The organism is Vibrio sp. LB10LO1, assembly GCF_010092875.1.
Classification (GTDB): domain Bacteria; phylum Pseudomonadota; class Gammaproteobacteria; order Enterobacterales; family Vibrionaceae; genus Vibrio; species Vibrio campbellii.
In genome coordinates, this window is record NZ_JAADJW010000011.1 from 1 (window position 1) to 115,343 (window position 115,343).

At 45.6% G+C, this 115,343-nt stretch carries 93 protein-coding genes, 4 tRNA genes and 1 other annotated feature; of the genes, 57 read left to right on the forward strand and 40 right to left on the reverse strand.

Features of this window, described 5'->3' with window-relative positions:
* Window positions 1-603: 603 nt before the first annotated feature.
* Window positions 604-1,623 (reverse strand): DUF2955 domain-containing protein, encoded by a 1,020-nt coding sequence (locus GXP65_RS09840; RefSeq protein WP_005431049.1) that lies wholly within the window; start codon window positions 1,621-1,623, stop codon window positions 604-606.
* A 9-nt stretch (window positions 1,624-1,632) separates the two neighbouring features.
* A complete protein-coding gene (locus GXP65_RS09845; protein WP_162092689.1) occupies window positions 1,633-2,697 on the reverse strand; it encodes an HlyD family secretion protein in 1,065 nt (354 codons plus the stop codon).
* 114 nt (window positions 2,698-2,811) lie between these two features.
* On the opposite strand from GXP65_RS09845, the gene GXP65_RS09850 reads away from it, so the two are divergent.
* Together GXP65_RS09850 and GXP65_RS09855 are read left to right on the forward strand one after the other, a co-directional pair.
* Entirely contained in the window at window positions 2,812-3,672 is an 861-nt protein-coding gene (locus tag GXP65_RS09850) for a LysR family transcriptional regulator (RefSeq protein WP_162092690.1), read from the forward strand.
* A gap of 117 nt (window positions 3,673-3,789) precedes the next feature.
* A complete protein-coding gene (locus GXP65_RS09855; RefSeq protein ID WP_162092691.1) occupies window positions 3,790-4,332 on the forward strand; it encodes a hydrolase in 543 nt (180 codons plus the stop codon).
* Window positions 4,333-4,547: 215 nt separating this feature from the next.
* On the opposite strand, the gene GXP65_RS09860 is transcribed toward GXP65_RS09855, so the two are convergent.
* From GXP65_RS09860 to GXP65_RS09870, 3 genes are all read right to left on the reverse strand, one after another.
* Window positions 4,548-5,987 (reverse strand): hypothetical protein, encoded by a 1,440-nt coding sequence (locus GXP65_RS09860; RefSeq protein ID WP_162092692.1) that lies wholly within the window; start codon window positions 5,985-5,987, stop codon window positions 4,548-4,550.
* A gap of 82 nt (window positions 5,988-6,069) precedes the next feature.
* On the reverse strand, window positions 6,070-7,425 hold the full coding sequence (locus tag GXP65_RS09865; protein WP_162092693.1) for a LysM peptidoglycan-binding domain-containing protein: 1,356 nt from the start codon (window positions 7,423-7,425) through the stop codon (window positions 6,070-6,072).
* Between the two features lie 298 nt (window positions 7,426-7,723).
* Entirely contained in the window at window positions 7,724-8,620 is an 897-nt protein-coding gene (locus GXP65_RS09870; RefSeq protein WP_162092694.1) for a 1-aminocyclopropane-1-carboxylate deaminase/D-cysteine desulfhydrase, read from the reverse strand.
* A 255-nt stretch (window positions 8,621-8,875) separates the two neighbouring features.
* Between GXP65_RS09870 and GXP65_RS09875 the strand changes: the two genes are divergently transcribed.
* Window positions 8,876-10,114 (forward strand): leucine-rich repeat-containing protein kinase family protein, encoded by a 1,239-nt coding sequence (locus GXP65_RS09875; protein WP_162092695.1) that lies wholly within the window; start codon window positions 8,876-8,878, stop codon window positions 10,112-10,114.
* Window positions 10,115-10,234: 120 nt separating this feature from the next.
* On the opposite strand, the gene GXP65_RS09880 is transcribed toward GXP65_RS09875, so the two are convergent.
* Window positions 10,235-11,533, reverse strand: coding sequence for a HAMP domain-containing sensor histidine kinase (locus tag GXP65_RS09880; protein WP_162092696.1), 1,299 nt, complete (start codon window positions 11,531-11,533; stop codon window positions 10,235-10,237).
* On the reverse strand, window positions 11,530-12,207 hold the full coding sequence (locus GXP65_RS09885; protein WP_038889938.1) for a response regulator transcription factor: 678 nt from the start codon (window positions 12,205-12,207) through the stop codon (window positions 11,530-11,532). The genes GXP65_RS09880 and GXP65_RS09885 overlap by 4 nt, the downstream gene beginning before the upstream one ends.
* Before the next feature lie 153 nt (window positions 12,208-12,360).
* On the opposite strand from GXP65_RS09885, the gene GXP65_RS09890 reads away from it, so the two are divergent.
* From GXP65_RS09890 to GXP65_RS09905, 4 genes are all read left to right on the forward strand, one after another.
* Window positions 12,361-13,401 (forward strand): glycosyltransferase family 2 protein, encoded by a 1,041-nt coding sequence (locus GXP65_RS09890; RefSeq protein ID WP_080765463.1) that lies wholly within the window; start codon window positions 12,361-12,363, stop codon window positions 13,399-13,401.
* Window positions 13,402-13,403: 2 nt separating this feature from the next.
* Entirely contained in the window at window positions 13,404-14,810 is a 1,407-nt protein-coding gene (locus GXP65_RS09895) for a glycosyltransferase family 39 protein (RefSeq protein ID WP_162092697.1), read from the forward strand.
* Window positions 14,811-14,814: 4 nt separating this feature from the next.
* Window positions 14,815-15,237, forward strand: coding sequence for a GtrA family protein (locus GXP65_RS09900; RefSeq protein WP_162092698.1), 423 nt, complete (start codon window positions 14,815-14,817; stop codon window positions 15,235-15,237).
* 388 nt (window positions 15,238-15,625) lie between these two features.
* Window positions 15,626-17,722 (forward strand): methyl-accepting chemotaxis protein, encoded by a 2,097-nt coding sequence (locus GXP65_RS09905; protein ID WP_162092699.1) that lies wholly within the window; start codon window positions 15,626-15,628, stop codon window positions 17,720-17,722.
* A 186-nt stretch (window positions 17,723-17,908) separates the two neighbouring features.
* Here GXP65_RS09905 and GXP65_RS09910 read toward each other — a convergent pair whose 3' ends face one another.
* Window positions 17,909-18,760, reverse strand: coding sequence for an alpha/beta hydrolase (locus GXP65_RS09910; protein WP_162092700.1), 852 nt, complete (start codon window positions 18,758-18,760; stop codon window positions 17,909-17,911).
* 224 nt (window positions 18,761-18,984) lie between these two features.
* Here GXP65_RS09910 and GXP65_RS09915 point away from each other — a divergent pair, with 224 nt between their 5' ends.
* From GXP65_RS09915 to GXP65_RS09940, 6 genes are all read left to right on the forward strand, one after another.
* Window positions 18,985-22,428 carry a dual specificity protein phosphatase family protein gene (locus GXP65_RS09915; protein ID WP_240334988.1) on the forward strand — a complete coding sequence of 1,148 codons (3,444 nt, stop codon included), beginning with the start codon at window positions 18,985-18,987 and terminating at the stop codon, window positions 22,426-22,428.
* 316 nt (window positions 22,429-22,744) lie between these two features.
* A complete protein-coding gene (locus GXP65_RS09920) occupies window positions 22,745-23,560 on the forward strand; it encodes a TauD/TfdA family dioxygenase (RefSeq protein ID WP_162092701.1) in 816 nt (271 codons plus the stop codon).
* 560 nt (window positions 23,561-24,120) lie between these two features.
* Window positions 24,121-24,789 (forward strand): PAS domain-containing protein, encoded by a 669-nt coding sequence (locus GXP65_RS09925; protein ID WP_038889944.1) that lies wholly within the window; start codon window positions 24,121-24,123, stop codon window positions 24,787-24,789.
* Window positions 24,790-24,813: 24 nt separating this feature from the next.
* Entirely contained in the window at window positions 24,814-25,197 is a 384-nt protein-coding gene (locus GXP65_RS09930; RefSeq protein WP_005431102.1) for a RidA family protein, read from the forward strand.
* Between the two features lie 40 nt (window positions 25,198-25,237).
* Window positions 25,238-26,644 (forward strand): cation:dicarboxylase symporter family transporter, encoded by a 1,407-nt coding sequence (locus GXP65_RS09935; RefSeq protein WP_038885039.1) that lies wholly within the window; start codon window positions 25,238-25,240, stop codon window positions 26,642-26,644.
* 76 nt (window positions 26,645-26,720) lie between these two features.
* Window positions 26,721-28,043: a CoA-disulfide reductase gene (locus GXP65_RS09940; RefSeq protein ID WP_162092702.1), complete on the forward strand. Its 1,323-nt coding sequence runs from the start codon at window positions 26,721-26,723 to the stop codon at window positions 28,041-28,043.
* A gap of 79 nt (window positions 28,044-28,122) precedes the next feature.
* On the opposite strand, the gene GXP65_RS09945 is transcribed toward GXP65_RS09940, so the two are convergent.
* From GXP65_RS09945 to GXP65_RS09955, 3 genes are all read right to left on the reverse strand, one after another.
* Window positions 28,123-29,082 carry a hypothetical protein gene (locus GXP65_RS09945; protein WP_162092703.1) on the reverse strand — a complete coding sequence of 320 codons (960 nt, stop codon included), beginning with the start codon at window positions 29,080-29,082 and terminating at the stop codon, window positions 28,123-28,125.
* Between the two features lie 4 nt (window positions 29,083-29,086).
* A complete protein-coding gene (locus GXP65_RS09950) occupies window positions 29,087-32,593 on the reverse strand; it encodes a T6SS effector BTH_I2691 family protein (protein WP_162092704.1) in 3,507 nt (1,168 codons plus the stop codon).
* Window positions 32,594-32,871: 278 nt separating this feature from the next.
* Window positions 32,872-35,235 carry a YgiQ family radical SAM protein gene (locus GXP65_RS09955; protein WP_162092705.1) on the reverse strand — a complete coding sequence of 788 codons (2,364 nt, stop codon included), beginning with the start codon at window positions 35,233-35,235 and terminating at the stop codon, window positions 32,872-32,874.
* A gap of 412 nt (window positions 35,236-35,647) precedes the next feature.
* Between GXP65_RS09955 and GXP65_RS09960 the strand changes: the two genes are divergently transcribed.
* The 3 genes from GXP65_RS09960 to GXP65_RS09970 all read left to right on the forward strand — a co-directional run bounded on the left by GXP65_RS09960 (window position 35,648) and on the right by GXP65_RS09970 (window position 39,288).
* Complete coding sequence (locus GXP65_RS09960; protein WP_162092706.1) at window positions 35,648-38,104, forward strand: EAL domain-containing protein; 2,457 nt, start codon at window positions 35,648-35,650, stop codon at window positions 38,102-38,104.
* 88 nt (window positions 38,105-38,192) lie between these two features.
* The gene (locus GXP65_RS09965; RefSeq protein ID WP_045369257.1) at window positions 38,193-38,903 is read left to right on the forward strand and encodes a hypothetical protein; all 711 of its coding nucleotides are present in this window, start codon (window positions 38,193-38,195) and stop codon (window positions 38,901-38,903) included.
* A 184-nt stretch (window positions 38,904-39,087) separates the two neighbouring features.
* A complete protein-coding gene (locus tag GXP65_RS09970; RefSeq protein ID WP_005445023.1) occupies window positions 39,088-39,288 on the forward strand; it encodes a DUF4250 domain-containing protein in 201 nt (66 codons plus the stop codon).
* Between the two features lie 23 nt (window positions 39,289-39,311).
* Here GXP65_RS09970 and metR read toward each other — a convergent pair whose 3' ends face one another.
* A complete protein-coding gene (metR, locus tag GXP65_RS09975; RefSeq protein ID WP_010649441.1) occupies window positions 39,312-40,223 on the reverse strand; it encodes an HTH-type transcriptional regulator MetR in 912 nt (303 codons plus the stop codon).
* A 264-nt stretch (window positions 40,224-40,487) separates the two neighbouring features.
* Between metR and metE the strand changes: the two genes are divergently transcribed.
* The gene (metE, locus tag GXP65_RS09980; protein WP_162092707.1) at window positions 40,488-42,770 is read left to right on the forward strand and encodes a 5-methyltetrahydropteroyltriglutamate--homocysteine S-methyltransferase; all 2,283 of its coding nucleotides are present in this window, start codon (window positions 40,488-40,490) and stop codon (window positions 42,768-42,770) included.
* Between the two features lie 95 nt (window positions 42,771-42,865).
* Here the strand turns inward: metE and GXP65_RS09985 are convergent, their stop codons facing one another.
* From GXP65_RS09985 to GXP65_RS10055, 15 genes are all read right to left on the reverse strand, one after another.
* The gene (locus GXP65_RS09985; protein ID WP_038889955.1) at window positions 42,866-43,267 is read right to left on the reverse strand and encodes a GspS/AspS pilotin family protein; all 402 of its coding nucleotides are present in this window, start codon (window positions 43,265-43,267) and stop codon (window positions 42,866-42,868) included.
* A 3-nt stretch (window positions 43,268-43,270) separates the two neighbouring features.
* Window positions 43,271-43,567: a YciI family protein gene (locus tag GXP65_RS09990; RefSeq protein WP_010649447.1), complete on the reverse strand. Its 297-nt coding sequence runs from the start codon at window positions 43,565-43,567 to the stop codon at window positions 43,271-43,273.
* A 120-nt stretch (window positions 43,568-43,687) separates the two neighbouring features.
* A complete protein-coding gene (yciA, locus tag GXP65_RS09995) occupies window positions 43,688-44,083 on the reverse strand; it encodes an acyl-CoA thioester hydrolase YciA (RefSeq protein WP_010649449.1) in 396 nt (131 codons plus the stop codon).
* 143 nt (window positions 44,084-44,226) lie between these two features.
* Entirely contained in the window at window positions 44,227-44,799 is a 573-nt protein-coding gene (locus GXP65_RS10000) for a septation protein A (RefSeq protein WP_162092708.1), read from the reverse strand.
* Window positions 44,800-44,928: 129 nt separating this feature from the next.
* A complete protein-coding gene (locus GXP65_RS10005) occupies window positions 44,929-45,171 on the reverse strand; it encodes a hypothetical protein (protein WP_045369252.1) in 243 nt (80 codons plus the stop codon).
* 94 nt (window positions 45,172-45,265) lie between these two features.
* Entirely contained in the window at window positions 45,266-47,815 is a 2,550-nt protein-coding gene (locus tag GXP65_RS10010; protein WP_045369250.1) for a hybrid sensor histidine kinase/response regulator, read from the reverse strand.
* On the reverse strand, window positions 47,808-49,007 hold the full coding sequence (luxM, locus tag GXP65_RS10015; RefSeq protein WP_162092709.1) for an acyl-homoserine-lactone synthase LuxM: 1,200 nt from the start codon (window positions 49,005-49,007) through the stop codon (window positions 47,808-47,810). Before luxM ends, GXP65_RS10010 begins: the two co-directional genes overlap by 8 nt.
* A gap of 161 nt (window positions 49,008-49,168) precedes the next feature.
* Window positions 49,169-50,428 (reverse strand): dicarboxylate/amino acid:cation symporter, encoded by a 1,260-nt coding sequence (locus tag GXP65_RS10020; RefSeq protein WP_005431192.1) that lies wholly within the window; start codon window positions 50,426-50,428, stop codon window positions 49,169-49,171.
* Between the two features lie 336 nt (window positions 50,429-50,764).
* Window positions 50,765-51,571 carry a tryptophan synthase subunit alpha gene (gene trpA / locus GXP65_RS10025; RefSeq protein ID WP_162092710.1) on the reverse strand — a complete coding sequence of 269 codons (807 nt, stop codon included), beginning with the start codon at window positions 51,569-51,571 and terminating at the stop codon, window positions 50,765-50,767.
* Window positions 51,571-52,761: a tryptophan synthase subunit beta gene (gene trpB, locus GXP65_RS10030; RefSeq protein ID WP_162092711.1), complete on the reverse strand. Its 1,191-nt coding sequence runs from the start codon at window positions 52,759-52,761 to the stop codon at window positions 51,571-51,573. Before trpB ends, trpA begins: the two co-directional genes overlap by 1 nt.
* Before the next feature lie 64 nt (window positions 52,762-52,825).
* Window positions 52,826-54,265, reverse strand: a complete 1,440-nt coding sequence (gene trpCF / locus GXP65_RS10035; protein WP_162092712.1) for a bifunctional indole-3-glycerol-phosphate synthase TrpC/phosphoribosylanthranilate isomerase TrpF — start codon at window positions 54,263-54,265, stop codon at window positions 52,826-52,828.
* Window positions 54,266-54,278: 13 nt separating this feature from the next.
* Window positions 54,279-55,289, reverse strand: a complete 1,011-nt coding sequence (gene trpD / locus GXP65_RS10040) for an anthranilate phosphoribosyltransferase (protein WP_009700797.1) — start codon at window positions 55,287-55,289, stop codon at window positions 54,279-54,281.
* A 36-nt stretch (window positions 55,290-55,325) separates the two neighbouring features.
* Window positions 55,326-55,934, reverse strand: coding sequence for an aminodeoxychorismate/anthranilate synthase component II (locus GXP65_RS10045; protein WP_162092713.1), 609 nt, complete (start codon window positions 55,932-55,934; stop codon window positions 55,326-55,328).
* Window positions 55,935-55,950: 16 nt separating this feature from the next.
* Window positions 55,951-57,516 carry an anthranilate synthase component 1 gene (locus tag GXP65_RS10050; RefSeq protein ID WP_045458186.1) on the reverse strand — a complete coding sequence of 522 codons (1,566 nt, stop codon included), beginning with the start codon at window positions 57,514-57,516 and terminating at the stop codon, window positions 55,951-55,953.
* A 125-nt stretch (window positions 57,517-57,641) separates the two neighbouring features.
* Window positions 57,642-57,745, reverse strand: a sequence feature (Trp leader region).
* Entirely contained in the window at window positions 57,692-57,817 is a 126-nt protein-coding gene (locus tag GXP65_RS10055; RefSeq protein WP_005431202.1) for a tryptophan operon leader peptide, read from the reverse strand. It overlaps the preceding feature by 54 nt.
* A 94-nt stretch (window positions 57,818-57,911) precedes the next feature.
* Between GXP65_RS10055 and GXP65_RS10060 the strand changes: the two genes are divergently transcribed.
* Window positions 57,912-58,790, forward strand: coding sequence for a PHP domain-containing protein (locus GXP65_RS10060; protein WP_045421459.1), 879 nt, complete (start codon window positions 57,912-57,914; stop codon window positions 58,788-58,790).
* Between the two features lie 38 nt (window positions 58,791-58,828).
* On the forward strand, window positions 58,829-59,449 hold the full coding sequence (locus GXP65_RS10065) for an L-threonylcarbamoyladenylate synthase (protein WP_005431206.1): 621 nt from the start codon (window positions 58,829-58,831) through the stop codon (window positions 59,447-59,449).
* Window positions 59,450-59,538: 89 nt separating this feature from the next.
* Here the strand turns inward: GXP65_RS10065 and GXP65_RS10070 are convergent, their stop codons facing one another.
* Entirely contained in the window at window positions 59,539-60,249 is a 711-nt protein-coding gene (locus tag GXP65_RS10070) for a calcium-binding protein (protein WP_045369231.1), read from the reverse strand.
* Between the two features lie 345 nt (window positions 60,250-60,594).
* Between GXP65_RS10070 and rluB the strand changes: the two genes are divergently transcribed.
* Window positions 60,595-61,533 carry a 23S rRNA pseudouridine(2605) synthase RluB gene (gene rluB / locus GXP65_RS10075; RefSeq protein ID WP_005431207.1) on the forward strand — a complete coding sequence of 313 codons (939 nt, stop codon included), beginning with the start codon at window positions 60,595-60,597 and terminating at the stop codon, window positions 61,531-61,533.
* A gap of 166 nt (window positions 61,534-61,699) precedes the next feature.
* Here the strand turns inward: rluB and GXP65_RS10080 are convergent, their stop codons facing one another.
* Together GXP65_RS10080 and yeiP are read right to left on the reverse strand one after the other, a co-directional pair.
* Window positions 61,700-62,020 (reverse strand): HI1450 family dsDNA-mimic protein, encoded by a 321-nt coding sequence (locus GXP65_RS10080; protein ID WP_005431208.1) that lies wholly within the window; start codon window positions 62,018-62,020, stop codon window positions 61,700-61,702.
* A 2-nt stretch (window positions 62,021-62,022) separates the two neighbouring features.
* A complete protein-coding gene (gene yeiP / locus GXP65_RS10085) occupies window positions 62,023-62,589 on the reverse strand; it encodes an elongation factor P-like protein YeiP (RefSeq protein ID WP_005431209.1) in 567 nt (188 codons plus the stop codon).
* A gap of 187 nt (window positions 62,590-62,776) precedes the next feature.
* On the opposite strand from yeiP, the gene GXP65_RS10090 reads away from it, so the two are divergent.
* Window positions 62,777-63,544 carry a nucleotidyltransferase domain-containing protein gene (locus tag GXP65_RS10090; RefSeq protein ID WP_162092714.1) on the forward strand — a complete coding sequence of 256 codons (768 nt, stop codon included), beginning with the start codon at window positions 62,777-62,779 and terminating at the stop codon, window positions 63,542-63,544.
* A gap of 40 nt (window positions 63,545-63,584) precedes the next feature.
* On the opposite strand, the gene GXP65_RS10095 is transcribed toward GXP65_RS10090, so the two are convergent.
* Window positions 63,585-65,948 (reverse strand): DNA polymerase II, encoded by a 2,364-nt coding sequence (locus tag GXP65_RS10095; protein ID WP_162092715.1) that lies wholly within the window; start codon window positions 65,946-65,948, stop codon window positions 63,585-63,587.
* A gap of 432 nt (window positions 65,949-66,380) precedes the next feature.
* Between GXP65_RS10095 and uvrY the strand changes: the two genes are divergently transcribed.
* From uvrY to nspC, 10 genes are all read left to right on the forward strand, one after another.
* On the forward strand, window positions 66,381-67,025 hold the full coding sequence (gene uvrY, locus GXP65_RS10100) for a UvrY/SirA/GacA family response regulator transcription factor (RefSeq protein ID WP_005434947.1): 645 nt from the start codon (window positions 66,381-66,383) through the stop codon (window positions 67,023-67,025).
* 1 nt (window position 67,026) lies between these two features.
* A complete protein-coding gene (gene uvrC / locus GXP65_RS10105) occupies window positions 67,027-68,859 on the forward strand; it encodes an excinuclease ABC subunit UvrC (RefSeq protein ID WP_080766747.1) in 1,833 nt (610 codons plus the stop codon).
* A gap of 46 nt (window positions 68,860-68,905) precedes the next feature.
* On the forward strand, window positions 68,906-69,463 hold the full coding sequence (gene pgsA / locus GXP65_RS10110) for a CDP-diacylglycerol--glycerol-3-phosphate 3-phosphatidyltransferase (protein ID WP_005530466.1): 558 nt from the start codon (window positions 68,906-68,908) through the stop codon (window positions 69,461-69,463).
* A gap of 400 nt (window positions 69,464-69,863) precedes the next feature.
* Window positions 69,864-69,937, forward strand: a tRNA-Cys gene (locus tag GXP65_RS10115).
* Window positions 69,938-69,974: 37 nt separating this feature from the next.
* Window positions 69,975-70,050, forward strand: a tRNA-Gly gene (locus GXP65_RS10120).
* 78 nt (window positions 70,051-70,128) lie between these two features.
* A tRNA-Leu gene (locus GXP65_RS10125) sits at window positions 70,129-70,215 on the forward strand.
* An 11-nt stretch (window positions 70,216-70,226) separates the two neighbouring features.
* A tRNA-Gly gene (locus tag GXP65_RS10130) sits at window positions 70,227-70,302 on the forward strand.
* 762 nt (window positions 70,303-71,064) lie between these two features.
* Window positions 71,065-73,956, forward strand: coding sequence for a pyridoxal phosphate-dependent class III aminotransferase (locus GXP65_RS10135; protein WP_162092716.1), 2,892 nt, complete (start codon window positions 71,065-71,067; stop codon window positions 73,954-73,956).
* A gap of 18 nt (window positions 73,957-73,974) precedes the next feature.
* Window positions 73,975-75,228 (forward strand): carboxynorspermidine synthase, encoded by a 1,254-nt coding sequence (locus GXP65_RS10140; protein ID WP_041058319.1) that lies wholly within the window; start codon window positions 73,975-73,977, stop codon window positions 75,226-75,228.
* Window positions 75,229-75,566: 338 nt separating this feature from the next.
* Window positions 75,567-76,700 carry a carboxynorspermidine decarboxylase gene (gene nspC, locus GXP65_RS10145; protein WP_162092755.1) on the forward strand — a complete coding sequence of 378 codons (1,134 nt, stop codon included), beginning with the start codon at window positions 75,567-75,569 and terminating at the stop codon, window positions 76,698-76,700.
* 104 nt (window positions 76,701-76,804) lie between these two features.
* Here the strand turns inward: nspC and GXP65_RS10150 are convergent, their stop codons facing one another.
* Complete coding sequence (locus tag GXP65_RS10150) at window positions 76,805-77,317, reverse strand: ACT domain-containing protein (RefSeq protein WP_086369174.1); 513 nt, start codon at window positions 77,315-77,317, stop codon at window positions 76,805-76,807.
* 242 nt (window positions 77,318-77,559) lie between these two features.
* A complete protein-coding gene (locus tag GXP65_RS10155) occupies window positions 77,560-78,462 on the reverse strand; it encodes a DUF3943 domain-containing protein (RefSeq protein WP_045369213.1) in 903 nt (300 codons plus the stop codon).
* A 199-nt stretch (window positions 78,463-78,661) separates the two neighbouring features.
* Here GXP65_RS10155 and GXP65_RS10160 point away from each other — a divergent pair, with 199 nt between their 5' ends.
* Window positions 78,662-79,894 carry a CinA family nicotinamide mononucleotide deamidase-related protein gene (locus GXP65_RS10160; RefSeq protein ID WP_162092717.1) on the forward strand — a complete coding sequence of 411 codons (1,233 nt, stop codon included), beginning with the start codon at window positions 78,662-78,664 and terminating at the stop codon, window positions 79,892-79,894.
* Window positions 79,895-80,030: 136 nt separating this feature from the next.
* Here GXP65_RS10160 and yfaE read toward each other — a convergent pair whose 3' ends face one another.
* From yfaE to ubiG, 4 genes are all read right to left on the reverse strand, one after another.
* Window positions 80,031-80,309: a class I ribonucleotide reductase maintenance protein YfaE gene (yfaE, locus tag GXP65_RS10165; protein WP_038889975.1), complete on the reverse strand. Its 279-nt coding sequence runs from the start codon at window positions 80,307-80,309 to the stop codon at window positions 80,031-80,033.
* Window positions 80,309-81,442, reverse strand: coding sequence for a class Ia ribonucleoside-diphosphate reductase subunit beta (gene nrdB, locus GXP65_RS10170; protein ID WP_045378847.1), 1,134 nt, complete (start codon window positions 81,440-81,442; stop codon window positions 80,309-80,311). The genes yfaE and nrdB overlap by 1 nt, the downstream gene beginning before the upstream one ends.
* Before the next feature lie 81 nt (window positions 81,443-81,523).
* Entirely contained in the window at window positions 81,524-83,806 is a 2,283-nt protein-coding gene (gene nrdA, locus GXP65_RS10175; RefSeq protein ID WP_038889977.1) for a class 1a ribonucleoside-diphosphate reductase subunit alpha, read from the reverse strand.
* 500 nt (window positions 83,807-84,306) lie between these two features.
* A complete protein-coding gene (gene ubiG / locus GXP65_RS10180; protein WP_045369207.1) occupies window positions 84,307-85,014 on the reverse strand; it encodes a bifunctional 2-polyprenyl-6-hydroxyphenol methylase/3-demethylubiquinol 3-O-methyltransferase UbiG in 708 nt (235 codons plus the stop codon).
* Window positions 85,015-85,323: 309 nt separating this feature from the next.
* Between ubiG and gyrA the strand changes: the two genes are divergently transcribed.
* The 3 genes from gyrA (at window position 85,324) to GXP65_RS10195 (ending at window position 89,305) form a co-directional block, all read left to right on the forward strand.
* Entirely contained in the window at window positions 85,324-87,963 is a 2,640-nt protein-coding gene (gene gyrA / locus GXP65_RS10185) for a DNA gyrase subunit A (RefSeq protein ID WP_005430650.1), read from the forward strand.
* 121 nt (window positions 87,964-88,084) lie between these two features.
* Entirely contained in the window at window positions 88,085-88,708 is a 624-nt protein-coding gene (locus GXP65_RS10190) for a cytochrome c (protein WP_050909038.1), read from the forward strand.
* Between the two features lie 42 nt (window positions 88,709-88,750).
* A complete protein-coding gene (locus GXP65_RS10195; protein ID WP_038889981.1) occupies window positions 88,751-89,305 on the forward strand; it encodes a hypothetical protein in 555 nt (184 codons plus the stop codon).
* 88 nt (window positions 89,306-89,393) lie between these two features.
* Here the strand turns inward: GXP65_RS10195 and nrfA are convergent, their stop codons facing one another.
* On the reverse strand, window positions 89,394-90,821 hold the full coding sequence (nrfA, locus tag GXP65_RS10200; RefSeq protein ID WP_045402976.1) for an ammonia-forming nitrite reductase cytochrome c552 subunit: 1,428 nt from the start codon (window positions 90,819-90,821) through the stop codon (window positions 89,394-89,396).
* 450 nt (window positions 90,822-91,271) lie between these two features.
* Between nrfA and nrfB the strand changes: the two genes are divergently transcribed.
* From nrfB to GXP65_RS10270, 15 genes are all read left to right on the forward strand, one after another.
* Window positions 91,272-91,874 carry a cytochrome c nitrite reductase pentaheme subunit gene (gene nrfB, locus GXP65_RS10205; protein WP_162092718.1) on the forward strand — a complete coding sequence of 201 codons (603 nt, stop codon included), beginning with the start codon at window positions 91,272-91,274 and terminating at the stop codon, window positions 91,872-91,874.
* A 1-nt stretch (window position 91,875) separates the two neighbouring features.
* Window positions 91,876-92,562: a cytochrome c nitrite reductase Fe-S protein gene (gene nrfC, locus GXP65_RS10210; RefSeq protein ID WP_162092719.1), complete on the forward strand. Its 687-nt coding sequence runs from the start codon at window positions 91,876-91,878 to the stop codon at window positions 92,560-92,562.
* Window positions 92,559-93,530 (forward strand): cytochrome c nitrite reductase subunit NrfD, encoded by a 972-nt coding sequence (gene nrfD, locus GXP65_RS10215; protein ID WP_162092720.1) that lies wholly within the window; start codon window positions 92,559-92,561, stop codon window positions 93,528-93,530. Before nrfC ends, nrfD begins: the two co-directional genes overlap by 4 nt.
* 9 nt (window positions 93,531-93,539) lie before the next feature.
* Entirely contained in the window at window positions 93,540-95,447 is a 1,908-nt protein-coding gene (gene nrfE, locus GXP65_RS10220) for a heme lyase NrfEFG subunit NrfE (protein WP_162092721.1), read from the forward strand.
* On the forward strand, window positions 95,425-95,958 hold the full coding sequence (locus GXP65_RS10225; RefSeq protein ID WP_162092722.1) for a DsbE family thiol:disulfide interchange protein: 534 nt from the start codon (window positions 95,425-95,427) through the stop codon (window positions 95,956-95,958). Before nrfE ends, GXP65_RS10225 begins: the two co-directional genes overlap by 23 nt.
* Complete coding sequence (locus GXP65_RS10230; RefSeq protein WP_162092723.1) at window positions 95,945-96,355, forward strand: cytochrome c-type biogenesis protein CcmH; 411 nt, start codon at window positions 95,945-95,947, stop codon at window positions 96,353-96,355. Before GXP65_RS10225 ends, GXP65_RS10230 begins: the two co-directional genes overlap by 14 nt.
* Before the next feature lie 145 nt (window positions 96,356-96,500).
* Window positions 96,501-96,677 (forward strand): hypothetical protein, encoded by a 177-nt coding sequence (locus tag GXP65_RS25230; protein ID WP_005430632.1) that lies wholly within the window; start codon window positions 96,501-96,503, stop codon window positions 96,675-96,677.
* A 225-nt stretch (window positions 96,678-96,902) separates the two neighbouring features.
* A complete protein-coding gene (gene ribA / locus GXP65_RS10235) occupies window positions 96,903-97,550 on the forward strand; it encodes a GTP cyclohydrolase II (RefSeq protein ID WP_012128311.1) in 648 nt (215 codons plus the stop codon).
* Between the two features lie 176 nt (window positions 97,551-97,726).
* Window positions 97,727-98,989, forward strand: a complete 1,263-nt coding sequence (locus tag GXP65_RS10240; RefSeq protein ID WP_162092724.1) for an imelysin family protein — start codon at window positions 97,727-97,729, stop codon at window positions 98,987-98,989.
* Window positions 98,990-99,081: 92 nt separating this feature from the next.
* Window positions 99,082-100,464: a di-heme oxidoredictase family protein gene (locus GXP65_RS10245; RefSeq protein WP_162092725.1), complete on the forward strand. Its 1,383-nt coding sequence runs from the start codon at window positions 99,082-99,084 to the stop codon at window positions 100,462-100,464.
* 10 nt (window positions 100,465-100,474) lie between these two features.
* Window positions 100,475-101,512 (forward strand): imelysin family protein, encoded by a 1,038-nt coding sequence (locus GXP65_RS10250; protein ID WP_038889992.1) that lies wholly within the window; start codon window positions 100,475-100,477, stop codon window positions 101,510-101,512.
* Window positions 101,493-102,575 carry a DUF1513 domain-containing protein gene (locus tag GXP65_RS10255; protein ID WP_162092726.1) on the forward strand — a complete coding sequence of 361 codons (1,083 nt, stop codon included), beginning with the start codon at window positions 101,493-101,495 and terminating at the stop codon, window positions 102,573-102,575. Before GXP65_RS10250 ends, GXP65_RS10255 begins: the two co-directional genes overlap by 20 nt.
* Before the next feature lie 104 nt (window positions 102,576-102,679).
* Window positions 102,680-104,272 carry a L,D-transpeptidase family protein gene (locus GXP65_RS10260; protein ID WP_162092727.1) on the forward strand — a complete coding sequence of 531 codons (1,593 nt, stop codon included), beginning with the start codon at window positions 102,680-102,682 and terminating at the stop codon, window positions 104,270-104,272.
* Between the two features lie 172 nt (window positions 104,273-104,444).
* Window positions 104,445-104,993 (forward strand): DUF882 domain-containing protein, encoded by a 549-nt coding sequence (locus GXP65_RS10265; RefSeq protein ID WP_005430622.1) that lies wholly within the window; start codon window positions 104,445-104,447, stop codon window positions 104,991-104,993.
* Between the two features lie 129 nt (window positions 104,994-105,122).
* A complete protein-coding gene (locus GXP65_RS10270; RefSeq protein ID WP_005430620.1) occupies window positions 105,123-105,779 on the forward strand; it encodes an MBL fold metallo-hydrolase in 657 nt (218 codons plus the stop codon).
* A 24-nt stretch (window positions 105,780-105,803) separates the two neighbouring features.
* Here the strand turns inward: GXP65_RS10270 and GXP65_RS10275 are convergent, their stop codons facing one another.
* A complete protein-coding gene (locus tag GXP65_RS10275) occupies window positions 105,804-106,472 on the reverse strand; it encodes a DUF2982 domain-containing protein (protein WP_005430618.1) in 669 nt (222 codons plus the stop codon).
* A gap of 271 nt (window positions 106,473-106,743) precedes the next feature.
* On the opposite strand from GXP65_RS10275, the gene GXP65_RS10280 reads away from it, so the two are divergent.
* The 6 genes from GXP65_RS10280 (at window position 106,744) to GXP65_RS10305 (ending at window position 112,702) form a co-directional block, all read left to right on the forward strand.
* Window positions 106,744-107,106: a hypothetical protein gene (locus GXP65_RS10280; protein WP_005530411.1), complete on the forward strand. Its 363-nt coding sequence runs from the start codon at window positions 106,744-106,746 to the stop codon at window positions 107,104-107,106.
* Window positions 107,107-107,519: 413 nt separating this feature from the next.
* Window positions 107,520-108,614 (forward strand): TRAP transporter substrate-binding protein, encoded by a 1,095-nt coding sequence (locus tag GXP65_RS10285; protein WP_162092728.1) that lies wholly within the window; start codon window positions 107,520-107,522, stop codon window positions 108,612-108,614.
* A gap of 129 nt (window positions 108,615-108,743) precedes the next feature.
* On the forward strand, window positions 108,744-109,283 hold the full coding sequence (locus tag GXP65_RS10290) for a TRAP transporter small permease subunit (RefSeq protein WP_010447628.1): 540 nt from the start codon (window positions 108,744-108,746) through the stop codon (window positions 109,281-109,283).
* 12 nt (window positions 109,284-109,295) lie between these two features.
* Window positions 109,296-110,582: a TRAP transporter large permease subunit gene (locus GXP65_RS10295; RefSeq protein ID WP_005429710.1), complete on the forward strand. Its 1,287-nt coding sequence runs from the start codon at window positions 109,296-109,298 to the stop codon at window positions 110,580-110,582.
* A gap of 133 nt (window positions 110,583-110,715) precedes the next feature.
* Window positions 110,716-112,071 carry a cache domain-containing protein gene (locus GXP65_RS10300; protein WP_005429712.1) on the forward strand — a complete coding sequence of 452 codons (1,356 nt, stop codon included), beginning with the start codon at window positions 110,716-110,718 and terminating at the stop codon, window positions 112,069-112,071.
* Window positions 112,064-112,702, forward strand: coding sequence for a response regulator transcription factor (locus GXP65_RS10305; RefSeq protein WP_038889999.1), 639 nt, complete (start codon window positions 112,064-112,066; stop codon window positions 112,700-112,702). Before GXP65_RS10300 ends, GXP65_RS10305 begins: the two co-directional genes overlap by 8 nt.
* A gap of 56 nt (window positions 112,703-112,758) precedes the next feature.
* Here the strand turns inward: GXP65_RS10305 and cosR are convergent, their stop codons facing one another.
* The gene (gene cosR, locus GXP65_RS10310) at window positions 112,759-113,235 is read right to left on the reverse strand and encodes a MarR family transcriptional regulator CosR (protein ID WP_005429716.1); all 477 of its coding nucleotides are present in this window, start codon (window positions 113,233-113,235) and stop codon (window positions 112,759-112,761) included.
* Between the two features lie 395 nt (window positions 113,236-113,630).
* Here cosR and GXP65_RS10315 point away from each other — a divergent pair, with 395 nt between their 5' ends.
* Entirely contained in the window at window positions 113,631-115,202 is a 1,572-nt protein-coding gene (locus GXP65_RS10315; protein ID WP_005429718.1) for a BCCT family transporter, read from the forward strand.
* Window positions 115,203-115,343 lie beyond the last annotated feature (141 nt).

The window sequence follows — 115,343 nt, forward strand, 5'->3', positions numbered from 1 at the left end:
AGTTGGGTCATTCCAGCGAGTCTAGACGAGACTAGGAATCTGCTAACCACTCGCTTGGAAATAGCGATAACCTCAGGACTTCACAGCACTCGATGGGGAGATCCTGAATCACCTCGTCCCTCGTTGTTCAGAATGACGGGCGTCGGTAGATATGTTGCTCGCGATATTTTTATATTTGGTATGTATCCAAAGTTGGGTCATTCCTGCGAGTCTAAACGAGACTAGGAATCTACTAACAACTCGCTGGGAAAATAGCGATAACCTCAGGACTTAACAGCACTCTGTGGGTAGATCCTGAATCACCTCGTCCCTCGTTGTTCAGGATGACGGACGTTGGGAGATACGTTGCTCGCGATATTTTTATCTTTGGTATGTATCCAAAGTTGGGTCATTCCAGCGAGTCTAGACGAGACTAGGAATCTGCTAACAACTCGCTTGGAAAATAGCGATAACCTCAGACCTTAACAGCACTTTGCGGGTAGATCCTGAATCGCCTCGTCCCTCGTCGTTCAGGATGACCGGTTCTAAATAAAAATGCCACTCACAGTAAAGTGAGCGGCATACTTCGTTTCCCGTTTCCCGTTTCCCGTTTCCCGTTTCCCGTTAATTCAATTCCACGTTCTTTACCTCAGGGTGCTTCAATAACATCACGCGAATCCAGTGGTGTACTACCCACATCACCATTGCGGTCAGCAGCACTGCTACGAATATCGAACTGAATCGGTACAAGATAGAGAAGAACGCGTCTTTCTGCTCTGGTACCAATGATGTGGTCAGTGGAACGGAGAGGGCAGACATCGCCGAGAATGCAATGGCGGCTTTGACTTGTCCTTTCGTTAACCACAAACAGAATGGCCCCATGGCGATGGTAAACGCCAGCCAGAACAACAACCCATGACCAAACCAACTGCCCAAGATTAACTGCACCGCCATACCGGCGATACAGCCAAGTGCTGTGCCGATGATGCGGATTTTCGCCATCGCCATGGAGCCTGCTAGTGTCATTGGCGTTAGGATGATGAGGATCGAAGCCTGCGCCGAAAGCGAGTCGTACAAATCACCAATTTGGAACACCAAAAACGCCGCCATCGCTACCACCCAACCCATAGCAACTTGGCTAATGTAGTCGATGTCGCTCTTTACTGGCGTGGTCATTTCTGTTTGTAAGATCTTCGATTCCGGCTCTGGAAATAGCCAATAGGCGAGGGCACAGACGAAGATATTGCTGAACGAAATCACCCAAAGGTTGACGTTGAACTCTTCAATATCCATGAAATCGTAACTCGCGAAGTTGAGCACGATCGAGCCAACCAACAACCCCATGTAACCAAACAAGTAGGTTTTCGGGTTCATCATCGCGATGCATTTAAACAGCATCATAATGCCCACTGCCGCGAACATCAGTGTCGGATGGAACTGTAAGTATTCGAGAATAAAGGTGGCTTGAACCGTGGTCCAAACTGCCGAGAACAGTACCATCAAGACGAGTGGCAGACTGAAGTGGTCCATACGGCCGAGTACGAACAGTGGCAGCATCACGGCAAAGAAACCGTAAGACCAACCAAAGATCATGCTCAACGCTAAACCCATTGAGCAGCCAAACCAAATACGTAAGGTTTTCATCGCAGCCGCCTAGTAAATAAAGTGGAACCAGCTAGCAAGGTAGATTTGAACTTGTGCCATCAGCGCCCAAAACGGACTGTTGTCTGGGTAAAGCACGATGGTGGCACGAGAACCAACGAACAGGGAGGAAGGTAAGGCTTCTTCGCTGGTCAGGTTCACGCGAGTGCGCTGTGCATCACGTACCCAACGGTTGTTCACTTCAACTTTGGTCAGCGCGCCGTTTGGAGTTTGCTGTGCAGCGGCAACGCCATAATCTCGGCTCGCTAGATCGAAGTCGTACACAGAACCTGGGTTAGCATCGAATGCCACCATGGCGTGGTAGTCTTTGCTTACTCCTGCCACAGACTTCTCTCGGAAATCCGCTGCAACCCACATTGAGCCTGTTGGTACAAACGTCAGCAATGGCATGTTGGTGTTTGCCATGGTGCCGACTTCCAATTGCAGGTTCGTCACGACACCGTCACTTGGAGCAAGAACCGCGGTGTTGGTTAGGTCTAGCTGTGCTTTCTCAATGCCATTTTGCGCAATGCGTACCGCAGTGCTTTGGCCTTTTTTGTCACCAAGCTGTGCTTCAATCACTTTCAAGTTTTGTTGCTCTGCTTTGAGAGCTGCACGAGAAACTTGGTTTTGTGCGTAGGCGCTGTCTAAGTTGGATTGAGAAATTACTTTTTGCTTCGACAGTTTTTGTAGACGTGAGTACTCACTGTGCGCGTTATTGTAAGTTGCTTGAGCACGAGCAATGTTTGCCAACGCCGCTTCTCGTTGCGAATACAGTGTTGCTTCTTTCTCGTAGGCGGATTGCAGTGAAAGCTGCGCTTGTTCTATAGCGATCTTGTATTTGCGGTCGTCGATTTTGAACAGCACATCGCCTTTGTGCACCGCTTGGTTGTTTTCGATCAGCACGTCAGTCACTTTGCCAGACACTTCTGGCGCGACTTGCACCACATAGCCTTGTACGCGACCTTCGGTGGTGATTGGCGCGTGACGGTCAGCTATGATGATGTAGAAAAAGAGTACAATGAACAGGACAATAAGTGTTCGCATCCAGTGTTTGAATTTATGATCCGCTGTCATAAGAAATTCCTGAATTTATGGCGCTCGCAAGCAAATAAGATAACGAATTATAGAGAAGTCGATCACAATTCAGTAGAATGACAATAAGCGCATGAATGACCTAAAAGTAGGACAATGAAGGTAAGTTTTGATGATCTTCACCTGTTTAGCCAAACCGTCGTGCACGGTGGCATTAGTGCTGCGGCAGAGGCGAACCAGCTACAACGCTCTAAAGTGAGCCGACGTTTGCAAGAATTAGAGAAAGCGTTGGGCTGCCAATTGCTGATTCGTACTACGAGAACCATTGAGCTTACCGAGCATGGCAAGCGTCTGTTTGAGCTGGTGGGGCAACCCATAGAGCATATTCAGCAAGGCTTGAAAGTGATGCACGAATACGAGCAAGAGTTGACGGGCAAAGTGCGCGTCGCGATTCCTTCTGCTTTGATGAGCTCGGCTGCGTTCAACTGGATCATCAACGAATACACCACGCGTTATCCGGATATGTCGGTAGAGATTGAGAACCACCAAGAGAGTGTCGATCTCAAGCGTCAAGCATTTGATCTTCAGCTTCTTCCTAGCGTGGCCAAAGTCTCGGACGACAGTTATGTGCAGTTCAGTTTACTGCCTTATCGCAGTCACTTTGTCGCTTCCCAAGCTTACCTCGATGCCCATTCGCCATTAAAAAGTATGGATGACTTAAAACACCATCGTTTACTCACCAACCGATACAACGCAGGGTTATTGGACCCAGAATTACACGTGGCGGTTAGATCAGACGATTTAAACTTGCTGCGGTTAATGGCGATTGCAGGCAATGGCATCGCATTCATTCCTCAAGTGCATTCTAAGCCTGCTTTGGAAGACGGCCAACTGGTGGAGGTGTTGCCGGAGTTCACCCATCCTAAGCAACATCTGACGTTGATTTACCCATCCAATCTGTTTTTGCCGAACAAGGTCAAAGCCTTGATTGAGCTGTTTAGGGAAAAATTCCAATAGCGTGAGCGGACAATAACTTTGCGAATTTGCTCATCAGAATAGTCGGCAGTTCTGGTACATTCTCTTTATTCAAACGCTTGAGTATATTCACCTTCAAGCGGCTCATAGGAGATGAGAATGTTATCGAAAAATTCCACCGGTCTGATTGTTGTCGATGTGCAAGGTAAGTTGGCAACGCTCATGCACGAAAGCGAAGCACTGATTGAAAGCACCACCAAATTAGTCAAAGGGGCGAAAGCACTTAACTTGCCCATTCTATGGCTGGAACAAAACCCAGAACGCTTGGGGCCAACTGTTGAGCCGATCCGCGAAGTGTTAGCGAAGGAGCATTTGCCGATCGCTAAACACACTTTCGATGGATGCAAAGAACCGACATTCAAACTCGCGGTAGAAAACGCCAAAGTCGATACATGGTTAGTTTGTGGTATCGAAGCGCACATTTGTGTGTATCAAACTGCAGTTTCGCTGCGTCAAATGGGCTACCGAGTGGAACTGGTGACGGATTGTGTCTCTTCCCGAACGCCAGCAAACAAAGCGTTAGCGCTGGCAAAACTGACCGCGAATGGCGTTGGTCTAACGGGCGTCGAAATGTGTTTGTATGAAATGGTAGTAGACTGCCGAGCACCAGAGTTTAAAGAGATCTTAGGGCTCATTAAGTAGAGAATAACGGATTAGAACGCCAATCACGGTAGAGGTAAAGATGGAACTGAGAGCGTTTGTAACTATCTATTTTAAAGCTATTTTTCCGCCTATATTTCTCCCCGCCTATTTCGTAGTTCGCTCCCTTTGAAATCGAGCTCGCTCCCTTGGCAATTGAGTGCCAAGGGACGCATAGTTTTTGAGCGCTGAGCTTTCGTCTTTTGACGTGTTTGGCCCTAGCGGTTGTTATCCGCGCTGTCATTCTCCGGGAAAAGTGCCGCTTGGGTTTCTTCCAGCCCTTCTGGGGTGTATTGATAACCTTTTTCCATACTCATGTTTTTGTATTTCACCAACATCTTTTCAATGATCAGAGATTGAATGCGAAGGGCATCTTTACCTAGTTTTTGGGCAATAAACTCACTCAGTGTTTGTATGGTCACGTTATGGAATTTTGGCTCTGTACCTTTTCCCATGTCCGTTTTGACTTGGACAACGAGATCTTTTTCCTTATTGGAGATCTGAGTCAGGTGTTCCTTAAACTTTTCGTTGTAGATCTCGGACGTTGCGTTTAGGCGTAGCTTGTTAATTCTCGGGTATTGGATTTTTTGTGCATCTTGCAGTTTCAGCTTTAACTCTTTAAACGCAATGGAGTCCTCTTTGTTAATGCTTTCGAAGAACTTCATATCGTTGGAGACATCGATATCTTCCGAAGAGGAGATAAACGCAGGATCAAACAGTACGTTGGTGTTTAGCATCGTAAATTGTTCGATAGGGCGCCCTTTCACTGAATCTGACTCGACCGTGGTTTTCTTCGGTGCCTTCGACCCTTTCTCGTAAGTGTCTCCGCTGGTTGAACCGAGTGAAAAATACAGAGTGGTGTCATCTTTGACTTTCGATGTGGCTTGCTCGGCTGCAGAGATAAGGTCCATGTCAGACATCAGCACATTGCAGTCCATCATGGTGACTTTTTTGAACTGGTTTTGTTTGCAAAAATCGACGACGGCTTTTCTTGTCGCACCAAATCCAACCGTTCCTGATTCGAACTCCCAGCCGACGAGACCAACCCCCGCATCACGTAAGTATGCTCCCATCTGTTCATCATATAGAGCTAGCTCACTTTGATGCACAAACAAGTAGACGGGCCGACTCGTACCTTCTGTATACCAATACAGCTCTTGGAGTTTTTCTTTTATTAGAAATTGTTGTGGCATGCCGACTGAAGGGACGATCAAAGCGGTGCCAGTGGAGGATTGCGGGGCAATTCTTTCCTCAAAGTGGGAGGCCGTAGGTAAGCTGGCATTCTGGCTTTGTTGTCGAGTTTGTCTTGGGCTCTGGTCATTGATCTGACGACGATAGTAAACACGCTCCAACTCTCTACTGCGGTTGAGAATTTGATCGACAACGGCAGGCTCATACTTAAGTGCCCCCGTATTATCGCTAACGACATAGCGATAGTTAAAGCGAATTAGGGCTTCTGGCCGCTTGTTTTTTACCTCGAGTTCACCGCTATTAACGTATGCCCACCAGTCCTGTTTAAAGGTGGTCCATGTCGCATCGTTTTCAGCATCTCGCTTGCGTTTAGCTGATTCAGGATTTTGCGTGGTATTGAGCTGGTCGCTTTTTCTCTTTTGGGCTTTGTTTGAGGAAGAAGCCGCTTGATTATTGTCACCGTACATACGTATTTTCACTTCTTTTGAATATCGTCGAAGATAGTTTTTTTCGCTCTTGATGGCGGAATGACAGACGTTGTGAATCGTCTTATTGGCCCGCAGGGATGCTGGTTATATGCGTCAGTTGCAATTCATCTTCGACAAAAGAGACCGTGATACGCAGCAGTCTGTTTTCGATTTTTTGCACATTCAATACCGGCGTGTTTGGGGATAATCCAGCTTGGCTAAAGATGTTGATCACCGAAGAGGGCTGAGTTAAATCAGCATACTCTCCCCAAACGTCACGTTGTGAATATTTGCCCCACACATCACCAAGAGGGTAGGCATCACCAACGGAAAAGGTATCTTGAGGACAAGTTTGCTCAGAGTTGGCCTCTTCTTGGGGTTGCTCGGCTGCACTGACAGTCAATACATCACCGACTTTGAGAGCGAGTGGATCACTTTCATAGTTCGGATTGAGCTTGAGTAGTGCTTTTGCCGACAAACCGTATTGAGGCGCAATGTCTGTCCACTGCTCTGGAGAGCCATCGTCATTAGTGCGGACTTTATGGTTTTGGGCTTGGCTCGTTTCGCTGGTGGATTTTGTGGCGGCTTGCTTTCGCGGCAACAAAGGCTGCTTCACGATGGTTTTGAGCGCATTGATATCAATGAGTGTTGCGTTCTGTTTTAGCCAAGCAGCATTGATTTCTGCAAGTTCATCATTGGTGAGTTTTTCTTGGCGGTAGAAAATATGCTGGGGCGCGGCTTTTTTTCCTTCGACGGCAACCGGGACAAGCATGGCGTTGAATGTTTTTTTGCTGACGAGCTTGTCTGTGATGCCATGCGGGCTAGACTCAGTCATTTGCCAAGAGAACTTATCGTTGCCAAGGATAGCCATTTCATACATCAGCTTCCCATCATAGAAGTAATAATAAAACCCTTGTGCTGCCCACCCAAGTAAGCTCTTTGTTTCTACTGCGGGAATAAAAGGAATGAACTCAGCGTTAGTATATTCACTGCCAAGTGGTTTTGGTGTGATTGTGTATTTTTGCTGTAAGCCGATGTCTTGAAAAAGTTCGTGTAAAAGGGTTTTGTCTTCGGCTTCGAAGCATTCTGCTGTTAATACGGTACACGGTGATGGCTGTGTTTGTTCTAATTTTCCCCAGCGCTTAATAAGCGGTTCATTTGGCGTTTTCGCCAGAGAAAATACACCAGGCTGAAGCGTATTTAAGTCATCCTTTGGAGCATGAATCTTTATTCGGCATTCAAACTCAGCGGTGGCTTGTGATTGAGCGTCGGTTACGAGTGAGCTGTAGCTCGCCTGAGCACTACTTTTTGAATGTGATTGGCTGCTAGCCGATGAGTACTGGTTTGCGCTGGAGCGATTACTTGACGTAGTTAGTGCGGAATCGATAAGTGGAGCGTAGCCAGCTCCCCTCACACGCTTTGATGCTGGACGCTTCATTTATATCGCCTCTTGGATTTAATTGGTGATAGCTTAGCGGCAATTAAACGAACGCACTATAGACAGAATAACCAATTCCATTTGCTTAGTTACTAAAACTGTAGGCATATCGAAACTTATAGAGGTAAGGGTTTTAATGATAAAAAGCGTTATTAATGCAGGGCGAAGAGGGGAATAATTGATATTAATGCGATTGAAGTGTAACCATGTTGGCGACTTATTTTAGAGAAGCATTAAGCGCTAGGTATTTATTAATTACTCACTAGCGCTATTGGAATATGAAAAGCACAGAATGCGCTTATTCAAACTCTCGCTGGTATCTTGGTAGCATGGATTCATTACCAAGTAATCCACCTTGATGGATGTAGATCAGTGTCTTGTCTTTATTTTCTGCCAACCACGGCTGCAAGCATTGCCACATGTAAGGGTCATACAGCAGATCGAATTCGAGGTTGGTCTGATCGTAGAGCGCGTTCCACGTTTCGTAATCGCTTTGATACAAACGTCCGAAATGGTGCTTGTCGCGCACCGAGAGAATCGTCGGGTGGTTTTCACTTTCGAGTGTGTTGAATTGCTCAGTCAGGTAATCAGCATTGCCGACACAAGCGCAGGTGATGACCTCGATTCCGTGTGGCTTTAAGTGCTTGCTCAAATACAGTGCGGTTGTTCCCGTTCCTGATGGCAGGGCTACTACAAACTGCTTTTTACCTTCGAGGCGTGTCCAATCAAGCAGTTCACGCGCCAGTTGTTTTACACCGGCTTCGGCAATCTTCGCTTTTCCTCCTTCAGGGACAACCAAGGTTGTATCGTCTAACCCACGCACTTGTTCAATGTATTCAGTGGGATGAAGAGGGGATTCGATCTCTTGCATTGCCGTGATGCTCATCCCTAAATCCAGCGCACCTCGGTAGTTGCCGATCGGGGAGTCTTTGAGCCAAGACGGGATATGCTGGACGTAGAACTCAAAGTTCCAACCTTTGATTTGCGCCAGAGCAGCAAGGGAGTACATCGCATTGGATTGAGCAGAGCCGTAGCTGATGAGGGTTTTGATTGCGCTATTTTGCGATTCCATCAACGCCATAAACTTACGTGCTTTGTTCCCAGAGAAGTGAGAATGCAGCATGTCATCACGCTTAAGGAAAAAGGTATGACCGTTAAAGTTGTGCTGAGTTATCGGGCTTTCAGAGAGTTTCATGCGACTACTGACGTGTCCAACCACGCGACCTTGCCGTTAAAAAGGGCGCGTAGTGTAACGCCAATAAACCCAGATAAAAAGTCCGTGTTTCAATACAACCTTTTCGATTATTCCTGATGGTCACGGGGGGCTTAAAAGGTTTCATATCCAATAAGGTTTGCCGCAGAAATGAACCAAACAGCATCACAACTCGCGTTTCTTCCTCAAGCCACGTAAACTACGCCGCTTATTTTCATTCAATCAGAAGGCTTGGTTTTGCAAACTCTAGAACAATTAAAAACAGGACAATTAGTAGGAACGAAACAACTGAAGTTGGCGCAAGGGCTAACTGATTTTCCTATGGAAATTTTAGAGCTTGCAGAAACGCTTGAAGTATTAGATTTATCCGGCAACGCACTGTCAGATCTACCTCCAGAATTGGAACAACTGACCAAGCTGAAAATCATCTTTGCTTCAAATAATCAGTTCACCCATTTGCCAGAGGTGCTGGGCAAGTTGCCAAATCTTGAGATGGTTGGGTTCAAAACCAACAAGATTAAAGAGGTGAGTGAAGCCTCGCTGCCAAGCCAGTTGCGTTGGTTGATTCTGACGGATAATGAGATTGAAGTTCTCCCAAACAGCCTTGGTGAAAGACCGCGCCTAAGAAAACTGGCACTGGCAGGCAACCGCATCAAGCAACTGCCAAACAGCATGGAAAACTTGGTCAATCTGGAACTGATTCGTCTGTCTGCTAATCAGCTTGAGCACTTCCCTGATGTGTTGATGAAGCTGCCTAAGCTGGCGTGGTTTGCTTTCGCGGGTAACCCATTTTGCAAGCATCCTTCTTCGCTAGACAGCGTGCCTAAGGTTACAACTGGCAGTTACTCGCTTAACCACGTTCTCGGCCAAGGCGCGAGTGGGGTGATTTCTCATGCGAATTGGACTGACGCGCATTATGACTTTCCGAGTGAAGTGGCGGTAAAAGTGTTTAAGGGTGAAGTGACCAGCGACGGCTTCCCGCATGATGAGCTTGAAGCGTGTTTGCAAGCAGGGCACCACAACAATTTGGTGAAATCCATCGCGCAGGTGGATGATGGTAATGAGCTTGCGTTGGTGATGGAGCTGATTCCAGACAGCTACTACAACTTAGGTTTGCCGCCAACACTGGAAACCTGCACACGAGACACCTTCCCACAAGGGTTTACCTTAAAGGTCGAGCAAGTAAATACGATTGTTGAACAGATGGTGGATGTGTTTAATCACTTGCATGACAACAAGGTGTGTCACGGTGATTTGTATGCACACAATACTTTGGTGAATGACCAAGGTGAGATGATCTTCGGTGATTTTGGTGCGGCGAGTATTTACGGCTACCTATCCGAGCAGCAGCAAGCGGCGATCAAAACCATTGAATCCAGAGCGTTGACGTATTTCATCGAAGATGTGTGTTCTGTGTGTGAAGACTCGAAAGCAGCATTGGAAGTGATGAATCGCTTTGCGTCGCTCGCGGCGTAATAGTTCATTCAATCGAACAATCGAATAAGAAAGAGGTATCGGTTTGCCCGCTTTGATGCTCAGCAAATTATTGGCGCTGAGCAAATGAGATACCTCTTGATTGAATCTAGTTCGAGGAAGTTACGCTGAGCAATCTTCTTGATGCTCTGACGCAAGGTTAATCACTGCCTCACATCCACCCTCTGGATGCGTACCAATCGTAAAATGCCAGCCATAACGTTGGCACAAATCATCGACAATCATTAGACCCAATCCGTGCCCCCCCGAGTGTGGAATGGTGGAGAAGCCTTCACCTTCGTCACGCACCGAGATGGTGTGTTCATCCATACTGATATGGATGGCTCCCGATGTTGTCGCAGCGATGCCGTTGCGAATAAGGTTACCAAGAATAATGGTGAGTACCGCGTTGGTTGCTTTGGTCTTAGGTGTTCCGCTGACGTTCATTTGCAAGGCCAGTGATTTTTCGTCTGCTTGTGCTTGGCTTTGCGCGATGATCCTCGTGAGCTCTTCTTCAGAGATGGTTCTCACTGGTGAATCATCCGTATTGCGCTCGTAACGGACTAACCCTAGTAGCGCATCTACCATGGTCGACATTTGTTGTGTCGCGTCTTGAATTCGATTGACTTGGCGTGTCTGGAATTCCGTATTCGCACTTCTGGCTAATAAGCTGCTTGAGCCTTTCATCACGGTCAGCGGTGTACGAAGCTCGTGGCTTGCGTATCGCGCAAAGGCTTGTTCGCGCTTGATGACTTGATTGATCTTGTGGCGATATTGGTTGAGTTCTTCGGCCAAGGCTTGGAACTCTTTGGCGGAGCCTTCAGGTACATTGAAGGTTTGAGAAGGGTCGCCTTGGTGTTGGTCTAACTGGTTTTTAAGCGCATTGACGGGTTCTATCAATCGTTGGGATAGACGCAGCAATAGGTTGCCAAATAAGAAAATCATAACGGCGACAATCGAAAGTACCGCAGCGACCACGAGAACGAACTCTTCAGAGGTGATCTCGATTTCATCAATGAGGGAAATCAGAATGACCGGGTGCTCAACACCTTTGTTGGTGTAAGAGCTCATGTAGATCATGCGTGAATCTGGCTCGTCGCCTATTTCATCAAGAAAGTGTTTTTTACCGATCAGATATTTGCGAAATTCTTCTGGGACTAAGTTGATGTCGTTGTATGCGGTTGTCAGCAAATCAAGCTTGATAGTGCCTTGGTCGGGATGAGATTGAAAATGAACGATGGCTTCTTTTTTGTCGACCATAATACGACGTTCACCCACGCGGTCTTCTGACCAAAGCAGTGCGCCGGTGATGAGTAAAAAGCAGAATAGACCAATAACAACAGAGACAAACGAGAAGAACAGCGCTAAACGCCCAGTCATACTCTGGGTGCTTTGAGTGCTGTTTAACAGTCGGAGGATCATGCTCCGGTCTCCAAGCGGAAACCGACTTTAGGCACCGTGATGAGAACATGTTTTTCAAAGGGTTTATCGAGTTGGTTACGCAGTTGGTAAATATGGCTGCGCAGTACATCGTTGTTGGGCTCGTTTTCTTGCCACAGCTGAAAGGCGATCTCTTCACGTGTTACTACGTCTGGCGCGTTCTTGACCAGCATTTCTAGAATGGTATAGGTGGTCGGGTTGAGCGCTAAGAGCTTATCTTGACGGTAGGCTTTACGTGTTTTTTGGTCGATAGAGACTTCACCGTACTCCAATTTACTCGAAGCCACGGTGCCACGGTAACGGCGGATCAGCGCCATCATGCGCGCTTCGAGAATATCCAAGTCGAAGGGTTTTGTTAGGTAGTCATCGGCACCGTGCTGAAAGCCTTTGAGCATATCGTCACGGCTATCAAGCGCGGTCAGCATCAGCACTGGTGTATTGTTGCCCGCATCGCGAAGTTTATTGCACATGGTTAAGCCATCCATGCGTGGCAACATTAGGTCGAGTAAGATGATGTCGAAGGTGTTTTCCATTGCCAGCTTCAAGCCCAGCTCGCCATTGTCCGCGTAATCGAGTTCCATACCTGCACACTCAAAATAATCGAACAGCATGCCTGCAATTTCTCGATTATCTTCAACCAAAAGTACGCGTTTCATGTATTTCTCTCCAATCAGGCGGGTTTTCGAAATTAAGGGCATTTCCTTAACCGAATATTATTCACTAAGGGTGTGAAAAAGATGTCAACAACAACTATTTCACGCCGCTATTAATAGACTGCATCCATTCATCGGATACAGTGGAAGAGTAGCATGTCAACCTTCAACATTCACGCTGCAACCTTTTCGAAGGTGAGCCAACACTCTGAGCCTAAAACAGTTTTGTCTGTGGTGGTGCCATTCTTTAACGAGCAAGAAGTCTTGCCGGAATTTCATCGTCGTTTGGTCGCGGTTCTGGACACGATGCCAGAACGTTGCGAAATCGTGTATGTCGATGATGGCAGCAAAGACGACAGCCTAATGATCGCACAAAACTTTTCTCAATCTTCTAGCGACGTTCGTTGTATTGCATTAAGCCGTAACTTTGGCAAAGAGTCTGCCATGAGTGCAGGTTTGGAACATTGCCAAGGCGAAGCGGTGATCGTGATTGATGCTGACTTGCAAGACCCTCCTGAGTTGATTCCGAAGATGGTCTCCAAATGGCGTGAAGGGTATGACGTAGTCAACATGCAGCGCAGCGAACGCCATGGTGAGACGTGGTTCAAGCGTTTCTCGGCCGCCTGCTTTTACAAAGTGCTCAACAGCATGGCTAAGCTCGATGTGCCAGAGAATGTTGGCGATTTTCGTCTACTAAGCGCAGAGGTGGTTAAGCACATCAATGCGCTGCCAGAGCGCAACCGGTACATGAAGGGCATTTTCTCGTGGCCGGGCTTCAAACAGGTGACGGTGCAGTTTGAGCGTGATGCTCGTTTCTGCGGTGAGACCAAGTGGAACTACCTTAAGTTGATTGGCCTAGCAATGGACGGCATTACCTCTTTCTCGATTCGTCCTTTGCGTCTAGCGACGTTAGCGGGGGCGTTAGTGGCGTTCAGTGCCTTTCTTTATGGCGCATTCATCGTGATGAAAACCGTGGTGTTTGGGGAACCTGTGACGGGTTACCCATCCATGATGGTGGTTCAACTCGCATTGGGAGGAGTTCAACTGCTGTCGATTGGCCTTTTGGGCGAATACATCGGGCGTATTTTTGTCGAGACCAAGCAGCGTCCTCTTTATCTTATCCAGTCTGTTTACGAGCAGCCTGCGAAACATCAATCCATCCAAACCATGAAGTTTAAACTAGGAGAAACCGCGTAATCATGAGTATTAATAAAACCCATCTGTGGTTGTTGTTGGCGTTTGCGCTTTTACTCCGTCTTATTTCACTTGCGACTTACCCTTTGATGGACACCACAGAAGCCCGCTACGGCGAAATGGCACGCTTGATGGTGGAAACGGGTAATTGGCTCACCCCTCAGTTTGATTACGGTGTCCCTTTTTGGGGTAAGCCGCCGCTGTTCACTTGGATGAGTGCTTATGGCATTGAAGTGTTTGGATTGAATGAATTCGCGGTGCGTGCACCACACTGGTTGGCTGGTGTTGCGACGATCTTCTTTATTGCCTTTATGGCTTATCGAGCGGGTACTAGCGCGTTGATCGCAGCGCTAGTATTGGCGACGTGTGGCATTTTCTCCATTGCTGCGGGCGCGGTGATGACAGACATGGCGCTCACTCTCGCAATGACGATGGCAATGGTTGGATTCTACTACTGCTGGCTTGGTAAAGATAAACACAGCCGCCTGTGGGGATATGTTGGTTTCTTTGGTCTGGCTTGTGGCTTGCTCGCAAAAGGACCGGTAGCCATCGTGATCATGGGGATTGCAGTGTTCCCTTGGTTGGTGATTCAGCACGGCTTTTTTGGGGCGTTTAAAGCGTTGTGGCAGCGTTTTCCTATTGTGTCAGGTTTGGCGTTGATGTCCGCGATTGCTCTGCCTTGGTACATCATGGCAGAGATGGCGACACCGGGATTTATTGATTACTTCATTGTTGGCGAACACTTTAAGCGTTTTGTCGTGAGTGGCTGGCAAGGGGATTTGTACGGTTCCGCACACGATCAACCACGTGGGATGATCTGGGTATTTTGGCTGCAATCGGCAGCGCCTTGGTCAATCGTATTGCCTATCTTGGCGTGGAAGCGTCGTAAGGTGCTCAAAGCCATTGAAACTGATCATCAAGGTCTATTTAGCTTCCTGATCTGTTGGCTGATTTCACCAATGATTCTGTTCACGATGGCTGGGAATATTTTGCCTGCTTACGTTCTACCGGGCATTCCAGCTCTGGGCATTTTGGTGGCGATGCTGGTGGATAAAAATGACTTTAAGTGGGTAACCGGGACTGCTGCGGTACTACCGGTACTGCTTATGATTGCAATGTTGGTATTGAATATGGGCAAAGCAGACAGCCGCAGTGACCGTATTATCTTCGAGCAAATTGATGATAGTGCACCTGTATTCTACATTGGCAAACGACCGTTCTCTGGCCAGTTTTACAGCCATGGCCAGGCGAAAAAGCTGGAAGATGCCAATGACTTAAATAACCTGAAGAAATTCCACCTGATTGGTAAATCGCAACAAGTGGATGTGGTTATTCACGATAACGCTTTGAGCTGTACTAACGACTTCACAGCCAAATCGAAACGTTCACTCTATACCTGTGTGATGGGGTAACGGAGTGGGCAAATTACTAAAATTTGCTTCGTTAACAAGGCTTTCTTCGTTAGAAAGATTTGCTCTGGTTGGTGGTATCGGCTTTGTGGTCGATACCCTCATCTTTTCCTTGTTATTCCATGTGGCTGGCTTGGAGTTGATGGTTGCTCGCAGCATCGCTTTTTTGTTTGCAGCAACCACGACTTGGCTAGGCAATCGCTGGCTTACTTTCTCTCAAGCAGACAAACATAACCCGTTGTATCAGTGGCTTAAATTTATGGCGAGTGCTTGCATTAGTGCAGTGCCTAACTTTGCCGCTTTTAAAGGTTGGACGCTTATGTTCGGAACACAAGGCTATATGGTGTTCCTCGCTCTGGCTCTGGGAATATTGGTCGGCATGATGAGTAATTACTTACTCAGCTCAAAGTGGGTCTTTAGCCAACAATGAGCCTTACTTTCATTTCAGGGAGTAAATAACTGCAATAAAAACAGGGATATGAAGAAAATTAACTGTGACTCGAGTCACGGTTTGAGTAATCTAATACTCAGTAAAAAAGAGTAAAAATGCATGAATACTTTCGTATAAAATGCATTTTATTATTTGAGTTTATATTCTATAAATACAATGACTTAGACAGATTATTGGAAGGCTTTATTTATTGTAGGGCTCATACGTTAAAAATATAAAACTGACCACATACGTTACGCTGTTAACAAGTTTGATCTTTTTATTCTCTTTCTGTTCATATCTTGACGTCTTCTGTTCACCTCTGTTGTTTAAAATCCATGAAATTTCTAAAAATAATGCCAATCTATCATCAGTTACAGAGGTGACTATGTTTAACAGTATACGTACTCGAATCGCAGTCAGTGCGGGCGGTGCAATGGCGTTCACTTTGTTGATTGCAATGGGTATGACTACCGATGCATTTACTGACGTGAACAAGCAAGTGAACGAGAAAGTAAAAGCGCAATTGACGGATGCGACCAGTACCGATCTGCAAAACACCGCGATTCAGCAAGGTCTGAATATTGCGACCCAGCTTGATCCTGTACTTGCAAACTTGAAGCAAGTACGTTCGATCATCGAGTTGAGCTCAGAAACTAACGCAAGTGCAGACCTTATTGTTAAACAGTTTACTGCCGCGCTAGAAGCACAAAACAAAGCGGTATTTGCAGGCTACATGGTTTGGCAAGACAAAACTTGGCCACAGCAAGTGACGCTTAATCCTGAAGACGGTTTTAACAGCCAAGGTTACCTTGCGCCTTTCTTCTCGCCAAATGATCAAAACAGTTTTGATGCAGTGGCGATGGAAAGTTTTAGCAATACAGAGCTAAACAGCAGTGGCGAACGCAAAGACGATTGGCACTTAATGCCTTACGAAACGGGCAAAACTTTCGTCATGGAGCCGTACTTTTATCCTGTACGAGGCAAGCAAGAGCTGATTACAACCATCAGCCAACCGATCAAACAAGATGGCAAGATCATCGGTTCGCTTGGTTTTGATTTGTCTCTGTATGAACTGCAAAACCAGAGTGAACAATCGGCGCGTAACTTGTTTGATGGCAAGGGTAAAATTCTTATCACCTCTTGGAAAGGTATTACCTTGGCAAACAGCCGAGATGGTGCAATGGTGGGTAAGAAAGTTTCTTCAGACCTGGCTGCCGAGTGGTCAAACATTCAGTCAGTCGCGAAGCGCGATGGTGCTGGCCTTATCGCTTTTGATGGTGATGAGTATGCGATCACTGCTATCGATACCAGTGATGCGCCATGGGTAGTTATGGTGTCGGTTCCCAGTAGTCACCTCACAAAAAGCGTCGACGAGTACCAGCAATGGAGTGATGGGCAGAGTTCGGAAGCGCTTGAAAAAGGTGTGTGGGCGGGGATCTTCGCTGCTATTTTAGGCATTGCCGCGATGGCATTCATTGCAAACTCGCTTGGCAAAGTGTTGAACAACTTGGTTGAACGTTTTAAAGACGCGGCGCAAGGTGAGGGTGATCTGACTTACCGTATTGAAGTGAAAGGTAAAGATGAAACCGCGCAACTGGCACATTGGTTCAATACCTTCTTGTCCCGTATGCAAGAGATGCTATTGACCGTAATGGCAACCGCAGATCAAGTGGATAAGAACGCAACAGAAGGCCAAACACGTGCTGCGGCTTCTCGCGACCAATTGAATGCTCAGGTTAACGAAGTAAACTCGTTAGCAACGGCGATCAATGAAATGAGTGCAACCGCACAGGAAGTAGCGAACTCTGCGGTTCAAGCAGCCGCTGCGGCAAGCCAAGTACAAAGCAATAGCCTGAACGGCATGACGCGTATGGATAACGCTGCGAGTGCGGTGGATAGCTTGGCAATGCAAGTCAACGATGCGCAGCAACAAACGCAGAATCTGGTGGATTCCAGCACGGCAATTCAGGGCATTTTGAGTGAAATTGGCGGTATTGCTGAGCAAACCAACTTACTAGCGCTTAATGCAGCGATTGAAGCTGCACGCGCAGGTGAGGCTGGCCGAGGTTTCGCGGTGGTGGCCGATGAGGTTCGTAACCTTGCAAACCGCACACAAGGGTCGACGGAAGAGATCCGCGCAATGCTGGCTCGACTAGAGCAAGAAACGCAATCGATCGTTGTGCTGATGGAGCAAAGCCAAAAACAAGCGACCGATACTAAGGGCGAGACGCAAGCGGCACATCTAGCGCTGTCTGAAATCAACCAAGCGATTGAAGTCATCAACGACATGAACAACCAAATCGCTTCGGCAGCAGAAGAGCAGAGCTCTGTATCGGAAGAGATCAACCGTAATGTGGTGATCATCAACGATACCGCAGTAGAGGTGATGGACACTATGACCTCTTCAGTAGAGATCAGTAACGAACTTACCGTAAAAGCGAGCGATCTTCACGGTGAACTGAGTAAGTTTAAGCTGTCTTAACCCGCTACTACTGCTCTCATCCAATCAGGCCGAGTGCAATGTGCACTCGGCCATTTTGTTTTCGTTATGTCGATGCTATTCGTCATAAAGAAAGCAAATTACTTTGATTATGGCTAGCTCTGCAGAGCTTACTAACATCGGAGGAGATTCAATAATAAGAATTCTCGTTCGATTTTCCCTATCTGATCACTCCAAATCGCGAGTTATTCTCTCCCAAACAGGGCTGTTTTCGTCAAGAAAGTACGTATGTCCTGTTGGAAAATCAAACTGCTGATTGAAACCTGAGCAGTCTATTATCTCAAGGCCTGAAACGGGTGTTTTAGGGCCGTACATACCTAAGCGATGAGTGAAAAACCGTTCATCAAAGTTCATGATCATACTAGCTGGCATCGCATAGTCGTCGCTGGCGTAGAAGCAGACGACATTCTTCGCGCTCTGCATAAGAGAACGCCCTTTTTTTCCGTCTTCTAGCATATCGTTGGCGATGTCTGGTGCCATCAAAAAGACATTCTCAAAGAGCCTTGGGAGTTCGCTCGTGCTGAGAGCCTTATTAAGATTGTGAAGGCAATTTAATAGGACTGTATTTCCCATTGAGTGGGCGATTACGGAGATCTTTAGTTCACTTTGACTGTTGGCTTTTATACCGTCCAGCATAGCAATTAACTCTTCTGAAAGCATCAGCCCAGAAAGGCGCGCTGTTTTTCTATCATCCCAATAATCTTTGACAAGCCCAAGATCATTATCGCATGGCCAGATAATAGGGATAACTAGACTTCGACTATGGAACTTGTCCAGAATCGACTGCATCTTTCTCACTTGCGGAATGATGTCTTCTTCTGGTTGATTATTAAACCCATGGATATAAATGAACAGGTGGGTGGGTTTCATCTCCAACAACTCGCTTAACCAGGAGTTACGGCCGACGTCATAGAGTTTATTTCCTCGGTACAGACAATAATGATAGTAGTCATTTAAGCTGTTCGTAGGTGAGAAATTATGAGTTACAGGATCAAACTGACGATTAGTTATAATTAGCATAAACCATTCTTAATGTTTAATTATTTTATATTATTTAAAAATTGCCTATAAAAAATAGAAGTGAATATGATTAATTCTTAATCCTACACTTTTGTTGGTTTTTGTTAAGTTTTATGTAATTTATATTCCATTGATTTGTTATCAACTTGTTTTATACTTTGTCGTGATTTATAAATCAAGAGCAAGCCCGCTAAAAGAAAAACACCAAAGTAATATTAGAAACGATGCAATTTACAAAAGATTATAAAGAAATAACCATAAAAGTAATTGATGATATTTATAACGATGAGACGGATATTTATTCTAAGATATCTCGCTTATCTCAAGCGCTAGAACTAATTAACGAAGGGATAAGAGAAGAAAAGGTTCTTGCTCTAAAAGATGAATATTACTCTAGAAGAGATCTTATCATTAGTATAATTGATGAGTTAAACTCGATTAAATATATTAAGAATATGGTCGGAAGTATATTTTCTGTGGTGAATGATAGGTATGATAACAACAATAAATCCAGAAACTTAGCCGTTAAATCGACTCTGTCAAGAGCTATGGTTTATATTAATCACCTTCAGGAATGCTTCGATCAAGATAGTGGTATTTTGTATGGTGAAGAGATAACTCATTATGTTAATAGGCTGACTTCAGAAAAGGTTAATGTTATTTCAAGATTGGAAAATGCATTGTTTCATGTTTTCATTAAATCAGAAAAACAAATAATAATAGATATTTTGCATGGGAAGGTCATTAAAGAAGAGGTAACTATTGGTGACAGTTTGTCGAGTCAGTTAGACTCAAAAGAAATAAAGAAAAAAAGTGAGAAGATTGTTCAAAGGATTTTAGGGCGAAACTTAACTGAAAGCCTAAAAGAAAGTGACATTAAACAAGTTCTCATTGACACTCAGAGTGAAATTGAAATCTATCAAAAATGTTCGCGAGGGGTCGAGCGAGACATTTATGACAAGGCTCATGCTGTAATATTTCAGATGAACAGCGATATAAATGCCCCCGTGACTGGAACTGATAGCGAGATAGAAAAGGTTCTGATTACCAATAATGTGCCTCTAAAAGTGCTCATTGACAGTCAATATGAAGAAAATTCACCTTTAAAATATAGAGTGGTTAATACTAAGGCTATCATCACCGGAGAAGAAGGTGATTTTGATAGTGTGAATGTCTATGAGTCATCAAAAAATATCGATGTCTTAAATGAAGTTTCAACTTTATTGAAAGTAATATCTTTGGTTACTGATTTAGGCTCAAATACAACGGATTCCAAACTTAAAATTGAATCACTAAAACCAAGGGAGCACTTTGACACGGATAAATCTTATTATGAACAACTTTTATTATATAAAACGAGTCAGGTGCATGAAGATACGAGTGAATTAATTGAAAATCTAAGTCTATCGCCAACTCTCTTGAAAGATACAGTTAAAGTGATTGCGTCACTGGATCTTATACTCCCATTCTATAGTGAGGAAGCGATAAGTAACATCCTAGATGATTATATAGAAAGCAAAGCTGAAAAAATGGCAGATGTCTTTCAATTAGTGAATGAAAAGTTTCCGAATGCAGATGAAAGTATTAAGGCTTTCCTGGCTCTTTTTGTTCATTCTTTTATGTCATCACCAACAGCCGAAGCGATTTCTCTCGCTATAAAGCCCGCTATATTCATGCTGCAAACACATTTAGGTGCAAGTGGACGATTGGTATTAGCACAAGACAGTAAAGGTCAATATGTTTTAGTCAGTACTTTGAACTTTCAGCATCAGGTTATGTATTTAAATAGTGAAAAGCATATGCAAGCTATTCAAGACTTCATATCACTATTACCTCGAAGCGATGAAAACTGGAAAAGCGTTAATTATGACCAATTAAAGCAACTACTTGATGTATTTGATATTTCTACTTCATTCCTTAAATCGATAAAAGATCCTGAACCTTTTCTACTTAGGAATCATAAGTTCAGTAACTATGCATGGGATGCGATACAGGAATCTACCATGCTTAAGTTCAACCTTATTGCCCATGCTTTTAAAAAGCAGGGGATACCGGTCGTCGATTTCCAAGAAGAATATGTTCTCAATAATCTGGTAGAAAAAGAGTTTGGTCTTTCCCTGAAGGATAAAGCTATTGAGATGAAAGAGTTGTATTACTCTCAGAGTTTGGTCGAAATATCTTTGAGCGAGAAGCTGCCATTCTTTCAATTCGCAGGTAAGGTTATTAACGATCCGGGCTACGAGTTTAATGTGTCTGATGCAGAATCGATTCTGATAGACGCGATCGCTCTTGTTTATGATTTCATTCCGGTTTTTGCACCTTTGGCTCGGGCGATAAACGTAAAAATTTCGAGTTTGATTTCATCTTCAGTTATCAAAAATATCAGATTAGTAAGAGTTTCTAAGAATGCGTTCTTGAGAGCGGTGGCCGAGGACATATCAGATAATTTGTTGCGAAGATCAAAGGTGATACCCAATAACCGCATCAACGAGATAAAAACGAGGCTCAAAGAAATTCACTCTTATCAAGTGATGAAAGAAACAAGAGAGCGATTACAGAAGATACAAACGCTTGGTTTGAGCGGGGGAGCGGGTAGCGCCACCGTCAATAAGGCATTTGGCTTAGGAACCGACAGCGTTATTCTCGAGACGGTTGACTGGTGTTACAACGGGAAAGGGCCCGTAGGCAAGCGTGTCCTAGATGATTCTATCCCACTGCCAGCGCAGCCAGAGGTGTTCCCATCTATTATTGATGAGAAGATCGCGATAGTAAGACAAGCTGATGAACCTGTGAGTATTACCGGTTGGAGGGCGCCCAAAACCGGTAGGATTCATATTTTAGATGGTCAGCATCGATTTATTGCCGCCTCAAAGTTAGGCATACCTGTTGAGGTCAAGTTAAAGAAGTTCGGCACGGTACCTACTCAGGTAGATTGGGGAAATACGAATTATAGTAACGGAACTCCTGCAAAGTATAAGTTAAAGCCTTCTCACAAGCCTGTGTTTACCAAGCGAACAGCAGTCTCTGCTGCGGGAGAAAAAAAGGCAATTCAAAATATAAATATTCACGCAAATGAAAGTTTGGGTTCGATTGGCAGACCAAATAAGAATTACTCGACTGGTGCTCAGCTGGTAAATTTTGCGGAGAACTTGAAAGCGCAAAATGTGTCGGCTTTGATTTCTCTAGACTCAGGTATGTCATCAGGCGAAATCGTTGCTCTGAAAAAGCAGTTATCAGCAAAAGGTATCGACTACATTTCGAACCGGACTACGTACATAAAAGACTTTTTCTCTGTTCAAGCAAACACACAGCCAACGAGTATACAAATCGATAATATCGTTACTCGCATTGTAGATTTGATCGATGAAAACAATGGAATTGTGTTGGTCCACTGTGCACTAGGAGATGGTCGTTCCGGTATGGTCAAAGCGGCAGTGTTAATGAAGAAGATGTGGATGAAAAATAAACCAGATTCAATTGAAGATCTGGACACCTCTGGCGTTGCGATCCAACCCTCTATCTTGAAAGAGCGCGAGGTTCTATCCTACCCAGCAGTGAAGGAAAATATCGACTTCATCAGAGAGAGCCACCCGAAAGCTGTAGAACGTGCCGATGATATTCAAGTGTTGAATCAATATTGGGAGATGCTTAACAGCGAACAGTTTTAAATATGAGGCTTAGGCACTGAGCTGTGCCTAAGTCGCTACTCGCAATAGCTTTCTGTCTCGAACTAAACGTTGAATGAACCGAGTCATGTAGCCTCATTCCCATTTGATTACTTCGGGCTATTTGATTGCTTCAGGCCATCTAATTGAAACGGGGATCGATTGGTGTTCTGCTATGTCATCAAAGTGACTACAGGTCGGTGTATCATTCGGTCGTCGATTTTTGAATTAAATTGTGCAGATAAAAAGTGGCTTGAAAGTAATTCGTGCATGCTATGGTCTTTGTAGTCTGATAAGAATCAACATCAAGAGAGTTGTAATGATAGAGATTGAGCCAATCACTCCGCATATCGGTGCGCGTATTCATGGCATAGATTTGGCCAACTGCAATGCAGAAGATCTGGAAGCAATTTATCAAGCCCTAACGGAACATCAAGTTATCTTTTTTGATGGTCAAGCTATGTCGCCTGAGCAGCAGTTAGAACTTGCTCAGTACTTTGGGGAATTGGAGCCTGCTCATCCCTTCTTTCCCAACGTCGCGTCCTCGCCTCAAGTCAGTATTATTGAAACCACCAAAGGCAATGCGCCACTCGAGAGTTACTGGCATACCGATTTAACTTGGAGAGAGCAGCCTTCTAAAGGGGCGATTCTGCATGCTCAACACGTCCCGAATACTGGCGGAGATACGATTTGGGTTTCTATGACTGCCGTTTTTGATGCGCTCGACAATACGATGAAAACGAAGTTAAGACAGTTGTCTGCAACCCATTCTCTTACTGCCTTTGAAGAGGTTGCTGAGGAAGATATTGAGCTTGATTGGCATCATCGACTGCTTGAAGTTTCTCATCTACATCCACCCGTTGTGCACTCAGTGATAAAAATACACCCGGAAACGGGCAAGGAAACCCTATTTATTAATGAGCAGTTTACTCGTCATATCAATGAAGTGGGGCATACGGAAGGTAAGCAGCTGTTAAACGAATTGTTTGCGATTGCTCGTCAGCCTGAATATCAAGTTCGGTTTAAGTGGCAACCAGGCTCTGTAGCGATTTGGGATAATCGTTGCACTCAACATTACGCGGTCATCGATTATGGGGACCAACCAAGGAAGATGCATCGCGTCACTTTTGTTTAGTTAAACACATTTCTAATCAACGCTTAATGTACTTCAAGTCGGGTTTCCACTTGCTCGGCTTTTTCTTCTCAATTTCTTCTATTTCAACTTTTTCCTTAATCACTGCGTCTTTTCCAATCTTATTTCGTCTTATAGGCATGGAATGGAATTTAAGTCGCTGGTGATGGTGATGGTGATGGTGATGGTGATGTTTTATTCATCTAATGTCCTTTTGAGAGTGCTGTAATTGACGTTGATTTTATAAATCGAGTTGCGCTTCAAATCGATTGTTACCGTATTTGGTTCTTACTGATTTTCAGAACTTGTTCTAGATCATTAAAGTGTTCAAAAATGCAATCTTTGGTTTTAAATATTTAAACTTTGATGAGGTTTAAGAAATTAAACCCAATTCATATGTTTTTAGTGATCGTGCTCAACTATTGTGCGTGATTTCGATCAATTCTTCGATTTTTGACGGTGTTTTAAGCGCATTCTTTAGGTTTACAGAAGTTTACTCTGTATTGCTCAACTAACTCGAAAGGAGTACTTTCCAGTCATTGAGTTCAAAAATGTAAACCGAAATGATGAGTGTAAAGCAAGTTCGATTCACCGACGAAGACAGAGAATGTTTAAGCAACTACTTTCGTTTAGCAGACACGATTGCCGATTTGATCGGACCGTACTGTGAAGTGGTTATTCATTCATTTGAAAGCTTAGAAAATTCAGTCGTGAAGATCGTGAATGGGCACCACACTGGCCGCGAAATTGGCTCGCCTATCACCGATTTGGGTCTACGTATGTGGAGCACATTCGAGAAAACGGGCGAGGTCTCTCCGAAGAGTTATTTCACTAATGCAGCCGATGGCTCGCTACTGAAATCGACCACTTGCATTTTGGCTGGTCCAGAGCAAAAGCCGATAGGCATGCTGTGCATCAACATGAACTTATCTTTCCCATTCCCTGAAATCGTTAAAACACTGATGCCGCAATGCAATGTATCGCAAACCCTAGTCAGCGAAACGTTCAGCAACAACGCGAATGATGTCATCAAACAAGCGTTGAGTGCAGCGACGCAAGAAGTGGATCAAGACGAGACGATTTCAGCAAAAGGTCGTAACAAAGCCATCATTCGCTGCCTGTTTGATAACGGCGTATTCGAGCTTAAAGAGACGACAACACAAGTATCAGAGCAACTTGGGATCAGCCGTCAGGCGGTTTACAAGTTTATCCGTGAATTTAAATCAGAATAAAATTAATAACTTAGGAGTTACATTGTGAAACAGATCATTGCCACGCAGCAAGCACCAGCAGCTATCGGCCCTTACTCTCAAGGTACAGCTTATGGCGAAATGGTTTACACATCAGGCCAACTACCACTGGTTCCAGAAACCATGCAGTTTGTTGAAGGCGGCATCAAAGAGCAAGCTCGTCAGTCTCTAGAGAACTTAAAAGCGGTTCTAGAAGCAAGCGGTGCGGGCCTAGACACAGTATTGAAGACAACATGCTTCCTATCAGATATGGAAAACTTCGCCGCATTTAACGAAGTGTACACAGAGGTATTTGGTACAGAAAACGCACCTGCTCGCTCTTGTGTTGAAGCAGCAAGACTACCAAAAGACGCATTGGTTGAAGTTGAAGCCATTGCATACAAAAAATAACCGATTTTCGGACATAAATGGGTATCAATAGGAGATTCTCATGAGCGTTTCATTTATTGGATTGAGCATCCTGTTCTTTGGGTTCTACGCATTACTTGCGAACTTCAAAAAACAAAAGAAAAGCTTTAACTTCCGCGTACTGAGTGCGCTTGCTGCTGGCTTGTTATTCGGCGGTGCAATTCAGCTCGTATTCGGCGTAGGCAACGTTGCAACGGCAGGTTTTGCTGAACTGATTTCTGTGTTCGGTAAAGGCTACATCAAGCTTCTACAAATGATCGTAATCCCACTAGTATTTGTGGCGATGATCTCTTCGATCATGAACGTAGAAGGCGGCGGTGCACTATCGCGTATCGCACCAAAAATCATCGGTATTCTACTTTTCACTTGTGCTATCTCTGCGGCAGTGGGCATCGCAAGTATTTACCTATTCGGTATCGATGCAAACGCACTAGTGAGCACAATTGGTACCAACGGTGCGATTGAAGCTCGTGGTGATGCACTAGTAGCGACGCAAGATGCAATGGCGAGCAGCGGTCTGTCAGGTATGGCACTGTCAATCATCCCAACTAACATCTTCGACATGCTAACGGGCTCTGAGCGTACTTCAACACTATCAACAGTATTGTTCGGTATGTTCCTTGGTTACTGTATCCTGCAAGTGAAAAACCGTAAGCCTGAGAAAGTGCAAAACTTCGTTGATTTCATCAACTCTGCAAAAGAAGTAGTACTTTCAATGGTACGTGAGATCCTGAAGCTGACGCCTTACGGTGTATTTGCTCTGATGACCACGTTCATGATGACAAACGATTTGTTCGCACTAGCAGAAATGGGTCGCTTCCTACTAGCAAGCTACGTGGCAATCGGTGTAATGTTCGCTATCCACTTCGTGATGGTGTCTATGTTCGGTCTGTCTCCTGCGAAGTTCATGAAGAAAATCTGGCCAGTGCTAGTGTTTGGTTTCGGTTCTCGCTCAAGCATGGCAGCAATCCCACTAAACGTTGAAACTCAAACTCAACGTCTAGGTGTGGACGAAGAAACAGCAAACATGTCAGCAACATTCGGTACCAGTATCGGTCAGAACGGTTGTGCGGGTATCTACCCAGCAATGCTAGCTATCATGGCGGCTCAAGTAATGGGTATGCCAGTTGACCTAGGCTTCATCGTACAACTGATTGCTGTCATCGCGATTGCTTCATTCGGTATCGCAGGTGTTGGTGGCGGTGCAACGTTCGCAGCAGTAGCGGTGCTAACTATCATGGGTCTAGACATTACGGTTGTGGCGATTCTGGTTTCTATCGAAGCGCTAATCGACATGGCTCGTACCGCGCTTAACATCTCTGGCTCAATGTTGTCAGGTGTACTAACCGCGAAGAAGAATGGCTCACTCAACACTGAGCAATACAATGCTGACGTTACTGCAACAGTAACAAAAGAAGCAGCAGTGTAATTTCCAAACTTAATAAAGAGCACCCAACGCGGGTGCTCTCCGTTTTTCCTGAGTTCAGGTTATTTAGGTAATAAATATGAAAGTTGTTGTCGTAGGCGGTAGCGCTGCAGGTATGAGTTTCGCAGCGAAATACAAACGTAATCAGCCATCGGATGAAGTGATTGTGCTGGATAAGCGCGATTACATCTCGTTTGGTGCGTGTGGTTTACCTTACTTTGCTGGTGGCATGTTTGATGACACTGAGCGCATGATTTCTCGAACGCCAGAACAAGCGATTAAATCTGGTTTAGACGTGCGCATTGAAACTGAAATGGTGGCACTAGACCGCACAGAAAAGCAGATCAAAGTTCGTCACCAAGGCGAAGAAAGCACCATCAATTACGATATGTTAGTGATTGCCACTGGCGCACGCCCAATCGTGCCATCGTTCGGTGAGTTCAACCCAGAGCACGTATACACGCTAACCAGCATGGAAGATGGTTTGGCAGTAAAAGAAGCGCTTAAGGACAGCAACAAACAACGCGTTTGTGTTATCGGCGGCGGCTTTATCGGCCTTGAAGTGTTCGATGCAGCGCACCTACTAGGTAAACACGTCACCATCATTGAGCGCGAACAACACGTGATGAGCCGTCAGTTCAGCCCAGAAATGATTGAAGTGGTAGAAGGCGCGATTCGTGAATCTGGCGCTGAGCTTAAAACCGGTTGCAGCGTATCAGCCATTCGCGACGCAGAGCAGGGCGGTTACATCGTAGAAACCGACAACGGCAATGTTGAAGCAGACGTTGTGATCATGTCACTTGGCTTTAAACCAAACACAGAAGCGTTCGAGTTACCAAAAGCAGCGAACGGCGCATTGCTAGTCGATGAGTTTGGCGCAACAGAAGATGCACACATTTACGCTGCTGGCGACTGTGCCGTGGTTCACCATATGGCGCTAGGCAAATCAGTGTATGTTCCACTGGCAACCACTGCCAACAAGCAAGCGCGCATGATGGCTGACAAACTTGCAGGCAAAGACACTTACATGAGTGGTTTCTTAGGCTCGTCTTGCTTGAAAGTGTTGGACTACGAACTTGCATGCACAGGCGTATCGGAACTTCTTGCTAAAGAACACGGTTTGGAAGTGAAGGTTTCAACCATTTCAGATAAGAACCAAACCGACTACTACCCAGGTCAAGAAGACATTAAAGTGAAGCTGGTTTACCACCCAGAAACCAATGTATTGCTTGGCGGTGAAATCGTTGGCAAGAAGGGCGCTGTAGGCCGAATCAATGCACTCGCTGTTGCCATCACTGCGAAGATGACCACACAGCAACTAGGCTATATGGACTTCTGCTACGCACCACCATTCGCACGTACATGGGATGCACTGAACGTTGCAGGCAACGTAGCGAAATAATATAGCTATCCACGTAAATCAAACAAAGCAAAAGGGCTCCAGAGTTGTTTCTGGAGCCCTTTTTAATGCTTGTTGTGAACTATGAAGCGGGGGTAGTTTGTTGTTCACCAGCCGCTTTTAAGCGTTCGATTTCAGATTCAGTTTGCCATTTTCCGTTGTAAATACGTCGCCATTCAGGAAGCGGGGCGTTTTGAGCCCTAAGGTCAAAGGTATCGGTTACCGGAAATTCAAGGCTACGAGAAGGGATATCTTCAATTCGAGGCTCAGGTCTTCCTTCAAAAAACGCTTTATGGTCTGGAAAATCAATACATTCAATGCCGTACTTGTTTGAAAGAGTCTCTAACATTGCATCAAGGTCTTGAACAGTCCTAAAGAATATGTAGCTATAACCACGAGTTTGAGCTCTGAAGACGGTATGCTTCTCTAGGTTCCATTTGGAACACTCGTCATACTTGTGGTAGAAGCGAATCACTTTACGCTTTTTGTTGTAGTAGGCGAACAGCCAATCCTCACGTTCGCCAACTTTAATTTCGGCTACTTCATCTGGTTGGCGTTTAAGCATTTTAAAGGAAACCAATATAAAGGCACCTGCGCCTGCTAGCGCCATTGGGCCAACAAGTACGACCATTAATATACATACGATAGCACCAATCCAACCGACAGCTTGTGTAGCATTGTTCATCCAACGCGGCACAGTACTTTGTGACTTAATGACAAAGCCTTTATCAGATAAGGTATAAGTATACCTTTTGACAAAGTTGAGCCTCAAAAGAAAATATATAACTGACGTGGATAAACAAAACCCGCTAGCTAGAGTTAGTGCGGATGATAAATTGTTTAAATCAGCAAGTACGAAAAAGAGAATAATGAAGATAGCTGCAGGAATCGAAGTCATCTTCAAATAAATGTATCTAGAAGCTTCTTCGACATTTTTTGTTTGCCAGTTTTTAAAGCCTTGACCAGAAGAAATCTCATGCTCTTGTGCCTCTTGGTAAGCAGCAAGCTCTTCTGGGGTGATGTAAAATGGTAAATAGGCCAAAGGGTTACTCCTGTAAGCTAAGTTCACTAACACTCGAGTTCAATGAGCTTATGATTGCTGCTTGTTTAGTATTGTCTGAAATTGCTGTATAGGTTGCACGTTGTTTTGCACTGTTTTGGAACCAGTACTTACGGCTTGATTCGCTTTCATCGTCTAGGATGTACTCTATCTCCAATGCTAAGTAGTCAGTCGAGCCTTTGATGGGTAAATTCAACTTATAAATACTTTGAGAATCTGAAGAGTTAGTCGAGCTAGTCAGGGTTTCCAATTCGACTCCTGCGTGCCAAACACCTGATATCAATTCCTCTTCAGTTGCCGCAGTATTTGTTCTGAATTTGATTCCGTTTCTTGCTGCACTAATTGGGAGCTGAATATGTAGTTCAATACCAGATAACTCCTGTTTCACTGCTGGATATTGGGTTTGTGAATTAGGCGCTACTCGCAGTATCGGCTGTTGATATATTGTTGGTTGTTCCATAATAGTGTGCAAATCAAATAGTGCTTTTTGAACGACTTCTGAATTGTGCATGTTTCTTTCTAATAACACTTCAGAACGACTCCATCTTAATCGATTTGCGCTATAGCCCCAGGGTAAATTATCTAACCACTTCTGGTATTCATCTAGTTTATTTTTGTTCCTAATGTAGTTATTCAGTAGATAAATTGCTGTAGCAGCTGCTATGACAAACATCATCGGCCAACCAAAGGTAAAAGTTGTTGTTAGAGCCCCTGTCGCCCCAAGCACCTGAACTACACTAGTACCTGTTAGCGTTAATAATGAGTAAAAATTGATGCGCTCGAAAATTTGCTCTTGACCTGTGAGGTTATCAATTTTGAACCAAGAACGGTACGCTTCTATACCCGAGGCTAGGGCTCCGAGAGCTCCTGTGATAGCAAGCCATTTATTGAAGACCTTTAGATCATCAATTGCCAGGTTTTCATAGCCTTCTACTTGATTTGAAACTAAAGACTTTAACGTATTAAATGATTTTTTTCTGAGCTTGTCATTTCCTTTTACTTGGTTCCACAGTTTACCCGTACGAATCCCCGTCCAAGCGTTGGCTGTATATAAAAGCTTTTGCTGGATATCTAAAAATTCATCTGAGGACATTAACCCAGTGTCTTGGATACTACTCATGGCATCACCAAGCGCGATGCAGTTAAATACTAATGCCATAAAGCCTAGGCCACCTGCATTCTCGAACAGTTTATTCAAATCATTGAGCTTATTAGTCACGAGTCGCATTCGCAGTTCGACGGTTTTTTGAGGCAGATCATCGGGTAATACAATACGCTGTGGGTACTCCAATGTAGCCACAGCGAGCGCCTTCTTAATAGCCTTTTTATTTTTTAAAGCTGCTGTGTATTTAGAGTCAGCTTTGCGGTTATTTTTCTGGAAGTCAGCAATGATTGCATCATTTTTTTCGAGCTTAATCAGATAATCATTTACGCGTGTTTTCCATTTTTTAAAATCGAGAGCGTAACCTTCTTTTATTGTTACGGGCATATTGTGTGCCATATGCTCTGCTATAACAGCAAACAAATAATAGCTATGGCGGTTCAGAGGTTTAGCAAAAACAGGCATCAGCATAATCGATGCTTGTGAAGTCATGCTAACGCCAAACTCTAAAACTCCTTTTGCAAGCGCACCTATTGCTGATTTAAAGATAATATCCAGCTCTTGGAAGCCTTTGGCGATATCTTTGAGAAAGTCCGTTTCCGCAGTGTTTGGGTTGGAAACAAAATCCATGATCTTAGAGTACATGCTCACACGGTTGCTTGTAGCAGAGATCTGGTCCATCAACTGATTATCAGCATCAGAATTTTCCGAGGCGATCGACTGTTCATTCTGCGCCTCAGTAATATTCTTCTCTATTACTTTAAATAAGCTTCGGCTGAACCCAGAGGCATAGAGAGCAAGTAAACTGGTTGGTTTCTCCCATTGGCTTTCAGCCCATTGGCGGTCTTCTTCTTGCATCACCAGAGTAAATGACTCAACCGCTTGTTTATGAAGTTGATACAAGCTGTACTGCGTATCTTCGCTGTATAGGTCGAAGGTTCTCTCGAGATGATGCGGTGTCAAAGATTCCATTACAGCAATAAAGTCCCTTTTTACCGAGACAACTTGGGCTAGCATGGTTTCTTTTTGTTCTGACAGCTCTTGCATCTCGCTCAGCATTTGCTTCCAGTTGAGCTGCTTACGCCAGCGTTCAGTCGCTATCCATTGTTCGTATTTACCAAATCGGCTTGCAGAAATTCGATATTTGTCCTGTATTGTTTTGGCAATGTCACTTTGGGTATGTTGGTGTGATTCAATCGCTCCAGCGGAAAATTTAGCAGGATAGCCTGATTGAACTGAGCTTTTATTCTGCTCTGCCAAATCAAGTTGGTTAGAGGAATCATAATACTCAGCCATGTCGGTATAAAACGACAGCTCTTCACTGTTACGCTTAACGCTAGCTGGCATGTCTATCTCGTCACTTGCCCCGAACATACACAGTTGCATGGCAGTCTGCATCAAGCTCCACTGGTTTGAAAACTGGTCAGTGAAAAGGCGGTATGGGCTTGCAGCACCAACAAAATGCAGCGACATATCTTGAATGTCTGCGGCGTAATCTTTTATCGCGACGAAGTAGCCCGACTCTTCTTCTGGAATCGCAGAGGTTAAGTCACCCTCGGCTGCGACAGGTTTAAAGATAGAACCATCTTCATCAGCTTTGGTAGCGATGCCAGAATCCGAAAAACGCCCATCATCAACGGCGGAAGATTCAATATCAGCCACTTGAGTTAACTTATCGATTGGTGCAATGTTGTGCTGATTCTCGTTTGCAGACAGAACAACAGTCTGCATGCGATCGATATGATTACTCGGATTGTTAAGGACGCGCATGAACATGTTCCATGTCCAACGGTGTTCAGAGTAACAAATCGACAGCACACTCCCGTCTTCGTAGGTAAGGAAAGGTTTTGCACCTTCTGGCGTCCCTCGCTGTTCGGATTCTGGGCTTTCCGACTCTCCTAGCTTGTAGAGCGTGAATTGCGTTCCTTTGATTTCGTATTCGTCTAGGCTTTTGTTGATTGCATCATAGACATACAACCAACCATCGCGAAGCTGACGCAGGGTGTAGCCAACGGTATTGAGTTTAGCTGGGCCTTGGCCTCTCCATTCTTCAGGCAAACCAAAAGGTTGTGTTTTTTCTGTTTCTAGCTGATCGATGGCGTAGCGAACAGGGATGAAATGTGCCGGTAAAGCCTCTGTTGGTTCTTTCTCGGTTTTTAAATTGAGAGGTTCTGGTTCAGACGGCGGTGGCGGATCGATTTTCTTGGTTTCTCCCTCCCAAAACATGCTGCGCTCTGGAGGCGAGCCAGCCATATCATCGGATGCGTTGGTTGGAACGGTATTCAGAGATTTCAACGTGCCATCGCTTTCAAATGCTTGAACAGCCTCTTCGTGGGTATAGCTGTTGTCGTGCCAAAACATCGAAGTTTTCGGGGGAAGTGGATTACTCATCGTCGGCCTATGTTTAAGAGTTTTACTCCATTAGGCAAATATCGCACCAAAATAAAATGACTAAAAATCAGTGGTTTAATTCTTTCCAGATTCTGCTTTAACCAAAAAGTTGTTTGTTTTTCCAATAAGTTGGTTGGCCCATACCATTTTTTGTATCGATAGGGCTTAAGGGAGTTAGAGCCTAATTGTGAGTTGTGATAGGGACTTTTGAGAGCTGCATACAAAAAAAGGCCCCGGAGTTACCTCTGGAGCCCTTTTAGTATTCAAGCCATGTTTAATTAACGGCGTTTAGGTTTGCGTTGACCCGCTGGTTTGCCTTGTCCTTGAGGACGACCTTGACCTTGTGAGCCCGCACCGTTTGAACGGTTTTGGTTGTTGCTACCAGGACGTGACCCAGTATTAGGACGCTGACCGTTTTGGTTGCCACGACCTTGGCCGTTTTGACCATCTTGCGCTTTACCTGAACCGTTGCGGTTGCCAGATGGCTTGCCGTCGCGAGAGCCACCTTCAGAGCGTTTGTTCAAGTGACCACCGAAACCCGGTTGATTCTTGGTGTGTTTGGTCGCAAAACGGTTTGCACCGTGACGACCAGACTTACGACGTTGTGCTGGTGTTTGCGCATCAATGTCTTCTGCCGGAACCAGACAGTTTGGCTTATCACCAATCAGGTGCTTCTTGCCCATGTTGATCAGTGCTTCGCGGATCATTGGCCAGTTCGCTGGATCGTGGTAGCGAAGTAGGGCTTTGTGTAGGCGACGCTGACGTTCACCTTTCGCCACTGGCACATCTTCACGTTGTTTGTACTTCACGCGTTTCAGAGGGTTAGTCTCTGAGTAGTACATCGACGTTGCGTTACACATTGGCGATGGGTAGAAGTTCTGTACTTGGTCACACTCGAAGTTGTTCTTCTTCAGCCATAGTGCCAAGTTCAGCATGTCTTCGTCTTCTGTACCTGGGTGTGCTGAGATGAAGTAAGGGATTAGGTATTGTTTTTTACCTGCTTCCGCGCTGTACTTCTCAAACATTTCTTTAAAGCGATCGTAAGTGCCCATGCCCGGCTTCATCATCAGATCCAGTGGGCCTTTCTCGGTATGCTCAGGTGCAATCTTCAGGTAACCGCCTACGTGGTGGGTCACAAGCTCTTTCACGTATTCCGGTGATTCAATCGCAAGGTCGTAACGTACGCCAGATGCGATCATAACTTTTTTCACGCCTTCTACTTTACGTGCTGCGCGGTAAAGATCGATGGTGTGCTTGTGGTCCGTGTTTAGCTTGTTACAGATACCCGGGAACACACAAGAAGGGCGACGACAGTTTGCTTCTGCTTTTGGATCGCTACAGCCAAGACGGTACATGTTTGCCGTTGGACCACCCAAGTCAGAAATCGTACCGGTAAAGCCAGGCACTTTGTCGCGGATTTCCTCCAACTCATTGATGATGGATTCTTGTGAACGGTTTTGAATGATACGGCCTTCGTGCTCAGTAATCGAACAGAAAGAACAGCCACCAAAACAGCCACGCATGATGTTAACCGAGGTTTTGATCATGTCGTAAGCAGGGATCTTTGCTTTGCCATACATAGGATGAGGAACTCGCGCGTACGATAGGCCGAATACGTAGTCCATCTCTTCTGTAGTCAGAGGGATTGGCGCTTGGTTTACCCAAAGTTCACGGTCACCATGACGTTGCAGTAGAGCACGACCCGAATATGGGTTGGTTTCTAAGTGCAGAACACGGCTGGCATGCGCATAAAGAATACGGTCATTGTGCAGCTTTTCGAAGGCAGGTAAGCGCACCGCTGTATTCGCAGCATCATGACGTGATGGGCGAATCGTGATTGGCTGTGCAACAGGCTCTTCTTTTTTGGTATCGCACTGAGTTTCCACTTCGTAAGGGTTCTTTGGTACGAACGCTTCTTTACGAGGTTTCTCAATACGAGAAGAATCGATAACGGTGTAACCTTCTGGCTCTGCTGGCAGGTTAACAGCAGTACCGCGAATGTTGGTCATGGTCGAGATGTCTTCGCCATCTGCAAGACGATGTGCAACTTCTACTAGGGCACGCTCTGCGTTACCAAAAAGAAGAATGTCCGCTTTCGCATCGAACAGCACAGAGCGACGGACTTTGTCTGACCAGTAATCGTAGTGAGCCACACGACGCAAACTTGCTTCGATACCGCCAAGAACAATAGGCGTGCCTTTGTAGGCTTCACGACAACGTTGTGAATACACCAAGGTTGCACGATCAGGACGTTTTCCGCCTTCGTTGTTTGGCGTGTACGCATCATCGTGACGAAGCTTTTTGTCCGCTGTGTAACGGTTGATCATCGAGTCCATGTTACCCGCGGTGATCCCGAAGAACAGATTTGGCTTACCAAGCTGCATGAAAGCATCTTTGTTGTTCCATTCTGGTTGAGCAATGATACCGACACGGAAGCCTTGTGCTTCCAGAAGACGACCAATGATCGCCATACCAAAGCTCGGGTGGTCTACATACGCGTCACCCGTGACAATGATAATGTCACAACTATCCCATCCTAGGGCGTCCATTTCTTTGCGGCTGGTCGGCAAGAAAGGTGCCGTACCAAAACACTCAGCCCAGTATTTTTTGTACTCATGAATAGGAGTAATGTCGTTGGTCATATTTTGCTCTCTGTTCCAGGGAGCGCGAATTATAGCGATTTGATAATCAGGTATCTATACCCAAGTCCCCATATCAAGCTTAGTTCAGTAAGTTTTATTGCTAGATGAAAATAACTCGCAATTAGGCTGGTGGTTTTTACTGCGTTATGTCCTTCAAAGCCTTATGGTTATTGGCTTTGCAGACGATGAAAATTTATTGTTGAGCAACAGTGTGCTTATCAAAAACTCTTTCTATAATTTAATTAAGTGCATGCTAATGCACACGTCATTTTGACTTTGAATATTGACCGAGCGTATCGACGTTCCAAATGGTGTTTGACCACTTTGCAATCATAAAACTACAGCAAAATCAGGCGACACCGTGGGTAGCCAATATTCGTATTCATGGCTGATACAAACTGGGGGCTAGGTTATGAGTGAATTAGTGTCTATTGCACAAGGAGAAGTGCAGCCCGCCTCCGGTCATTCTCAAGTTATCGATTGGTCTTACGATATCCAGACCCGAGAATTTGAATGTGACCAAAAGGGCATGATGTCCGCATTTGGTTTAAAGAAACCGATTAGCGGGTTGGATGAATTGCTGGAGCATATGTTGTTAGGGCAACAAGACGCTGCAAGAGAAAAAATTGCTCAGATAGAGCGTCATGGAGGGCATGGCAACTTGTCTTGTTGCTTAATGTCAAACGAAGCCATGCTCGTTCACGTCGATATGAGCTTTGAGCGCCTGAATGATCACATTGTTCAAGGTACCGTCATTCCTCAATTGACGATCACTGGCAGTGAGGAATTGGCGAAAATCCTCGAAACTATTTTTGACTTGCCCAATGTGGGGATATTGATTGCTGACCAAGATACTCGAATTCTGGGTTGTAATCGGGCTTTTGAGCAACAGATGGGGTACGAAAATCGCGATATCATCGGTTTGAAAACCAACATTTTTAGCTCGGACCATCATAGCCAAGCTTTCTACGACGACATGTGGGAGCAGATTGACCAAGCAGGCTACTGGAGCGGTAACTTATTAAGTCGCACTTCAAAAGGAAACCATCAAGCGCACCATTTGTGCATTTATCGTCTTAACTTTACGTCTGGTCGAACCCTGTATCTTGGCGTTTCGTCGGATATTTCTGCTTCTCTGCTTTGGATGAAGAAAGTGGGTGAGCAAACCCAACAATATTCTGCCTTTTTGCCTCCACGTGATGAGTTTGAAACGCAGCTTGGAAATTTAGCACGAGAAAACAGTAACAAAGATTTGAGCATTGTTATGGCTCTACGCCCCTGTTTCTCGGAAAAAACGGCGCTTGAACAGCAACTTGGGTTCGCTGATTTTTTAATGCGAAGTCGCCACGCGAGTATTGTGGGTCAGTTATCTAAAAATGTTTTCGCCGTCTGTTTGCAAACGCCTCGTTGCCAATGGCTCAGCCCTTTGAGATTGATTCAAATTGCATTGAGAGGCTTTTTTGTTGAATTAAGGAGTGAGTTGGGTTCGAGTATGCATGATGTCATTATTGAAGGGCAAACCGGGATATCAGTACTGGGTTACGATACTGACAACCCCAAGCATGCATTAGTCCACGCCGCGCAAGCGATGATCTCTTCTCGGTCTGATGACCAAAATTACTTCAGTTTTTATAACAGTGAATTGCACGATGAGTTGGTCAAGCGTTCCCATCTTGAAGCATTTTTGAGAGCGCAAATTGAGAGTCAACTTGTCGATGTGTACTACCAACCTATCATTGAGACTCGAAGTGGGAAAGTGGTGAAGTTTGAGGCGTTAGCGCGTTTTTATCATCAAAATACAACCTACGATACGCAGGAAATGATTGCGATGGTGGAAGATCTTGAATTGATTGCCGCCTTGGATGATGTGGTCTGTCGGAAAGCACTGAAGCAATTAACTCATATCCAAAAGATTTACGGCGAAGATGTTGGCTTAACCATCAATCGCTCGTTGAATACCAAATTAGACGCTCTCCAAGTCCTGCAAAGTTCTTTAGACTTAATTTCTGAGAGTGATGTGGACCCGAGTCGAATTACGATTGAACTGACAGAAACGGCGTATTTTGAGCAAGACCAAGAGCATACGGTAGCGTTGGAGGAGTTGCGCGGACAGGGTATCAAGATAGCAATTGATGATTTTGGTACTGGTTACTCGTCATTTTCTTACTTGGAGAAAGGGCATTTTGATCTGATCAAGATTGACCGCAAATTTGTTAAGAACATCGAAGAAGGCAGCACGAAATTCAACATCGTTAAGATGATGACTGAGTTGGCCCATAAGCTCAATGTAAAGGTGGTCGCGGAGGGCGTTGAGTCGGAACAGGAATTGAAAGTGCTAGCCAACGTTGGTGTTGATTACATGCAAGGGTACTTATTCTCTCAAGCGGTTCCTCTGGTTTTATTGGATAAGCCGCAATGCCACAAGCCGTTGTTTGATGGGATAGTGGTGAAACCAAATCATGATGAATCACTGCTCTCACTCAGTCATCGTGATGTGAGGCGTTTAGATCCCGGCGAGCCTTTGTCACTAGCGGTTGAATACATGAACCTTAGCCCCGATGCGCCCTTAGTTGTGATCAATGAAAGGCACTGTGTTGGTTTGATTACTAGGGAGCAGATCAATTTGCATTTAACACCCGCGATGGGGACGGATCTGGAATCGGAGCGAGAGAACCGTATCTGGAAGCGTCCGGTTAACCAAGTGATGAATACAGAGCTTGAAAGAGTAGATGCAAACCTGCCCGTCTCTGAAGTGAAAGCTTTAGTTAAAGCGAGGGTCAAATTCCCATGGATTTTATGTGACTCGCAAAACGAGTATCGTGGCTTGCTGACTCAAGAGGATGTGCTGGGTTATTTGGCTTCACTCTAATTGATGCTTACCCATGAGTAATAACTAAAAGCCATATTGGGTTTAGGTGGTTTGGCGGTAGGCGATTTGCTATTATCGCCACCCCAAAATGACTTTTGAGTTTGCATTCAACATGATTCAACAACTGCTGTTAACTTTTCCTCCAATGCTGTTTGGCGCGCAAGCGCTGTTGACCTTGCTGTTGATTAAGGGCGATATCTGTCCGGGTCAACGTGGTCGTTTGCACAAGATGTTGCCATCAATTGGTATTCTTTGGTTAGCAGTGGCTTCATTGCGTATTGAAGCCTTTATGGTCGTGTTCGCGATCTTCTATTTCTACTCTCAAGTTCAAACTAAAAAGACTCGTGAAAAAGGTCCGTTATGGGCACTGCATTTGGCGAACGGCTTGGCGTTTGCTTATGTGAGTATTCAAGTGTTCGAACAACCGCATTGGGCCGCTTCAGCGTCAATGGCACTGATGATCTTCTTCTTAGGTGCGGCATTTGCTCAGCTGCTTCTGGTTATTGCACGTAGCCGTCTGCAAGCTTTCCACCGTATTTTACCTGTGACCGGTGTGGTATCGGGGATGTTGTTGGTGGTGATGACTTTGTTTTCCACTTATCAATTGGATGAAGCGACACTAAACTCGGTCACGCAGCATATCTTGGCATCACTGGCGATGCTGATCATGGCAATTGTGGTTTGGTGCTGGCATATCTTTACTCATAAAGCACCGAACAAAGTTCAGTTAGCAGCGGCACTACTGCTTGCACTTGCTTCAATGACTAGCCTTCAAGGTCTATTTCAGCTAGGTGCGTAAGCCCTCTAGCATAACACTCCTGTCAGAATTCTTATCGGTGAGCTCGGGATTTAGATCTAGCTCACTTTCAAATCATTAGATTAAGTCTACGCTTTAGAGACAGCCTCTATTTGTTTAGAGCGAGCCAAGACGCATGTGCTCAACAGAATTGAGGTCGAATACCTTGTTTTAGAGGAGTGTCGCTATGGACTTAAGCAATGTGAGTAACTGGGACAGCATTATCTTGCTGGGTATCGTTAATGAAAAGCTGCGCTTAGAGTGCGACAGCTTTGAAGAACTGGTTTCCATGTATGAGATGGATGTGGAATCGGTGGTGGGCAAGCTTGATATGCTTGGTTACCAATATGACCCACTCACCAATCAATTCAAATCTTACGAACGCTAATCTCGTCTCTCTTTCCGAATTTTCTAAGCCATCTTGATGCCGTCAAGGTGGCTTTTGCATTGTTGGCGTGCGGTTGCAAAGAAGGCTTGCAAGTAACGCTTATCTTTTTCCGAGTTTCGTGTTGCTGCAAACAAGCGTCGCCATAACCCATCACCAAAAGGTTTACTTGTGATCAGCCCTTGGCGAGAAAACTCCGATATCGCCCAATTCGGCAATGCCGCTACGCCCAAACCCGCCGACACCATTTGGACCAGCATTAGGGTATTGTCTGCCTGTTTCCATTTGGCAGGTTCAATTCCTGCAGGTTGTAAGAAGTGTTTTACTACATCCAACCTTTGCTTCTGAACCGGGTAGGAAAGCATGGTTTGATCAGCCAGATCGTTTGGCTCAATGATGTCTTTGTCGGCTAACGGATGACTAGTGGAAGTAATCAGACGCATTTCGAAATCAAAGAGTGGTTCATAGTGCACTTCAGAGCGTGGTTGTATGTCGGATGTGATCACCAAATCCAATTCCCCTGCAAGTAAGGCGGGAAGCGGCTCAAAACCAAAGCCAGAGGAGAAATCAAGCGTGACACTTGGCCAAGTGAGTTGATATTCCTTAAGGGCAGGCATCAGCCATTGGAAGCAAGAGTGACATTCTATCGCCATATGCAAACGGCCATTTACGTCTTCTTTGAGGCTGGCAAGTTCGTTTTCGGCTCTGGCGAGTTTTGGCAACACTTCATCGGCGAGACGAAGCAAGATTTCGCCTTCAGACGTGAACTTTACCGGGCGGGTTTTTCGCAAAAATAGCTGTCCGCCAATACGAGATTCAAGGTCTTTGATTTGGTGTGAAAGGGCGGATTGCGTTAGGTGCAATGCCGTCGCGGTCGCAGTGAGTGACCCTGTATCTCTTAACGAGGTGAGGGTACGTAAGTGTTTCAACTCTATCATGAATCCCTTTCATCCTTATGTATCTGCCATGAGCTTTATTAACTTAACGAGAAAAAGTGGATATGTAAACGTCTAGACGTCTATTTGTTTTAATCTAGTGCGAGTGAGATCGCTCAATATGAAATTTTTTAATAAACAAGTTGAATAATTGGATGTTGTCCAATCCATGCGTGAGAGAGATAGTTTTAGCCATCCAGACATCTTGGTGAATTTTATTCCCGATGTACTGACCTCAATATCAGACACAGAATAAGGAATACGGACATGGCTACGACAACGCATATTCTTGGTTATCCACGCATTGGAGAAAAACGTGAACTCAAATTTGCACTAGAGAAATACTGGCGAGGCGAGATCGATCAAGCTGAACTTAAACAGCTCGGGGCTGGACTGCGCGAGAAAAACTGGAACACACAAACGGAAGCAGGTTTGAGCTTTGTAACTGCTGGCGATTTTGCTTGGTACGATCATGTCTTAACCACCACATTACTCTTGGGACACACACCAAAGCGTCACGCCAACGGATTCCCAGATCTAGACACTTTATTTAAAGTTGGCCGCGGTCAGTCTCAGTCGGGGTGCGGTTGCGCAGGTGCTGCGGCGTCAGACATGACGAAATGGTTTAACACCAATTACCATTACATTGTGCCTGAATTCAGCAAGGACGATGCGTTTGAAGTCAGTTGGCCGCAGTTGTTTGAGGAAGTGAACGAAGCAATCAAAGCGGGGCATAAAGTAAAGCCTGTACTGCTTGGCCCACTCAGTTATCTCTACCTAGGCAAGGAAGTGGAAGAGGGATTTGATCGTCTTACCCTGCTACCTAGATTATTGACAGCCTACCAAACGATCCTTTCTAAGTTGGCAAGCCAAGGAGTGGAATGGGTACAAATTGATGAGCCAATTCTTTCACTTGAACTTGAAGACAAGTGGACCGACGCGTTCAAATTGGCTTATCAAGTGATTCGCAGCGATGTAAAAGTCCTTCTGACCACTTACTTTGATTCGGTAAGTGACACACTCGATAAGATTGTCGAATTAAATGTCGATGGCTTACACATTGATCTATCGGCTTCACTAGAGCAATTGGATGAGGTGATTGCTAAGCTACCAGAACATTGGGTGTTGTCGGCTGGTGTCGTGAACGGCCGTAATGTTTGGCGTACGGACTTAAGCACTCAGCTTGCGTGTTTGCAGCCTGTAAAAGAACGCCTAGGTGACAGACTTTGGGTCGCGAGCTCTTGTTCTCTATTACATAGCCCGGTTGATTTAGACTTAGAGCCAGCATTGAGTGATGAAGTCAAAAGCTGGTTTGCGTTCGCTAAACAAAAAGTCACGGAAGTGGCGTTGCTCGGCCGTGCATTAGACGGAGACCATAATGCGATTCTAGCTTGTGATACCTACAGCCAACCTATTCAGGATCGCAAGACGGCGACTCATGTGAACAAACCACGCGTGCAAGAGCGACTCAATAGCATTACTGCGTCACTCACTCAACGCAGCGCTCCTTATGCAGAGCGTGCCGCCCATCAAGCTGAGGTACTTGGGTTACCATTATTACCAACCACGACCATTGGCTCATTCCCCCAAACCGGAGAGATTCGAGTTCAACGCAGTGCTTATAGAACAGGTAAGCTTTCAGATACGGAATATAACCAAGCGTTGAAAGGGCACATCGCTGATGCTGTGAAGCGTCAAGAAGCGTTAGACCTTGATGTCTTGGTCCATGGTGAAGCTGAACGTAACGATATGGTGGAGTATTTTGCAGAAAACTTGGCTGGCTTCCAAACCACTAAATTCGGCTGGGTACAAAGCTATGGCTCTCGTTGTGTAAAACCTGCCATTGTTGTGGCAGATATTGAACGTGAAAAGCCGATCACGGTTGAATGGTCTACCTACGCGCAGTCATTAACCAGTAAGCAGATGAAAGGCATGCTCACGGGGCCGGTGACAATACTATGTTGGACGTTCCCGCGAGAAGATATCACTCGTAAAGAAATTGCAGAACAGTTAGCGCTTGCACTTCGTGATGAAGTGTCAGACCTACAGGATGCAGGTATCAATATCATTCAAATAGACGAACCTGCAATTCGTGAGGGCTTACCACTTAAAAAACGTGACCATGACGCCTATCTACAATGGGCAGTGGATGCATTTAAGATCTCGGCAGCCAGTGCAAAACCTGAAACGCAAATTCACACGCACATGTGCTATAGCGAGTTCAACGAAATCATTGACTCCGTTGCGGCTTTGGATGCGGATGTGATAACTATCGAGACGTCTCGTTCTAATATGGAATTACTTAAAGCGTTTGAAGCGTTTAATTATCCAAACGAAATCGGCCCTGGTGTTTACGACATTCACTCGCCGAACATTCCGACACAAGAGTGGATTGAAGAACTGTTGAAGAAGGCTGCAGAGAAGGTGCCAGTACAGCGCTTATGGGTGAACCCAGACTGTGGTTTGAAGACGAGAAACTGGGCTGAGACAGAAGCGGCGTTAGCGAATCTGGTTTCGGCTGCGAAAAAGTTACGAACAGAGCTCGCGTAATGATTACTAGCGAATGGAAATAAAAAAGCGAGGACATTGAGCCTCGCTTTCTTCTTATCTGATTTCTTACTCATTCTAGTGAACGAATAAGCGCATTACTGTGGCTGCTGAGTTGCAGTACAAGTTTGTTCAGATACCAACTCATCCGCCATTAGCTGGCCACGTGAGTTGCGGATCTTAATACGGTACATCAAGCCCATATCAATCTGTTCGCGCACTGCTGGTGTATTGCAGTAAGTGTAAATACTGGTATTTACCACTTGGTTTAATGGCTTAGCACCCAGCGCATCGTCGTTGTAGATCATCATCATCTCAACCACATTTTTGTTGGATGAGATACGTAAAATCTTAAGTGGACCATATTCAAGCGGTAAGCCCGCTGAAAGTACACCCGCGCGGTTTGAAGCCATTAGCTCAAGTTGGCGCTGTTTATCATCATTTGATGAACAGCCAGCTAACGCACCAAATGCGAGGAAGAGACACAGTAATTTTTTCATAACTTAAAACACTTTCTTGAACGGTTTTACGATGACATTTTCGTAAACACCCGCCGCGATGTATGGATCGGCATCTGCCCAGGCTTGGGCTTCTTCCAAAGAAGAAAAATCTGCTATGACAGTAGAGCCAGTAAAGCCCGCTTCACCCGGATTATCAGAGTCGATGGCTGGCATTGGACCTGCTGTTAGTAAGCGGCCTTCGTCTTGAAGTTGTTGCAAGCGCTCAAGGTGTTGAGGGCGAACACTTAGACGTTTTTCCAGCGAATTCTCGACGTCCTGAGAAAAGATGACGTACCACATAGCATAGTTCCTTAATTGGTAGGGTAAAGTCTTAATTTAACGCCTTTTTTGTGCCACTCACAAGTAAACATGAAAAATTGTGAGACTCTTCTTAGCATTTCTGTTTTATTGAGTTATTCGTTACTTCTGAATTGGGCGTGGTTTGCCTTCGCTATCAATCGCAACGTAGTTGAACGTGGCATCACAAACCATGAAACGATCTTCGATACCGTGCTCTTTGATTGGCTTCACCCAGACTTCAAGATCAATGCTCATAGAAGTGCGGCCGATTTTGGTACATTCGCCGTAACAACATACAACGTCGCCGACTCGAACGGGTTTTTTAAAGGTGATGCTTGATACTGATACCGTTACGATTCGGCCAGAAGAGATTTCTTTAGCAAGAATACCGCCCGCTAAATCGAGCTGAGACATGATCCAGCCACCGAAAATATCGCCATTGGCGTTAGTGTCGGCAGGCATAGCAAGGGTGCGAAGCAGCAGTTGGCCGCGAGGGGATTGAATTTCCTGACTCATTTTGACATCCATTAAATCTAGCAACGCAGTCTGAGAGGGTTGCAATAAGGCAACGCCAAAAGCCCAGACAGCAAGAACAAAACAGCGACCTAAAAGGTCGCTGTGAATTATCAATATGAACGAATTATAGCAAAACTGAGTTTTTAATCATCAAGCGATACATCGGATGAGTTCTCTTTTTGCTCTTTCTGTTCTTTTGGCATGTGTTTGTAGATGTAGAAGCCCGTTGTAATCATGTAAGCGAACGTCGCAATCAACAAACCAAAGACTTTGAAGTTCACCCAAACATCCAATGGAAGCTCGAAGGCAACGTAGACATTCAAGCCAGCGCAGAACGAGAAAAAGGCGACCCACGCCCAGTTAATCTTGGTCCAAATCGCATCGGGTAAGGTGATTTCTTTGCCTAGCATGCCTTTGATTGCTGATTTGCCCATTGCGTGGCTTACGGCTAAACCAATCGCGAAGATTGCATAAACGATGGTCACTTTCCATTTTATGAAGTTTTCATCGTGCAGGAAGATGGTCATGCCGCCGAAGATGGCCACCATAGCAAAGGTGATCAGCTGCATTTTCTCGACTTTTTTGTATAGCGCGAACGTCAATACAATCTGAATAGCAGTCGCAACGATCAGGGCGCCAGTTGCAACGTATATATCGTACATCTTGTATAGGGCGAAGAAGACGATGAGAGGGATAAAATCAAGGATTTGCTTCATGAGGCAAACACTACCTAGTTGTTGAGTTGAGGACAGTCTAGCGAAATCTGAGGTAATGTGAACATTTATAGCGTAGTGAAAACAAAAATTGCCGTAATCAAGACGGCAATTTTTGGGAGAGGGTAGAGGTTACGCGACGCTTTGGTAGCGTGTGATCAACGTCTTTACGTCTTCGAGGTAACCCTCTCGTAATAGGTTGTCAACGGTGGCTTCCAGCTCGTCATGTGACATGGTGAAGCAGGTAGACTTTCCGGTCATTAAGTTAAGATACTGGTGATATTCTTCTTCTGTGTAATGACCCACGCGATCGAGCAAAAGTGTTTTAATACCGTGATGGATCAAGCCGTAATATGTGTGTCGATGAAGCATCATGTTCACTCCTTATCAAGCTGCTCCTCCATCCTGTAGAGGACTTGAATCTATGGATAATTCGATTTGTACTTCAGCAATGCATATCAGGTGCCAACTATTCTCTCTCAGCTTCAAAAGAGCTCGATGCAGTGTCTTTGTTCAACCAGTTTCCTAAAACATGACGCAAAGCGTTTAACGTTGTTGGCTTTTCAAGCCTACCGTCCATTAGCTTATTTATCATATCTAATTCGCGTTCTCCAGACTCTCCTGATAATGCGATAATCGGGGTCTGAGGAGACAGCTCTTTAATTCTTTGGCTTGCATCAAATCCATTCATAACAGGCATTTGTACGTCCATCAGAATCAAATCTACGTGGTTTGCCTTAAACACTTCGACGGCATTTTCACCGTTGTTTGCTTGTAAGCTGTTAACGCCAAGTTGGTTCAAATACATCTGAACCAGCGCACGTTGCACCTCTTTATCGTCGACGATGAGCACTGTTGGTGCTTGGTTATTCATTTGTACGTTGGACGCGACTTTATGTTCATTACTTCGTTTATTTTGCTTCCAATCGTTGAAGTAAGGCGTGCGTAATGTGTCTGCTTTTGGTGCATTCGGGACAACAGGGAAGTACAAATGAAATTCCGTGAATTCGCCAAGTTTAGACTCACACTCAATTCTGCCGCCAAAAGAACGCATTACACGCTGGCAGTAGCCCAAACCTAAGCCGCTGCCGCCGCTCTTTTGGTAAGAGAAAAAGTCGTCAAAGATCTTGTGAGAGATGGTTTCATCGATACCCGGGCCAGTGTCGCGGAAAATCAACGTATTCTCGTAAGGGCCCGTTTTCGTGCTGATCTCAATTTGACTGTCTGGATACGAGTCAAAATAGTAAATTGCGTTACGAATCAGGTTGAAAATGACAAAGTTAAATAAGGTCTCATTGAGTTTTGCCACAAAATCAGTGTGCTGCGGCAGACGAATCCTTTCGATGATTTTCTCATTTTCAAAACCGTAATGGCTGACAGCTTGGTCGACGGCTTTATGAATCGAGGTCATAGCGATAGGTTCGTGCTCTGGCGAGCTGTCACTCACTTCTCGCAAAATGATATCGATGAGTTGGCGACCGCGCTGAATTGCGGCTTGGCCATTTTCAATATCTAGTTTGATCTGTTCAACGGGCGCATGATTCTCAATATGCTGCTTCAATGCTTCAAATTGCAACTGAACTTGAGCGAGAGGGTTACGCATTTCGTGAGCAATAGAGTTAGCTAGCGCACGGCTTTGTCGAATACGGCGATCCGCTTCAATGGTACTTTGTACTCGAGTAAGCAAGGTTTGAACTGCTGAGATTTCCTCGTTCGAGAACATTTGGTTGTTGCTTTTGTGGGGAGAAACCAATAAGTGCGTAACCGATTTACCTTGCCCATACAGCGGCATAACCAAAGCGGTGTTGTTTGAGCTCATTTTGTCATACAGCGCCTTCATTGAGCGCTTTGCCGATACCTTGTATTCGAGCTCTTCAGAGAGTTCATCAAACACCAACACCGAGCGGTTTGATGAAAGGTACTCTTCGTAAAAGGTTTCGTTGTAGTTACTGGTTACGAGGCGTAGTTTGTCATTGGGAATTTGCAGCAGCTTACCCAGACGGCGCATCGCATCATCAATAGAAAGCTTAAAATCCTCTTCAAGGGACAAGATTTGCTGTACTGGTGTTTTCTTGTCGCCATATATCAAGAACGATGCATATCGGCTGACCTTTTTATACAAAAGGTGCCAAGTAATCCCAATAAGGGCGCAGATAGGTGTGGCGATAAGCCACTGATTACTGTCCGTAAGTGGGATAAATATTGCGCCTAAAGGCAGAACGAAAATAGCACAGACCAGCAGCGCGCTAAGAGCGAGGTAAGCAATGTACTTTACGCTGTAGAAGCGGGAGGTCAGCAGTGCATAACCAACAAAGAGCATTTCACTTATCGACAAGGCTGGTGGTAACCAAGTCAACGAGAAATCTCCCATAAAGTATGTCATACCAAGATGAATAACTGCCGTCGAAAGCATGAACACCAAGATACCGGCGATCATGTAGTTGGTCTTGGCTAGAGTCAGCTTACTGCTGTTCGTACGCATGGCGACAAGATTGACGAGAGTCAGAACAACAAAGCTAACGAGGCCGATAAAGAAATAAGAGGTATGCGGGCCAAACTCGATGACGAATTGACTTGGGCCGACAATATCGACGTGCTCTACGGTCAAACCGGGACGCAAATTGATAAACAGCGAGTACACAGTTAATGAAACAAAGATGCCTTGCTGCCATCGGTGTACTTTGCCTTTGCGTTGCTCCGCCGCTAACTGGCATGAGAAATAGTAGGCAAAAGCAAATGCGAAGAAGGAAGCGAGGTTGGCAAACTTAGCCATGAACATGCCAGCCGAAGCTCCGAGCTCGGGCAGTAAATCGGTATGGAAATAAGCATTGCTGCTGATCCACGCAATGATACACACCGAGTACGCAATATAAGCTGCGTGGTGAGTACCAAAGATCACTTCATTTTTTTGCTTAAGTCGATAGCAGTAATAGAAGAGCCACATCATGACGACAGCCACGGTCGCGAGAAGCGTAATGGCTTTGGCGTAGACGATAGCCTCTAGGCTAAAATCAAACATGCTCATCCCTTTCTAACGAACCGCGTTTTCTGCTCGCTCGAACAGCACGTTTATAACCACGAAAGTCGATGTTACTGAACGCTTTGACCATCATTTCAAAATTCCAGAATCCACGGTAAGTCTGTTTGCCATCGTCATTTAAGTCGCAGTATCCCGAATGGAAATACGCCTTCGCATCGATAGCTCGATAAAAGTTGAGCATGAAAGGTTGCTCGATAATAGTGAAGCCAATTTTGTAACCTGTCTGATGCAATACACTCATCAACTCTTTCTGAGCGAGGTAGAGGAAGTAGAGTTTTTGTTGAGCGTTTCCACTTACGGTCAGGCGCAACACTTCGCAAACGGCTTGTGTATCGGACAATTGTAACTTGAATTCGTTATCAAATTCTGGGAGAGAGTAACATTTTAACAGTGTTGAGGGTGTAAATAGCTGTAAACGCGTAAATTCAGAGTAGCCATAACTAGGAAAGCAGTAATGCCATTGCTCATTACTAAACTGTGGCGCGTAGCTGAGCCAAGTATCGCGAATAGACCAATCCTGAATAAGCGCGGAAGCCACCAGAGTAGGGCAAGACTCCTGATCTGGGTGTTTAAGTACGATGAAGTGCTTACCAACTTGAGACAAAGACAATAGCGACAGCATCTCGTACCACTTTTCACCTTGTATAAAAAGCTCAAGATTACTCAATGCGATCGCATCACTGAGTGGCATTGCCTGCGGGTGGCTTGGGATTTGTACCATAAGTTGAGTGTCTTCTACTCGCTCAACTAGAGCACCATAGTAAGCACTGTCTTCAAAGAGAAGCCGTGGAGCTGGTGATTCGTTTTCCTTCAACGGAAACTTCGCTTTAATAGCGGCAATCTCGCACTCACACCAGAAGTCCAGCCAATGCATAAAGCACTGACCAACGACTTTTTCAAGCAAAGCAGCTTCTTCGGACAGGGTGCTAGGATATCGTTCAATAAGGTCACGATAGTCCATCAACTCAAAGATAATGGAATAGCTTTTGTTAGCATGTTCAGGAAAGAGAGCGATCAGTTGGTTTTTACGATAGTCCGTAATTGCCTTAAAAAGCTCCGTTCGTTCGTGTGACTGATAAGTGCGGATCACAAGATCGATCAGCACTTGCTGTTTTTTTTCGATAGGCAAACTGTTAGCCGACAGCGAGCCTAAAGACAACATTAATTTCATGGGGTCAACCTAGCCTAGGTTTATGGTTTTTTTATTTATGCCGCTCTTATATCACTTGAGAAAAAATATGCCATTAGTTTCTATTTAAACGGTTACGTAAGGCAGGTTTGAGATGAAAAAAAACCGCTCTTTTGAGCGGCTTGTTTAAAATGCGTTCAGGGTTAAGCTTCTTGCTTTTGAAGCTCAGCTTGTTGCGCTTCTTCTTCCACTAGAGCATCGACGATCACTGCACATGCTGCGTCACCGGTGATGTTTAGTGCGGTACGAATCATATCGAAGATACGGTCAAGAGCGAACAGTAGTGGTAGGCCTTCGATTGGAATACCAGCAGCAAGCAGTACTGCTACTACTAGGAATGAAGGACCAGGAACACCTGCTTGACCTACAGCGCCTAGTGTAGAAGTAACGATGATCGCGATGTACGCGCCCATGCCTAGGTCGATGTTGAACAGCTGAGCAAAGAAAATTGCTACTAGACCGTAGTAAATCGCGTTACCAGACATGTTGATGGTTGCGCCAAGCGGTAGAACAAATGATGCAGTCGAGTTCTTAACGCCAAGCTCTTTTTCACACGTATCCATCGTTACTGGCAGTGTCGCCATTGAAGACGCGGTAGACAGGGCAACGGCTTGCGGTTTCTTCATTGCTGACACGAACTTCTTCGCCGATGTCTTAGTGAAGATGTGTACCATCGCTGGGTAAACCACGAAACCGAACACAAGGATTGCAGCTACGTACACAACGAACAGTTTGAATACCACCATGAGGGCACCAAAACCAAACGTACCCACCGCTTCAGCCATCAGACCAAATACGCCAATAGGAGCAATGATCATCACTTTGTTGATCATCCAAACCATCGCGTCAACGATGCAGTTAACACCATTGATGATTGGCTCGCGGCGCGCTTTTTCTTGTTTTGAAATCGCAATACCGAAGAACATACAGAACACTAGGATCTGAAGAATATTTGCTTCATTAAGTGATTGGAAAACGTTGGTTGGGATCATACCAGTGATGGTCGCCCAGAAAGTAGGTAGCTCACCTTTTGAAGCGTATTCAGCCGAGAACATACCTTCAACGCCAGAAACGTCGATGCCCATGCCAGGTTTGAATACTTCACCCATGAACAGCGCTAGTGCTACTGCTAGGGCAGACGTTAGACCGAAGTAACCTAGGGTTACCAAGCCTACTTTTCCTGCAGATTGGCTGTTGCCAAGGCCTGCTGCGCCCGAGATAAGGGCTACCGCAACCAATGGGATCACGAGCATTTTAATCAGGTTGATAAAGATCGCACCAAGTGGCGCGAATACTGTCGCACTTTGACCCATGAAGGCACCAACGGCAGTACCCACGATCATTGCAATGACGACTTGCACGCCAATGTTGTTTAGCAAACTCTTTTGTTTTAACACTTCCATAACCTCTGTGCTAATAATGTGTAAAATCCTAAAATTACCCACCAATATAAAGTTGTTATTTGGATAATTGTTTCGCCTTGCTTTTTACACTTATCATTCACAATTAGCAATACAATTTCTGTACATACTTACCGTCTAATTGGAAATTCATTGACTACTGATAGTTTTTTAATCGATAGCAAACGATTGCTATCGATTGTGGTGATATTTTGGTTGTCTGGCGTTTGAAAAATAGATGGCAAGAGAGGGAGGTTTTTAGACGGGAATGTTAAAAAAAAGATCAATTCCTGATGGTTAATAAGGAATCGATCTCATATTTATCAAATTAGTGATACGTTATTTTTGTGTTGCAGCTTTCATTGCAGAAACGAATTCACCTAGCTTATCGAGCATGATTTGTGGTTGCTCGACCTTCGCTTCGATAATTTTTACCACGGCAGAACCAGAAATCGCACCAGCGGCACCAGATTCTAGAGCTTGTTTTACTTGTGCAGGCTCTGAAATACCAAAACCAAGCAGCGCTGGTGGTGCATTGAATTGATTCAGTTTATCTAGCATGTGGTCAACAGGCATGTTTGCCTTGGTCTCAGCGCCAGTAACACCTGCACGAGAAAGTAGGTAAGTGTAGCCGCCACCGAGTTCGGATACGTGCTTCAGCGTTTCATCACTTGCCGTTGGTGGGGCAATGAAGATTGGGTGAATTCCAAACTTCTCTGCTGCTGCAACAAATTCTGAGCTCTCGTTGGTTGGTACATCTGCAATCAAAACAGAATCGATGCCCGCTTTTGCACAACGCTCGTAGAAGTTTTCGATACCACGTGAGTACACAAGGTTCGCGTACATCAGAAGACCAATAGGTAGCTCTGGGTACTTCGCTCGGATCTTACCAATCTGCTCGAAACAGATATCCGGTGTTGCGCCTGAATCTAGAGCACGAATGTTCGCACCTTGGATAGTCGGGCCATCCGCAAGAGGATCTGAGAATGGAATACCGAGTTCTAGAGCATCAGCGCCTGACTCAACTAATGTTTCCATGATCTTGTAAGACTGCTCTGCGTTTGGATCGCACACCGTTACGAACGGTACAAACGCGCCTTGGTTTTTCTCGTTTAGGCGCTTAAACATCTTTGCATAACGGCTCATTAGATCGCTCCTTTTTCTTCTAGGATGGCATGTACAGTGAAGATATCTTTATCACCACGACCTGATAGGTTCACAACTAACAATTGTTCTTTTTCTGGATTCTCACGAGCCATACGCAGTGCATGTGCCACAGCGTGAGAGGACTCTAGAGCTGGGATGATGCCTTCGTGACGCGCAATTTCTTGGAATGCTTCCAGCGCTTCATCGTCCGTTACGTTGTCGTATTCAGCGCGGCCGATTGCGTTCAGATGTGCGTGCTGTGGACCAACTGAAGGGAAATCAAGACCTGCAGAAACAGAGTATGATTCTTCAACCTGACCGTTTGGATCTTGCATCAATGGCGCTTTCATACCAAAGAAGATACCCGTTTTACCGTGTTTAAGTGGTGCGCCGTGTTGGTCGGTATCGATACCCTTACCTGCTGGCTCAACACCAATTAGGCGAACGCTTTCTTCTTCGATGAAGTCAGCAAACATACCGATAGCGTTTGAACCACCGCCCACACACGCGATAACTGCGTCAGGAAGACGACCTTCACGTGCCAAAATCTGATTCTTTGTTTCTTCACCAATCATGCGTTGGAAATCGCGCACGATGGTTGGGAATGGGTGAGGACCAGCCGCTGTACCTAATAGGTAGTGCGCGTCTTCATAAGTTGCAGACCAGTCGCGCAGTGCTTCGTTACATGCGTCTTTAAGTGTTGCTGAACCAGAGTGGACCGGAATAACTTCTGCACCCATGAGTTTCATACGGAATACGTTCGGGCTTTGACGCTCAACGTCTTTTGCACCCATGTAAACGCGACACTTAAGACCAAGCAGTGCACATGCTAGTGCGGTTGCCACACCGTGTTGACCTGCGCCAGTTTCAGCGATGATTTCGTTTTTGCCCATGCGTTTCGCAAGTAGCGCTTGACCCAACACTTGGTTGGTCTTGTGCGCGCCGCCGTGAAGTAGGTCTTCACGTTTTAGGTACAGTTTGGTTTTCGTACCTTTAGTTAGGTTACGAGTTAGAGTTAAAGCCGTTGGGCGGCCCGCATACTCTTGCAGAAGGGTCATGAACTCACTGCGGAATTCTGGATCTCCTTGCGCGTCGATAAACGCTTGCTCTAGTTGCTCCAATGCAGGAACTAGAATTTGCGGAACGTACTGACCGCCGTATTCGCCAAAGTAGGCATTCAGTTTTGCCATCGTTATATTCCTTCTCGTATTTTTCGCTACGAATAGCTTTAAATTTTTTAGCTGATATCCAGCTTTAGTAGTTGCGAATGGCGGTGAAGGCCGCGAGCAACTTCTGTGAATCTTTTTTGCCTGGTGCGCTTTCTACACCAGAGTTTAAATCTAATCCCAAGCAACCTAGTGTCGCTGCTTGTTGAGCATTTTCTGGCGACAGTCCGCCTGCTAGCATAATTTGACTTGGGTCGCCGATCAGTGACCAGTCGAACACTTGACCAGTTCCGCCAGTTTGAGTGCCAACTTGCGCATCTAATAAATGGCGGTCAATGTTTTCTGCAAGTAGTTCTGGCTTGGCATCAGTCACGCCGTAAGCTTTCCAGATTTCAACACATGCTGGCAACTCTGCTTTTAGCTGGTTAACGTAAGCTTGGTCTTCTTGGCCGTGCAACTGCACCGCTTTCAAACCCAAAGAGGTCACGACAGAAGCAACAAAATCGATATCGTGGTTTTGGAACACGCCTACGTAGTTCAGTGGGGCACCGCTCATGGTTAAGCGAGCGCCTTCAAGATCAACGGCGCGCTTCGACTTCTCAACGAAAATCAGGCCACCAAATACCGCACCAGCTTGATATGCTTTCGCTGCATCATCTGGATGAGTGAGACCACAGACTTTGTTTTCGCCCAGCGTCACTTTGCGTACTGCCAGTTCAAGGTTGTCTTCTGCCATCAGCGAGCTACCAATCAAGAATCCGTCTGCGTATTCCGCTAAATCACGAACTTGTTGATGCGTATAAATGCCAGACTCTGAAATCACGGTAGCGTTTGGTGCTAATTCGCGAATTGTCGGTGCCAATTCTTTAGTACGATTCAAATCGGTGCTTAGGTCGCGAAGGTTACGGTTATTGATGCCGATAACGCGAGCGCCTAGCTCAACGGCACGGTGAAGCTCTTCTTCGTTGCTGACTTCGGTCAGGATACCCATGTTCAGGCTGTGTGCTGCTTCTTCTAGGGCTTTGTATTCTTCGTCATTGAGGACAGACAGCATTAGCAAGACAGCATCAGCACTGTAATGACGCGCCAGGTAAACTTGGTAGGTGTCTATCATGAAGTCTTTGCACAGAACCGGTTGTTTGACTTGACCACGTACTTGAGGAAGAAAGTCAAAGTTACCTTGGAAGTACTTTTCGTCTGTTAGGACTGAAATTGCATCTGCGTAGTTGTTGTAAACCGATGCAATGTAATCCAAGTTGAAGTGATCACGAATCAGACCTTTAGAAGGAGATGCCTTCTTACATTCGGTGATGAATGCCGTCTTTTCGCCACTCAGTGCATCGTAGAAGCTGCGGTCCGCTGGCTGCAAATCAGACTGAAATGTGCTTAGCGGTTGAGACTCCTTACGGTCTGCTACCCACTGATATTTGTCGCGGACAATTTTCGCCAGTACTTCTGCCATTTCTGCTTCTTTCTTAGAAACGTGTTCAGACAGGTTGTCAGCTTGCTGAGTGTTGAAGTCAGTCATCTTCTTCAATTCCTTAAGCGTGTGCGGCAAGTTGTTGTACCAATTGGTACGCCTTACCAGAATTCATTGCCTCAATCGCTTGTTGCGTGTTGGCTTTTAAATCTTCGTGGCCGAATAGACGCATTAGCAGAGCAACGTTTACTGCCACTGCGCCCAATTGTGCGTCTGTACCTTTACCCGTCAGGATATTGGTAATGATCGCTTTGTTTTCTTCAGGATCGCCACCTTTGATCGCTTCTAGTGGGTGTGCTTCTAGACCGAAGTCTGCTGGTGTTAGCGTGTACTCAGTGATTTTACCGTCTTTGATTTCGGCAACGGTTGTTTCACCGTGAATCGCCACTTCATCCAAGCCACTGCCGTGTACTACTGCTGCGCGCTTCATACCCATTTGTAGCATGGTTTCTGCGATAGGACGAACCAGTTCTTCACTGTAAACGCCCATCAATTCGATGTTTGGACGAGCAGGGTTAATCAGTGGGCCAAGGATGTTAAAGATGGTGCGTGTTTTCATGGTTTGACGCACTGGCATCGCATGGCGCACACCACCGTGGTATTGAGGTGCAAATAGGAAAGCAACACCGATGTCGTCTACCGCTTTGCGCGTATCTTCTGCGCTCATAGCTAGGTTGATACCAAACGAGTCAAGAAGGTCAGAAGAACCAGATTTACTCGAAACGCTGCGGTTACCGTGTTTCGCTACTTTTAGACCACATGCTGCAGCAACAAACGCCGCAGTGGTTGAAATGTTGATGGTGTTGTGACCGTCACCACCAGTACCTACGATATCTGCGAAATCGTAATCTGGGCGAGGGAATGGGTTTGCGTTTGCCAGCAGTGCTTTCGCAGCGCCCGCAATTTCATCTGGCGTTTCGCCTTTGATTTTTAGTGCAGTCAGCGCTGATGCCATCAAAATTGGGTCTAATTCACCACGGATAATGATGTCGAATAGCTGTTGGCTCTCTTCCTGAGTAAGCGATTCTTGCTCGTACAGTTTGGTAATAATAGGGTTGATGATTGCTTCCATATTTCCTCTCCTAAATTTCTTATGTGCCAGTGCTTTTTAAGCAGTGAGTGGGTTCGCTGAAGTTTGTTCTTCAAGTGCCCATTCAATGGCATTGGCCAACAGTGTTGCTCCGTAGGTCGTCATAATAGATTCCGGGTGGAACTGGAACCCGCAAACTTTATCTTCTTCATGTACAACAGACATCACCAAATCATCTACTTCTGCTGTGATGGTTAGGCTCTCAGGAACCTTGGTCGCAACCAGCGAGTGGTAACGTGCAATTGCAAGTGGTGATGGTAGGTTTTGGTAAATCGCATGGTTTTGGTGCTCCATCATGGAGACCTTACCGTGAATGATTTCGCCCGCGCCAGCAACGGTGCCGCCGTACGCTTCAACAATCGCTTGGTGACCAAGACAAATGCCGATCATCGGCACTTTGCCTTTCATGCGTTGGAGCAGCTCTGGCATTGAGCCTGCTTCTGAAGGAGCACCAGGGCCTGGCGATAGCAGAACCACTGGGTTTTCAAGCTCGTTTACCGCTTGTTCGATGGTTTCTGCTGGGATGTTGTTTCGGTAAATCTTGACTGAGTGACCTAGCGAGCGGAACTGATCCACAAGGTTGTAGGTGAATGAGTCAAAGTTATCGATAAAAATGATATTAGCCATCTCTGAACCCTATTCCTTATTGTGATTTATGCGCTGCTTGGATAGCAGAGATTACCGCTTGTGCTTTCCCGCGCGTTTCGTCTGCTTCCGCTTGCGGATCAGAGTCGAACACCACGCCTGCACCGGCTTGAACTTGAGCAATGCCGTTCTCAACGTAAGCTGAGCGAATGACGATACATGTGTCGAGTGTGCCTTCACCAGTAAGGTAACCCACAGCACCGCCGTAGCTACCGCGTCGTGCGCCTTCCACATCGCGAATCAACTGCATCGCACGAATCTTTGGTGCACCAGTGAGCGTGCCCATGTTCATACAAGCTTGGTATGCGTGCAGCGCGTCTAGGTCTTCACGCAGTTGACCAACCACACGAGATACCAAGTGCATTACGTGGCTGTAGCGGTCGACTTTTAGTAGGTCTGCTACGTGGCGAGTACCAGCTTGAGCAATACGAGCGACGTCGTTACGTGCCAAGTCAACCAACATCATGTGTTCTGCGTTTTCTTTCATGTCGGTACGCAGTTCAAGTTCGATGCGGCTATCTAGGTCAAAATCGATCTCGCCGTTAGGGCGCTTACCGCGGCGGCGAGTGCCTGCGATTGGGTAGATTTCAATTTGGTTAGTGTCGGTTTCGTACTTAAGCGCGCTTTCTGGTGATGCGCCAAACAAAGTAAACAGCTCGTCTTGCATGTAGAACATGTAAGGGCTCGGGTTACTTTGTTTGAGTTCTTTGTAGGCTGCTAATGGAGAAGGGCAAGGGAGTGTAAATCGGCGAGACGGCACGACTTGGAACACATCGCCTTTCACTACGAACTCTTTTAAGTCGCGAACGATTTGGCAGAAGTCGGAATCAGATACGCTAGGTTCAACCGTGACGTCGGCGATTTGCTCTGCACTTGGCAGCAGTTTTGGTGCTGCGCATTGAGCGCTGATTTCTTCGATGCGAGTTTCTAGCGTTGTTTTCTCTGATTCGTCGACAAACAAAGTCGCTTGCAGTTGGCAAGATTCGGTTTGATGATCCACAACCAACAGCGTTTCCGCTACATAGAAAACGTAATCTGGGCATTGGTTGGTTGCTTCTGCATTGCCCAGTGGTTCGAAGTTAGCGACCAAGTCGTAGGCAAACAGACCACCAAGGAAAATCGCGTGCTTATCTTGCTCTGAAATATCGAAGCTGTGTTGCACCAAACGCAGCGCATCAAATGAAGAGGCTTCACGTAGGCGAGAATCTTCATCTAGTGTGTCGCAAGGCTGGGTGAACTCCAAAGTCAGCGTTTCGCCAACGAACTCACTCTTAACCTCACCACGAATGTTTTGGTTTAAATGAGAAAGCAGGTTCTTACCATTGTTGGTCAATGCCTGCATGCTAACTGTGTGACCGAAACAAACGATGCGCACCGCAGAATCGACAATTAGCAGGGATTTTAAATCTTGCTTTGAGTCGATCTCAGCAGATTCCAGCAATAGGCTGTCAGTTTTGTTCTCACATAACGTGTGGAACAAGCGAGTCGGGTCTTGAGTATAAGGGACGGAAGCCGTTAGCACTTCAAGCTGTCCAAGTTTCTTAATTTCAATGGCCTTGTTCACAAGACCTCCTTATAACTGTTTACATCTTCCTGCCGTACATAGTCGCATAAAGCAAACGTTCACCCAATCAAGTTTTGGTCAGATCCGATGAATGTTTAAGCAGTTGAATGTGAGATGGACGACAAAACAAAAAGCCCGCTGAGGTAGCGGGCTTTGTGACATTTAATTCTCTAAACTAGAAGTACACGTTTGCCCACCAAGAACTTGTCCAAGTGCGCCACCAAGCAAGGTCTGCAGAATTCATCTTATTCAGACGAACCGCAACTTTCGCTTTCTGGTTTTGGTTAAATTCTTGTAACATGGTGAGCCTTAATTAGGTACTTCGTATTTGTGTACTAGTTAACTAGTGCAGAGATGAAAAGTCAACCCCAAAACAGCATTAAAACGACAAAAAGATGAGAATTGATTTACACAGCCACACCACCGCTTCAGATGGTCGATTTGCACCACATGATTTAGTGGACAGGGCACTGAGTTTTGATATCGAGGTTTTGGCGATCACAGATCATGATACGGTTGACGGCTTAGCTCCGGCCAAGCAATACGTTGAAGAGAACAATCTCCCGATCAAAATCATCAACGGTATCGAGATTTCGACCGTTTGGCAGAACAAAGACATCCATATTGTAGGTTTGAACATTGACCCTAACAGCTCTGCGCTGGCGGAGTTAATTCAACAGCAAAAATCGCATCGTGTTGAGCGCGCAGCATTGATCGCCGAGCGCTTGCAGAAAGCCACCCGTGAAGGTGTACTAGAAGAAGTTCAGCAAATTGCAGGAGATGCGCCAATTACTCGCGCGCATTTCGCAAAGTGGTTGGTGGACAATGGTTACGCTAAAAACATGCAGATGGTGTTTAAGAAATTCCTGACGCGCTCTAACCCTGGTTATGTACCGCCGAATTGGTGCTCCATGAAAGAGGCGGTAGACGCTATCCATGCCGCTGGTGGCCAAGCAGTGCTAGCGCATCCGGGGCGTTATCAGCTCACTGCCAAGTGGGTAAAACGCCTGTTAGCGGCATTTGTTGAAGCGGGTGGGGATGCCATGGAAGTTGCGCAACCTCAACAAGCGCAACAAGAAAGACGCAACTTGGCGGATTATGCTATACAATACAAACTATTAGCTTCTCAAGGCAGCGACTTTCACTATCCATCACCGTGGATGGAATTGGGAAGAAACCTCTGGTTACCCGCGGGCGTAGAACCAGTTTGGAAAGATTGGGGTATTGATCCTTCGTTGAATAATGCTCAACAAGACCAAGTCGAGAACCCATAAAAATATAGAGCCGAGAGGTTCGATAATGAGGAATTACAATGAGCCAGTTTTTTTACGTTCATCCAGAAAACCCACAGGCTCGCTTGATCAATCAAGCAGTAGCAATCATTCGTAACGGCGGTGTGGTGGTGTACCCAACCGATTCAGGTTACGCACTAGGCTGTCAATTGGAGAACAAACAGGCGTTGGAACGAATCTGTCAGATCCGTCGTCTGGATGATAAACACAACTTTACTTTGTTGTGTCGTGATTTGTCGGAGCTTTCTCTGTATGCACGAGTGGATAACTCTGCATTCCGACTACTGAAAAACAATACTCCGGGTCCTTACACCTTCATCTTCAAGGGCACAAAAGAAGTGCCGCGTCGTTTGATGAACGCAAAACGTAAGACCATCGGTATCCGTGTTCCTGATAATCGCATTGCGCTGGACCTACTAGAAGCGCTTGGCGAGCCAATGATGTCTACGTCGCTTATTCTACCGGGCAGTGATGTGACGGAATCAGACCCAGAGGATATCCGTGACAAACTAGAGCATGCCGTAGACGTGATTCTTAACGGCGGTTACCTAGGCGAGCAGCCAACCACGGTTATTGACTTCAGTGAAGGTGAATCCGTCGTTGCGCGTATTGGCTCTGGTGATCCAGCGCCATTTGAGTAACTCGGTTTACTCTTGATGAAATAAGAAAGGGAGGCTAATGCGCCTCCCTTTGTCTTTTGAATCAATGTGTAGGTTTTTATATTCGCGTGTTATGCGAAGTCAAAGATGTCGATATTGTAGTGCTCAATGTAGTTCATGTAGCCAGCATCGATCCCTTTCAGGGTCACTTCTACATTAAACTCATCGCTGGAGAATACCGCCCATCCAAAGTCGTTGTAAGACAGCGTTAGGTCATCTGCTGAGTCTAAGAAGGTATCGCGAATGCCGTCATCGTTCGTATCAAGGCCCATATCAAACACCAACTTATCGTGACAAATGTTGAAGTCGAGTATCTCTGCTTTCACTTCGATGTCGTTTGATGACACCGGTTGGTCCGGAACGCCAACAGCAAGACGGTTTGTCATAACAAACGTGTCAGAGCCACAGCCGCCTGCTATAACAGAGTTGCCATCGCCAACCACGACAGTATCGTTACCCCAACCTGCGTTGATGAAGTTATTGCCAGAGTAATCGAAAATTATGTCGTCGCCACAACCACCAAATAGAGAGTCATTACCTAAACCACCCGACAAATAGTCATTGCCAGAACCACCGGCAAGTAGGTCGTTACCTCTACCACCGAGTAGAGTGTCGTCACCCCAGCCACCGAAGACGTAATCATCACCACCAAAGCCAACAAACTTATCGTCGCCGCCAAAGCCGATAAAAACATCGCTTGTATCGGAGCCTTTTGTACCTGTCATGTTGTCATCTTCGGAGGTGCCAAATATCCAATTTAGGTCAAGATTTGTATGAGACATTTATTATTCCTTTTTCATCTGTTTAAGGGAGCTAGCAAGCTGTAGGGTTATCTTTCTTATAACCCTGACAATTTTATCAGGTAGGCCAGCGTTTTAGAGGCTCGCTCCGACCCATAATAGTGCGGTTCTATTTGGGGAGTGTCTGGTACTAAGTGGGAGAGGGTGATGAGTTAAGTGTGAGTTTTTGGGCGTTATTTTGCTGCGACAATATGGACGATTTCGCTTACATTAAAGTAGAGAATCCCGTATAATGACCGACCGAAAAATCCCAACAGGTTGGGTAACTTGCACAATGAAGACCAATCTTGGTCTCGACGTCTGTGAAGACGACACATAGGTAGATAAATGAGCGAAAAGTTACAAAAAGTATTAGCACGTGCTGGACACGGTTCTCGTCGTGAGATCGAATCGTTAATTAAATCTGGTCGCGTTAGCGTGAACGGAATCGTAGCTAAACTTGGTGAAAGACTGGAAGATGAGAACAGCGTAGTTCGTATCGATGGTCACGTTGTGTCTGCTAAGGCGCAAGAAGAAGTGATCTGTCGTGTTTTGGCTTACTACAAGCCAGAAGGTGAACTATGTACTCGTCACGACCCTGAAGGTCGTCGCACTGTTTTCGATCGCCTGCCAAAGATCCGTGGTTCTCGTTGGATTTCAGTTGGTCGTCTTGATGCAAACACATCAGGTCTACTGCTGTTTACAACAGATGGTGAACTGGCGAACCGCCTAATGCACCCAAGCCGTCAGGTTGAACGTGAATATCTTGTTCGTGTTTTCGGCGAAGTCACTGAACAAAAAGTGAAAAACTTGGTTCGTGGTGTTGAGCTTGAAGATGGCATGGCACGTTTCGAAGATGTGGTATATGCGGGTGGTGAAGGTATGAACCACACGTTTTATGTTGCTATCAACGAAGGTCGTAACCGTGAAGTTCGTCGTCTGTGGGAATCTCAAGACACGACGGTTAGCCGCCTAAAACGTGTTCGTTACGGTGACATCTATCTGGATAAGAAACTGCCTCGTGGTGGTTGGATGGAACTTGATCTGAAAGAAGTAAACTACCTACGTGAATTGGTAGAACTTCGTCCAGAAAAAGAAACCATGCTGGATCTGAACAAAGACAACACGTCACGTAAGCGTGAACGTGCTCGTAGCCAAAAAATCCGTCGCGCAGTTAAGCGTCACGAAGAGCGCGTAAATACACCGAAAGGTCGCAGCAACAACCCTTCTCGTCGTAAGCCGAAGAAGACTGCGGGTGACCAAGGTGCACGTAACAAGCATCGTTAATCGATAGCAAAAAATCAGAAAGGCTTGCCCACTCGGCAAGCCTTTTTCTTATCCAGCATTTTGTTCTCTGGCGTTATCGTGTTCTTCTCTTTTTATTACACGTAACTTATCGACATAAAAAAACACCAGCGCGAGGCTGGTGTTTTTGATCATGATAGGGAAAGCGTTAGTCGCGTTTCCAAAGCATATGACAGAACTTATGTTCTGGGTCTCGACTGATTAGCATACGAGCAAAAACGTCATCAAGTACGTCATTTTCCTCGTTTACTAAGCCGATTCGAACTTCTGCATACACTTCTTTGTCGATATCGAAGCCAACGTGTTCAACCCAGTCATCACCAGTTTCAACAAGTTCTGCGGCACCACGATCTTCAAATTGCGCAGTAAACAGAATGACATCAGCTGGCTCTAGGTTGTCTGGAGCCATCTCAAGGAAGATGTCGTACGCAGCGTCGATAACGTCGTCGTAAGAAATCAAATCAGACATACTTATGCTCGGCTCATGTATTTACGTTCAGTCGTGTTGATGATTACACGGTCACCAGTCGCGATGTACTCAGGAACTTGGATTACAAGACCTGAAGCAAAGCGTGCTGGTTTAGTACGTGCAGATGCAGAAGCCCCTTTGATTGAAGGGTCAGTTTCTTCGATCACTAGCTCAACAGAAGAAGGAAGCTCGATACCAACAGCAGAACCGTTGATTAGGATAAGGTGAATACCTTGAGTGTCTTCGTTGATGAACAAAAGCTCATCTTCAACTTCGTTGTGCTTGAATGTGTATTGTGAGTAGTCTTCGTTATCCATGAAGATATGCTCATCGCCGTCAGCGTATGAGTACACAACTGCACGTTTGTTCATTTCTACTGTTTCAACAACGTCATCTGACTTGTAACGCTCGTCTACACGTGCGCCAGTGTTTAGATCTGTACAACGCATTTTGTAGATTTTAGCGCCGCCACGACCGCCAGGAGTCGTTACTTCGATGTCTTTAACTAGAAGAGTTTTACCATTAGACTCGATTGCGAAGCCTTTTTTGATTTCACTTGCCTTTGGCATTGTATTTTCCTATTTACACTTATTAAGCAAAACTTGGTGATTATAGCGCTAAGTTGCTTGTCTGGCACCAAAATTCCACACAGTAATTTGCACCTCAATAAGGGGGTTATTTGGCTTGATTCAAATGCAAGGCTAGTGGATCATATAGCCCATCGTCCGTTAAAAGCCTGAGATCGCGTTTTCTTCAATGTCTCTTCCTGTTATCGATCCAAAACATCCTTTCCAACCAGAATTTGAACCTCTGCTCAGAGAAGTATTGGCATGCCTTAAAGGTGGGCTTGGTTCTAACTTACATAGTGTTTATGTTTATGGGAGTGTGGCACGTAAGTCGGCGGTTGCGGGCAAATCGAATCTCGATATGGTCGTTGTCACTAAGTCGAGCTTTGAAAACAATCGCGCTACTTTGTTGAACACCATTAAATGGCGAGCACAGCAAGGGCACCCGCAGGTAAAAGGGGTAGCGATTCGTACTGCGCTGGTTAATGAAGTCGCCAACCTCGATAGTATCTTCACTTGGGGCTTTATGCTTAAGCATTGCTGTGTCTGTGTTTATGGTGATGATCTGGCGGATTGCTTTGGCGATTATGTGCCAAGTTGGGAGATTGCTAAACACTGGAACATGGATGTCGAAGACTGGCTATCGGTGTATCGCACTAAGATAGTACAAGCACAAAGCATTGAAGAGCTGGTCAGTGCCCAAGTGACTATCGCTAAGAAACTGCTTCGAGCGTCGTACTCACTTGTCATGTATCGAGACAAACGTTGGTTTGATGACCCGCTTGAATGTGGGGAGCAATTTCTACGATACCACCCAGAAAAGCAGCTTGAGATAGAACGCCTTGGTATTCTGCTCTCTGGGCGCGCAATCCCAAAACGTTCTGTGATTGGTTTAATTGACGGTTTTGGTGAGTGGTTGGTGGCTCAGTACCAAAAGACCGAATTTCGCATTGGCTAATGTCACCTTACGTTGGTTCCTCACCAGTTAAGAGCTTGATTTAGAACAGCCCCATCTGCGGCGCAGATAACTGCTCGAAGTCTGTGCCAATAAACGGCAAAATCGCATCGGCCACTGGCTTCAACTGTTTATCAACATAGTGCTGGTAGTCGATCGGACTATTGCGGTATTCGTGTGGCTCTGGCCCGTTTACGGTAATCAAGTACTCGATTCGACCACGGTTTTGGTACTGCAGTGGTCTGCCTAATTTAGCGTTGATGTCATCGGCTAAGCGCGCAGCACGTACTTGTGGTGGAATATTCTTTTGGTATTCGTGTAGCTTGCGGCGTAAACGCTTTTGATATACCAGCTGATCATCAAACTCACCATTATTGGTTTTTTCGACCATCTCTCGCACGTAATCACTTGGATCTTCGCCGTGGAAGATCATTTGGTACAAAGTATTTTGGAATCGCTGTGCCAGTGGTGTCCAGTCGGTGCGTGCACTTTCTAATCCTTTGAAGATAATGCGTTCTTGTTCGCCTTCACCAATCAAACCTGCGTAGCGTTTCTTAGAGCCCGTTTCCGCACCACGGATGGTTGGCATCAGGAACTTGCGATAATGGGTTTCGTATTCGAGTTCAAGAATCGAGTTGAGGTTGTACTCACTGCGCAGATGGTCACTCCACCATTGGTTGATGTAGTCGACCAGTTCATTGCCAATTTTATCGGCGTCTGCTTGGCTGTACGCGCCATTTAAAGACACAAAGGTTGAATCGGTGTCGCCATAGATCACTTGATAACCTTTGTCCTCAATCAGAACTTTGGTTTGTTTCATGATTTCGTGGCCACGCATAGTGATGCTCGAAGCAAGGCGGGTATCAAAGAAACGACAGCCAGAAGAACCAAGCACACCATAAAAAGAGTTCATGATGATTTTGATGGCTTGCGAGAACGCTTTTTCGTTGTTCTTCTTTGCGACATCGCGCGCTGCCCAGAGCTTTTCGATCATCTCTGGCAGAAAGTGTTTGCTACGATGGAACTGACCACCACGAAATCCCGGTACGGCTTCATTGTCTGCTTTGCCGATTTCAAGCTGTAAGCCTTCGACTAAACCCATAGGATCGATCAAGAATGAGCGAATAATAGAAGGGTAAAGGCTCTTAAAATCGAGTACCAATACCGAGTTGTAAAGGTTTGGGATCGAGTCCATCACATAGCCGCCTGGACTGGCGATCCAGTTTTCGGGATGCAGATTTGGCGCAACATAGCCAGCTCGGTGGATTTGCGGCAAATACAAATTAGTAAAAGCTGCTACTGAGCCCCCGACGCGATCCAGTTCCACACCCGTTAGGCGAGAGCGTTCGATTGCGAAGTCGAGTAGGTGAGTGTGGTCAAAAATCTTGTTGACCAACACACAGTCTTGCAAGTTGTATTTAGCGAGAGACGGCTTGTCTGAACGGTACATGCGATTGATTTCGTCCATTCGATCATGAACGTTATGAATCTCTTTACCTTCGCCAAGGAGTTCTTGTGAAACCGACTCAAGTGACCAAGATCGGAAATGGTATGTCGCGGTTTTGAGCGTATCGATACCATCGAGTACCACACGCCCCGGTATTGAGATGAACCCCTGTTGGCTTTGCGCGGAGCTGCGGAAGAAACTTGGCTGGTCTGCACGACCTAATATCAGCTTCATGTTGTGCCACTCTGCGCGCTTGTGTAGCAGGCGGAAATCGAAGTCGATCACGTTCCAGCCAACAATGACGTCTGGGTCGAACTGCTTGAACCAAGCGATCAAAGCATCGAGTAGTGCCTTTTCATCTTTCACCCATTGAATTGCTGTCTCTGCTGGTTCCGGCTCACCAATCATGATCACCCGTGAATCGACAGGGCTGTCTAAACCAATCGAATAGAGAATGCCTTTTTCTGAACATTCTAAATCTAAGGACACCACGTGTAGCTTCGGCTGGTATTCACCTGTACGGCACTTTGCATTTTGAATGCGTTGGAAGCCGTTTCGTGGCTGCTGGTTGCCGGTAAACTCCATGCTGCCTTTAATAAAACGTTCCATCAAATAGCGGTCGGCAAGACGCACGTCGCCTTCGAAATGAACGATGTCATGTTGCTTAAGCTCATCTTGTAGAGCGAACGCGTCTTTTGTCGTTTGCGTGTAACACGCAGCTAAAGGTGTTAGTTGAAAGTTCTTTAGCTCAAGCGCGCGAATGTCGACGGTAATGTGTTTAGAGCTGGCAAGTTGCTTGGTTTGCTCGATGTGCGCCTGTTCAATAAAGAAGACGGGCCTTTCTCCTTGAATCAACAATTGGGTTGGACCATTCTCGGTCGAAAGCCAAAGCTCAATCTGAGTTTGACCTTTGATGTCTCGGGCTTGGCGAGTGAGAAGGAAGCCTTGTTGGATATTCAATAGAGAAACCTTGTAAATCAATGAAGCACGTATTCTAGCATTAAGAACTGTAAAAATAACCAGTAAAAGACCGGTGCTGAATTTCACCGTTCGAGTGCGTGTCTTGAGGGTGTACAAAAGCGGAGATATCTCGCTTATGGAATAACCATTTATGGGTGATATTGCGTTTTGCTGAGCAAAGTGAAATCTAGTTGCTTGATTTATTGAAGTTTATGTTGTTAATTAGCTTGTCTTAAAAATCGGCTTTGCACGCTACACACTCAAATAATAGAGTGGTTTATGAATAAGTTCTTGCCAAACTTTGCGTTTAAGCACATATTCATAGAAAGCAATTTTTTGCCTAATGCGGTAGTATATAGGCACTCATACTGATATCCACATTGACATAAAGTTATGTGGGTGCAGAGCCAATAAAAGTGTGGAGATACAAGTTTGATAAATGTTTTCCTTGTAGATGATCACGAGCTGGTTCGCACAGGGATACGACGTATTATTGAAGACGTCCGTGGAATGAACGTAGCAGGAGAAGCTGACAGCGGTGAAGAAGCAGTAAAATGGTGTCGCAGTAATCATGCAGACGTCGTTTTAATGGATATGAACATGCCAGGAATTGGCGGCTTGGAAGCCACTAAAAAGATTCTTCGCGTGAATCCTGATGTAAAAATCATCGTATTAACCGTTCATACGGAAAATCCGTTCCCAACTAAAGTGATGCAGGCGGGTGCTTCTGGTTACCTAACCAAAGGTGCAGGCCCTGATGAAATGGTTAACGCAATTCGTGTGGTTAACAGTGGGCAGCGTTACATCTCGCCAGAGATTGCGCAGCAGATGGCATTGAGTCAATTCTCACCTGCCTCAGAAAACCCATTTAAAGACCTTTCTGAACGCGAACTGCAGATCATGATGATGATCACTAAAGGGCAGAAAGTAACGGATATTTCTGAACAACTGAATTTAAGTCCAAAAACAGTCAACAGCTACCGCTACCGTCTGTTTAGCAAATTGGACATCAATGGTGACGTTGAGTTAACACACTTAGCGATCCGCCACGGAATGCTGGACACCGAGACCCTTTAGTGTGAATCAACCCTTCGATTCGGCTTCCTTTCTCAAGACAGTAACTCATCAGCCCGGCGTTTACAGAATGTACAACGCCGAGGCTGTTGTCATTTATGTAGGCAAAGCCAAAGATCTCAAAAAGCGCCTCTCAAGCTACTTTCGCAAGAAAGTCGACAGTGAGAAGACCCGCGCTCTCGTAAGTAATATCGCGAAAATTGATGTCACGGTAACTCATACCGAGACGGAAGCGCTCATCCTCGAGCACAACTACATCAAGCAATATTTGCCCAAATACAACGTACTTCTGCGTGATGACAAATCGTACCCTTACATTTTCATTAGCGGTCATAAACATCCGCGATTGTCTATGCATCGTGGTGCGAAAAAGCGCAAAGGTGAGTACTTTGGACCATACCCGGATTCTGGTGCGGTACGAGAAACTTTGCACCTTTTGCAGAAAACACTCCCTGTTCGTCAGTGTGAAGATACGGTTTATTCCAACCGTACTCGCCCTTGTTTGATGTACCAAATTGGTCGCTGTGCGGGCCCGTGCGTCAGCACGATTATTTCTGATGAAGAGTACGCCGAGCTGGTGGGTTTTGTGCGTTTGTTTTTGCAGGGCAAAGATAAGCAAGTACTTGAACAGCTCATTGAGAAGATGGAAGTGGCAAGCCAGCAACTTCGTTTTGAAGATGCCGCTAAGTTCCGTGACCAGATCCAAGCGATTCGACGCGTACAAGAACAGCAGTACGTTTCAGAAGACAGTATGGACGATATGGACGTACTTGGTTTTGCCCAAGAGAACGGCATAGCTTGTATCCACATCTTGATGATTCGTCAGGGCAAGGTGCTAGGCAGTCGCAGTCATTTCCCAAAGATTCCACAAAATACAAGTCAACAAGAAGTGTTTGATAGCTTCCTTACTCAGTACTACCTGAGTCATAACGAGGCACGCACCATTCCGTCTCGTATTATCCTGAATCAAGAGCTGGGTGGTGACATTGAGCCGATTCAACAAGCCTTGAGTGAAGTGGCGGGGCGTAAGGTTCAGTTCCATACCTCACCGACAGGGTCGCGCGGTCGTTACCTTAAGTTATCCAATACCAATGCGTTGACGGCGATTACCACTAAGATCAATCACAAGATGACGATCAATCAGCGTTTCAAGGCACTGAGAGAAGTCTTGGGTATGGAAACCATCGCTCGCATGGAGTGTTTCGATATTTCGCACACGATGGGCGAGAGCACTATTGCCTCTTGTGTGGTGTTCAACAGTGAAGGCCCAGTTAAGCAAGAGTATCGTCGTTACAACATCACAGGCATTACTGGCGGCGATGATTACGCTGCAATGGGACAAGCCTTAGAGCGCCGTTATTCGAAGCAGCTAGATGTAGAGAAGATTCCTGACATTATCTTTATCGATGGTGGTAAAGGACAACTCAATCGAGCGCATGAGATTATTTCCCAATATTGGGGGGATTGGCCGAAGCGTCCAATCATGATTGGTATTGCCAAAGGCGTTACTCGGAAACCGGGACTTGAAACTTTAATTACCGTAGATGGTGAGGAATTTAACTTGCCAAGTGATGCGCCGGCATTGCACTTGATTCAGCACATCCGAGATGAGAGTCATAACCATGCAATTGCAGGGCACAGAGCGAAACGTGGCAAAACCCGTCGTACCAGTGCGTTAGAGGGGATTGAAGGCGTAGGACCGAAACGTCGTCAAGCCTTACTCAAATACATGGGTGGTTTGCAGGAATTGAAGCGTGCAAGTGTCGAAGAAATCGCCAAAGTACCGGGAATTAGTCACTCTTTGGCAGAAATTATTTTCCAAGCATTGAAACAATAAGGAAAATCCCGCAACATTAAGCCGCAATGTGTAAGAGAATAATAAAATGCGTTTGAATATCCCGAACATTCTATCTCTACTAAGACTGTTCTTAATCCCAGTTTTTGTGGTTGTTTTCTATCTACCTTACTCTTGGGCGCCTTTTGCAGCAGCAATGGTTTTCTGGGTTGCAGGTTTTACCGATTGGCTTGACGGCATGCTGGCTCGTAAGCTAGGCCAAACGTCTCGCTTTGGTGCTTTCATTGACCCTGTGGCAGATAAAGTACTGGTTGCAACGGCCCTGATTTTGATCACAGAGCATTATCACAGTATCTGGGTGACCATCCCCGCTGTGACCATGATAGCGCGCGAAATCATCATCTCTGCATTGCGTGAGTGGATGGCAGAAATCGGTAAGCGAGCCAGTGTGGCAGTTTCTTGGGTTGGCAAAGTAAAAACGGTCTCCCAAATGTTCGCACTCTGGGTTCTGATCTGGCGTTACGATGATTGGATGGTATGGCTTGGTTTTGGTGCTTTGTATGTTGCGACTTTCCTGACCTACTGGTCAATGGTTCAGTATTTAGCGGCGGCGAAAGACGATTTGCTTAATGAAGAGCATCACTAAAACAATCAAACGCAAATAGCATTTTAAGAAGCAGGCACGTAGCCTGCTTTTTTTATATCTAATTCTCAAAGGGCGATAGGAGTGTGATCTAAGTCTTACTTTTAACTGCTCCATACTTTATTCAAGTCTGTTCCGCTGATTATCAGCACTTGAAATCAAGAATAACGCCTTGGAATGGGTAAGGGGAGTAGCCCAATATTCATGATAAACAAGTGTATTTCGGATATTCTCAGTATTAAAACTAATCAATTTACCGTCTTTCGCACAAATTCTGGTCAAACGATTTAAAAAAATAAAAATAGTGTTGACTCGATCGCTTGAATCCGTAGAATGCATCCCGTACCCAAGAGAGCACAGCTCGAAAGGGTGGTGAGAAAAGTTAAACTTTCTTCACAGATGAGGCGCCTTGGCAGAGTGGCTATGCAGCGGATTGCAAATCCGTGGACCTCGGTTCGACTCCGGGAGGCGCCTCCATTATTCTTTTGAGAGTGAGTGACTTTCAAGAATAAATGCGACACTAGCTCAGTTGGTAGAGCGCAACCTTGCCAAGGTTGAGGTCACGAGTTCGAACCTCGTGTGTCGCTCCAAATTAAAGTGATATGGCGATTAGCGATATCAGATGGTGTTTTACTTTTCTGTAAAGGCATCACAAAGAATATTTGTGTGCCCTGGTGGTGGAATTGGTAGACACAAGGGATTTAAAATCCCTCGACGTTCGCGTTGTGCCGGTTCAAGTCCGGCCCGGGGCACCATCTCAAAATCTGCGACACTAGCTCAGTTGGTAGAGCGCAACCTTGCCAAGGTTGAGGTCACGAGTTCGAACCTCGTGTGTCGCTCCAGATTCGAAAGCCCAGCATTTATGCTGGGCTTTTTCGTTTCTACTGTTTGAGTCTTCCTTCAGTTCTACCCAGCGGCTTCATACATCCAATTGTATAGAATCCCTCTCAAATCTTGCTTTAACACTCTTATGGCGTAGTAAGAAAATGCCTTCTCAGAGCCGTACAAGCGGGCTGTCTTTATATTTTCTGTTTTCAACCGTTGATGGATTTAAGACGCTTTTCTGCGATACATATCAATATTAATGAAAATGAACCGAGTAAACGTTTGCCGCCGATTGTGATCTAAATCAATATGCAACCTGTGAAAACATATTGCCAGAAGATTTTATTTTGTGATAAATTCGCGCGCAATCTCGGAGCGTATTATTACGACTTTGATTCTCTGGGGGATACGCGTAATGACCATTCAAGCTGATTGTGACATTACGTAGGGTAGGTATCGGCAAAGCCATTTGTCGATAGACGGGATACTAGTGCTGTAAGAAGCAGCATGTTAATGGGAAACCCAACATTGAAACCTTTAAACAAACACACACTAATCAGCTTCATACTGCCGAAATGTCCCGTTTTACAAAACGGATGCATTACGGAACCTTGATTACTCTCCAAGCACAATAAAAGTCGCGTTCGTCGTGACGGGGTATCTGTATTTGTCGTTTAAGTAACGATGAATGCGGAGGTATATCTGTATTTCCTGTTATTTAATACTAACAAGAATAAATACAGGAAAGAGAATCATTATAATTCAAGGGATTATGTAGTATGAGCACTGCCTTTGAAGTCGATAACACTATCGCAAATTACTTTTCCTCTCAGGTTCCTATTGTTGAAGGAACGTATGACCTAACTCCTGATCAAGTGCTTCTTGAACAGGCTGAACATGAATCTGAGGTTCGTTCTTACCCACGTCGTTTACCTATCGCGATTAAACAAGCTTATGGCTGTTTGGTCGAAGATACGCGAGGCCAGATCTTCTTAGATTGTCTTGCTGGCGCGGGCACTTTGGCTCTAGGTTACAACCATCCAGAAATTAACCAAGCGCTAAAAGAACAATTGGACTCTGGTCTGCCGTACCAAACTCTGGATATCGCGACATCTGCGAAAACGCATTTTATTAAGTCTGTTAAAGGCTTTCTTCCTCAAGAGCTGAGTGACAACTGCGTGATTCAGTTCTGTGGCCCTTCTGGTGCAGACGCGGTTGAGGCAGCAATCAAGCTGGCCAAACAAACCACGGGTCGTAACACCATGTTTGCTTTCCGCGGTGCCTACCACGGTATGACGAACGGCACTATGGGTATGATGGGGAACTTGGGCACCAAAGCTCGTCGTACTGGTTTGATGTCAGACGTGCACTTTATGCCATTCCCTTACAGCTTGCGTTGCCCGTTTGGTCTAGGTGGAGATGAAGGTGCGAAAGCAAGCATTCGTTACATCGAGCGTCTACTGAACGACGACGAAGCAGGCATCATGAAGCCAGCTGCAATCATTGTAGAGCCAGTACAAGGTGAGGGCGGTGTGATTCCTGCTCCTGCATTTTGGCTACGTGAGCTGCGCCGCATCTGTGACGATCACGGTATCCTACTGATTTTTGATGAAATTCAATGTGGTGTCGGTAAGTCGGGCTACAACTTCGCATTCGAAGAAGCGGGCATTGTTCCTGATATTTTGTGTTTGTCTAAAGCGATCGGTGGTGGCTTGCCAATGTCACTGTTGGTGATCAACAAGCAACACGATACATGGAAGCCAGGTGAGCACACTGGTACGTTCCGTGGCAACCAGTTAGCAATGGTGTCAGGTGCGAAAGCACTAGAAATAATCCAACGCGACAATCTTGTTGAGCATGCAAATGTTGCAGGCCAGTACCTACGCTTTGGTCTTGAGAGCATTCAAAAACGCGTTAACTGTATCGCGGATGTTCGCGGTAAAGGTTTAATGCTGGGTGTAGAAATTAAGAATCCAAACGGCAAACTCAATAAGTTCGGTGAGCCTTTGTCAGATGGCCAGCTTACTCTTGATATTCAACGCGCGGCTCTTGAACGTGGCTTGATGGTAGAAAAGGGTGGCCGTGATGGCTCTGTTATTCGCTTCCTTCCGCCACTTATCATTTCTTTCGAGCAAATTGACTTTGCACTTCGAGTTCTGGAAGACGCAATTATCGCTGCAGGCGGTAACTATGTTGAAGCAGACCCACAAGAAGAGTGGAAAAAGCACTTTATTCATACAGGTGAACTTGGCAGCGCTGAATTTGCATCGGTAATGAACCATACGACTGCGGCGATGAAGTCGGTATTCGAACAGGTCAATGCGCCATACTCTGGTATGAACCCTAAGTTGCTGGAAACGGCAATCAACGCGATCGACTTGGACAACAAAAACGCACCGCTCAAATCTGTAATTGATGAGGCGGCTGAGCTTGTCGCGAAGAATGCGATTTTCACTCAGCACCCAGATTGTATTGCTCACCTGCACACGCCTCCTTTGATGCCTGCGGTAGCAGCAGAAGCCATGATTGCAGCGTTGAACCAATCAATGGATTCATGGGATCAAGCGTCTTCTGCGACTTACGTAGAGCAAAAGGTGATTAACTGGCTGTGCGACAAGTATGAGCTTGGTGAGAAGGCGGATGGCATTTTCACTAGCGGTGGTACACAAAGCAACCAGATGGGCCTAATGCTTGCGCGTGACTGGGTTGCAGACAAGCTAAGTAACCACTCAATTCAGAAGCTGGGTCTTCCAGAATACGCGAACAAACTTCGTATCGTATGTTCGAAGAAATCGCACTTCACGGTTCAAAAGTCAGCATCTTGGATGGGACTGGGTGAGAAAGCCGTGATGACTGTCGATGCGAACGCTGACGGAACGATGGATGTTACTCAGTTAGATCACGTTTTAACGCAGGCAAAAGCAGAAGGTTTGATTCCATTCGCTATTGTTGGCACAGCAGGTACGACCGATCACGGTGCAATTGACGATCTAAACTTCATTGCGGATATGGCAGCGAAACACGAAATGTGGATGCACGTGGATGGTGCTTATGGCGGTGCACTGATTCTGAGCAGCCACAAATCGCGCCTGAAAGGTGTAGAGCGTGCGCACTCAATCAGTGTCGACTTCCACAAACTGTTCTACCAAACAATCAGCTGTGGCGCGTTGTTGGTGAACGATAAGTCGAACTTTAAGTTCCTACTTCATCATGCTGACTACCTGAACCGCGAACACGATGAGCTACCTAACTTGGTAGACAAATCTATCGCAACGACGAAGCGTTTTGATGCATTGAAAGTCTTTATGACGATGCAAAACGTGGGTCCTAAGGCGCTTGGCGATATGTACGATCACTTATTGGTACAAACGCAGCAAGTTGCCGACATGGTTCGCAACCACGAGCAGTTTGAACTTCTTGCTGAACCAGCACTTTCTACGGTTCTATTCCGTGCAACCAATGTACGCACAAACAACGCATCTGCAGATTTAGATGAACTGAACAAAGCGTTGCGTCTTGAAGCGTTGACTCGCGGTATCGCAGTTCTTGGTGAAACCATCGTTGATGGTAAGACCGCTCTTAAATTTACGATTTTGAATCCTTGTCTGACGACAGCGGACTTTGAATCTTTGCTCTTGAAAATCAACACGCTAGCAGTTGAGCTAGTTTAATAAAGGTAACGGAAAACTATGGCAGTTCTACAGATTGGTGCAGGCGGCGTTGGCTGGGTTGTTGCACATAAAGCAGCACAAAACAACGACGTTCTGGGTGATATCACAATCGCATCACGTACTATCGGTAAGTGTGAGAAGATCATCGAATCGATTCAGAAGAAAAACAACCTGAAAGATTCAGCTAAGAAACTAGACGCGCGTGCAGTGAATGCTGACGACGTAGATTCTCTGGTTGCTCTTATTGAAGAAGTAAAACCGGATCTAGTGATCAACGCGGGTCCTCCGTGGGTTAACATGCCAATCATGGAAGCGTGTTATCGAGCAAAAGTTTCATACTTAGATACATCAGTAGCGGTTGACCTATGTTCCGAAGGTCAGCAGGTTCCTGAAGCTTACGATTGGCAGTGGGGCTACCGTGAGAAGTTCGAAGAAGCGGGCATCACGGGTATCCTAGGCGCGGGTTTCGATCCAGGCGTAGTATCAGTATTCGCGGCGTATGCAGTGAAGCATCTGTTTGATGAAATCGACACGATTGACGTAATGGACGTGAACGCAGGCGATCACGGTAAGAAGTTTGCGACGAACTTTGACCCAGAAACGAACATGCTTGAGATCCAAGGCGATTCATTCTACTGGGAAAACGGCGAGTGGAAACAAGTACCTTGTCACTCTCGTATGCTAGAGTTCGATTTCCCGAACTGTGGTTCACACAAAGTTTACTCAATGGCGCACGATGAAGTTCGTTCGATGAAAGAATTCATCCCAGCAAAACGCATTGAGTTCTGGATGGGTTTCGGTGACCGTTACCTAAACTACTTCAACGTAATGCGTGATATTGGCCTACTAAGTCCAGAACCACTAACGCTACACGACGGTACAGTCGTTCAACCTCTACACGTACTAAAAGCGATGTTACCTGATCCAACGTCTCTAGCACCTGGTTATACAGGCCTAACGTGTATCGGTACTTGGGTTCAAGGTAAGAAAGACGGTAAAGAGCGCAGCGTATTTATCTACAACAACGCAGACCACGAAGTCGCGTACGAAGATGTTGAACACCAAGCGATCTCTTACACGACAGGTGTTCCTGCAATTACTGCAGCACTGCAATTCTTCCGTGGCAAGTGGGCTGATAAAGGCGTGTTCAACATGGAACAGCTAGACCCAGATCCATTCCTAGAAACGATGCCAACGATCGGTCTAGATTGGCATGTTCAGGAGTTGGAAGCAGGCCAAGGCTTACCGCTGATTCACGAACTGAACAAATAAGTTTAATCATTAAACTTGTTTAGATAATTTGAGCAGTCATGGCGTAAAGCCGTGGCTGCTTTTGTCGTATTTGAGGTTAACCCCTCCCAGCCTCCCCTTAAAAAGGGGAGGAGCAAAAACAGGCCGAGCTTAGTTTCAAATCTTCCACTTTTAAAAGGGGGGAAGTTGAGGCAAACCGAGTACAGTTTTCACTTTCCTTTTTAAGGGGAGGAGCAGAAACAGACTGATCGTGGCTTCAATCTTTCCATTTTTTTGGCAAGAGTAGAGGTGGCTCAGTTTAGTCCTTCTCCTTTTTAACGGGGAGTTAGAGGGGGTTAATGGTTGATAAATGGTTAGTTATGAACAAAGAACAGCTTAAAACCCCGTACTTCATGATCAATGAAGACAAGTTGGTTGAGAACCTAGAAAAAGCAAAGCAACTGAAAGATATTTCTGGTGTGAAGCTTGTGTTGGCGCTTAAGTGCTTCTCAACATGGGGCGTATTCGACATCATCAAGCCTTACTTAGATGGCACGACTAGCTCTGGCCCGTTTGAAGTGAAGCTTGGCTACGAAACTTTCGGTGGTGAGACTCACGCATACAGCGTTGGCTACAGCGAAGACGATGTGCGTGAAGTAGCGGATATCTGTGACAAGATGATTTTCAACTCTCAGTCACAGCTAGCTGCTTACCGTCATATCGTTGAGGGCAAAGCATCTATTGGTCTTCGCCTTAACCCTGGCGTAAGCTACGCAGGTCAAGACTTAGCGAATCCTGCTCGTCAGTTCTCTCGTCTTGGCGTACAAGCTGACCACATCAAGCCAGAAATTTTCGATGGCATTAATGGTGTGATGTTCCACATGAACTGTGAGAACAAAGACGTGGACGCATTTATTGGTTTGCTGGATTCGATCTCCGAACAGTTTGGCGAATACCTAAATAAACTCGATTGGGTCAGCATGGGCGGTGGTGTATTCTTCACATGGCCAGGCTATGACATCGAGAAATTAGGCCTAGCGCTGAAAGCCTTCTCTGAAAAACACGGCGTACAAATGTACTTAGAGCCGGGAGAGGCAATCATCACAAAAACGACCGACCTTGTCGTGACCGTGGTAGATATTGTTGAGAACGTGAAGAAGACGGCGATTGTTGACTCAGCAACGGAAGCGCACCGTTTGGATACCCTTATCTACAATGAGCCTGCGTCTATTCTAGAAGCATCAGAAAATGGCGAGCACGAGTACGTGATTGGTTCTTGCTCTTGCCTAGCGGGTGATCAGTTCTGTGTGGCGAACTTCGAACAGCCATTAGAGATTGGCCAGCGTCTACACATTCTGGACAGTGCGGGTTACACCATGGTGAAGCTAAACTGGTTTAACGGTCTGCGCATGCCATCGGTATACTGTGAGCGTTCAAGTGGTGAGATTCAAAAACTGAACGAGTTTGATTACTCAGATTTCAAACGCTCTTTATCTCAATGGTCAGTGAAGTAGTTATCTTTGCTTGACGTAAAAAGTGGTTGAACGTGAAAAGAGCAGCACAACGCTGCTCTTCTTTATTTGGGCATTGATATTGGAATGTGCATCGGGGGCGGAGGTTAGCCTTCCACAATCACACGGGTATCTTCACTGAGTGATTCCAGCTCGTTTGCCACATCATCGATTTCCAATTCGCTAGGTAGCTTGATGGCCATCTTCGCACTGAATAGGCTAGAGCTGACCCCACCACCGCCGGCAATGAACACACGTTGGCAGTCCATATCTAAGATTGAAATGCCCTGTCCGTCGAGCACGTGAGTAATCTCGTTGACAATACCGGCGCGGTCATTGGAGTCGAGACGTAATTGGAAAACCGTATCTTCTCGATGAGAGTGCGGCTCAGAATCGACGAACTTGACGATAAGAGTCTGGCAAGCGGAAAACGCGTCTTTTACTGTGTCGGCGTTTTCTTCAGGAAGCTCCACTTTGATTACGCCAGCGACTTGGTCTTCAATAAAGTTCACTTTACTGATGAGCCATTTTCCCTCGTTTTCATGTGTAACAGCAGCAAGTTGTTTGATGGTCGCTGGTGATGCCTGACCGACGAAATTAACGATAAACACAGTGTTCATAATGTCCCCTCCCGGAATAAGGTTTGGACGCGGCACGGGTAGACGTATCGCTATAGTTATTTGGGCTTAAGGTTCAAGAACTTAAGTTATTGGAATTTTTTCTTAATTTCAGTGTAGGTGCTGGGGGAGGGTTATGTTTGACAGAGGTCAATTTTTGACGCTAATTCGTGACGCAAATAATGAAAACTTTGCTTGGGGCACAAAAAAAAGCAGCTCGTGAGCTGCTCTTTAACCGTTTGGTTTTAGAAGGTTACCTTCATTTCAAAACCGTAGAAGACATTGTCGTAGCTTGCGCCAGAGTCCATCGCGAATTTCGCGGCGTCTTGGTTACCGAACCAAGGCGATGAGCTGAATTGGAATTCTGCGCTACCACCCCAAGCATCGGATACCCAGTAATGGATATGGCCAACTGGGTTAAGGAAGAACAAAGATACGTCACCCATCGTCTCTGAACCCATTACTTCACCGCCGCCAGCAATAATGTCTTGCTCAGCAGTTAACATCATTTCACCGACCACAGCACCAAAAAATGGAGTAATAAACAAGTCTTGCCATGATGGGATTTCCGCAAATGCTTCTACGCCGTATTCCCAGAAGAACGTCGACATGGTCGCAGAGTACAGGAAGGATTCAAATTCGTTGTAGCCCGCGTGGCGTGCTGCTGTGTAGTAAACACCACCGAAGTAAGGGTGCATGACGTAGTTTAGGAAGTGTTCGTCACGATCCCAAACCGGACCGCTAGAAACGTTGTCTTTCCACTTACTACCGAGTTTGCTCATGTCACGATCTTCGTCGTCCCACTTAGTGATGCTTTCAGGCAGCAATGTCATCAAACCCACAGTCGCCACACTCAAACCAAGAATGGTGTAAGTTTGACCCATAAGGTAGTCCCAATCTTTGTCTTTTGGAACGATAAGATGCTTTGGTTGAAGACCTGCGTCGAGATTTAAAGAATCATCGCTATCTAACCCCATCGCATAGCGAGGATTTTGTGGCTCAAAGCTATACAGGGTGGTTGTTTCGCAGTAACCTGACAGGCAATCAGGCGTGTAAGAAAACTCGATATGGTTACTCATATCGTACTGGCTCGCATTTGCCGCAGCAGACGCAGTCAGAACAAGACCACTTAGCGTTTTCTTGAACATGGATGATTTTGACACAGAGGTCTCCGAGTTATTGGTTTGATGATCGGGCTCACAATTATCCCTTAAAAGAACAGCCATTTAAATACTTGACCTAAATTTAATCTCAACAAATTCACTAAGAGATTAGTCTAATAAAATGAAAACGATATAGGCATAATGTCGAAAAAATGTGGATTTTGCCTATTTTCAGGAGTCAGTTGTGAAAATTGCTATGCTTAGTACCGGAGAAGAAGTCCTTCACGGTGACATTGTTGATACAAATGCAGCTTGGCTGTCGAGTTTGTTTTATCAGCATGGATTTGGCTTAACCAAGCGTTCGACCGTTGGTGACAAACAGTCGAGCCTTATCGAAGAATTCCTTATGCTCAGCTTCAATAACGATGTCGTAATCGTTAATGGTGGTTTGGGCCCAACTACAGACGACATGAGCGCCGCTGCAGCGGCAAAAGCTGCCGAGTGTAAGCTAGTGCTATTCAAAGGCTGGCTAGAGCATCTGGAGGCGATGTACGCTCGTCGTGGTATCCCAATGCCGGATAGTAACCTCAAGCAAGCGATGTTGCCAGAGACAGCCGAAATCGTGGATAACCCAATAGGCACGGCATGTGGCTTTAAAATGCTGATTAATGACGCGGTGTTTTACTTTACGCCGGGTGTGCCAAGCGAATTCAAACTGATGGCAGAAACGCAAATTCTGCCAGACTTGAAGAAGCTATTCCCTGAAGTTGAGAGCGCATCTTGCAGTCGTATTTATACCTTTGGCCTGTCAGAGTCTGGTATCTCAGACAAACTAGACCAAATGAAATTGCCACAGGGTTATGAGCTTGGTTACCGCTCTTACTTGCCGTTTATCGAGGTGAAGCTGTTTGGTCCTTCCAATCAGGTAGAACAGCGAATGAAGCTGATGCAACTGATTCACAAGCACCTTGAAACCAATACGGTGAGCGTAGATGTGCCGATGGTTGAGCATGTAGGCCAAATGCTGTCAGATAAAGGACTGACCTTGTCCGTTTCAGAGAAAAGCAGTGCAGGCCACTTAACCTATTGGCTTAACAGTGATGAGAACGTCGAAAAGCAGTTTGGTCATGGTTGGGTATTAGCAGGTCAAAGCCAAACCATTACCGACGAGGGAGACCCATTAGCAGCGACCTTTGCGTTAGCGGGTGCTACGCGTGAGAAGTGCGGCACGGATTTAGCGCTAGTGACCGGAAAGCTTGAAGAGGGAGTATTTTCCGTGGCGCTTTCTACCTCAACAGGCGAGTGGGGGGCGTTATATAAGTTATCGAGAAAATATCAGCGCGACGACCAAGTGAAAGTTATCAGTGCGGCCGCGTTAGACTTGTTACGCCGTTACCTAGAACGTAAACCAATGTCGGCTCAATATGCTTTCTTAGAGAAAGTGAAAGATATGCACATCCCGAGTAGTGCGATTTGAAGCATGCTTTAACTGTTTTCGCCCTCGTTGCGTAAATACATTTAAGGGCGAGATACTCATCTCAGGACGAGACGACAGATAGCAAAAAGCCAAGGCGGTTGCCTTGGCTTTATTGTATTTGCTTAGCTGGTTTGGACTAGGCGCGTTTTTCTTTCATCGCATAGTTCACACCACTCAGTGAAACGTCTGATTTCGCCTTACAAATACAAGGCAGTATCTCATCAGGCTGAGTATAAGCCATGGCAAAACCAACGTACTCCACTTCACCCGACTCCAACTTACAACGACAAGCACCACAGTGGCCGTCGCGACAGTTGTATTCAGGTAATAAGCCTGCTTGTTCCATCGTCTCCAAAATCGTATTGGATGGGTTGGACTCAATGCTAACGAGTTTGTTGATTTTGATATTTGGCATTACAGCTCAAATCCTTCGAAGTCGTCTGCACTTACTTCATTGTCAATCTGACCAACAAGGTATGAAGAGATTTCTGCTTCTTGCGGTGCAACCTGAACGTTATCCGATGACAACCAAGCGTTGATCCATGGGATAGGGTTTGACGTCGCTTCAGGGTACGCTGCTGGCAGACCTACTGCTTGCATACGGATGTTAGTGATGTACTCAACGTATTGGCTCAGGATGTCTTTGTTCAGACCGATCATTGAACCGTCTTTAAATAGGTACTCAGCCCACTCTTTTTCTTGCTCAGCCGCTTCTTTGAATAGGTCAAAACACTCTTGTTTTGCTTCTTCTGCGATTTGCATGAATAAGAAGTCATCTTGACCGTTACGTAGCAGGTTGATCATGTGCTGCGTGCCGTTCAAGTGAAGTGCTTCATCACGAGCGATCAGCTTGATGATTTTCGCGTTACCTTCCATTAGCTCACGTTCTGCGAACGCAAATGAACATGCGAAACTTACGTAGAAACGGATTGCTTCAAGCGCGTTTACCGACATCAGACAGATGTACAATTTCTTCTTCAGATCGTACAGGCTAACTTTAACCGTTTCACCATTCAGAACATGTTCACCTTCACCGTAACGGTGGTAGTCGTTTGTCGCTTGAATTAGGTCATCGTAGTAGTGTGCAATGTCTTTCGCACGCTTAAGGATGTGTTCGTTTTCAACGATATCGTCAAATACAACACTTGGATCATTCACGATGTTACGGATGATGTGTGTGTACGAACGAGAGTGAATCGTTTCAGAGAAAGACCAAGTCTCAATCCATGTTTCTAGCTCAGGCAGAGAAACAAGTGGAAGCAGTGCAACGTTCGGGCTACGGCCTTGAATTGAGTCAAGCAGCGTTTGGTACTTCAGGTTTGAGATGAAGATGTGCTTCTCGTGGTCTGGTAGCTTGTTGTAATCGATACGATCGCTTGAAACGTCAACTTCTTCTGGACGCCAGAAGAAAGACAGTTGCTTTTCGATTAGTTTTTCGAAGATCTCGAATTTTTGTTGGTCGTAACGAGCAACGTTCACTGATTGACCTAGGAACATTGGTTCCTTTAGCTGGTCGTTTTTGTTCTGGTTAAAAGTACTGTAAGCCATAATGCCTCAATTCCTTTTAGACCTCCCCAAAAGGGGAGGTATTCGATTGTTTGTTTCTACGGATTGTTAGGGTGCGGGAGATTAAATCTTACAACCGCCGCCTGCACAATCGTCATCTTGTGGTTGAACTGCGTCTTTCTGGTCGTCTTTCGCGCCGTCACGAGTGTTATGGTAGTAAAGTGTCTTCACACCAAACTTGTACGCAGTTAGAAGGTCTTGAAGAAGTTTCTTCATTGGAACCTTACCGCTCTCGTAACCAGAAGGGTCGTAGTTTGTGTTTGCAGAGATCGCTTGGTCAACGAATTTCTGCATGATGCCCACAAGGTGTAGGTAACCGTCGTTAGAACCGATGTTCCAAAGCAGTTCGTAGTTGTCTTTCAGCTCAGCAAAATCTGGCACAACTTGCTTCAGGATGCCGTCTTTCGACGCTTTAACAGACACGAAACCACGTGGTGGCTCAATACCGTTTGTTGCGTTAGAGATCTGAGAAGAAGTCTCAGATGGCATTAGCGCAGTCAGTGTTGAGTTACGTAGACCGTGTTCCATGATTTCTTGACGTAGGCTGTCCCAATCGTAGTGCAGCTCTTCTTCACAAATTAGATCAACGTCTTTCTTGTAAGTGTCGATTGGCAGTAGACCTTTCGCGTAGTTCGTTTCGTGGAACGAAGGACACTTACCTTGCTCTTTCGCAAGCGCTACAGAGGCTTTCAATAGGTAGTATTGAATCGCTTCAAATGTACGGTGAGTTAGACCGTTTGCGCTGCCGTCAGAGTACTTAACGCCATTCTTCGCTAGGTAGTATGCGAAGTTGATAACGCCAACACCCAGCGTACGACGGTTCATTGTCGACTTGTAAGCTGCTGGTAGTGGGTAATCTTGGTAATCAAGCAAAGCGTCTAGCGCACGCACTACAAGCTCAGATAGCTCTTCGAAATCATCTAGCGATTTGATAGCACCAAGGTTAAATGCAGAAAGCGTACATAGTGCGATCTCACCTGAATCATCTTCAACGTTTTTCAGAGGCTTAGTTGGCAGTGCGATTTCCAAACATAGGTTTGATTGACGAACTGGCGCAACTTCTGAATCGAACGGGCTGTGAGTATTACAGTGGTCCACGTTCTGAATGTAGATACGGCCTGTTGATGCACGCTCTTGCATTAGTAGAGTGAACATCTCAATTGCTTTAACGGTCTCTTTCTTGATTGAAGGATCGTTTTCGTATTTCACGTATAGACGTTCGAATTCTTCTTGGTTTTCGAAGAATGCGTCGTATAGACCAGGTACGTCAGACGGTGAGAATAGCGTGATGTTGCCACCTTCCACTAGGCGTTGGTACATCAGTTTGTTCAACTGAACACCGTAGTCCATGTGACGAACACGGTTCTCTTCTACACCACGGTTGTTCTTAAGCACCAATAGTGAGCGAGCTTCACCGTGCCATAGCGGGTAGAACACCGTTGCTGCACCGCCACGAACACCACCTTGAGAACAACATTTCACTGCTGTTTGGAAGTATTTGTAGAATGGGATACAACCTGTGTGGAATGCTTCACCACCGCGGATTTCAGAACCTAGCGCACGGATACGACCTGCATTGATACCGATACCTGCACGTTGAGAAACGTAACGCACGATAGAGCTTGCTGTTGCGTTGATAGAATCAAGGCTATCGCCACATTCGATCAGTACACATGAGCTGAACTGACGAGTAGGCGTACGTACACCAGACATGATCGGTGTAGGCAGAGAAATCTTAAATGTCGATGTCGCATCGTAGAAACGCTTGATGTAGTCAAGACGCGTTTCTCTCGGGTAGTTAGCGAACAGGCAAGCAGACACAAGAATGTACAGGAACTGAGCACTTTCGTAGATTTCACCTGATACACGGTTTTGTACGAAGTACTTACCTTCTAGCTGTTTTACGGCTGCGTAAGAGAAATCAAGGTCGCGCTTGTGGTCGATGTACGCATCAAGCTCGTCTAATTCCGCTTTTGTGTAGTCTTCTAGGATGTGCTTATCGTACTTACCCATATCAACAAGACGAGCTACGTGGTCATGCAGCGTTGGCGGCTCGTATTGGCCGTATGCTTTTTTACGTAGGTGGAATACCGCTAGGCGAGCAGCTAGGTATTGGTAGTCCGGTGTCTCTTCTGAAATCAGGTCTGCAGCAGACTTGATCATCGTCTCGTGGATATCTGACGTGGTGATGCCGTCATAAAACTGGATGTGAGCACGTAATTCTACTTGTGATACTGAAACGTTGTTAAGACCTTCGGCAGCCCAAGTAATAACGCGATGGATTTTCTCCAGATCGATAGTTTCTTTGCGGCCATCACGCTTAGTGACGGTAAGTTGTTGGTTCATTCTGCTTTATTTCCCTAAGAAAACTGATAAAAGCCGTGTTTTTGTTTGTTTATGTGCAAAATTTGTAAAACTTGCGGCGGCTTTGTGATCAAAGTCTATCTATATATTGTAGCTTAAACACAACATATAGGGGTTCATTTGTTTGCGAGTTACAAGATAGTGCTGTTACCCCAATTTTTCAAGGTACAGATTTGGGATGACTTGTGGATAACTAACAAAATTAAAAAAATCAGTAAGTGGACACTAACCGATGAGAAAAGGGCTGACTTGAATGGGGAAAATTACGTTTTTCAGATCGGTTCATAAATAACCGCATGTAAAAATATTTTCCTTGATCTTTGACAGTTTTTGTTTGTTAAAAATAGATTGGTCAAAATGGAATCTAGAGCACTTTTTTTCGACAGAAATTGACAAAAAAAGCGGCGCTCATGTGCTACCGCTTTCCCATAAATTTCATATCGAGTTTTGCCTAATCACGAACAACGCCGCGATCCTAAAAATCAATATTTAGTAGTGTGAACGATGTAGTTTACATCCACATTACGACCGAGCTTGTAGCTGTCGTTAAGAGGGTTGTAGTGCAAACCTGTGATGCCCATTTCGGTTAGGTCAGTTTGATCAATCATCTTCATCATTTCTGCTGGTTTGATGAACTTCTCATGGTCGTGTGTGCCTTCTGGAACGATTCTCAGCAGTTTCTCTGCGCCGACAATAGCAAACAGGTAAGATTTCATGTTGCGGTTTAAAGTTGAGAAGAAGACATGACCGCCTGGTTTCACGAGCGCTGCACAAGAGCGAATCACAGACAGTGGGTCAGGAACGTGCTCTAGCATCTCCATACAAGTCACTACATCATAAGTACCTGCATTTTCTGCTGCGTGGTCTTCGATAGTGCTTTGGATATAAGTCAGCTTAGTGCCTGTCTCGAGAGCATGAAGACGTGCCACTTCTAATGGCTCTTTGCCCATATCAAGACCGGTAACGATGGCGCCTTCTTTTGCCATGCTTTCCGCAAGGATGCCACCACCACAGCCAACATCGAGCACTTTTTTGCCAAATAGGCCGTCAGCTTTCTCTAGGACATAGTTCAAGCGAAGCGGGTTAATTTGGTGAAGTGGTTTGAATTCGCCTTCTAAATCCCACCAACGGGAAGCCATCTCTTCGAATTTCTTAATTTCACTTGGGTCGACGTTTTGTGCTTTTGTCATGATAGTAATATCGCTTCGCTAATAGTCCTTTGGAAGGCGTGATTATACTCCAATGGTACGATACGTTAAAACTGCTTCTTTTCTCACAATCGTTACAGGGGAGATTTTTGAGCGGTGTTGGTGGAAATGTAGTCAGTTTTCAGAAAGATATGGGATGAATGTGCAAATTCTCTTCATTTAACTCATAACGAAGCTCACAACCTGATAAAACGAGTGGGAAAGTGATGCCCCGTTGATGAATTGTGTGTTATATTTTTGCACCTTACACGTATCGTAATTACGATCAGATAATAGAGGGATAATGGCTCTATGAGCGATTTAGCTAAAGAGATCACGCCCGTAAACATTGAAGATGAGCTTAGAGGTTCATACCTAGACTACGCGATGTCAGTAATCGTGGGTCGTGCTCTTCCAGATGTGCGTGATGGCCTAAAACCAGTACACCGCCGCGTTTTATTCGCGATGAACGTACTAGGCAACGATTGGAACAAACCATATAAAAAATCAGCCCGTGTTGTCGGCGACGTAATCGGTAAATATCACCCACACGGTGATAGTGCTGTGTACGACACAATCGTACGTATGGCTCAGCCGTTCTCACTTCGTTACATGCTGGTCGATGGTCAAGGTAACTTTGGCTCGATCGATGGCGACTCTGCTGCGGCAATGCGTTATACCGAAGTACGTATGGCGAAAATTGCCCACGAACTTCTGGCTGACCTAGATAAAGAAACCGTGGACTACGTACCTAACTACGATGGTACGGAGCAAATCCCAGCGGTTCTTCCAACTAAAATTCCTAACCTATTGGTAAACGGTGCTTCTGGTATCGCGGTAGGTATGGCAACCAACATCCCACCGCACAACCTTGGCGAAGTGATCGATGGCTGTCTTGCGTTCATCAATAATGAAGAAATCACGATTGATGAACTAATGGATTACATTCCTGGTCCTGATTTCCCTACGGCAGCGCTAATCAGCGGTCGTAAAGGCATCGTAGACGCGTACAAAACTGGTCGCGGCAAGATCTACATGCGTTCAAAAGCGGAAATCGAAGTGGAGAAGAATGGTAAAGAAACCATCATCGTCACTGAAATCCCTTACCAGGTAAACAAAGCTCGCTTGATCGAAAAGATCGCTGAGCTAGTTAAAGATAAGAAAGTAGAAGGCATCAGTGCGCTACGTGACGAGTCTGATAAAGACGGTATGCGTATCGTAATTGAATGTAAGCGCGACGCTGTGGGTGAAGTGGTTCTAAACAACCTTTACGCACAAACTCAGCTTCAAACGACTTTCGGTATCAACATGGTTGCGCTAAACAACGGCCAGCCACAGCTATTCAACCTAAAAGACATGTTGAAGTGCTTCGTTGACCACCGTCGTGAAGTTGTCACTCGTCGTACTATCTTCGAACTACGCAAAGCGCGTGAACGTGCTCATATCCTTGAGGCACTGTCTCTTGCTCTTGCAAACATCGATGAAGTTATCGAGCTAATCAAAAACGCACCAACACCAGCAGAAGCAAAAGTTGGCTTGGTATCGCGTGGTTGGGATCTTGGTAACGTAGCATCAATGCTTGAGCGTGCTGGTACTGATGCAGCTCGTCCTGAATGGCTAGAAGATCAATACGGTATCCGTGATGGTCTGTACTACCTAACTGAGACTCAAGCGCAAGCTATTCTAGAACTTCGTCTACACCGTCTAACCGGTCTAGAGCACGAGAAGATTCTTGATGAATACAAAGCACTTCTAGATGAAATCGCAGAGCTAATGCACATCCTTGCAAGCACTGAGCGTCTAATGGAAGTGATCCGCGAAGAGCTTGAAGCAGTTCGCGATGGTTACGGCGATGCTCGTCGTACCGAAATCACAGCAGCTACCCATGACATCGACATGGAAGAGCTGATTGCTCGTGAAGACGTAGTAGTAACTCTGTCTCACGAAGGTTACGTTAAGTACCAAATTCTAAGCGACTACGAAGCTCAGCGCCGTGGTGGTAAAGGTAAGAGTGCAACGAAGATGAAAGATGAAGACTTCATCGAACGTCTACTTGTTGCAAATACTCACGATAACATTCTGTGTTTCTCTACTCGTGGTAAGACTTACCGTCTGAAAGTGTACCAATTGCCTCATGCAACTCGTACTGCACGTGGTAAGCCAATCGTAAACATCCTTCCTCTAGAGGAAGGTGAACGTATCACTGCAATTCTTCCTGTTGATGAGTTCTCACCAGAGAAATTTATCTTCATGGCGACAGGCGATGGTACGGTTAAGAAGACCCCACTGAACCAGTTTGCAAACGTACGTTCAAACGGTCTAATCGCTGTGAACCTACGTGACGATGACTCACTAATTGGTGTTGATATCACAAACGGTGATAGCGACATCATGCTGTTCTCTAAAGCAGGTAAAGTGGTTCGCTTCAGCGAAGACAAAGTACGTGCAATGGGCCGTACAGCGGCAGGTGTTCGCGGTATGAAACTAGCAGACGAAGACCAAGTTGTTTCTCTAATCGTTCCGTCTAACGAAGGCGATATCCTAACGGTTACACAAAACGGCTACGGTAAGCGTACTGAACTAGCGGAATACCCAACGAAAGGTCGTGCAACTCAGGGCGTTGTGTCTATCAAGGTTTCTGAGCGTAACGGTCCAGTTGTTGGCGCGGTACAAGTAGAAGAAGGCGACGAGATGATGATGATCACCGACGCTGGTACTCTAGTACGTACACGTGTAGCGGAAGTCAGCCAAGTTGGTCGTAACACCCAAGGTGTGACACTTATCCGTACAGCTGAAGACGAATCAGTAGTTGGTCTACAACGCATCGACGAAGTTGAAGAAGTTGAATTGCCAGAAGGCGAAGAAGCAGAAGCAACAGAGGCTAACGCAGAAGGTCAAGCTCCTGAAGCGCCAGCAGCAGACGATGCAGCAGAAGGTTCAGAAGAAGAGTAAGCTTCTTCCTAATCGCTAAATTTGAAAGCCGAGCATAACGCTCGGCTTTTTTGTATCTGTATCAACGCAATCGAGACAAGAAATACGTACACTGGCGTTATCTTTATTGAAAGGATGCGTTATGTCTGTTTGGTTCTTTGTTGCCATCTCCTTGATGGGGTTGTTCATTGTTCTCTTGTCTTTGAGTGCATCAAAAGTGAAACCTGCTCAGTGGTTTGGCTTTTGTTTGTTGGTGCTCGTCGTGACCAGTGCAAGTTTCTTATTGCTGCGTCAGACACCGCCTCAACCAATCCAAGCGGAAATGTCTCGAATGATGACTGCTCGCGACATAATGCAGGAAATCCAAGATCAACTGAGTGAAGACCCAAACAACGCTGAGTTATGGTTTCAGTTAGGGCAGGGCTATCTGCTAGAAGGTGAGTTGGATGGTGCGTTGATTTGTTTTGATTACGCGATCCAACTTACTGAACCTGTCAGTGCCACGCAACTTGCTGCGAAGGCGACCACTTTATACTACATCCACCAACAATCTATGACGCAAGAAGTCAGCCTGCTTCTGGAACAAGCTCTACAGATAGAACCGCACAATGAAGCAGCTTTGTCTTTGATCGCAAATGACCATTTTCTGTCATTCCGCTTTCAGGAAGCCATTGATACTTGGGTACTATTATTAGATTCTAATGATCCAAATTTAGATAGAGTACAAATCATTAACTCTATCAACAAAGCAAAAGAGCTGTTGTAAGCGTACAATTTAATAAGCAGTAGAGGGAAAGGTGGGCAACGAATGAAAAATAAGGCACTAAGCATATTGGTTTTGCTGTGCGGCTCTGTATTGGCGGGTTGTAGCTCTTCCGATCATTCTGGTTCTTCCTCTTCGGTTTATTATTCTTCAGGTTATTACGATCCGTGGTGGTACGATCATGACGACTACTGGATTTATTACTATCCGGGTTGTTGCGACAACGATGACGAATACAAAGAGAAGCTGGAAGAATGGTGGAATGGCTTGGATGAAGACCAACAGCAGTCCATCAAAGACAAAGTCGAAGATTGGAAGGACGATGATATGTCCGCCAATATCGATAACATGAAGCGCCAACTTGATGATCATTGGCAATCACTGCCTGAAGAGCAAAAGCAAGAGATTCAAACTAAGTGGGAGAATCGTCCAGAACGTATTGAGCCAGCGGCTTTACAAGACAAAGCGGTGAAAGAAAAGCTGCAACAAAGAAAAGCACTGCCTGAGACTCAAATCCAGCGTCCTGCTACAAGACCTAATATGCAAATGCCTAAAACGCGGCCAAATATTCAGCCTAGACCGAGGCTGCCTCGTCGCTAGTTTATTTTTTCTATCTCTTTATTAAAAGAAAAGGGCGCCTTCTGCGCCCTTTGTTTTATCTGTGTAACCTTACTGCAATCGATACTGATCAGTATGTAGCTTCACGTTCGGCCGCGGCTTTATCCCAGTCCGGAACGACAGTCTCTAGGAAGTGTTTCTTATCTGCGTTCATTTTTTCCATATCCATACCAAGTGCTTCTTGTGCTTTCGCTTTGGTCGAGATATCTGGAATTTGCACTGGTTCAGTAATGCCCTTGGTTGCCAGTAAGCGAACTAGCTTGGTTCGGGCATCTGCTGCGCGGTCAACAGCAGTACCCAGTACTTCAAGTGCAACCTCAGGTGCATGCATGTGCACGCCATGAGAGGCAATCGCGTAATCCCAACGCCATTGGGCATGACGAATATCTTGTAGGATTGGCTGCATTTCATCTTCTGTAGCACCTGCTTTCCACGCTGCGCCTGCTTCAAAGTGTGCCGCTACGATTTGCTTCTCGGCGGTTAGCTTCATGTTCAGTACTTGCGCTTTGCGAGTCGAAACGATGCCTTGTAGCTGCTCTTTAGTTTGGGTATGACATTGTGCACAAGTGTCTTCGAAGCGGTCAAATGGGTTACCCACTTTGTGGTCGGTGTAAACGGTGCCGTCTTCTTTGGTCACTTTTGGCATGTGGCAGTCCACACACACCACTTTGTTCTTGCCATGGATGCCATCACGCCACGTTTCGTAACCTGGGTGTTGTGCTTTTAGCATCGGAGCTTTAGATACTGCATGCGTCCAATCTTTGAAATTCAACGCGTCGTAGTATTTCTCCATGTCATTAACGGTGGTGCCCATATCCCATGGGAATTTGACCGCTTTAGTCGGGCCGGTGAAGTAGTATTCAACGTGACATTGAGCGCAGACCGATGCTTGCTTATCTAGGCGAGATTGTTCATCAAAGTTTTTACCAATAGTATCAAAAGCACGCTCGACATAAGGGCGAGTTACCGCCAGTGCTGGTTCGCCTTTCTTAAATTCTTCAGAGCGAGTGTCGTGACAGTCAGAACAACCAATAGGGTTGACGATTTCTGAGCCCAATCGTGCCCATTTACCTTCGAAATAACCGTCTTCACCACGTTCATCAATCACGCGAGCAACGTCAGGGCTTTTACAGCTCCAACAGGCCATTGGCATAGGGCCAGATTTTTCATCAGTCGGTGCGCCAGTGCGTAAGGTTTGGCGAACATCGTCAAGTGCGTAAAAGTGACCGCGCGCTTTGTTGTAGTCTTTAGCAAAGCCGTAGCCTGCCCACAAGATCACCATGTTTGGATCTTCACTTAGGGCATCTTCAATGTGTTCGCTTTCAGAGGTTGCTTTCCAAGAGTGGTATTGATCAGGGTGGTTCTGTTCAAAGACGTCATTTCGAGGGTCGACGAGGCCTTTATCTTCTGCTGCCAACGGAGCGCCGACCAAAAATAATTGGCTGGCGAATAAGGTCGCAACCGCGATGGGTGCGCTCATCCAGTGTTTTATGCTCACGGTGTTATCTCCATATTCGTTTTTATTAGCAGCGTTGTGAGGAGCTATTCCAAATAAGAACTGGAGATCTGTATTTAATATTATTGTTTATTCCAATGGATGAAATAGTGAGCAGAACTTGTCTTGTTTTAGATCAATTTACACCAGTGATCTCAATCATGTTTAAGTTTTTATACCTCTAAAGGGGTAGTGGTTAATGTCTTTGATAGCAAGATGTTAGGATTTAACCATTTCAAAAATAGGGTGATTTAGTTCGCTTTTTAAGCAGTTGTTTCTACCTCTTATGAATAATAGAGGTATTATAAATATAGGTTTAGCGTTGTGGCTTTCCGAAATAAGAATTGATGTCATTTGAAGATTTGGAAAAATATCTTCAGAGGAAATTAATTGTCGCTCAAATAAATAATTGAGAATAGTTATCAATTATTGTCGAGCTAAGGAAAGAAAAATATGGGCAATATAAAATTGACCATAGAGACAATGCTGAAATTTCTCTTCGTCTTTGCCATCTATGGTTTCTCCATCGCCGCCCATGCGACTTCTTCAGAGCCGATTGAAGGTGCTCAAGCTGAGCGTCATCAAGTCGAGTTAATCCGAGACAGAGACTACAAATGTCTCCAATGTCATAAGGATGCCAAAGAGACTCTGAACCTTTCGCATGATCCGCAAGCGTTACTCAGCAAAGGTAAGCAGCTTAATTGCACCAACTGCCACAGTAACATCGGTCCTGATCACCGTGAAGGTGCACCGGATGTGATTAAGTTTTCTGCCGCGCAATCGAAAGAGGTACACGACAAAGTGTCCCTTGATCCAAGCATGATTCTTAAAGCCAACAGCCAGTGTGTGGATTGCCATGCCCCTGCCAAGCTCAGAGAAAAACACTGGACGCATGATGTTCATGCAAAGAATCTTACTTGCTCAAATTGTCATGATGTTCATGCTGCAAAAAACAAAGCCCTCTCTTACGACAGAAAACAGTTGATTAAGCAGTGTGTAGATTGTCACTCTGAGTTTGCCATCGAACCTGAACTTGCAAAAGAAGAGGAGAGATAGCATGAAATGTTCTAGAAGAAACTTCCTCGCCGGCAGCGGCGCGTTGATATTGACCACAGGCGTTGCAGGCACTTCCGTTGTTAGCTCCTCTCTTTATGCCAGTGATAATGAGCAAGTGAAGCGTATGGGAATGGTTCACGATGAGAACGCCTGCATTGGCTGTACTGCTTGTACCGATGCTTGCCGTGAAGTGAATAACGTTCCTGAAGGCGTTACCCGTCTTAAAATTCATCGCAGTGAACCGATTGGCGAATACCCAGGTGTGGAATACCAGTTTACTCGCGAATCCTGTCAGCACTGTGATAACCCTCCATGTGTATACGTTTGTCCAACAGGCGCTGCATACAAAGATGAAGCGACCGGCATCGTGGATGTACACAAAGAGAAATGTGTCGGATGTGGTTATTGCTTAGCTGCTTGCCCTTACCAAGTGCGCTTCTTTAATCCAGTCGATCACTCTGCGGATAAATGTAACTTCTGCCGTGATACCAATCTAGCGCAAGGTAAGCAGCCAGCTTGCGTGGAATCTTGCCCAACAAAAGCACTCATCTTTGGTGATTTAAATGACCCAACTAGCGAGGTGAGCAAAGCTATCGAAAGTCATGTTGTCTATCGCGATAAATCGCATTTAGGTACGCAACCTAAACTGTACAAAATTCCGCATAGCAAAGGGGAGGTGTCATCATGAACGGCTTCGAAAGTGCATTCCACTTTGACTCGTTAGTCTGGGATTGGATCATCGCGATTTACTTATTCCTTGCTGGGATGTCAGCAGGTGCGGTAATGATCTCCATCTATTTAAAACGCAAAGTTATCGAGGGTGACCCAGCAAACAATGGCATCATGAAAGCAATGGCTTGGCTAGCACCGTTTGGCATCATTGCCGGCCTCGTAATTTTGATTTTTCACTTAACTAAACCGCTCGAGTTTTGGAAGATCATGATTTACTACAACCCGACGTCGGTGATGTCGATGGGCGTGATCTTGTTCCAAGTGTACATGCTAGTGCTGTTTGTTTGGATCGGCGTTATCTTCCGCCATCAAATCATCAGTTTCTGTGAGGGGAAGTTACCGAGCAAACTGTTGGATTTTGTTGACGGCATTTTAATTAAGGCGGGGAAAGCCAACAACGCCATTGAATTGTTCTTGGGCTTCTTAGCCATCATGCTTGCGGCATACACTGGCTTTCTATTGTCTGCGTTGAAGACTTACCCAATGCTAAACAATCCAGTACTGCCAATCTTGTTCCTGTTCTCTAGTTTGTCCTCGGGCGCAGCTGCATGTTTGATGTTTGGCATCTTGGTGTTTAAAGAGTCGACCAGCAGTCCAAGTGTGTCTTGGGTACATGGGTTTGAACGTCCAGTCGTACTGTTTGAGTTGTTTGTTTTAGTGACATTCTTTACTGGGCTTATCTTTAGTGGCGGTCAGAATGAGATTGCCGCTTGGAATGCGATTTCTAGCGGTTTTTGGGCTCAATGGTTCTGGGTTGGGGTAGTGTTCATCGGCATGATTACGCCTTTGACTCTCAATTGGTTGACGCCTTCAGAAGTGCGCCACAAAGGCAGTTACGTTTTTGTGGTGACGACGCTAAGCCTTGTTGGCGTACTTATGCTGCGCACTTTCATTCTCTATGCCGGTCAAATGACCATAGTGTAAGGGGCAAAAATGGAGGCTGAGCTAGGATTCTTCTTACTGATATTGGTGGCTGTAACATCCACTTGTGCATCGCTGCTGCATTGGATACGTCGCGCCCTAGGTAAGAAGGCGACATTGCCGCATCAAGTCGCGATGTCCCACATCATTAGCTTAGCTTCCGTCATTTGTTTAGCACTTCTGATCGTCTGTTTTGTGCAAGACAACTTCGCGCTGGAATATGTTGTGACACATTCCAACAGTCAACTTCCGGTGGCGTTCAAAATTGCTGCCGCTTGGGGCGGGCACCAAGGCTCCATGTTGTTTTGGGTCGTCACCTTGAGTTTTTGGGCGTCGTTTATTGCATATAAGTCTCCGCTCAACGCCCAATATACTTGTGACTGTTTAGGAATCATGAACGTTCTGATTGCGACGTTTGCATGGTTTACGTTAATGACCTCTAACCCGTTCGAATATGCCCAAGTATTGGTGTCGGAAGGGCGAGATCTAAACCCAATGTTGCAGGATGTTGGGCTTATCATTCATCCTCCGTTGCTTTATTTAGGTTATGTCGGCTACTCGGCTATATTAGCTTTTGCGTTAGCGGCTCTTTTAAGTAAACAACCGATGGGCGATTGGTATACGTTTGCTCGTGGCGCAGCCTTTTTTGCATGGGGAACGCTCACAATGGGGATCTTAGTTGGCTCTTGGTGGGCTTACAATGAACTCGGTTGGGGTGGCTGGTGGTTCTGGGATCCTGTCGAGAACGCTTCTTTGCTTCCTTGGCTGACCGGTACTGCTTTGTTGCACAGCGGTGTTGTCGCAACACGTAACAGAGGCGCAATTTGGAGCACCTATGCACTAGCGTTTGCTACGTTCAGCCTAAGCATTTTAGGGACATTTGTTGTGCGCTCTGGTGTGCTGACTTCAGTGCATGCGTTTGCGGTTGATCCGACTAAAGGTTTGGTATTACTTGGCGTGTTGAGCCTGCTTGTCATCATCACTTTTGGCGTATTGATTTTGCGAGGAGAACAACTTTCCCGTTTCAAACTTCAATCTTTAGTCAGTCGAGCTTATACCGCATACATCGCTATTGGCTTGCTCGTTATTGCAACAGCCATTGTTTTCCTAGGTACTTTCTACCCAATGGTTTATCAGTTGCTTGGGTTAGGAAACATTTCGGTTGGGGCGCCGTACTTTAATAGTCTCATCTTTCCGGTGAGTGTATTGGCTCTTGTGGCTCTTGCTTTTATGCCCACATTAAAGTGGATGAAGGGGACCAGTTCATGTGCTCACCGAGACGTTCTGATTAGTATTACGGTATCTACAGTCTCTGGCATCGGATTTGTGCTCGCAGTAGACGTGCTGCATGTTGAAGTGTTACTGATGATTGCATTAGCGACTTGGGTTGCCGCGGTACATTTAGTCATGCTATGTCGCAGTGAAAGAAAGAGTCAATTGATGCCGATGACGCTCGCTCATATCGGTTTTGCATTGGCAGCAAGCGGGGCTGTGTTCAACAGCCACTACTCTTATGAATATAATTTACGCGTTGAGCCCGGTAGCTCGCTCCATAGGGCGGGAATCACCATCGATTATCATGGTATCGAATGGCTATTAGGTCCTAACTACACCTCTGAGCAAGGGCAAGTCACCTTACGCTTGGAAGATGGGAGTGCCCTCAATTTCAAACCGGAAAAGCGCCACTATCCTGTGCGGGTAATGAACATGACGGAGCCTGCGATTCGTTCATTATGGCATGGTGATTACTACGTTACATTGGGTGATAAAGTGGAAACCCATGCTTATGCAATCAAGGTTCAGTACCGTGCTGGTATTTGGTGGATATGGTCAGGCGGATTATTAGCAGTGTTTGGTGCGCTAATGATAGGTGTAAAGAGAAGGAGAGAAGCTATCCATGAGATCGAGAAATTCGCTTAAACTCGCAGGTCTCGTTGCGGCTGTCGCTGTGTTTTCGGCTGTGACCGCGATTGGGTTATCTGAGCGACCAAATGTAGAATTGTCCCAACAGCGAAATTTAGAGATTCCTAATTTTAGTTCAGAATCTTTGATGTCTGGTGAGATGATTTCGCAACAGATACTCAAAAGTGACGGATATAAATTATTGAATGTTTGGGCATCTTGGTGCGGAGTATGCAAACGAGAGCACGAGGAGCTATTGCAGCTATCAGAACTCGGTGTACCTATCGTTGGACTGAATTACAGAGACCAAAAACAAGCTGCAAGTGAATATTTGAGCTCCAAACGAAATCCATATATTGAAGTGATCAGTGATCCAAATGGAAAGCTCGCTGTTGAACTTGGTGTGATTGGAACACCTGAAACCTACTTGATTGATCAAAATGGTCGTGTGTTGATCAAATATCGCGGTGAGTTAACAGCAGATAAATGGAACGATATATTTTCAGGATATTTGAATGTTTCGATTTAATTATCTTCTCTTGAGTTTAATGGTTTTTTTGTTATTTTCTCCGCTAACAAAGGCGGGAGATTTACAACAGAATGTTGATCTGTTTGAGTTTCATTCTATTGAAGTGCAACAGCGCGCAACCTCGCTAGCCAAGACTTTACGCTGTCCTCAATGCCAGAACCAAAACTTGGTTGAATCCAACGCACAGGCGGCAAAAGACCTGCGTTTAAAGGTGTATACGATGGCGAATGAGGGCAGTTCAAACCAAGAAATAAAGGACTATATCGTTGCTCGTTATGGGAATATTGTTCTATATCAGCCGCCATTTAATTATTCCACTGCGCTACTGTGGATCTTTCCGCTGCTATTTTTGATCTTTTTTTTCTTATATTCGATCCGAATGGTAAAGCGTAATTAATGTGACCACTATTCCACTATTAGAAATAAATTGTGCACATAACAAGCAGAATGTTATCATTTTCCCGAATTTATGAAGGCTTCAGTGAATATCAGACCATAAAAATTGAGCTGGAGAAGTAATAAAGAACGAATAGGTGTACGCAGTGGATTCAGTTATATCGCAATTAAAAAAGGACTTTTATTCGCAGATTCGTGCGTTCCAGTCACCGAAGCTGCCACAAGTCACTTCGACTCTCGCCGTTTTAACCGACGAGGAAATTCAAGAACTCGAAGCCGTTTGGATTGAGCTTGCCGTATGGAAGCGCAGTCAAACGCATTAAAATCAAACGCTTTATCGACGCATTCGAAACCCCAGGCAAATTTGTCTGGGGTTTTTTATTGTAGTTAGTTTTAAATGTTATATTATAACAATTGTAGAGTCGGCCAGCGGGTTTCATCCTCTAGGATTTCCAGCTTGTCACAATAAGAATAGGGCTCGTTGTGATCTCAACATTGAAAAATGCGGTATCAATCCCCATAGTTGAAGAGCAAATGAGAGCAATCCCATGAATGCGATAACGAAAATGCATCAAGCAATAAATCGAGTGAGTGTAGATATGGCGGAAGTACGAGCCAGAGTAGATTTTAAAGTCGGGGCAAAAAGTAACATTGATGCCGAAATCCTGTCTTTCCATGGTCTAAAGACAGATAAAGAGCATGTTGCGATTATCTTCAAACAAGCGGACCAGACACAGGAAATGCCTTTAGTTCGTATGCACTCTGAGTGTTTGACTGGCGATGTTTTCCACTCTTCACGCTGTGACTGCGGCGAACAATTAGAAGAGACCATCAACCGCATGGGTGAGTCTGGCGGCATTATTCTATATCTTCGTCAGGAAGGCCGTGGTATCGGGCTTTACAACAAGATTGATGCGTACCGTTTACAAAGCCAAGGCATGAACACGTACGAAGCAAACAATCATTTGGGCTTCGACGACGACCTACGTGATTTCACGGAAGCGGCGCAAATGTTAGAAGCATTGGGTGTGAATAAGATCCGCCTTGTGACAAACAACCCTAAGAAAATCCGCGAGCTGTCGGAATACGGGATTGAAATCTCAGAAGTTGTCAATACGTCTGCCCACATCAAAGATGGTAACGAAAGTTATCTTAAGGCGAAAGTTTCTCACGGGAAACATCACCTAAAGGTTTAATCCTAAAGACAAAACTGACAATAAAACATTCTAAAAGCCTCATTTTTATGAGGCTTTTTTTGTATCTGGAGTTGCAAATAAATTGTAAATTTGTATTATCTCGGGACTAAAAGTGCAAATAAGAATAATTAGCACTACTAATACGATAATTAAAATGCTCAACAAGGATGCTTCAGATGAATGCAAAAACAGTTTTAGTCCAATCTATTGCTGCATCACTTCTCATTGCCAGTGGTTCTACGGTTGCTGCTACAGTAACTAAACAACAAGTTGTCGAACATTATGCAGACGTGGCGCACGCTGTGTTTGCCGATTCTTTAACGACTGCTCAAACGCTCGACGTAAAAATTGACGAATTCCTAAAATCGCCCTCAGCGAAGAAGCTTGAAGAAGTAAAACAAGCTTGGCTAGATTCTCGCGTGCCTTACCAACAGTCTGAAGTTTTCCGTTTTGGTAACGCGATTGTTGACGATTGGGAAGGCCAGTTAAACGCGTGGCCACTTGATGAAGGTCTGATCGACTACGTAGCGGCTGATTACCAATACGAACTAGGTAACGAAGGTGCGGCTGCAAACATCGTAGCAAACACTAGCCTACAGATTGGTGCTTCTAAGCTCGATGTTTCAAACATTACGCCAGAGCTCATTGCAGACTTGAATGAAGTGGGCGGCTCTGAGGCAAACGTAGCCTCTGGTTACCACGCAATTGAATTCTTGCTTTGGGGTCAAGACCTTAACGGCACAAACGCAGGTGCAGGTCAGCGCGCTTATACAGACTTCGTTGTCGGTTCTGAGTGTACGAATGGTCACTGTGACCGTCGTGGTGAGTACCTGAAAGCGGCAGCCGATCTACTGGTTCAAGACCTAGAGTGGATGGAAAAGCAGTGGTCTGCAGACGTGAAAGGTAACTACCGTGAAGATCTACTAAATGACTCAGCGGATAACGGTTTGCGTAAGATGCTATTTGGTATGGGTTCTCTTTCTCTAGGTGAGCTAGCGGGTGAACGTATGAAAGTAGCACTAGAAGCGAACTCTACAGAAGATGAGCACGATTGTTTCTCAGACAACACGCACAACTCTCACTACTACAATGAGCAAGGCATCTACAACGTTTACACCGGTACTTACAAAGGCGTAAGCGGTAAAGAACTGTCTGGCCCAAGTATTGCTGACCTTGTAGCGCAAAAAGACAAGAAAGCAGCGGAAGAAATTCAAAAGCAGTTTGATACGACACGTAGCCAAGTCGGTGAACTAGTGACTTCAGCAGAGAAGAACAACCAGCACTTCGACCAGCTAATTGCGGCGGGTAACGCACAAGGTAACGCACTAGTTAACGACACTATCATGTCACTGGTAGCACAAACTGGTGCTATTGAGCGTGCGGCGAACATTGTCGGTATCGACAGCCTAAGCCCAGATACTGCTGACCACGAGTTTTAATAAGAAAACCATAATAAATAAGGGCTCTTTGTGAGCCCTTTTAACGTTTGAGCTCGTTGTTATCACCCTTGTTGTATATGTAGAGCAATGATATGAAGCCATACCTAATTTCAGCGCTAGCCGCGATCCTTTCTTCTTCTGCCATGGCTTACGATGTTAAGTCTGGTGGCAAAACCAGTGTTAAAAAAGACGGCGCAAACGCCTATTCTCTTCCCGCTGCTAACTTACCAATGAGTAAGCGTCTTGATTTCAGCGTGGGCAACAGTTTTTTCCGTAATCCTTGGGTGCAAGCACCAGCGTCGACAGATGCTCGTGATGGTCTAGGCCCATTGTTCAACACCAATGGTTGCCAGAACTGTCACATCAAAGATGGCCGTGGTCATCCACCTGAAAAAGACGATTTACATGCGGTGTCTATGCTGGTGCGCTTGAGTATCCCCGCAATGACGCCAGAACAAAAGACAGCGTTCATCAAAGACGGTGGCATACCTGAGCCAACTTATGGTGGCCAGCTTCAAGATTTCGCCCTGCAAGACCAAACGCCAGAGGGCAAAATCGAAATCACTTATACCGATGTGCCAGTGACATTTAAAGATGGCACGACAGTGACGCTGAGAAAGCCGCACCTAAACATTACCGATTTAGGGTATGGCGACATGCATCCGGATACTGAATTTTCAGCGCGTGTGGCGCCACCAATGATCGGCCTTGGCTTGTTAGAGAGCATTCCAGACGAAACACTGTTGGCTTGGGCTGATGAACACGATGCCAACAAAGACGGCATCTCAGGCAAAGCAAACAAGGTTTGGGATATTGAGAAGGACGACTTCTCGATTGGTCGTTTTGGCTGGAAAGCCGGACAGCCGACGCTAATGCAACAAAATGCCGCGGCATTCAATGGCGATGTCGGTTTGACGAGCCATTTATTCCCGAATGAAAACTGTACCTCGAATCAAAGCATTTGTGACGACATGCCAAATGGCGGTAAGCCAGAAGTGAGTGAGAACATTCTCGACTTTGTGGAGTTTTACAGCCAGCACCTGGCAGTGCCAATTCGTCGTAATGTGAACGATCCTAGCGTGAAACTTGGTCAGAAAATCTTTGCGACTTCTGGTTGTGAAAGCTGCCACAAGACCAATGTGAAAACGGCCAAGCGACCAGAGTTGCCAGCGCTTTCTGAGCAGTTAATCCACCCATACACCGACATGCTTCTGCATGACATGGGAGAAGGCTTAGCCGATAACCGTCCAGAATACTTAGCAAACGGCCGTGAATGGCGAACGGCGCCGCTATGGGGTATTGGTTATACCGAAGAAGTTAACGGACACACTTACTTCTTGCATGATGGTCGCGCTCGTAACTTGATGGAAGCGGTATTGTGGCACGGCGGTGAAGCGGAAACCGCTAAACAAAATGTTTTAGCTCTGAACAAAAAAGAGCGTGACGCTCTCATTGCGTTTCTGAACTCTCTATAAGGATCCAACCATGAAAAATACACTGTTAGTGAGTGCGATTGCCTCAGCGTTAAGTTTGGTTGGTTGCCAATCGACAACGGGAACAACCCCGACCAAGCCGGAGAGTACCAGCCATATTTCGCAAAATGTTTACGAAGTGGAGTTTAACGCTGCACAGGCATTTTTAGCGCAAACAGGTGAGTTAGAGCAGAGCTTTGCAGATTACTGCGCTTTAGAAACGAAAGAAGATACACAATTAAAACAGCAGTGGCATCAAACCATGCTTGCATGGATGGCATTGCAAGGGCAAGAGCGTGGTCCTGCGACGGCATTAGAGCAAAGTTGGAATGTTCAGTTCTGGCCAGATAAAAAGAACACCACTGGCCGTAAAATGTCTGCACTAACGAAATCTGCCCAAACTTGGAGTGCGGAAGATATCTCTACGCAAAGTGTTACCGTGCAAGGTTTAGGCGCATTGGAATGGCTGCTTTACGATCAGGCATCGACTTTATCTAGCAACAGTAATACCTGTGCGACGGGGGTTGCGATTGCAGAAAACCTCGATAACAAAGCGCAGATCATCGCGGATTCTTGGGCAGAAAACCCGTGGAAATCGTTAGAGATGACGGAATGGGAATCTGAGTACATTTCACTGCTTTCTAATCAGCTTGAATACAGCATGAAGAAGTTGAGTCGCCCATTGGCGAAGATTGGCAAGCCTCGCCCTTATTTCTCAGAATCGTGGCGTTCAGAGACGTCGCTTTCGAACTTGAAAGCGAACCTTACCGCAATGGAAGCACTCTATTTTGCCGACGGTAACGGGCTAGATGCGCTATTAAGAGAACAAGGTCATGCGGATTTAGCTGATCGTGTTGTTCATCAGTTCGAGATGGCGTTAGATACATGGCCGGAAGATAAGAGCTTGTTTGCCGCACTGCAAACAAAAGAAGGCTATCGGATGGTGCTAGCGCAATACAACAAACTAGAGCAATTGAAGTACTTGATCCACGAAGAAGTGGCTATCGAGCTTGGTGTGGTTATAGGATTTAATGCAACTGATGGTGACTGATCAAACCCGCCGAACCTTACTGAAAGCCGCTCTTTTCGGAGCGGCGGTTCCTGCTATGCCATTTGGTTGTGCTTCCACAAGCTCTCGTGAGCCTGCGTTGATCGGCTGTTCTATTATCGGCCGAGACAAATACGCGGCGGTGGTGGCCGATGAGCATGGCATGCCGCTCTCTTCGCTGCCTATTCCCGAGCGGGGCCATGGCGTGGCGACAAACCAGCAAGGCCATGCCGTGGTTTTTGGTCGACGACCTGGCACCTTCTTTATGGTGTTTGATTATCGCTCAGAGCAAATGATCAAGCTGCAACTGGCAAAACCGAATCGCCATTTCTATGGCCATGGTGTTTACTCTCATGAAGGCACGTTGCTATTTGCGACAGAAGGAGAGAGGGGAACAAGCCGGGGGAGCATTGGTGTTTATGATGTGCAAAAGCAATATCAAAAAATCGATGAGTTAACCGGTTTTGGTCTAGGGCCTCATGAAGTGATCATGATGCCTGATGGTGCACTTGCCATTGGCGTTGGCGGCGTACATACCAATGGTCGTCAACCGCTCAACCTTGATACGATGAAGCCAAGTTTGAGTTACTTGTCTCAACAAGGTGAGTTATTGGATCAAGTCTCTCTACCGGATCATAAGCTGAGCATTCGTCACTTAGCTCACGACGGTACGGAGACGGTACTTTGTGGTCAGCAATATCGTGGAGAACCGGATGAGTATCCAGCATTGATCGCCATGCACACCCGCGGTGGTGAGATGCAAGATCTACAAGCAGAGCCTGAAGAGTGGGCGCGATTCAATCATTATGTAGCGAGTATTGCCGCAACCGATGAATGGATCCTAGCCACTTCGCCACCGGGCAGTTGTTATGGGATTTGGTCCAAATCAACGGGCAAATTGGTCGAACTAAGTGCCTTACCAGACGCTTCAGGTGTGGTGATCTACGGTGACGAGTTTCGAGTCAGTTCTGGGGCGGGTAAAGTGGTTGAACAAAGGCCTACGGAGTACAAAAATACCTTTGCTAGTGGTGTGCAGTGGGACAACCATTGGTCCAGAATTATTTAGAAAGATCATTGAGTAATCGTTTATTGAGAGTATTGTTGTCGTTTTCGTCTGCAGATTCTTAATTTTAAAGCTGCAACACGTGAGATATTTGCCATACTTTTTTAATGGCATGTGACGGAAGGATCGTTTCAGTGATTGCTAGATTTCTTATGATAACGGCACTTTTGGTGCCGTTTTGCAGCTTTTCAACAGTAGTTTCTCTTGATGCGTCTGCACAAACAGAGCAAGAGGGCGCGGTCGAAAAGCTCTCTGTTGAGAAGATGATCCATTACCCAGAGGTCATCGATCAACTCTATCAAAGCACAAATTATCGTCTAAATTGGGAAAATGAAGATGATGTTGCGCAGCTCATTTTCCAAATGGAGCTGGTGGCATTAGCAGATGTAACCCAAGAGTTTGACAATCAACTGCGTCGTATAGAACAAGTCCGTGAACAAGGTGATGAGCTCGATTTTGATCTTGTAATGACCGACTCTTTGCTTATGTACCTTTCCTATCTTGAGCAAGTGCCGGAAGAAGGCATCAACTGGTTATTTGCCAACAAGGTTCACGTTAAGTTTCCTGCACCAAGTATTGAAACCTTGTCGTTGTTAAGCAATGAAATTACGGTCGGTAAACTGGATCAGTTTCTTACCGATCTGCGTTCTCCATTGCAGATGGACGAATCATTCAATACCGCTTTTTCTTCACTATCTACTTACGCAAAATTTGAGTTTCCTCTTTACCAACAAGATCAAAGGCTAGCGCGTGTAGGTGATGAGCTGTTTGATAAGTCTAGCTTGATCGCTCGAATGCAGATTGTTGGTGTTGAAGTGGGGCATTTGGATACTGAAACCACGCTGTATGATGAAAACCTCGAGTTGGCTGTGATGGAGTTTCAGCGTATTCACGGTTTGAAACAAGACGGTATTATCGGCCCAAATACTTTGCGCTGGATTAACTTCTCACCGCAGCAGCGCTTACATTCATTAGCATTAAACGCCGAGCGATCTCGTATCTGGTCCAAAGAGCGTGACAATGTGGTATTTGTCAATGTACCTGGATATGAAGTGACGTATTGGCACGATGGCCAGCCCTTGTTTGAATCTAAAGTTGTGGTAGGGAAGGCGTCACGCAAAACCCCAATCATGACTGGCACTATGGACTCCGTCATTCTAAACCCGACTTGGAATGTGCCTTGGAAGATCATGGTGAAGGACATTATCCCTAAGGTAAAACGCAACCCAATGTACCTGATGGAGCATAACATCCAGATCATTCGCTCTTGGACATCACGAGAGATCATCGATCCAACGACTATCAACTGGGCTACGGTAAACCCAAGAACATTCCCTTATCGCATGAGACAGTCTTCTGGGTCCCACAATGCGTTGGGTCTGTATAAATTCAACATGCCGAACCCACAAGCGATCTACTTGCACGACACGCCAAGTAAAAATCTGTTCAATCAGGACCGTCGAGCGTTTAGCTCAGGCTGTGTACGTGTTGAGCATGCCGATCAATTAGCGGAGCTACTGTTTAAGACGCAAGGTCTTGAAGAGCGATTAGCGAAGAAACGTCAAAGTGGTCGCCGATCGAATACTTCTGTACCACTGACTGAACGTATTCAAGTGCACATTATTTATCAAACCGCTTGGTTAGAAGAGGGCACCTTGTACTACCGTGATGATATTTATCAATATGATCATCAAGGGTGAGGTTCGTCCTTAATTTAAAAAAATTTACAATTCATAAAATCTGGTTCCTGTTCAATAAGTAAACAGAAAATCCAGCCCAAAAGCGACAAGCCGGACCGATTTATGCATTTGACGCATCAAATTGGTTTCGGTAATGTCCGCTGCTCGTACAGTAATTGAGCAGTATTTTCTAATGGTAAGTCGTAATTTTTCTCGTCGTGATTTTCTTAAAATGACCGCTGGTGGTGTTGTGGTTGCTTCAACCATGCCGTCGGTGTCTTGGGCGTCATTACCCGACGAGCCTCGAGTGCTTGCGATGAATAACCTCAATACTGGTGAATTACTTGAATCGTGTTATTTCAACGGTTCGAGCTACGTAGATGAAGAACTAAAGCGTCTTGATAAGTTCTGCCGTGATCATCGCCGTAATGAAGTTCATCCAATGGATCGACGTTTGTTCGACCAAATCAGCCAAATTCAAAAACTGATCGGTACGGAAGCTGAAGTGATTGTGATTTCAGGCTACCGCTCACCGGTAACCAATGCGTCCTTGCGAAACAGCTCTTCCGGTGTTGCAAAGAAAAGCATGCACATGGAAGGAAAGGCGATCGATTTCCGTTTAGATGGCGTGAAGCTGTCGACTGTCCGTGAGGCTGCACTGAGCTTAAAAGCGGGTGGGGTAGGTTATTACCCGCGCAGTAACTTCGTCCATATCGATACCGGTGCCGTTCGCTCTTGGTAACCGCGCTCTAAGCGGTTGTTTTCCCCGTTAGACAGCCGCTATTCCCCGATGTGCAAAGCTTGAAGTCGCTAGGGCTTAGTGTCATAGTTGCGGCAGTTTTCATGCAAATTTATTCGGTATAGGTTATCTATGGCTCTGAAATACCAAGTTGTTCCAGTAACATCTTTCTCTCAAAACTGTTCTATCGTCTGGTGTGATGAAACCATGAAAGGCATTGTGGTTGATCCAGGCGGTGATGAAAAACAGCTTGCGATGCTTATCAAAGAGCTCGGTGTTGAAGTCGTGAACTTAGTGCTAACACATGGTCATTTGGATCACGTGGGTGGCACTGAGCCACTGTCTGCACTGCTTGGTGGTACTGAGATTGTTGGCCCTCACAAAGCGGATAACTTTTGGTTGCAGGGCCTAGAAGGTCAGAGCCAAATGTTCGGCTTTCCACTAACAGAGGCGTTTGAACCGCATCAATGGTTGAATGAAGGTGACAAGGTCACTTTTGGCAATCAAACTCTGAATGTCATTCACACTCCGGGCCATACTCCGGGTCACGTTGTGCTTTACAGTGAAGAAGCGCGTTTGGCGTTTGTTGGTGACGTTTTGTTTAACGGCAGCGTTGGTCGTACAGACTTCCCGCAAGGTGATTTCAACACGCTTATTAGCTCTATCAAAGAGAAGTTATGGCCACTAGGTAATGATGTTACTTTTGTCCCAGGCCATGGCCCGCAATCAACGTTTGGCCACGAGCGCAAAACCAACCCATTCGTTGCTGACGAAATGCCGCTTTACTAAGCCATTAGCAAAGGCATCGATGTATTAAACATCTGGCTCGGCGGCCGCTAAGTAACGTCGAGCCAATCCCACAAACTCCTCCGCTTCTCTATCTAAGTCACTGGCTGAGATAAACACGTCATAGCCGTAAAATTGTCTCTGATATTTCATCCTGTTTGCTAACATCGCTAACAAGCCGTCGTAATGAATGCCTTTTTGATTAATGTACGGCGCGGGGTCGAGCACCATATCTTCAAACTTTGTTTCGCAGTTATTTTGTCTTGCGCCCAAGTAGAGTAAAGCCCTTTGCCCAAGCAAGATTTCTGTGGCGATGCGTGGACAAATCGCATTTAAGTAAGGAGAGTAGTGCTTTAATCGAATGCCTATCCAAGGTAAGGGCTGGTGCCAACCTTCTTGTTCGTAGGTACAAATACCAATGGAGTCAATATCTTGCCATCGAACTACCCAACCGCCTTTAAAGAGGTGTTGTTGAAAGTGGGAGGAGGTCAGGGTAAAGGACACCTGGCTCTTTTTGATCATTACGATGGCAAAGCCGACAATGATGGCCATCAAGACCACTGATAACATGGCTTGTTTCCACCCAGGAGCAATCAGTACAAGAAACAAAGTGATCAGCACGACCAAGAGCATAATCAATTTGTTAATGGGCGAGTCAGATTTGAAGTGTGAGTTAGTCAGATGCAGCGTTTCCATGCTTTCAGCCTCAATGAATATTGGGTAGGAGGTATCGCTTTCTTAATATTCACCAATGTGCTTATTAAGTATTTAAAACCTCTGTTTTTATACCCAGTATTCAATAAATCCGTTCACAATTTATCTGATTAAATAGTAGACGTTCTATGCAGTCAGCGCATTTTTCATCGCGTTTCGCCGCTAAAACCTACAAATCGCTAATGAATTTTGGTATAAAACGCGCTTCAAATTTTCATCCCTGCTGAGATGCAGTGAACTGGAGAAATATTCAATGAGACTTGCTCATAAGCGTAAAGTGCAGATGAAACTGCAAAAACGCATTAAAGCGACAGTAGCAAATGTAGCTGCGGCACCTAAAGCAGAAAAACCTGTTGCTGAGAAAGCAGTAGCTGAGAAGAAAGTAGCTGCAGCGAAAACTGTTGAGGTTGCACTTACTCCTAAGCAACAACAAGTATTAGATATCGTTGTTGCTAATGCTGAAGGTATCAACCCTAAAGGTATTGGTCTAGCTGCTGGTCAAGAAGAAGCTAAAGCGGCATCATGGGCTACTGGCGCACTGAAGAAGCTTCTTGAAGAAAACCTAGTTCAAAAAGAGCAGTTAGCAGGTAACAAAGTTATCTATAAAGCAGTTTAATTACCGCTGTAATTCTGTTTCTTAATTGAATACCTCGACTTCGGTCGGGGTATTTTTTGGGCTGTAGTCTGTCTTTTCTCGATTTCTAATTGAGAATTCTAATGATACAAAGCCGTCATTTGTCACATTTTATTAAATACTGTGTAAATTCTTCCGCAGTCAACTACTTAAGTAGTTCCTCAACCTTACTGCTCTTGTTGCTTTTCTAACTACCTGATTTATCGTTTATACAAAATATGCTCATCATAAAGACTACGTATTAGTACGTAATACCAATGGCTAACACTTGCTTGAAAGCGCAAATTTGTGCGTGTTCATGCCCATTTCTTACTTCCATCTAATGTCCCATCTTCTATAGCGAATCCTTATGTAATGGATGACAACAATAACCTTGGTGACAAAGGACGTGAACGATGAGTCTTATCCAAAAATCTTTGAAACGAGTGATCAAAGCGACAGCGATGGTTGCGACCATGGCATTCGTAGCGACTTCTGCTAACGCTGATGACGATAAAGTATATCGCTTGAAACTGGCGGAAACGTGGGGACCTAACTTCCCGATCTTCGGTGATGCGACAAAGAACATGGCAAAAATGGCAGAGGAAATGTCAAATGGCCGTCTGCAAATCCGTATTGATTCTGCAAATAAACACAAAGCACCACTTGGCGTGTTTGATATGGTGAAGTCCGGTCAATACGACATGGGCCACTCGGCTTCTTACTACTGGAAAGGCAAAGTGCCAAACACCCTTTACTTTACCTCTATGCCTTTCGGTATGCTGCCTACCGAGCAATACGCTTGGTTCTATTACGGTGGTGGTATGGAGTTGATGGAAAAGGTTTACTCGCCACACAACTTATTGTCATTCCCTGGTGGTAATACTGATACGCAGATGGGCGGTTGGTTCCAGAAAGAAATCAAATCAGTCGACGATCTGCAAGGTCTGAAAATGCGTATCCCGGGCTTTGCAGGTGAAATCCTTGCTGAGTTAGGTGCAAAACCGACCAACATCGCACCGGGCGAGCTATACACTTCGCTTGAGCGTCGTACGATCGATGCGTTGGAATGGGTAGGTCCATCTCTGGATTTGCGTATGGGTTTTCACAAAATTGCACCTTACTACTACACAGGTTGGCATGAGCCGGGCACTGAGCTGCAGTTCCTAGTGAACAAGCGTACTTGGGAGCGTCTACCGGATGATCTGAAAGCGATTCTTCAAGTGGCGATGAAAGCAGCAGCGTACGACATGTACACGCAATCTAAGCATGAGAGTGGTAAAAACTGGGCGTCTATCCAATCAGAGTACCCAGACGTTCAAGTAAAAGACTTCCCACCAGAGGTTATCTCTGCACTGCGTGAAGCGAACGTTCGTCTCCTAAAACAGCATGCAGAAAAAGATGCTTTAGCAAAAGAAATTCAAGAATCGCAAGCTAGCTACATCGAGCAAGTACGCCCTTGGTCTGATATTTCACACCGAGCTTACCTAAATAGCCAAGCTCAACAATAACTTCATCAAGTGGGTGATATCGAGAGATTGAGCCTACAAATGAAGCCCAAGAAAAACTTCTCTTAGAGAAGACCATAAAAGTGCTCCGCGAACCAGCGGAGCCAATCCACACGTTCCATGGAGTTCGGAATGAGAAGCCTTATTTATATTGAGCGAATCTTTAACCGCTTCGGTGATTTTTTGGGGTGGTTATCTAGCATCCTATTCATTTTGTTGTTAGCGAACGTGGTGTACGACGTTGTCATGCGTTACGTGTTTAATGATGTGTCTATTGCCTTTCAAGAGATGGAATGGCATTTATTCTCCGCTGTATTTCTACTCGGCGTCCCTTACGCAATCAAATCGGGCGGCCATGTACGAGTGGATATTTTCTACGAGCGCTTGTCCTACAAAGCGCAATCCATCATCGACATCCTAGGCACTTTACTTTTCTTATTCCCGTTCTGCCTATTGGTTGCTTGGTTTGGTATCGACTTTGCTAAAGAGAGCTATGCCCTTGGTGAAACGTCCGGTGACCCGGGTGGCCTACCTTATCGATGGATCATTAAAGGCATGATCCCGCTGTCATTCTTATTTATGGCGGTCAGCGGTGTTGGTTTGCTGCTTCATTCCATCAATAAAATTGTTAACCCTCATCTTATCTATGCCGGTAACAACGGTAAGTCGTAAAAGGAAGTCAGTATGATCGGTATAGTGATGTTTTTTGTAGCTCTGTTTGCGCTACTGCTTGGTTTTCCTGTTGCCTTTACCTTTGGTGGCATTGCATTAATTTTCGGCGTATGGGCAGAAGGCATTGAGATGTTTGCATTCATGCCATATCGCATTCAATCCATCATGGAGAACACGGTGCTGATGGCAGTACCGCTGTTTGTTTTCATGGGGCTGGTATTACAAAAGACCCGATTGGCTGAGCAACTGCTTGAGTCGATGGGGCGTTTGTTTGGTGGTATTCGTGGCGGTATCGCTATCTCAACGGTTTTGGTTGGTGCGCTGCTTGCAGCATCGACGGGCGTGGTTGGTGCATCAGTAGTGGCAATGGGGTTGATCTCTTTGCCAGTGATGCTTAAGTACAACTACGATAAAGGTTTGGCATGCGGCACCATTTGTGCGTCCGGTACGCTAGGGCAAATCATTCCGCCTTCTATCGTTCTAATTCTTCTTGGTGATGTGCTGGGGGTTCCAGTCGGAGACCTTTTCCAAGCCGCGGTTTGGCCGGGCTTAATGCTGGTGGGGGCTTACGTTGTCTACATTCTGATCTATGCCAAGCTTAACCCAGAGGCCGCTCAACCTATCGAGCGTGATGAATCCATCAGCCGCCAACAAGAGGTGATAACCGCGCTTAAAGCTGTATTGCCACCACTTGCACTGATTATTGTGGTTCTAGGTTCTATCTTTGCGGGTATTGCTACTCCGACCGAATCTGCGGCGTTGGGTGGTGCAGGTGCGATAGTGCTTTCCCTGCTTTACAGACAGTTCAGCTGGTCGATGGTGTATGAGGCGTCTAAAGAGACCGTAAAAGTGACCGCGATGGTGTTTGCAATCTTGCTTGGTGCGACGGCATTCTCAATGGCATTTACCTACACGGGCGGTGACTACCTTGTTGAAGAGTGGATGCTTCAACTTCCGGGTGAGAAGTGGGGCTTCTTGATCATTACCATGCTGGTGATTCTTATCCTCGGGTTTTTCATCGACTTCGTAGAAATCTGTTTCATCATCGTGCCAATTATTGCACCGGTAGCGGAGCTTATGGGGATCAACATGACATGGTTTGCGATTCTGATTGCGATGAACCTTCAGACGTCATTCCTCACACCGCCATTTGGTTTTAGCTTGTTCTATTTGAAGGGCGTGGCTCCTGCGGGTGTAACAACGCGAGATATCTACCGTGGTGTGATGCCATTCATTGCGATTCAAATTGTTGTGCTTGCTTCATTGTTACTCTTTCCGGGCTTCTACGGCATGTCGTAATTCGGCTAGTCTAATGCGATCTGCGTAATGTAAGTGGGAGTGGCGAATTTGTGAGCTGAGAGTTTTTACCTTTTGAGACAAGTTGTTAAGCTGGTTATCAATTGTTCTAGGCAGCGTTTCATGGAGGGAAGGGATGCCTCTCAAAGCTAAACTCATCTTGCTGGCGTTGATCCCTGTGTTGTTGGTGTCAGCAAGCATCAGTTGGATTTCCATTTACCAAGCAAAGACGTTAGGTCAGCGTGAAGTGGAAATCTTTCATAAAAGCCTGATCAAGTCTAAAGAAGTCGCATTGAAAGATACCGTTGATCTGGCTTTCGATGCGATTTCCCATATCTACAACGATCCCTCGATAGAAGAGCATGTGGCTAAAGCGCGCGTGAAAGCAATCCTCAATCGGCTTCGCTATGGCTCAGATGGTTACTTCTTTGCTTACGATAAACATGGTACCAACTTAGTTCATCCCATTCTTCCTGATTTAGTTGGGCAAAACCTGCTGCATATTCAAGATGAAAACGGTGACCATCTTATTGAAGCGCTGCTCTATCAAGCCCAATTGGGTGGTGGCTTCCATCAATACCTCTGGCAAAAGCCTTCTACCGGAGAAGTTGTCCCCAAATTGAGCTACGCCGCTTGGCTCGACAAATGGGAATGGATGATTGGTACTGGTTTGTATATTGAAGACGTAAGTCACGAGGTCGCCAATATGCGCGCCGCCGTTAACCAGAATATCGAGACGACCTTTTTTACTGTTGTCGTGATTCTTGTTGTGACGGTTGCGGTGATCATCGTTTTAACGTTGGCAATCAATTTACACGAACATCGCTTAGCGGATAAAAACCTGAAGGAGCTTGCCCACAAAACCGTGATGTTCCAAGAAGACGAGAAGAAGCACCTTGCTCGCGAATTGCATGATGGTATTAACCAACTGCTTGTATCGAGCAAATGTCATTTAGATTTGATGGGACATCGAATCGAGGATGAAAAGCTCAAATCCCACCTTGATAAATCTCAACGCTCGTTGATCACCGCAATTAATGAAGTACGACATATCTCGCACCAGCTTCGTCCAAGTGCCTTGGATGACATCGGCCTAGAAGCGGCGCTTTCGACGTTGTTGCAAGACTTTCATTCTCACTCAGGTATGGATATCGATAGCCATTTTGATACGGCACAGCTCAAGCTGAAATCGGAAGTCGCGACCACGTTGTACCGTGTGGCTCAGGAGTCTTTGAATAATATCGAGAAACACGCCAAGGCAAAAAAGGTCACGGTAATTTTGCAAAAGATGGGCAATATGCTGCAATTGATCATACGTGACGATGGCATTGGCTTTATGGTCAATCAATCTGTACACCGCCAAGGCATCGGTTTGCGTAACATGCGTGAGCGTGTTGAGTTTATTGGTGGTGAGTTTGAATTGATGAGTGAACCTGGGCTTGGGACAGAAATCACCGTATTGTTAGATTTGGATGGATTAGTTTATGGATAAACCAATTAGTGTGGTGATAGTGGATGATCATCAGGTCGTGCTCGATGGGTTTATGGCGCGTCTAGAGCTGGAACCTGATATTGATGTTATTGGTACCGCGAGCAATGGCCTTGAGGCGATTGAAGTATCCAAATTGCTCAACCCCGATGTGATTCTTATGGACATCAGTATGCCCATCATGAATGGCATCGAAGCCACGGGTGTGATTAAGGAAGAGCGTCCAGAGAGCAAAATTTTGATGTTAACCATGCATGATAACCGTGAGTACATCATGAAGGTGATGCAAGCTGGCGCTGTGGGCTACATGCTGAAAGAAATCTCAGCCGAGAAGATGGTGCAAGCAATCAAAACCGTTAATCAAGGTTCGACTTATTTTTGTGAATCGGTCACTCAAACCTTGTTTACGCAAGATGTGGTACCTGCGGCACAAAAGCCCAACCCACTGAGCCGTCGTGAAGAAGCAGTATTAAAATTGGTCGCGCAAGGGCATAGCAGTAAAAAGATTGCTACGCTTTTGGATATCAGTTATCGAACGGTAGAGACGCATCGTCATAACATCAAACACAAATTGGATTTGCACTCGACAGCTGAGTTGGCGAAATACGCGTTTGAAACGGGATTAACGGAGTAGGGAAGGGATAACAAAGCGCTCATCGGGGAAAGAGTGATAAGCGCTAAAGAAGAAGCTTATTCTGGCTTGGTGATACTTCCAAGCTCGAGCATTGGCGCAACATCAATGTCTTCGGCATTCATCATGGTAGAGATACGCTGAACAGAAGAGAGCAGTAAGCTCTGTTCCCACTCTTCCAGCTTCTGGAAGCGATTGATGAAGTGTTCTTGCAGTGGTGTCGGGGCTTGTTTTAGTGCCTCTTGGCCTTTCTCAGTCAGTAAAGCATGCACTTTACGTTTGTCTTCTACGCTACGGCGGCGTTCGACAAACTGGTTGCGTTCTAGGCGGTCCAGAATGGTCGTTGCAGTTGCCTGACTCATATTGGTATGGCTAGACAATTGCTTAATCGTGACATTGTCTAATTCACTTATGGCACGCATCAGAATTAGCTGAGGAGCCGTCAAACCAGACTCTTTGCTTAACTTCTTTGAGTGTAAATCAATAGCGCGGATGATCTGACGAATCGAGACCAAGACTTCTTCGTACTTTTCCAATTTCGTAATCCAGTCATTAAGGGATCATATAACGAGGCGACACTAACTCAAAAACGCTGTTATTTAAAGGGCTACGTTAGGGATCGCGACACCAATTTTAAATAATTTGCCTTAGCTCTCCTTATTACTTTTAAGGTCTTTCTGAGAGGAAAAAAGGCACGACTAGAATTATTATAGTAATAAATGTTTGTGGTCTAATTATTGTTGTGGTTGTTTTCGCTTTTTTTGGTGGATTTTTCTGATTGAAAAGTAAGTTATTGGATTTTTTATCAGCAAAAGATAGACAAAAACGCCTTAAATGGTAGGATCTTCCACTTTCATGGAAAATAAAATGTATCGTGTTCAAATGATTTTTAATGCCTTGTTAAAAATATTGAATGCAAAAGAGAGGAACAATGACAAAAGGTATAGATAAGTACAGTATCGACAGTACCGACTATACGGTTGGTCAAGACAACGTGCAAAAATGGGGTTTTGACGTACATAATCCTGTTTTTGGTATTAGTGCGGGCTTCATTGCGCTATTTCTAATTGCTGCACTTGTGCTGGATGCACACACCGCGAAAGCGGCACTGGATGGTCTTAAGTGGAAGATCATCGGTTCTTTCGACTGGCTATTCATCATTTCTGGTAACATCTTCGTTATCTTCTGTTTGGTACTGATCGTATCGCCAATGGGTAAAATTCGCCTTGGTGGTAAAGACGCGGTTGCCGATTACTCATTCGTATCTTGGTTGGCGATGTTGTTCGCAGCAGGTATGGGTATCGGTCTGATGTTCTGGAGTGTGGCAGAGCCAGTGGCTTACTTCACTGGTTGGTATGAAACCCCGCTAGGTGTAGAGGCAAACACGCCGGAAGCGGCTAAGCTTGCACTGGGCGCGACGATGTTCCACTGGGGTCTACACCCATGGGCAATCTACGGTGTCGTAGCACTTTCCCTTGCTTTCTTCACATACAACAAAGGCTTGCCTCTATCGATGCGCTCGATCTTCTACCCATTGCTGGGCGATCGCGCATGGGGTTGGGCTGGTCACATTGTTGATATTCTAGCGGTACTAGCAACGCTATTCGGTCTGGCTACGTCTCTAGGTCTAGGTGCACAACAAGCGGCGAGTGGTATTCACCACGTGTTCGGTGTTGAGCCAGGTCTTGGCCTGCAAATCGTGGTAATCGCAGTGGTAACCCTGCTTGCAGTGGTATCGGTAATCCGTGGTATTGATGGTGGTGTAAAAGTCATCAGTAACATCAACATGGTTATCGCATTCTTGCTACTGATTCTTGTTGGCTTGATTGGTTGGGCGGTAACGCTGGGCTCTATCCCAACAACGCTAATGGCTTACCTAGAAAACTTAGTGCCGCTAAGTAACCCGTTTGGTCGTACTGACGAAGCATGGTTCCAAGGTTGGACTGTATTCTACTGGGCTTGGTGGATTTCATGGTCACCATTCGTAGGTATGTTCATCGCGCGTGTATCACGTGGCCGTACGGTTCGTGAGTTCATCACTGCTGTTCTGATTGTACCAACCGTCGTGACGCTGATCTGGATGTCTACATTTGGCGGTCTAGCAATCGACCAAGTGATGAATAATGTGGGTGAGCTAGGTGCGAACGGTCTTACAGACGTTTCATTAGCCATGTTCCAAATGTTTGATGTTCTACCATTTGGTAACATGCTGTCTATCATTGCCGTTGTGTTGGTATTGGTATTCTTCATCACTTCATCGGATTCTGGCTCACTGGTTATCGACAGCATTACAGCTGGTGGTAAAGTGGATGCGCCTGTTCTACAACGTGTATTTTGGGCATTCATGGAAGGTGCAATCGCGGTTGCGTTACTTTGGATTGGTGGCTCAGAAGCGGTTCAAGCGCTACAAGCTGGTGCTATTTCGACAGCACTGCCATTCACGCTTGTATTGCTTGCAATGTGTGTCAGCCTATTGATGGGTATGAGAACAGAGCGTCAATAATTGATGTGATTTATAAATATCGTTAAATATTAACGAGTTAAAAAGCCAGCGAAATGCTGGCTTTTTTTGTGCAGTTTTTCTGACGATTGCCAAAAAAATGGCGAAGTAAATTCTTTATTTTACAACACTTTATCGTCTCAA

What these genes read in the sequence shown, in the direction of transcription:
- GXP65_RS09840 (WP_005431049.1), bottom strand. Translation starts at nt 1,623, where the DNA reads ATGAAAACCTTACGTATTTGGTTTGGCTGCTCAATGGGTTTAGCGTTG.
- GXP65_RS09845 (WP_162092689.1), bottom strand. Translation starts at nt 2,697, where the DNA reads ATGACAGCGGATCATAAATTCAAACACTGGATGCGAACACTTATTGTC.
- GXP65_RS09850 (WP_162092690.1), top strand. Translation starts at nt 2,812, where the DNA reads ATGAAGGTAAGTTTTGATGATCTTCACCTGTTTAGCCAAACCGTCGTG.
- GXP65_RS09855 (WP_162092691.1), top strand. Translation starts at nt 3,790, where the DNA reads ATGTTATCGAAAAATTCCACCGGTCTGATTGTTGTCGATGTGCAAGGT.
- GXP65_RS09860 (WP_162092692.1), bottom strand. Translation starts at nt 5,987, where the DNA reads ATGTACGGTGACAATAATCAAGCGGCTTCTTCCTCAAACAAAGCCCAA.
- GXP65_RS09865 (WP_162092693.1), bottom strand. Translation starts at nt 7,425, where the DNA reads ATGAAGCGTCCAGCATCAAAGCGTGTGAGGGGAGCTGGCTACGCTCCA.
- GXP65_RS09870 (WP_162092694.1), bottom strand. Translation starts at nt 8,620, where the DNA reads ATGAAACTCTCTGAAAGCCCGATAACTCAGCACAACTTTAACGGTCAT.
- GXP65_RS09880 (WP_162092696.1), bottom strand. Translation starts at nt 11,533, where the DNA reads ATGATCCTCCGACTGTTAAACAGCACTCAAAGCACCCAGAGTATGACT.
- GXP65_RS09885 (WP_038889938.1), bottom strand. Translation starts at nt 12,207, where the DNA reads ATGAAACGCGTACTTTTGGTTGAAGATAATCGAGAAATTGCAGGCATG.
- GXP65_RS09890 (WP_080765463.1), top strand. Translation starts at nt 12,361, where the DNA reads ATGTCAACCTTCAACATTCACGCTGCAACCTTTTCGAAGGTGAGCCAA.
- GXP65_RS09895 (WP_162092697.1), top strand. Translation starts at nt 13,404, where the DNA reads ATGAGTATTAATAAAACCCATCTGTGGTTGTTGTTGGCGTTTGCGCTT.
- GXP65_RS09905 (WP_162092699.1), top strand. Translation starts at nt 15,626, where the DNA reads ATGTTTAACAGTATACGTACTCGAATCGCAGTCAGTGCGGGCGGTGCA.
- GXP65_RS09910 (WP_162092700.1), bottom strand. Translation starts at nt 18,760, where the DNA reads ATGCTAATTATAACTAATCGTCAGTTTGATCCTGTAACTCATAATTTC.
- GXP65_RS09915 (WP_240334988.1), top strand. Translation starts at nt 18,985, where the DNA reads ATGCAATTTACAAAAGATTATAAAGAAATAACCATAAAAGTAATTGAT.
- GXP65_RS09920 (WP_162092701.1), top strand. Translation starts at nt 22,745, where the DNA reads ATGATAGAGATTGAGCCAATCACTCCGCATATCGGTGCGCGTATTCAT.
- GXP65_RS09925 (WP_038889944.1), top strand. Translation starts at nt 24,121, where the DNA reads ATGATGAGTGTAAAGCAAGTTCGATTCACCGACGAAGACAGAGAATGT.
- GXP65_RS09935 (WP_038885039.1), top strand. Translation starts at nt 25,238, where the DNA reads ATGAGCGTTTCATTTATTGGATTGAGCATCCTGTTCTTTGGGTTCTAC.
- GXP65_RS09940 (WP_162092702.1), top strand. Translation starts at nt 26,721, where the DNA reads ATGAAAGTTGTTGTCGTAGGCGGTAGCGCTGCAGGTATGAGTTTCGCA.
- GXP65_RS09950 (WP_162092704.1), bottom strand. Translation starts at nt 32,593, where the DNA reads ATGAGTAATCCACTTCCCCCGAAAACTTCGATGTTTTGGCACGACAAC.
- GXP65_RS09955 (WP_162092705.1), bottom strand. Translation starts at nt 35,235, where the DNA reads ATGACCAACGACATTACTCCTATTCATGAGTACAAAAAATACTGGGCT.
- GXP65_RS09960 (WP_162092706.1), top strand. Translation starts at nt 35,648, where the DNA reads ATGAGTGAATTAGTGTCTATTGCACAAGGAGAAGTGCAGCCCGCCTCC.
- GXP65_RS09965 (WP_045369257.1), top strand. Translation starts at nt 38,193, where the DNA reads ATGACTTTTGAGTTTGCATTCAACATGATTCAACAACTGCTGTTAACT.
- GXP65_RS09970 (WP_005445023.1), top strand. Translation starts at nt 39,088, where the DNA reads ATGGACTTAAGCAATGTGAGTAACTGGGACAGCATTATCTTGCTGGGT.
- metR (WP_010649441.1), bottom strand. Translation starts at nt 40,223, where the DNA reads ATGATAGAGTTGAAACACTTACGTACCCTCACCTCGTTAAGAGATACA.
- metE (WP_162092707.1), top strand. Translation starts at nt 40,488, where the DNA reads ATGGCTACGACAACGCATATTCTTGGTTATCCACGCATTGGAGAAAAA.
- GXP65_RS09985 (WP_038889955.1), bottom strand. Translation starts at nt 43,267, where the DNA reads ATGAAAAAATTACTGTGTCTCTTCCTCGCATTTGGTGCGTTAGCTGGC.
- GXP65_RS09990 (WP_010649447.1), bottom strand. Translation starts at nt 43,567, where the DNA reads ATGTGGTACGTCATCTTTTCTCAGGACGTCGAGAATTCGCTGGAAAAA.
- yciA (WP_010649449.1), bottom strand. Translation starts at nt 44,083, where the DNA reads ATGAGTCAGGAAATTCAATCCCCTCGCGGCCAACTGCTGCTTCGCACC.
- GXP65_RS10000 (WP_162092708.1), bottom strand. Translation starts at nt 44,799, where the DNA reads ATGAAGCAAATCCTTGATTTTATCCCTCTCATCGTCTTCTTCGCCCTA.
- GXP65_RS10005 (WP_045369252.1), bottom strand. Translation starts at nt 45,171, where the DNA reads ATGATGCTTCATCGACACACATATTACGGCTTGATCCATCACGGTATT.
- GXP65_RS10010 (WP_045369250.1), bottom strand. Translation starts at nt 47,815, where the DNA reads ATGTTTGATTTTAGCCTAGAGGCTATCGTCTACGCCAAAGCCATTACG.
- luxM (WP_162092709.1), bottom strand. Translation starts at nt 49,007, where the DNA reads ATGAAATTAATGTTGTCTTTAGGCTCGCTGTCGGCTAACAGTTTGCCT.
- GXP65_RS10020 (WP_005431192.1), bottom strand. Translation starts at nt 50,428, where the DNA reads ATGGAAGTGTTAAAACAAAAGAGTTTGCTAAACAACATTGGCGTGCAA.
- trpA (WP_162092710.1), bottom strand. Translation starts at nt 51,571, where the DNA reads ATGAGCCGTTATGCAAAGATGTTTAAGCGCCTAAACGAGAAAAACCAA.
- trpB (WP_162092711.1), bottom strand. Translation starts at nt 52,761, where the DNA reads ATGGCAAAACTGAATGCCTACTTTGGCGAATACGGCGGTCAGTACGTT.
- trpCF (WP_162092712.1), bottom strand. Translation starts at nt 54,265, where the DNA reads ATGACTGACTTCAACACTCAGCAAGCTGACAACCTGTCTGAACACGTT.
- trpD (WP_009700797.1), bottom strand. Translation starts at nt 55,289, where the DNA reads ATGGAAGCAATCATCAACCCTATTATTACCAAACTGTACGAGCAAGAA.
- GXP65_RS10045 (WP_162092713.1), bottom strand. Translation starts at nt 55,934, where the DNA reads ATGGCTAATATCATTTTTATCGATAACTTTGACTCATTCACCTACAAC.
- GXP65_RS10055 (WP_005431202.1), bottom strand. Translation starts at nt 57,817, where the DNA reads ATGTTACAAGAATTTAACCAAAACCAGAAAGCGAAAGTTGCGGTTCGT.
- GXP65_RS10060 (WP_045421459.1), top strand. Translation starts at nt 57,912, where the DNA reads ATGAGAATTGATTTACACAGCCACACCACCGCTTCAGATGGTCGATTT.
- GXP65_RS10065 (WP_005431206.1), top strand. Translation starts at nt 58,829, where the DNA reads ATGAGCCAGTTTTTTTACGTTCATCCAGAAAACCCACAGGCTCGCTTG.
- GXP65_RS10070 (WP_045369231.1), bottom strand. Translation starts at nt 60,249, where the DNA reads ATGTCTCATACAAATCTTGACCTAAATTGGATATTTGGCACCTCCGAA.
- rluB (WP_005431207.1), top strand. Translation starts at nt 60,595, where the DNA reads ATGAGCGAAAAGTTACAAAAAGTATTAGCACGTGCTGGACACGGTTCT.
- GXP65_RS10080 (WP_005431208.1), bottom strand. Translation starts at nt 62,020, where the DNA reads ATGTCTGATTTGATTTCTTACGACGACGTTATCGACGCTGCGTACGAC.
- yeiP (WP_005431209.1), bottom strand. Translation starts at nt 62,589, where the DNA reads ATGCCAAAGGCAAGTGAAATCAAAAAAGGCTTCGCAATCGAGTCTAAT.
- GXP65_RS10090 (WP_162092714.1), top strand. Translation starts at nt 62,777, where the DNA reads ATGTCTCTTCCTGTTATCGATCCAAAACATCCTTTCCAACCAGAATTT.
- pgsA (WP_005530466.1), top strand. Translation starts at nt 68,906, where the DNA reads ATGCGTTTGAATATCCCGAACATTCTATCTCTACTAAGACTGTTCTTA.
- GXP65_RS10135 (WP_162092716.1), top strand. Translation starts at nt 71,065, where the DNA reads ATGAGCACTGCCTTTGAAGTCGATAACACTATCGCAAATTACTTTTCC.
- GXP65_RS10140 (WP_041058319.1), top strand. Translation starts at nt 73,975, where the DNA reads ATGGCAGTTCTACAGATTGGTGCAGGCGGCGTTGGCTGGGTTGTTGCA.
- nspC (WP_162092755.1), top strand. Translation starts at nt 75,567, where the DNA reads ATGAACAAAGAACAGCTTAAAACCCCGTACTTCATGATCAATGAAGAC.
- GXP65_RS10150 (WP_086369174.1), bottom strand. Translation starts at nt 77,317, where the DNA reads ATGAACACTGTGTTTATCGTTAATTTCGTCGGTCAGGCATCACCAGCG.
- GXP65_RS10155 (WP_045369213.1), bottom strand. Translation starts at nt 78,462, where the DNA reads ATGTTCAAGAAAACGCTAAGTGGTCTTGTTCTGACTGCGTCTGCTGCG.
- yfaE (WP_038889975.1), bottom strand. Translation starts at nt 80,309, where the DNA reads ATGCCAAATATCAAAATCAACAAACTCGTTAGCATTGAGTCCAACCCA.
- nrdB (WP_045378847.1), bottom strand. Translation starts at nt 81,442, where the DNA reads ATGGCTTACAGTACTTTTAACCAGAACAAAAACGACCAGCTAAAGGAA.
- nrdA (WP_038889977.1), bottom strand. Translation starts at nt 83,806, where the DNA reads ATGAACCAACAACTTACCGTCACTAAGCGTGATGGCCGCAAAGAAACT.
- ubiG (WP_045369207.1), bottom strand. Translation starts at nt 85,014, where the DNA reads ATGACAAAAGCACAAAACGTCGACCCAAGTGAAATTAAGAAATTCGAA.
- gyrA (WP_005430650.1), top strand. Translation starts at nt 85,324, where the DNA reads ATGAGCGATTTAGCTAAAGAGATCACGCCCGTAAACATTGAAGATGAG.
- GXP65_RS10190 (WP_050909038.1), top strand. Translation starts at nt 88,085, where the DNA reads ATGTCTGTTTGGTTCTTTGTTGCCATCTCCTTGATGGGGTTGTTCATT.
- GXP65_RS10195 (WP_038889981.1), top strand. Translation starts at nt 88,751, where the DNA reads ATGAAAAATAAGGCACTAAGCATATTGGTTTTGCTGTGCGGCTCTGTA.
- nrfB (WP_162092718.1), top strand. Translation starts at nt 91,272, where the DNA reads ATGGGCAATATAAAATTGACCATAGAGACAATGCTGAAATTTCTCTTC.
- nrfC (WP_162092719.1), top strand. Translation starts at nt 91,876, where the DNA reads ATGAAATGTTCTAGAAGAAACTTCCTCGCCGGCAGCGGCGCGTTGATA.
- nrfD (WP_162092720.1), top strand. Translation starts at nt 92,559, where the DNA reads ATGAACGGCTTCGAAAGTGCATTCCACTTTGACTCGTTAGTCTGGGAT.
- nrfE (WP_162092721.1), top strand. Translation starts at nt 93,540, where the DNA reads ATGGAGGCTGAGCTAGGATTCTTCTTACTGATATTGGTGGCTGTAACA.
- GXP65_RS10225 (WP_162092722.1), top strand. Translation starts at nt 95,425, where the DNA reads ATGAGATCGAGAAATTCGCTTAAACTCGCAGGTCTCGTTGCGGCTGTC.
- GXP65_RS10230 (WP_162092723.1), top strand. Translation starts at nt 95,945, where the DNA reads ATGTTTCGATTTAATTATCTTCTCTTGAGTTTAATGGTTTTTTTGTTA.
- ribA (WP_012128311.1), top strand. Translation starts at nt 96,903, where the DNA reads ATGAATGCGATAACGAAAATGCATCAAGCAATAAATCGAGTGAGTGTA.
- GXP65_RS10240 (WP_162092724.1), top strand. Translation starts at nt 97,727, where the DNA reads ATGAATGCAAAAACAGTTTTAGTCCAATCTATTGCTGCATCACTTCTC.
- GXP65_RS10245 (WP_162092725.1), top strand. Translation starts at nt 99,082, where the DNA reads ATGAAGCCATACCTAATTTCAGCGCTAGCCGCGATCCTTTCTTCTTCT.
- GXP65_RS10250 (WP_038889992.1), top strand. Translation starts at nt 100,475, where the DNA reads ATGAAAAATACACTGTTAGTGAGTGCGATTGCCTCAGCGTTAAGTTTG.
- GXP65_RS10255 (WP_162092726.1), top strand. Translation starts at nt 101,493, where the DNA reads ATGCAACTGATGGTGACTGATCAAACCCGCCGAACCTTACTGAAAGCC.
- GXP65_RS10260 (WP_162092727.1), top strand. Translation starts at nt 102,680, where the DNA reads ATGGCATGTGACGGAAGGATCGTTTCAGTGATTGCTAGATTTCTTATG.
- GXP65_RS10265 (WP_005430622.1), top strand. Translation starts at nt 104,445, where the DNA reads ATGGTAAGTCGTAATTTTTCTCGTCGTGATTTTCTTAAAATGACCGCT.
- GXP65_RS10270 (WP_005430620.1), top strand. Translation starts at nt 105,123, where the DNA reads ATGGCTCTGAAATACCAAGTTGTTCCAGTAACATCTTTCTCTCAAAAC.
- GXP65_RS10275 (WP_005430618.1), bottom strand. Translation starts at nt 106,472, where the DNA reads ATGGAAACGCTGCATCTGACTAACTCACACTTCAAATCTGACTCGCCC.
- GXP65_RS10280 (WP_005530411.1), top strand. Translation starts at nt 106,744, where the DNA reads ATGAGACTTGCTCATAAGCGTAAAGTGCAGATGAAACTGCAAAAACGC.
- GXP65_RS10285 (WP_162092728.1), top strand. Translation starts at nt 107,520, where the DNA reads ATGAGTCTTATCCAAAAATCTTTGAAACGAGTGATCAAAGCGACAGCG.
- GXP65_RS10290 (WP_010447628.1), top strand. Translation starts at nt 108,744, where the DNA reads ATGAGAAGCCTTATTTATATTGAGCGAATCTTTAACCGCTTCGGTGAT.
- GXP65_RS10295 (WP_005429710.1), top strand. Translation starts at nt 109,296, where the DNA reads ATGATCGGTATAGTGATGTTTTTTGTAGCTCTGTTTGCGCTACTGCTT.
- GXP65_RS10300 (WP_005429712.1), top strand. Translation starts at nt 110,716, where the DNA reads ATGCCTCTCAAAGCTAAACTCATCTTGCTGGCGTTGATCCCTGTGTTG.
- GXP65_RS10305 (WP_038889999.1), top strand. Translation starts at nt 112,064, where the DNA reads ATGGATAAACCAATTAGTGTGGTGATAGTGGATGATCATCAGGTCGTG.
- GXP65_RS10315 (WP_005429718.1), top strand. Translation starts at nt 113,631, where the DNA reads ATGACAAAAGGTATAGATAAGTACAGTATCGACAGTACCGACTATACG.